This is a genomic window from candidate division WOR-3 bacterium, from assembly GCA_039802205.1.
In the GTDB taxonomy this organism is placed as follows: domain Bacteria; phylum Hydrothermota; class Tepidihabitantia; order SM23-42; family JAOAFX01; genus JAOAFX01.
The window spans coordinates 1-91,734 of record JBDRWD010000003.1; the positions used below are offsets into that span (position 1 = coordinate 1).

The 91,734-nt window shown below is 40.8% G+C and carries 76 protein-coding genes, 4 tRNA genes and 1 pseudogene; 43 read left to right on the top strand and 38 right to left on the bottom strand.

Annotated elements, in window-relative coordinates:
- Positions 1 to 259: 259 nt before the first annotated feature.
- From ABIL39_01010 to ABIL39_01045, 8 genes are all read left to right on the top strand, one after another.
- Positions 260 to 1,822 carry an NAD(P)H-hydrate dehydratase gene (locus ABIL39_01010; protein ID MEO0164704.1) on the top strand — a complete coding sequence of 521 codons (1,563 nt, stop codon included), beginning with the start codon at positions 260 to 262 and terminating at the stop codon, positions 1,820 to 1,822.
- Positions 1,822 to 3,300, top strand: coding sequence for a hypothetical protein (locus tag ABIL39_01015; protein MEO0164705.1), 1,479 nt, complete (start codon positions 1,822 to 1,824; stop codon positions 3,298 to 3,300). The genes ABIL39_01010 and ABIL39_01015 overlap by 1 nt, the downstream gene beginning before the upstream one ends.
- A complete protein-coding gene (tatC, locus tag ABIL39_01020; GenBank protein MEO0164706.1) occupies positions 3,236 to 4,015 on the top strand; it encodes a twin-arginine translocase subunit TatC in 780 nt (259 codons plus the stop codon). Before ABIL39_01015 ends, tatC begins: the two co-directional genes overlap by 65 nt.
- Before the next feature lie 226 nt (positions 4,016 to 4,241).
- The gene (locus ABIL39_01025) at positions 4,242 to 6,632 is read left to right on the top strand and encodes a TonB-dependent receptor (protein ID MEO0164707.1); all 2,391 of its coding nucleotides are present in this window, start codon (positions 4,242 to 4,244) and stop codon (positions 6,630 to 6,632) included.
- 134 nt (positions 6,633 to 6,766) lie between these two features.
- Complete coding sequence (locus ABIL39_01030) at positions 6,767 to 8,104, top strand: hypothetical protein (protein ID MEO0164708.1); 1,338 nt, start codon at positions 6,767 to 6,769, stop codon at positions 8,102 to 8,104.
- 55 nt (positions 8,105 to 8,159) lie between these two features.
- Entirely contained in the window at positions 8,160 to 8,726 is a 567-nt protein-coding gene (locus ABIL39_01035) for a pyruvate kinase alpha/beta domain-containing protein (protein ID MEO0164709.1), read from the top strand.
- Between the two features lie 32 nt (positions 8,727 to 8,758).
- Positions 8,759 to 9,835 (top strand): DUF362 domain-containing protein, encoded by a 1,077-nt coding sequence (locus tag ABIL39_01040; GenBank protein ID MEO0164710.1) that lies wholly within the window; start codon positions 8,759 to 8,761, stop codon positions 9,833 to 9,835.
- A 228-nt stretch (positions 9,836 to 10,063) separates the two neighbouring features.
- Positions 10,064 to 10,687 (top strand): MBL fold metallo-hydrolase, encoded by a 624-nt coding sequence (locus ABIL39_01045; GenBank protein MEO0164711.1) that lies wholly within the window; start codon positions 10,064 to 10,066, stop codon positions 10,685 to 10,687.
- 82 nt (positions 10,688 to 10,769) lie between these two features.
- On the opposite strand, the gene ABIL39_01050 is transcribed toward ABIL39_01045, so the two are convergent.
- Positions 10,770 to 11,198 (bottom strand): secondary thiamine-phosphate synthase enzyme YjbQ, encoded by a 429-nt coding sequence (locus ABIL39_01050; protein ID MEO0164712.1) that lies wholly within the window; start codon positions 11,196 to 11,198, stop codon positions 10,770 to 10,772.
- Positions 11,199 to 11,328: 130 nt separating this feature from the next.
- A complete protein-coding gene (locus ABIL39_01055; protein ID MEO0164713.1) occupies positions 11,329 to 12,189 on the bottom strand; it encodes a M55 family metallopeptidase in 861 nt (286 codons plus the stop codon).
- 402 nt (positions 12,190 to 12,591) lie between these two features.
- Here ABIL39_01055 and hutI point away from each other — a divergent pair, with 402 nt between their 5' ends.
- The 15 genes from hutI (at position 12,592) to ABIL39_01130 (ending at position 26,546) form a co-directional block, all read left to right on the top strand.
- The gene (hutI, locus tag ABIL39_01060; protein MEO0164714.1) at positions 12,592 to 13,791 is read left to right on the top strand and encodes an imidazolonepropionase; all 1,200 of its coding nucleotides are present in this window, start codon (positions 12,592 to 12,594) and stop codon (positions 13,789 to 13,791) included.
- The gene (gene ftcD / locus ABIL39_01065) at positions 13,775 to 15,289 is read left to right on the top strand and encodes a glutamate formimidoyltransferase (GenBank protein MEO0164715.1); all 1,515 of its coding nucleotides are present in this window, start codon (positions 13,775 to 13,777) and stop codon (positions 15,287 to 15,289) included. The genes hutI and ftcD overlap by 17 nt, the downstream gene beginning before the upstream one ends.
- Positions 15,290 to 15,337: 48 nt before the next feature.
- Complete coding sequence (locus ABIL39_01070) at positions 15,338 to 17,239, top strand: hypothetical protein (protein MEO0164716.1); 1,902 nt, start codon at positions 15,338 to 15,340, stop codon at positions 17,237 to 17,239.
- Positions 17,240 to 17,252: 13 nt separating this feature from the next.
- Positions 17,253 to 18,074 (top strand): AAA family ATPase, encoded by an 822-nt coding sequence (locus ABIL39_01075; protein MEO0164717.1) that lies wholly within the window; start codon positions 17,253 to 17,255, stop codon positions 18,072 to 18,074.
- The gene (locus tag ABIL39_01080) at positions 18,074 to 19,945 is read left to right on the top strand and encodes a tetratricopeptide repeat protein (protein ID MEO0164718.1); all 1,872 of its coding nucleotides are present in this window, start codon (positions 18,074 to 18,076) and stop codon (positions 19,943 to 19,945) included. The genes ABIL39_01075 and ABIL39_01080 overlap by 1 nt, the downstream gene beginning before the upstream one ends.
- 13 nt (positions 19,946 to 19,958) lie before the next feature.
- Positions 19,959 to 20,771 (top strand): AAA family ATPase, encoded by an 813-nt coding sequence (locus ABIL39_01085; GenBank protein MEO0164719.1) that lies wholly within the window; start codon positions 19,959 to 19,961, stop codon positions 20,769 to 20,771.
- A gap of 11 nt (positions 20,772 to 20,782) precedes the next feature.
- Complete coding sequence (locus ABIL39_01090) at positions 20,783 to 21,607, top strand: PHP domain-containing protein (protein MEO0164720.1); 825 nt, start codon at positions 20,783 to 20,785, stop codon at positions 21,605 to 21,607.
- A gap of 15 nt (positions 21,608 to 21,622) precedes the next feature.
- Positions 21,623 to 22,036 carry a 3-hydroxyacyl-ACP dehydratase FabZ gene (gene fabZ, locus ABIL39_01095; GenBank protein MEO0164721.1) on the top strand — a complete coding sequence of 138 codons (414 nt, stop codon included), beginning with the start codon at positions 21,623 to 21,625 and terminating at the stop codon, positions 22,034 to 22,036.
- Between the two features lie 18 nt (positions 22,037 to 22,054).
- Positions 22,055 to 22,816, top strand: a complete 762-nt coding sequence (gene lpxA, locus ABIL39_01100; protein MEO0164722.1) for an acyl-ACP--UDP-N-acetylglucosamine O-acyltransferase — start codon at positions 22,055 to 22,057, stop codon at positions 22,814 to 22,816.
- Between the two features lie 356 nt (positions 22,817 to 23,172).
- Entirely contained in the window at positions 23,173 to 24,078 is a 906-nt protein-coding gene (locus tag ABIL39_01105) for a right-handed parallel beta-helix repeat-containing protein (GenBank protein ID MEO0164723.1), read from the top strand.
- Positions 24,079 to 24,345: 267 nt separating this feature from the next.
- Entirely contained in the window at positions 24,346 to 24,519 is a 174-nt protein-coding gene (locus tag ABIL39_01110) for a hypothetical protein (GenBank protein ID MEO0164724.1), read from the top strand.
- Positions 24,516 to 25,181 (top strand): hypothetical protein, encoded by a 666-nt coding sequence (locus ABIL39_01115; GenBank protein ID MEO0164725.1) that lies wholly within the window; start codon positions 24,516 to 24,518, stop codon positions 25,179 to 25,181. Before ABIL39_01110 ends, ABIL39_01115 begins: the two co-directional genes overlap by 4 nt.
- Positions 25,141 to 25,443 (top strand): hypothetical protein, encoded by a 303-nt coding sequence (locus ABIL39_01120; GenBank protein ID MEO0164726.1) that lies wholly within the window; start codon positions 25,141 to 25,143, stop codon positions 25,441 to 25,443. The genes ABIL39_01115 and ABIL39_01120 overlap by 41 nt, the downstream gene beginning before the upstream one ends.
- Positions 25,395 to 25,763, top strand: a complete 369-nt coding sequence (locus ABIL39_01125) for a hypothetical protein (GenBank protein MEO0164727.1) — start codon at positions 25,395 to 25,397, stop codon at positions 25,761 to 25,763. The genes ABIL39_01120 and ABIL39_01125 overlap by 49 nt, the downstream gene beginning before the upstream one ends.
- Positions 25,764 to 26,003: 240 nt before the next feature.
- Entirely contained in the window at positions 26,004 to 26,546 is a 543-nt protein-coding gene (locus ABIL39_01130; GenBank protein MEO0164728.1) for a hypothetical protein, read from the top strand.
- Here ABIL39_01130 and truB read toward each other — a convergent pair.
- The gene (truB, locus tag ABIL39_01135) at positions 26,533 to 27,198 is read right to left on the bottom strand and encodes a tRNA pseudouridine(55) synthase TruB (GenBank protein MEO0164729.1); all 666 of its coding nucleotides are present in this window, start codon (positions 27,196 to 27,198) and stop codon (positions 26,533 to 26,535) included. The genes ABIL39_01130 and truB overlap by 14 nt on opposite strands.
- Positions 27,199 to 27,268: 70 nt before the next feature.
- Between truB and ABIL39_01140 the strand changes: the two genes are divergently transcribed.
- The 4 genes and pseudogenes from ABIL39_01140 to ABIL39_01155 all read left to right on the top strand — a co-directional run bounded on the left by ABIL39_01140 (position 27,269) and on the right by ABIL39_01155 (position 29,958).
- Positions 27,269 to 27,733, top strand: coding sequence for a hypothetical protein (locus tag ABIL39_01140; protein ID MEO0164730.1), 465 nt, complete (start codon positions 27,269 to 27,271; stop codon positions 27,731 to 27,733).
- The gene (locus tag ABIL39_01145) at positions 27,723 to 28,358 is read left to right on the top strand and encodes a hypothetical protein (protein MEO0164731.1); all 636 of its coding nucleotides are present in this window, start codon (positions 27,723 to 27,725) and stop codon (positions 28,356 to 28,358) included. Before ABIL39_01140 ends, ABIL39_01145 begins: the two co-directional genes overlap by 11 nt.
- A gap of 66 nt (positions 28,359 to 28,424) precedes the next feature.
- Positions 28,425 to 29,051: an endonuclease III domain-containing protein gene (locus ABIL39_01150; protein MEO0164732.1), complete on the top strand. Its 627-nt coding sequence runs from the start codon at positions 28,425 to 28,427 to the stop codon at positions 29,049 to 29,051.
- A pseudogene (locus ABIL39_01155) lies at positions 29,005 to 29,958 on the top strand (putative glycoside hydrolase). Before ABIL39_01150 ends, ABIL39_01155 begins: the two are co-directional and overlap by 47 nt.
- A 13-nt stretch (positions 29,959 to 29,971) precedes the next feature.
- Here ABIL39_01155 and ABIL39_01160 read toward each other — a convergent pair.
- The 8 genes from ABIL39_01160 to rpsU form a co-directional block, all read right to left on the bottom strand.
- Positions 29,972 to 30,973, bottom strand: coding sequence for a PorV/PorQ family protein (locus ABIL39_01160; protein ID MEO0164733.1), 1,002 nt, complete (start codon positions 30,971 to 30,973; stop codon positions 29,972 to 29,974).
- A gap of 171 nt (positions 30,974 to 31,144) precedes the next feature.
- Positions 31,145 to 32,350, bottom strand: coding sequence for a DUF401 family protein (locus ABIL39_01165; GenBank protein MEO0164734.1), 1,206 nt, complete (start codon positions 32,348 to 32,350; stop codon positions 31,145 to 31,147).
- Positions 32,347 to 33,447, bottom strand: coding sequence for a threonine synthase (gene thrC, locus ABIL39_01170; protein MEO0164735.1), 1,101 nt, complete (start codon positions 33,445 to 33,447; stop codon positions 32,347 to 32,349). The genes ABIL39_01165 and thrC overlap by 4 nt, the downstream gene beginning before the upstream one ends.
- A 150-nt stretch (positions 33,448 to 33,597) precedes the next feature.
- Complete coding sequence (gene lpdA, locus ABIL39_01175) at positions 33,598 to 34,995, bottom strand: dihydrolipoyl dehydrogenase (GenBank protein ID MEO0164736.1); 1,398 nt, start codon at positions 34,993 to 34,995, stop codon at positions 33,598 to 33,600.
- Positions 34,996 to 35,008: 13 nt separating this feature from the next.
- A complete protein-coding gene (locus ABIL39_01180; protein MEO0164737.1) occupies positions 35,009 to 36,577 on the bottom strand; it encodes a sigma-70 family RNA polymerase sigma factor in 1,569 nt (522 codons plus the stop codon).
- Between the two features lies 1 nt (position 36,578).
- Complete coding sequence (gene dnaG / locus ABIL39_01185; GenBank protein ID MEO0164738.1) at positions 36,579 to 38,234, bottom strand: DNA primase; 1,656 nt, start codon at positions 38,232 to 38,234, stop codon at positions 36,579 to 36,581.
- 1 nt (position 38,235) lies between these two features.
- Positions 38,236 to 40,164 (bottom strand): hypothetical protein, encoded by a 1,929-nt coding sequence (locus tag ABIL39_01190; GenBank protein MEO0164739.1) that lies wholly within the window; start codon positions 40,162 to 40,164, stop codon positions 38,236 to 38,238.
- 17 nt (positions 40,165 to 40,181) lie between these two features.
- Positions 40,182 to 40,376: a 30S ribosomal protein S21 gene (gene rpsU / locus ABIL39_01195; protein ID MEO0164740.1), complete on the bottom strand. Its 195-nt coding sequence runs from the start codon at positions 40,374 to 40,376 to the stop codon at positions 40,182 to 40,184.
- 209 nt (positions 40,377 to 40,585) lie between these two features.
- On the opposite strand from rpsU, the gene lexA reads away from it, so the two are divergent.
- The 3 genes from lexA to ABIL39_01210 are packed head-to-tail and all read left to right on the top strand — an operon-like array spanning position 40,586 to position 45,081.
- A complete protein-coding gene (lexA, locus tag ABIL39_01200; GenBank protein ID MEO0164741.1) occupies positions 40,586 to 41,149 on the top strand; it encodes a transcriptional repressor LexA in 564 nt (187 codons plus the stop codon).
- Positions 41,150 to 41,151: 2 nt separating this feature from the next.
- Positions 41,152 to 42,333, top strand: a complete 1,182-nt coding sequence (gene dinB, locus ABIL39_01205; protein ID MEO0164742.1) for a DNA polymerase IV — start codon at positions 41,152 to 41,154, stop codon at positions 42,331 to 42,333.
- Between the two features lie 3 nt (positions 42,334 to 42,336).
- On the top strand, positions 42,337 to 45,081 hold the full coding sequence (locus tag ABIL39_01210; GenBank protein MEO0164743.1) for a PHP domain-containing protein: 2,745 nt from the start codon (positions 42,337 to 42,339) through the stop codon (positions 45,079 to 45,081).
- On the opposite strand, the gene ABIL39_01215 is transcribed toward ABIL39_01210, so the two are convergent.
- From ABIL39_01215 to ABIL39_01225, 3 genes are read right to left on the bottom strand one after another with little or no spacing between them, the layout of a single operon-like run.
- Positions 45,063 to 46,376 carry a radical SAM protein gene (locus ABIL39_01215; protein MEO0164744.1) on the bottom strand — a complete coding sequence of 438 codons (1,314 nt, stop codon included), beginning with the start codon at positions 46,374 to 46,376 and terminating at the stop codon, positions 45,063 to 45,065. The genes ABIL39_01210 and ABIL39_01215 overlap by 19 nt on opposite strands.
- A gap of 50 nt (positions 46,377 to 46,426) precedes the next feature.
- Positions 46,427 to 47,788 (bottom strand): HD-GYP domain-containing protein, encoded by a 1,362-nt coding sequence (locus tag ABIL39_01220; protein ID MEO0164745.1) that lies wholly within the window; start codon positions 47,786 to 47,788, stop codon positions 46,427 to 46,429.
- Positions 47,781 to 49,337 (bottom strand): HEAT repeat domain-containing protein, encoded by a 1,557-nt coding sequence (locus ABIL39_01225; protein ID MEO0164746.1) that lies wholly within the window; start codon positions 49,335 to 49,337, stop codon positions 47,781 to 47,783. Before ABIL39_01225 ends, ABIL39_01220 begins: the two co-directional genes overlap by 8 nt.
- 108 nt (positions 49,338 to 49,445) lie before the next feature.
- On the opposite strand from ABIL39_01225, the gene ABIL39_01230 reads away from it, so the two are divergent.
- From ABIL39_01230 to ABIL39_01270, 9 genes are all read left to right on the top strand, one after another.
- A tRNA-Gly gene (locus tag ABIL39_01230) sits at positions 49,446 to 49,517 on the top strand.
- 27 nt (positions 49,518 to 49,544) lie between these two features.
- Positions 49,545 to 50,153 (top strand): DJ-1/PfpI family protein, encoded by a 609-nt coding sequence (locus ABIL39_01235; GenBank protein MEO0164747.1) that lies wholly within the window; start codon positions 49,545 to 49,547, stop codon positions 50,151 to 50,153.
- Complete coding sequence (gene dtd / locus ABIL39_01240; protein ID MEO0164748.1) at positions 50,150 to 50,587, top strand: D-aminoacyl-tRNA deacylase; 438 nt, start codon at positions 50,150 to 50,152, stop codon at positions 50,585 to 50,587. Before ABIL39_01235 ends, dtd begins: the two co-directional genes overlap by 4 nt.
- Positions 50,588 to 50,607: 20 nt before the next feature.
- Positions 50,608 to 51,480, top strand: coding sequence for a YicC/YloC family endoribonuclease (locus ABIL39_01245; GenBank protein MEO0164749.1), 873 nt, complete (start codon positions 50,608 to 50,610; stop codon positions 51,478 to 51,480).
- Positions 51,443 to 52,066 carry a guanylate kinase gene (gmk, locus tag ABIL39_01250; protein ID MEO0164750.1) on the top strand — a complete coding sequence of 208 codons (624 nt, stop codon included), beginning with the start codon at positions 51,443 to 51,445 and terminating at the stop codon, positions 52,064 to 52,066. Before ABIL39_01245 ends, gmk begins: the two co-directional genes overlap by 38 nt.
- Positions 52,066 to 52,863: an MBL fold metallo-hydrolase gene (locus tag ABIL39_01255; GenBank protein MEO0164751.1), complete on the top strand. Its 798-nt coding sequence runs from the start codon at positions 52,066 to 52,068 to the stop codon at positions 52,861 to 52,863. The genes gmk and ABIL39_01255 overlap by 1 nt, the downstream gene beginning before the upstream one ends.
- Positions 52,864 to 53,082: 219 nt before the next feature.
- Positions 53,083 to 56,262, top strand: coding sequence for an AAA family ATPase (locus ABIL39_01260; GenBank protein ID MEO0164752.1), 3,180 nt, complete (start codon positions 53,083 to 53,085; stop codon positions 56,260 to 56,262).
- A complete protein-coding gene (locus tag ABIL39_01265) occupies positions 56,263 to 56,904 on the top strand; it encodes an adenylate/guanylate cyclase domain-containing protein (protein ID MEO0164753.1) in 642 nt (213 codons plus the stop codon).
- Between the two features lie 2 nt (positions 56,905 to 56,906).
- Positions 56,907 to 59,084, top strand: a complete 2,178-nt coding sequence (locus ABIL39_01270; protein ID MEO0164754.1) for a HEAT repeat domain-containing protein — start codon at positions 56,907 to 56,909, stop codon at positions 59,082 to 59,084.
- Positions 59,085 to 59,087: 3 nt separating this feature from the next.
- Here the strand turns inward: ABIL39_01270 and ABIL39_01275 are convergent.
- Positions 59,088 to 59,160 (bottom strand) — tRNA-Thr (locus ABIL39_01275).
- Between the two features lie 82 nt (positions 59,161 to 59,242).
- Here ABIL39_01275 and ABIL39_01280 point away from each other — a divergent pair.
- Positions 59,243 to 61,246, top strand: coding sequence for a GAF domain-containing protein (locus ABIL39_01280; GenBank protein MEO0164755.1), 2,004 nt, complete (start codon positions 59,243 to 59,245; stop codon positions 61,244 to 61,246).
- Positions 61,247 to 61,278: 32 nt separating this feature from the next.
- Positions 61,279 to 62,850, top strand: coding sequence for a UbiA family prenyltransferase (locus tag ABIL39_01285; protein ID MEO0164756.1), 1,572 nt, complete (start codon positions 61,279 to 61,281; stop codon positions 62,848 to 62,850).
- Here the strand turns inward: ABIL39_01285 and ABIL39_01290 are convergent.
- The 10 genes from ABIL39_01290 to ABIL39_01335 all read right to left on the bottom strand — a co-directional run bounded on the left by ABIL39_01290 (position 62,821) and on the right by ABIL39_01335 (position 73,346).
- Positions 62,821 to 65,133 (bottom strand): DNA translocase FtsK 4TM domain-containing protein, encoded by a 2,313-nt coding sequence (locus tag ABIL39_01290; protein ID MEO0164757.1) that lies wholly within the window; start codon positions 65,131 to 65,133, stop codon positions 62,821 to 62,823. The two genes, ABIL39_01285 and ABIL39_01290, sit on opposite strands and share 30 nt — an antisense overlap.
- Before the next feature lie 57 nt (positions 65,134 to 65,190).
- Entirely contained in the window at positions 65,191 to 65,763 is a 573-nt protein-coding gene (locus ABIL39_01295; protein ID MEO0164758.1) for a nitroreductase family protein, read from the bottom strand.
- A gap of 35 nt (positions 65,764 to 65,798) precedes the next feature.
- Complete coding sequence (locus ABIL39_01300) at positions 65,799 to 66,092, bottom strand: HU family DNA-binding protein (GenBank protein ID MEO0164759.1); 294 nt, start codon at positions 66,090 to 66,092, stop codon at positions 65,799 to 65,801.
- 15 nt (positions 66,093 to 66,107) lie between these two features.
- Positions 66,108 to 66,335 carry a zinc ribbon domain-containing protein gene (locus ABIL39_01305; protein MEO0164760.1) on the bottom strand — a complete coding sequence of 76 codons (228 nt, stop codon included), beginning with the start codon at positions 66,333 to 66,335 and terminating at the stop codon, positions 66,108 to 66,110.
- A gap of 2 nt (positions 66,336 to 66,337) precedes the next feature.
- On the bottom strand, positions 66,338 to 66,505 hold the full coding sequence (locus ABIL39_01310) for a hypothetical protein (GenBank protein ID MEO0164761.1): 168 nt from the start codon (positions 66,503 to 66,505) through the stop codon (positions 66,338 to 66,340).
- Between the two features lie 16 nt (positions 66,506 to 66,521).
- Positions 66,522 to 66,593 (bottom strand) — tRNA-Met (locus tag ABIL39_01315).
- 74 nt (positions 66,594 to 66,667) lie between these two features.
- The gene (locus ABIL39_01320; GenBank protein MEO0164762.1) at positions 66,668 to 67,936 is read right to left on the bottom strand and encodes a flippase; all 1,269 of its coding nucleotides are present in this window, start codon (positions 67,934 to 67,936) and stop codon (positions 66,668 to 66,670) included.
- A 24-nt stretch (positions 67,937 to 67,960) separates the two neighbouring features.
- Entirely contained in the window at positions 67,961 to 68,608 is a 648-nt protein-coding gene (gene nth / locus ABIL39_01325) for an endonuclease III (GenBank protein ID MEO0164763.1), read from the bottom strand.
- The gene (locus ABIL39_01330) at positions 68,595 to 70,259 is read right to left on the bottom strand and encodes a zinc metalloprotease HtpX (protein MEO0164764.1); all 1,665 of its coding nucleotides are present in this window, start codon (positions 70,257 to 70,259) and stop codon (positions 68,595 to 68,597) included. The genes nth and ABIL39_01330 overlap by 14 nt, the downstream gene beginning before the upstream one ends.
- 480 nt (positions 70,260 to 70,739) lie before the next feature.
- Positions 70,740 to 73,346: a hypothetical protein gene (locus ABIL39_01335; GenBank protein ID MEO0164765.1), complete on the bottom strand. Its 2,607-nt coding sequence runs from the start codon at positions 73,344 to 73,346 to the stop codon at positions 70,740 to 70,742.
- A 335-nt stretch (positions 73,347 to 73,681) separates the two neighbouring features.
- Between ABIL39_01335 and ABIL39_01340 the strand changes: the two genes are divergently transcribed.
- Entirely contained in the window at positions 73,682 to 74,377 is a 696-nt protein-coding gene (locus ABIL39_01340; GenBank protein MEO0164766.1) for a VTT domain-containing protein, read from the top strand.
- Here the strand turns inward: ABIL39_01340 and ftsY are convergent.
- The 8 genes from ftsY to ABIL39_01380 are packed head-to-tail and all read right to left on the bottom strand — an operon-like array spanning position 74,374 to position 85,021.
- The gene (ftsY, locus tag ABIL39_01345; GenBank protein ID MEO0164767.1) at positions 74,374 to 75,207 is read right to left on the bottom strand and encodes a signal recognition particle-docking protein FtsY; all 834 of its coding nucleotides are present in this window, start codon (positions 75,205 to 75,207) and stop codon (positions 74,374 to 74,376) included. The genes ABIL39_01340 and ftsY overlap by 4 nt on opposite strands.
- A gap of 9 nt (positions 75,208 to 75,216) precedes the next feature.
- Positions 75,217 to 78,669: a chromosome segregation protein SMC gene (gene smc / locus ABIL39_01350; protein MEO0164768.1), complete on the bottom strand. Its 3,453-nt coding sequence runs from the start codon at positions 78,667 to 78,669 to the stop codon at positions 75,217 to 75,219.
- Complete coding sequence (locus ABIL39_01355; GenBank protein ID MEO0164769.1) at positions 78,666 to 79,622, bottom strand: HD domain-containing protein; 957 nt, start codon at positions 79,620 to 79,622, stop codon at positions 78,666 to 78,668. Before ABIL39_01355 ends, smc begins: the two co-directional genes overlap by 4 nt.
- Before the next feature lie 41 nt (positions 79,623 to 79,663).
- Positions 79,664 to 80,653 (bottom strand): hypothetical protein, encoded by a 990-nt coding sequence (locus tag ABIL39_01360; GenBank protein ID MEO0164770.1) that lies wholly within the window; start codon positions 80,651 to 80,653, stop codon positions 79,664 to 79,666.
- A 1-nt stretch (position 80,654) separates the two neighbouring features.
- Positions 80,655 to 81,509: a hypothetical protein gene (locus ABIL39_01365; GenBank protein ID MEO0164771.1), complete on the bottom strand. Its 855-nt coding sequence runs from the start codon at positions 81,507 to 81,509 to the stop codon at positions 80,655 to 80,657.
- Positions 81,510 to 81,554: 45 nt separating this feature from the next.
- Positions 81,555 to 83,666 carry a hydrogenase iron-sulfur subunit gene (locus ABIL39_01370; GenBank protein MEO0164772.1) on the bottom strand — a complete coding sequence of 704 codons (2,112 nt, stop codon included), beginning with the start codon at positions 83,664 to 83,666 and terminating at the stop codon, positions 81,555 to 81,557.
- 12 nt (positions 83,667 to 83,678) lie between these two features.
- Positions 83,679 to 84,533, bottom strand: a complete 855-nt coding sequence (locus tag ABIL39_01375) for a CoB--CoM heterodisulfide reductase iron-sulfur subunit B family protein (GenBank protein ID MEO0164773.1) — start codon at positions 84,531 to 84,533, stop codon at positions 83,679 to 83,681.
- Positions 84,530 to 85,021, bottom strand: a complete 492-nt coding sequence (locus ABIL39_01380; GenBank protein ID MEO0164774.1) for a 4Fe-4S dicluster domain-containing protein — start codon at positions 85,019 to 85,021, stop codon at positions 84,530 to 84,532. The genes ABIL39_01375 and ABIL39_01380 overlap by 4 nt, the downstream gene beginning before the upstream one ends.
- A 104-nt stretch (positions 85,022 to 85,125) precedes the next feature.
- Between ABIL39_01380 and ABIL39_01385 the strand changes: the two genes are divergently transcribed.
- The gene (locus tag ABIL39_01385; protein MEO0164775.1) at positions 85,126 to 86,487 is read left to right on the top strand and encodes a sigma-54 dependent transcriptional regulator; all 1,362 of its coding nucleotides are present in this window, start codon (positions 85,126 to 85,128) and stop codon (positions 86,485 to 86,487) included.
- Positions 86,488 to 86,652: 165 nt separating this feature from the next.
- Here ABIL39_01385 and ABIL39_01390 read toward each other — a convergent pair whose 3' ends face one another.
- From ABIL39_01390 to ABIL39_01410, 5 genes are all read right to left on the bottom strand, one after another.
- Positions 86,653 to 87,435, bottom strand: a complete 783-nt coding sequence (locus ABIL39_01390; GenBank protein ID MEO0164776.1) for an energy-coupling factor transporter transmembrane component T — start codon at positions 87,433 to 87,435, stop codon at positions 86,653 to 86,655.
- On the bottom strand, positions 87,420 to 89,045 hold the full coding sequence (locus tag ABIL39_01395) for an energy-coupling factor transporter ATPase (GenBank protein ID MEO0164777.1): 1,626 nt from the start codon (positions 89,043 to 89,045) through the stop codon (positions 87,420 to 87,422). The genes ABIL39_01390 and ABIL39_01395 overlap by 16 nt, the downstream gene beginning before the upstream one ends.
- 7 nt (positions 89,046 to 89,052) lie before the next feature.
- A complete protein-coding gene (locus tag ABIL39_01400) occupies positions 89,053 to 89,859 on the bottom strand; it encodes a QueT transporter family protein (GenBank protein ID MEO0164778.1) in 807 nt (268 codons plus the stop codon).
- A gap of 40 nt (positions 89,860 to 89,899) precedes the next feature.
- Positions 89,900 to 91,429: a hypothetical protein gene (locus tag ABIL39_01405; GenBank protein ID MEO0164779.1), complete on the bottom strand. Its 1,530-nt coding sequence runs from the start codon at positions 91,427 to 91,429 to the stop codon at positions 89,900 to 89,902.
- A 20-nt stretch (positions 91,430 to 91,449) separates the two neighbouring features.
- A tRNA-Pro gene (locus tag ABIL39_01410) sits at positions 91,450 to 91,523 on the bottom strand.
- Positions 91,524 to 91,734 lie beyond the last annotated feature (211 nt).

The window sequence follows — 91,734 nt, forward strand, 5'->3', positions numbered from 1 at the left end:
GTAGGAGTGCGCAAGTCATACCAGATTATTGCTCCGCCTGAATCATAACATGTAATTGATGGATATAACTGCGGCGAATGACCCGGATAATCTTCACTATTCACCTGAAAATCAGGGATAATAGTTTGAGCGAGTAAAAATAGTGCGACTACCATACTTCTCTCTTTCTAAATCTTACATAAAAATTTTTAGGTGTCAATGAGTAAGTCGTTTTTTATATCCATATTGACTTTATTATTTTTTTTTATAAAATTAAATTATGCGGCTGGTAAATAATCGGGAAATGCAAGAGATAGATAAATGGGCGCAGGAATTTTTAAAAATCCCGGGCACAGTTTTAATGGAAAATGCGGGTAGAGGAAGCGTGGAGGTGCTGAGAGAATATTTTGAACTTGAAGGCTTGAATGTCTTGGTCGTCTGTGGCAAGGGGAATAATGGTGGTGATGGCTTTGTTATTGCCCGTCATTTAAAAAATCATGGTAGTAGTGTTCGGATTGTCTTGCTCGGCAGGGGGGATGAGCTCAAAGGCGATGCCCTGCTGAATTATCAGATAGCCAGAAAGGCAAAATTTGAGATTATTGAAATTAACTCAGTACAAAAATTGAGAAAGGTTTTTCAGAACTACAAATATGATTGTATTATTGATGCAATCTTTGGAACTGGGTTTAAAGGAAAACCTGAAGGAATTTTTCTTGAGGCGATAAGACTGATTAATAATAGTGATGCCTTTGTCTTTTCAGTGGATATCCCTTCGGGAATCAACGGCGATACCGGAAGATTTGAAGAGTCCTGCGTCATTGCTGATGCCACAGCGGTGATGTGTTTGCCTAAACGGGGAAATATTCTTTATCCAGGTAGGGCATTTTGTGGAGATCTTTATCTGGTTGATATCGGTGTGCCCTATGAATTGATTGATAATGGATTCCCGCAGATTGTGGAGTTTGATGATATCCATGACATTCTCCCTTTCCGAGACCCTGCCGGCAACAAGGGGACATTCGGGCAGGTTTTGATAATTGCCGGTGCCAGGGGATTTTCGGGTGCAGCGGCGATGGCATCGATATCCTGTTTGCGAATGGGTGCGGGTTTAGTCCGACTTGCAGCACCTGAAGGGATTATGGATAGCCTTGAGGCAAAATTACTTGAAGTGGTAAAAGTTCCACTCAAGCAAACCAACGAAGAGACCATAAGTATAAAGGCAATAGATACAATTGTTTCTTTGCTGGATAAGACCGATGTGGTGATAATCGGTCCGGGATTAACAACCAATAAAGAAACTGCTGAGTTTGTTACAAATTTATTACCACAATTAAAGATTCCAACTATCATCGATGCTGATGCACTCAATATCATCAGTCAGGATGTGAAGATATTTAAGAAAATTAAAACCGATTTTATTCTAACACCCCATCCTGGAGAATTATCGAGATTGACTGGATTACCGATTCCAAGAATCAATGAAGAAAGAATTGATCTGGCATTGAAATGTGCGAAAGAATTTGGGGGGATCTTGATTCTTAAAGGTGCACCGACAGTGATTGCTTCACCAGATGGTGAATTGTATGTAAATCCTACCGGAAACTCGGGCATGGCAACAGCAGGAAGCGGTGATGTTTTGGTCGGAATGATCGGGGGACTTGTTGCCCAAAATCTGAGTCTTCTTTCAGCTGCAATCGGGGGAGCGTTTTTGCATGGTCTGGCCGGAGACCTCTATGTGGAAGAACATGATGAATACTCCCTGATTGCTGGTGATTTAATTGATTACATTCCTAAGTGCCTGAATTATGTCTTAAATCGGGAATATGAAAAAGATGAAATGTGATGATTAGGAAAAAAATCATTGCCGTTCTTGCACTAACATCTATTCTTGGTGCGTTGGAAATATATCCCCAAAATATATTTTTGGACCGTTATGAACTAATTCCGCCTTTGGGAAAAATAAAATCTATTGCTACTTCTATAGACAAAGTATTTGCCGTTAGTGATAACTATCTTTTAATTTTTGATAAGAAATCCCTGGAGTTATTAAGAACTACTTACTTCAAGAAGGAAATTTCGTTAGTGGGCTACGACCCATTTGCTGATGAACTCTGGATTTCGGGTGTTTATTCAATCATTCGGTACAATTTCCATCTGGGCACTGTCAGGGAATATGGTTTTCCCGGGGTAATAAACGGCATAGGTTTTGATCAGCAGAGGGTCTATATTTCTTCACAGAAAAAATATGCCATGGATCGGATAAATGGAAATTTAGAAGTGGTGCCGCAGTTTCCTGAAAATGTTATCTGGTATAAAAATTTTGAGAAAAAACAATTGAATGAATATATATTCCTGACGCCGTATTTCTATCAAGATAGTCTAATGCAAACCAATAATCCTTTTCATCGTTATGAGATTACTGCACTCTATGACGAGGGTCAGGAGCTTTATGTGGGAACAGACCAATACGGGATTTTGCGTTACAATAAAATTACTATGTTCAGAGAGCGGATTATTTATGGACCGCTTGTCACTCGGGGGGTAAAATTAAAAAAGATTGCGACTGATTATTTTTTCATCTCGTCAGCGGGCATTTCTTTGTTGAAATCAGAGGATATCAAAAACTGGTATTATTTCCGGCTCTCGGGGGACCCCAGTGATTTTCTTTATATTAACGGGGATTATATCGTTTCCTTTGGTAATCAGATCGCAAGCATTAGGGGCGCAATGACTACGCCGATTGCTTACTTTAAAAATAAGATCATAACAATCAATTTTGATGGAATGAATATTTATGTAGGAACAAACAATGGCATGTTCAAAATTTTAAGAGACACTAACGAGCCTCTGGATTTCGGTCCTAACCGCTATCCGGTGTATGTGATTTATCCAATGGATGACCAGATATTAGTCGGAGGTGAACATGCTACATATCAATATGACCGCCAACAAAACCGGTGGTTTCAGATAATGCCTTGGGGGACAAGGGATATTTGCAAGTTAAAATCCAGTCTCTATTTTCTTACTCACGAGAATCAATTGATAAAGTATCCGCTCTTTGCTGATTCAAGTGCAAAAGAAGGCGATACAGTTCCTAGTATTCTTCCTTATTTTAATATCTACGATGTTGATACAGATGGTGAAGTTCTCTATTGTGCTACTGGCTCAGGTATAAATTATTTTGAACCCCTATCAGCAAATTATAATCCAATATATAATTTACCCCGAATCAAGTATAACCATGTAGCAGTCGTAGATGAGTACATTATCGCTGTCTCGGACGAGAATATCTATCGTCTTGCCAGAAAATACCGCGATTGAGGTGTTTCTGAAAGAAAAACAAGCATCATTTATTGAACATCTGGAAGAATTAAGAAAAAGGATATTAATCTCAGTCGGATTTGTTTTATTTTTTTCGCTAATCAGTTTTTTCTTCGCTCGTAAAATTCTGCACTTTATAATCAATTGGACAAATATTGAGACTGCTTATTTCTTTTCACCAACTGAGGCATTTATAGTTAATATCAAGGTTGCGATATTTGCTGGTGTTTTTTTCGCATTTCCGATCATCCTCTATCAGATATGGGCATTTATTGGTCCGGGTTTGACAAGAAGGGAACAGCAGGTTTCATTGCCCTTTCTGATTTCCGGTATAACATTGTTTTTAATAGGACTTGCCTTCGCATATTTTATTTTGATTCCACTGGGCTTAAAGTTTTTCTTTTCTTTTGGCACAGAGAATATTAAGCCGATAATGAATATCAATAAAATCCTTGAATTTATCTTCTGGTGTGCTATTGGTAGCGGTTTTTTATTTCAATTACCTCTGATTATTTTCTTTTTGATTAAACTCGGTATTATGGATGCACGAACAATAACCCAACACCGAGCAGAATTCATCGTCGGAGTCCTCATAATTGCGGCAATAATAACACCAACCGGCGATATGTTTACGCTGTTACTGATATCCCTTCCTTTGATACTACTGATTGAAATAGGAATTCTACTGGCTAAGATAACCGGTGCAAAGAAATAACGCGCACTGGGAGACAAATTTTTTCTAATAGACTTTCTCATTAAAGAAAGGGCAGAAAAAGCAAAGGCGGTAAAAATTGTAAGACAAAAATGCGTGCCCACGAAGATTTTACTAATAGGATTTGATTGCTGGTGTTGGATAGAACCCGGAAGAGAAATTAGCTGGTAACCGTTTTAACAATTGCTTGACGAAAATGATTTTTTTCAGTATACTTATAAGAGGCATTGTGGGGTACTATTATTTAACTTTAATTTTATTATTTGTCCATTCTTCGTTCGACACTTACGATTCGATATTTACTAATGTGGATGTGATTGATGCCGATGAAATTAAGAATCTACCAGTAAGTAATCTTGAGGAGCTTTTGACCCTTATTGCGGGTTTGAACCGAGATTACAAAACCTTCCATCTGCGTGGAAGCATTGGTGAGAGCGAAATTGCTTATTATCTTGATGGTGTTCCCTTTGCCGAACCTGAATATATAAATTTAAATGCGATTGAAAAGATTGCAATCCAGAAATCGGGGTTTTCTGCTGAATATGGTGCTGGGTTTGGTGGGATTATACATATTAAGACGAAGAAATTAAAGAAAAAGTCAATGAATGTAGAATATTTGACGGATGATTTGTTCCCTGTTGAAAAGTTGAACTTTGGATACAACCAATATGGCATAAATGGTCAGGGTAAGATAAAAGACGACATATCTTATTTCCTTTCTGGAAACGTGGTCTACACCGATGTATCATCACCCGGATTTTACCGAGTTTTTTCACCTGGCAACTGTTATAATGGTTTGATTCGTTTGACCTATTCGGGTAATGGTGGTAATAATCTTTCTATGCAAGGGTATACATTCCGTGACCAGAGCATTTGCTGGCATCCGAATATTACGGGCGGAAATGCTTATAAATATTTCTCGCAGAAACCAATGGTCCGGGAGAAGGGAAAATCTATAATCTTTAGCAGTGATTTCTTGCTGGGTAGTAAAATAAAATCATCAGTAAGTTATCTTTTGACCATAATTGATAGCGTATTTGGGAATCGTGATTATGAATGGGACGAGAATAATGGTCATCAATGGTATGATGATTATCGTCTAAAGGCAGAACATCTTATAGAATATTTAAAGAATAAAAAAGTATCTCCGGCTTATGTCATTCGTGATAGTTTAACAGAATATCACAAGGAAGCAGATAGGCGCAGTGAAAAATCACTGCGGAATAATCCCTATGGTGTTAGGGACATTTTTTACACCGTTGGCGACTACCCTGCATGGTGTTATTGTAATTCAACGGTTCAGCAATTATTTTTAAAAATGAAATATTCTGCTAATAATCAAAATGAAATCAAATGGGGAATGGATTTTGCCTGGAATGAATTCAATTATTACAATAATCCATTGCCCTGGTTTACTCAATCTTTATGGAATTACTATGAACGCACCCCGAGTGCAATATCAGTCTATCTTGAGGATAAATGGATGACAGAATGGATCGGTATTTGCGCGGGAATAAGATATAGCCATTTTGACTATGGGCTTTATCAGCCTTTAAGATTTGAGTTGCCGGACAATGACACTGTTTTTATACTCAAAAAGAATTTCATCTCGCCAAGAATAGGATTGGTATTGCCGGTAGCCAAAAAGTTGGATATTTTCTTTAATGGTGGTGAATTTTATTATGAACCTCCAGGATATACAGGAAGATGTGAACCGGCAAAGACAAGAATGTTTGAAATGGGTTGCAGATTGAATCCTATATCCAATATATTGATAACAAGTAACCTCTATCAAAAATATATGGTTGATTTGTACATTCAAAAAGTGGAGTATTATAATTATTATCCGTGGAATTACTTATATACATATACATTTACCTACATAGATAAGGCAGAGGCCAAAGGATGGGAGATGAATCTTAAAAAATTATTCGGTCAGTGGTTGTCCATCGGATTGAGTTATAACCTCCAATTTACCGAACAGATGCCGGTTTATGATTATAATTATTATTACTATTACTACGAAGGAAATGACCCAATAACTGGTGAACCAATCAAATATGAAAAGAAATATCATCCGTTAAATTATGATTGTCGGCATAGTTTAAAGAGCTTTTTAATTTTTAATATCCCGAAGGATTTTCATCCTCTTCTGGGTAATTCTACATTTTCTTTTTTCTGTTCTTTTTATTCAGGATTGCCTTATACACCCGAGGATTTAAGAGGAGAACCTGTTGGTGATATAAATTCAGCGCGCATGCCTGCAAATAGTAATGTGGATATGAAATATCTAAAAAAATTTAAGATTGGTCCTGTTTGTTTGTCTTTCAACTTGCTGATAAACAATCTTTTTAATACAAAGCAGATTGTTTATGTTTATCCAACCACAGGAAAACCAGATGACCATGGAGACCCTGAGCCATCAATTGGTCAATTTGGCTGGCTTCCAATTTCAAGTTCATATTATTCGCCACAAAGCGACCACAATCATGATGGACTTATTACACCGGTGGAAATGCGCGATGAATATTTGAAGGCAAGATATGATTATTTTACAAATCCGCTCCATTATGCGAATCCATTCCGCATCAGGTTTGGGTTAGGTTTAGAATTCTATTAGTATTATTGCGATCATATATAATAATCTGAACTTGCTTAACAAATTTTGTTGCAAAAACTTGTTTAATGTCGGACAAAATTTATTGTGAAGACTTGACATTCATGCCCTAATTGTTAAAATAATGGGAGGCGACTATGGAACTTATAACTCTCTTTTTTGTGGTCCAAGTTGATTCTAGCATAATTAAATATGAGACACAGGTTCCTTTTGATCTTGAGGCAAAGATATACGAGATTGATAGTGCACTTGCTCAGAGGATTGAATTTTTCAAGAATTACCCGGCAATCAAAAAGGCTGAATTATATTTACTGCCGGATTCTTCTTATGTCCTTGAGATTTATTCCCAAAAAGAGGGTGTTAATATTAGAGAAAGGATAGAAGTTAAGCCTGAAGAGATTTCACAAATCCGGCAGGCAATTGCAGCAGCAAAGACGGTGGAGATTCCCAAAGCCGTTCTTGACCGTTCTGGATACCGCGATTTTTTAGGAGGTTCATTTGTTTTTGCCTATTGCATCCAGGCGCCATTGACGGTTATGGCAGTGAATCCCGATAACCTCCGGATTGGGGTTGCTGTGTATATGTTATCAAGTTCTGCGGGCTTTGTTATTCCATTGCTTTTAACAAAAAATTGCAATGTTTCAAAGGCGCATGCCAACATGTTTAGGTATGGTGGTTATAATGGGCTTTATATTGCCGGTGCTTTAGCCACAATCGTTGATATGAATATTTTTGAAGGTACCGGTGCGTTACTTACGCTTGGGGGAAGTGTGGTTGGTGAATATACCGGCTTTCAAGCAGTTAATAGTTTTAAGCTTAGCATGGGTAGAGGAAATACAATTATGATTATTGGTGATTTCGTTGGCGCCAGTAGCATGGGAATGCTCAGTTTGTTTGATAACTGGTCTAACCCAAAATTTAACCATAAACATTATTTGGCAACATCAATCTTGGGCATCGGTCTGGGAATTTTCTTGGGTTCCGCAGTTACGAGAAAAATCAATTTGGCAGATGGAGATTATTTGATTTTTGGAAATTGCGGAATTGTTGGTGCGGCTTCATTGCCTGTGCTTTTGTCATATTTTGACAACAGTCAGAACAGGATTTCCGGCAAGATGTATATTTCTGCTGGTGTTGCCGGACTCGGTCTTGGTTCAATATTGGGATATAAGATTGTAGAAAACAAAAATTTCAGCGAGTCAGAGGCAAACATTATCGCAATAGGCGGTGTCGCTGGTTCACTGGCAAGTGTGGGATTGATTTTTCTCTCCGGTAATGAAAATCCCAAGATTTATTGGACAGGCCTCATTGCTGGCGATGTAATTGGTGCTGTAGCCACCACCTCATTCATAAAAGCAGGGAGAGCAAATAAGCAGTCAAAACTTTATTTAAATCCTGAATCCATAATCAGTATGGGATTATGCTATGGTAATGGTATTCCTTTTAGAAACTCCCTCATTACCTACCGGTTTTAACTGGATGAATAAAATTGAATCTTGACGGTACGCAAAATAAGCATAAAATGTGAGTATGCGAAAAGAAATTGTCTATTTTGACAAACCGGGAAGACATAACACCAAAGAGACTATCGAGTTGGCTTTAAAAAGGGCTGAAGAGCTGAAGATTGAAGATATCGTCATTGCAACATGTACTGGTTATTCCGCAAGGGTTTTATTGCAAAAGGCGAAGAACAAAAATATTATTGCCGTTACCCATCAAGCAGGTTTCGTCAAACCTGGAGAAACAGAAATAAAACCCGAAGTTGTCGAATTTTTGAAGAAAAAAGGGGTCAAGGTATATACGGGAACCCATTTTTTTGGAGGATTCGGCCGTGCCATCCGATTTAAATTCGGTGGTCTTGAGCCCGAAGAGATCGCGGCAAATACCTTAAGGATATTTGGTGAAGGGGTAAAGGTTGCTGTAGAGATTGCAATAATGGCGCTTGATGCGGGTTTAATTTCCTACGGGAAGGAGATTATCTCAATTGGAGGAACAGGTTCCGGGGCTGATACTGCAATTGTGTGTGTGCCGAGACACGGGAAGGATTTCTTCAATTTTGAAGTAAGGGAGATAATCTGCAAGCCAAGGAAGAGATGAATTAAGGGGTAGGACTCCAGGACTAAAGGTTTATGAGATCAAAGGTAGCAGTGATAAAGACCAGCCCCAAAACAGTTTTGGGAGACATTGAGCGATGCTTGGAGCTTGCTGAAGTTGAAAAACATTTACCTAAAGAAATTCCGACTATTTTAAAAATAAATATCTCCTGGCACTTCTGGTATCCTGCCTGTTCTACAACACCCTGGCAACTTGATGGTGTAGTATCTACGCTTCTCAAACTCGGTTATAAAGATTTAATTCCTGCCCAGAATCGAACCGTGGTGATTAATCCAAAACTCGGTGCTGAGAATAATCATTTAAATTCAGTGATGCGTAAACATAGATTGAGATTCGTGTATCTCTACGAGCCAGAAGTAAAATGGATATATTACCGACCAAAGGCAAAGATGCTGGCACTTGATAAAGTGTATAAAGATGGTATTCAGATACCCGAACTATTTATTGGTAAGAATGCATTTCACTTACCCACATTAAAAACTCATTTCTTTACGACAATGACCGGGGCAATGAAGAATGCCTTTGGTGGATTATTGAATGATAATCGGCACTGGGCCCATGCTGTCATCCATGAAGCACTCGTCGATTTATTGCAGATCCAAAAAGAAATCCATCCGGGGATATTCTGTTTAACCGATGGGACTTTTGCTGGAAATGGTGCGGGTCCCAGATTGATGAAGCCTGAGATAAAAAACTATATCTTAGCCAGTGGTGATTCGGTGGCGATTGATGCGATTGCCGCAAAAATTATGGGGTTTGACCCGATGAGTATAAAATTTCTGAATTTAGCACACGAAATAGGATTGGGAAAAGCAAAACCAGAAGAAATAGAAGTTGTAGGAGAAGATATCAGTAATGTAAATTTTGGTTTCAAGGTTGAGGACACATTTGCCTCAAGAGGGCAAAAGGCGATATACTGGGGATTTTTAAAGCCCTTGGAACATTTACTTCTACGTACGCCGATCGTCCCTTGGTCATATTTGGCTTCCCGTGCCTACCATGACTTTTACTGGTATAATGTTCGGGGTAAACCAATCGTCAGGAAATTTTTACGCACTGAATGGGGAAGACTTTTTGAGTCGTATAAATAAGTTAAATGTATAACTATCTTAAAGAATGATAATTATCTCTCCCTTGTTTTCTTTTAGAAACGGAATAATCCTCCTCTTTCCCCCTTTAAGAAAGGGGCATATGAGGGGATTGAAGAAAGGGGGATAAGGGAAGATTGAGAAAAGAAGATTAATTAAAGGAGGAATATAGGATGATAAATACAGGATATCCAAAAAAGTGTTCCAGGGAGATTCCAAAAGAGAAGAGATATGAGTGATTCTATCATCAAAACTTTCATCGTGGGCTATATTGAAACAAATATGTATTTAGTCCATAATCACAAAACCGGCATCATTATTGATCCTGGTTTTATTGAAACTGAATCTGAATCATTGATCAAAAAAATCAAAAATGAAGTATTTGAAATCCCTATGGTCATCCTAACCCATTGTCATTTTGATCATATTTCAGGCTGTCCAATCTTAAAAAAAGAATTCAAAAGCAGAATCTATTGCCATAGACTTGATGAAGAAAAACTTCTTGACCCGCAAAAAAGCGGTGCTATATATTTTGGGGTATCAGGTACTCCTTTAAAACCGGATGGCTATCTTGAAGATGGACAGGTTATAAAAATTGATGGGAATATATTAAAGATTATTCACACCCCGGGTCATACGAGCGGTGGGATATCAATTCTTTTGAATGATAAATATCTCTTCAGTGGTGATACAATATTTAAAGGCGGCATCGGGAGAACCGACCTTTATGATGGAGATTATGATATCGAAATAAATTCAATAGTGAACAAAATCTTGATTCTGCCTGAAGATACGATTATCTATCCCGGACACGGTCCATCCACAACAGTCCGACAGGAAAGAAGAAACTTCTAAACTAGCATCCTCTTCGTAAGTGGAAGTAAAACATCCGAAATTTCGTGAGATATTGGTGGTCTTTTTTAGTCCTTATTTCCATTTACGAAGTGGAAATAGAGGGTTCTGCTATTATTTGAACGATGATTCTACGGGTTCGGCGGGGACCATCAAATTCGCAGAACATAATTGATTGCCAGGTGCCCAAAATCATCCCACCATTTCTCAGTGGAATTGTCAAACTTGAACCGACGATAGCACTGCGGATATGTGCAGCAGCATTGCGGTCAATGTGGTCATGGAGATAGTTCGCCCTTTTGGGGATTGCCCGCTCAAGTGCATTTAAAAAATCGGTTTTGATATTCGGGTCTGCACTTTCATTTAATATCACACCCGCAGTGGCATGGGGAATGAAGATATGGACGATGCCATTTTTGATCTTTGAGCCAGAGACAATTTTTTCAACTTCGCTGGTGATATCAATCAACTCTTCACTCTTATTTGTTGAAATCGTAAATTCATAAAAAGGCATAAGATAATTTAATCAGAATACAAAAAATTTCAAGTATAAAGATAATGGTGTATTAGTCTACAACAGCGGTTATCTTTTTGACGCTATGCTCTAATACATAAAAATTTTGTTCTTCTTTGTTAAGTTTAATCTAAGATGGAGAAGTAGTATAATTCGCATAACCCGCCAGGTCGCAGATGAGCATTAGGTGGCGGTAGAATTCGAGAATATTCTTTGATTTGAATGAAAATTTTCTTGCCGAGACCCTTTTTAATCCGGGCAGGCTCTTTATCGCATCACCGAAGAGTGAATTAATCATCTCAACTTCCGCATTTATTGGGTATTTAAACTTAAAGGGCTTCAGTTTATTTATCTTTCTTACTACCCGTCCCGCCTTTAATTCTATTTCTTTTTGAACATCATCCGGATGCCGACATTTTGCACAGAATCTGGAAATACTGGATTTGGTAATGACTGTTTCAACTCCAGTCCCAAAAAATCTTTTAATCTCCTGAATAAGTTTATCATCACCTGAAACCAATCCTAAAGGAACACCATAATGCCCCGCAATCCCGGCATTTATCTCGGATTCTCCAACATACTGCCCATTTATTTTGATGTTATAAATCAGACTTGAAGAATAAGAATGGTCCATCATTCCGTCTTCTGTTCCAACCATTGCATGATAACCGATGAAAAATACTACATCAAAGTTTTCATTAAGTCCTTCCATCATATAGTAGTTTCGGTGAGTCCCCTTTATCAGTTCCACGCCAGGCTCAAGTTCTTCTATCAATAGATTCTCACCCGATGCATGAGAATCGCAGATGAGGATTTCGCCGATTTCCATTCCGCTCTTTTTTACACCACGAATTGCTGCATTCACTTCTTGGGTTGCGAGCCTGCGGATGCGTAATAAATCCGGCGAATCCTTTCTCATCTCCTTCCAGGATGTTACACCACTTATTCCTTCTAAATCAAAAGAAATGAAAATATTAAATCTCTTTGCCATGGGAAATTATACTGTTTTTATGATGAGTGTCAATACAGATATTTATCTTTCCGGTGGATAGATATACAATCCAGAATCCCAGGAAAGGTCGTAATGTTAAACATTCAAAATGTCTGAGTTTTTCTAAATTCGCCAAATTATTATACACGCAAACGTATTAGTGGTAGCCGCACCCTTGAGGGAGCAAAATATCTGGGGATTTAGAGATATCTATCTTTACAGGTTATGAGAAAGCCTTGTCCTATGAAAGAAAAAATCGCCGAGACGCTGCCCGTAAGGTTATCATTACAAATTTTGCCAATAGGTTTCATGGTTTCTAAATAAAACATTCTATAAAAAGTAGTGTGGAGTCAGTCAGAATGTGTATTGACTTAATGAAATTTTGGGATAGAATAAGATTTAATGGCTATTTTATTAAGTCGGGCAAAACAAGTTCTTACGATGAATGATGGTATTGGTTTAATATCCGACTGTTCGGTACTTATTGAAAATGATATCATCAAAAAAGTCGGGCGGTTCAGCGAGTCTAATTTTAAAGGAGAAATAATCGATTGCACTGGTTATGTTTTGACTCCGGGGCTTATTGATGCTCATACCCATCTGGTCTTTGCTGGTACCCGGGAAGATGAATTTGCCTTGCGGCTTGAAGGAGTGAAATACGAAACAATTGCCCAAAAAGGTGGGGGTATCTTGAAAACCGTAGCGATGACGCGCGCGGCTTCTGAAGACGACCTTTATAAACTTGCGGTAGAGCGAGTCAAAAAAATCATCCGTCATGGCACTACTACGATCGAGATAAAAAGTGGCTATGGACTGTCTCTGTCGGAAGAATTGAAGATATTGCGGGTAATAAGAAGATTGAAGGAGAACATGCCAATTGATATCGTTCCCACTTACTTGATCCATGCCATTCCTAAACTTATGAAGCGTCAGGATTATGTTGATATGCAGTGCGCCGAGATGTTACCGGAAGTGGCCCGACGGCAACTCGCTGAATTCTGTGATATTTTCTGTGATAAGACCGCTTTTACCAAGAGCGAAAGTGAGAAAATACTTAAACGTGCGCGGGAACTTGGTTTTGCCCTTAAGATGCATACCGATGAATTAGCCAATATTGGTGGCGCGACGCTTGCTGCAAAACTTGGTTGTGTTTCCGCCGAACACCTTATTTATACAACTAAGTCAGGAATAAGGGATTTAAGAAGGGCTAATGTGATACCAGTGTTGTTACCGGGCACATCCCTTTATCTTCAGAGCAAACAAAAACCACGAATGCACGATTTCATAAAATTGGAACTGCCCATCGCCTTTGCTACCGACTTTAATCCGGGAACATGTATGATTTATTCCATGCCCAAGATAATTGCCCTCGCCTGTTTAGTCTATCGAGCTCCAATCGAAGTTGCCCTGATGGGTGCGACGATTAATGGGGCTAGGGCTTTGAAAAGGGATGATAAAATCGGAAAAATAAAACCCAATTTTCAAGCCGACCTGGTGGTATGGAATGTCAATGACTACCGTAAAATTCCTTATCAATTTGGTGAAGATTTGATTAAAATGGTGATAAAAAGGGGGAAGATAATCCATGAAACAAATAGTTGAGTGCGTTCCTAATTTTAGTGAAGGAAGGGATAAAGCAAAAATTGACGAAATCGTCAAGGTCATTGAAGCAACAGGGGTGCAGATTCTTGATGTGGAAATGAATCCCGACCACAACCGTGCAGTATTGACATTCATTGGCGAACCGGACCAGGTACTGGAAGCGGCTTTTAATGCTACAAAGAAGGCAGCGGAATTGATCGATTTGACGAAACATAAAGGTGAACATCCCCGGATTGGGGCGACTGATGTCATTCCCTTTGTTCCAATAAGCAACATCTCCACCGAAGAGTGTGTTGAACTTGCTCGCCGCCTTGGCAAAAGGATTGCGGAAGAACTTGATATACCCGTCTATCTTTATGAAGCCGCGGCCACAAGGCCAGATAGGGAAAACCTCGCCAACATACGAAAAGGAGAATTTGAAGGCTTGAGCAGAGAAATAGAGACCAATCCTGACCGTTATCCTGATTTTGGTAAACCTAAAATTCACCCCACGGCGGGGGCAACAGTTGTAGGGGCACGATTTCCCTTGATCGCCTACAACATAAATTTGAATACCAGTGATGTGAATATTGCTAAAAATATTGCTAAGGCGATAAGATTCAGGGATGGAGGATTCCGGTATGCCAAGGCCTTAGGGTTTGAATTGAAAGAAGAAGGGATTGCCCAGGTTTCGATAAATATGACTAATTATCTTGGTACACCTCTCTACCGCGTGTTTGAGATGGTTAAACTTGAAGCCCAACGCTACGGGGTGACGATTAAAGAATCCGAAATCGTCGGGTTAGTCCCGGAAAAGGCTTTGATAGATACTGCTGTTTTCTATCTTCAACTGAATCGGTTCAATGAGAATCAAATTCTTGAATACCATCTCCGGGGCATGGTGAAAAAAGAAGAGAGCTTGAACGATTTTTTAAATCAACTTTCGGATGCTACCCCTGCTCCGGGGGGCGGGAGTGTTGCGGCACTCCAGGGAGCACTGGGTGCGGCTCTCCTGTCGATGGTCACGGGTCTTACGGTGAAGAAAAACAATGATCAAGAACTGAAGGATTTTCATGGTTTGCTGCGCATGGCTGTTCGTGAGTTTTATAAGGCTATTGATGAGGACAAAAATGCATTTGAGTCAGTGATGCAGGCATACCGTCTCCCTAAGGAGACCGAAGAGGAAAAGAACCAGCGTACCCAGGCAATTCAGGAAGCCTTGAAAAGGGCTACCGATGTTCCTCTTGGTGTTTCGCAACGGATAGTCAGTCTTTATCCTTACGCCCGGATTTTATTGAAAAAAGGCCTAAAAACGGCAATCTCTGATGTTGGAGTGGCAATTTATACCCTTCATAGCGGTTTTTTAAGCGCCCGGGCTAATGTATTGATTAATCTTCCCTCGATAAACGACTCAGAGTTTGTGGCAAAAACAAAAAATCAGATTGAAAAGCTGAGAGAAGAAGAGATAAACATCTATCAGGAATTAGAAAGGGAGTTCGCTTCCACACAATTATTTTAGTATTGACAAATTTATAAAATCAATTATAATTTGCAAGGTAGGTTGATAATGGATACAGAAACTATTGCAAGAAGTCGGCAATATATCAACGAAGGGAAGTATGAAAAGGCGCAGATTATTCTGAGACGAGCCCTGGAAGAAACACCTAACCGCGCTCCGGTTCTTGAACTATGCGGTGATCTTGCGGTAAAACTCGGAAGAGTGAGCGAAGGTATCACTCGTTACGAACATGCGGTAGAGAATTATACCCATGAAGGGCGATATCCTGAGGCGATAATCTGTCTGGAAAAAATATTGATGCTTGATGAGATGAATGAAAACGCTTTATTCAAACTGGTAGATCTTTATCATTTCTATGGGCTTCCAAATGAAGCGATTAAAAAGCTCATCAATTTTGCCTCTCGTGCTTTGGAAAAGAAGAATGAGACATTATTCATTTCGGCACTCCGTAAAATCGTGGAACTGCAGCCGAAGAATCTGCCCCTTAGGTTATCGTTTGCCAAGTTGCTTTTTTCCGTGAATAGAATTCGGGAGGCTGAAGACGAATTGATTAAATTGAAGGGGATGGCGACGGAGATAAACGACGAAAACATGCTCAATGAAATCAGAAAATTATTACCCCAGACTGATGGAGGGGAGGAGTTGGATCCGAAAAGCCGCATTGAACTGGGAAATTTGCTTTATGAAATAGGTTCCCGGGATGAAGCGATTATCGAATTTAAAAGAGCCGCCGATGATTTAACACGGGAAGGGAAATATGAGGAAGCCATAAAAGTATTAAATCGCATATTGGAGATCGATCCCAATAATTCTGAGGCATTGCAAAAATTAAAAGAATTGAAACCAGCCGCTGGGGTAAAGGAAGAAAAGGTTGAAATTGCGAGGGAGGAAGAGAAAAAAGAAGAGGCAATAACCCTTGAGATAACCCCTGAAGAATTAAAGACCGAAATTCCTGCAACTCCGAAGGTTGAAGAATCAGTAACCGAAATCCAGAGCGACCTTGAGATATTAGCCGACTTGAGTAAAGAAATTGAGGGATTTACTCCGATCACCGAGGAAATGCAACCCTCTAAAGAAGTGATTTCAGAACCGATCACAGAGGCTAAGGCACCGGAAGAACCAGCCGCAGAAACAAAATCCGTAGAGGTACCTCCCTTGGAAGGGCAGATAGCCGACATTGATTTTTTACTTAAAGAATCAGAAGTTGTCCCCCCGACTCCACGCAATTTTGAAGTTGCCAAGCAGTTTGACGAATTCCGAACCAGCATTACTTGGGAGATTGATGATACTAACAAAAAGATGAATTTAGCAAGGATGGCATTAGATTCAGGCTTATACGAGATTGCCCTTTCCTATTTGGAAGAGGAGAAGGAGCGTAAGGAATTCTGGCCTGGTTCGGTGGAAATATTGGGGCAGGCACTAATAAAATTGGGACGCTACAGCGAAGCGATAAAATTAATCGGACCCATAATCCTGCTTGAGGAAATACCCGAGGATAAGAAGCTGGAATTGCGGTATTTACTAGCATCGGGATATGAAGGACTGGGCGATTTTGAGAATGCACTTCGGGAAATTGAACGGATTATTGCAATCAACCCTGATTATCGGGACGTCAAAGAGATATATACCCTGCTCGGTGGTAAGATGGAAATTCCTGTACCAGAGGCGATTGCACCAAAGACAATTTCTGAAGAATTCGGTCCTGAACCTGTTTCAGGAATTGAAGAGACCTATCCGCCGGAAAAGGTGAAGGAACCGGAACCGGTGGTTGAAGAATACTCTTCCACGGAGCCAATGATGGGAACATTTCCGGAAAGGATTGAAGAGAGGCCTAAGGAAATTATTGTAGAAGAACCATTTATGGAAGAAAAAATCGCCTTCAAAGAAGAATATCCCGAAGAGAGAAGGATGGAGGTGGATGAAAAAGGCGAAAATATTGCTTTTCTATAAACCAGGAGGCTAAGTGGGTTATCAAGAATTTTATCAACTAAAGTTTGAGCCGTTTGCAAATCTTCCCGACCCGAAATTTTATTTTAATTCACCACAACATGCACTCGCTAAGGAGTATCTGATGCATGCGGCACGGGGCACGAGAGGATTGGCGATATTGTTGGGTGACATTGGCACGGGTAAGACAATGTTGGTGCGTAAATTATTAACCGAACTTCAAACCACTGGAAAATTTCAGGTGGGAATGATCGTTTTGACTCACTCCGATTTTCCCACCAATTGGCTTTTTTCAAAGATTGCCAATCTTATCGGATTGAGTGATTTAGGAACAACAACTACCGAAATAATCTCGCGCATATCAAACCGCTTACGAGAGATATACCGACGGAATGAAAGAACTGTTATAATCATTGATGAGGCAAATAAGTTAAAAAGTCCGGATATTCTTGAAGAAATCCGGGGTTTATTGAATTTAGAAATTGCCGACACCAGACTGATCTCATTTATTCTAAGTGGTTTACCAGAACTGGAATCATTTTTGATGATGAACCGGGCACTTTATCAACGGATCGCCGTGAAGGTAAAATTAAAACCCATGGGCAGCGAGACGATTCGGGCCTACATTGCCCATCGCCTGAAAATTGCCGGTGCCCAACGTCCGATTTTCACCCCAATGGCGCAGGAGATCATCTGTAGATATTCTGAAGGTAGACCGCGCCTCGTCAATATTATCTGTGATAATGCCCTGCTGGAGGGATATGTCCAGCGAAAGCAGACGATTGACGAGGCCGTTGTTGAACGAGTGATAAGCAATTTAGGTTTGAGATTTGAATAATGGGTGATGTTGGTGCTATTAAAAGATATGTTGCCGAATTACAGGCAAAAGGCGAAATAAATAAAGCCATTGCCGAACTGGAAAAGGCAATAAAAGAATTTCCTAAAGAGGGTTCTTTATTCAATATCTTAGGTGATTTGTATATCAAAGTCAACCGCCAGAAAGAAGCCTTAGATATCTACGAACAGGGTGCTTTTGCTCTTGCGGAGGAGACCTTCTATTCAAATGCCGTATCAATGTGTAAAAAGATCCTCCGGTTGGATAAGGAAAGGACAGAGATTTATAAACTCCTCGGTGATTGCCATAAAGAACTCGGACTTTATGTGGAAGCCGCAAATTATTATCTGGAATATGCGGATCGGAAGTTGAAGAATAACGAAATTGACGCGGCACTTAAGACTTATGAGGCGATAAAAGAACTTGTTCCCAACAATTATAAGATCATACAGACCATCTCCGCCATTTATGAGAAGATCGGCCGGAAAGAACAGAGTGCCGATTTATTGAAAGAAGCCGAGCAGATTCAGCTAAAACAAAGAGAGTTGAAGGAACCGACGACGCCTTCGGCTGCTCCGGTGACGGTTGAAGAACCAAAAGTGGAAATACCCGAACCTTTAGCTGTGGAAACCGTTAGGCCGGTGAAGACCGAACCTATGGAGCCTGTAAGTACTCCAAAAGTTGAAGAAGAAAAAGAAACTGTTGAATCAATAAAGGTACCTGAAATATCTCCGACGGAACCGGAGAAAGCAGAAGTTGAAGAAGTCAAACCGGCAGAAAAGGAAGAGATTTCTCTCGAGGATTTTGTCTCGCCTGAGGTGGCACAATTGTTGAAAGATGAAGTTGAGACGAAACCACCACCGGTAGAAGTTGTGGAAGAAGTTCCTGCAGAGCCGGAAGAGCTTTCTGAGATTGAAAAGACAAAACAACTTGCGGAAATATATCTCAATTTAGGTGAGGATGAAGAAGCAATAAATTGTTTCCGGGACGCGGCTGCCATGGCATTTAAAGAGAAGAAATATGATCAGGCTATGGATTTATACAAAAGGGTTGCTGACCTGAGACCTCTGGATTTGAAGTCGCGACAGCGGTTGATCGAAATTGCCAAGTTGCAGGGTGATAAAGCACTCCAAGTGAATTTTATGATTGAACTTGCAGAGACTCTTTATAGGCGCGAGGCTCGAACCGAGGCGCAATCCGTTCTGCGCAAAATATTAGAGATAGACCCTCAACATGCACTCGCACAAAGTATGCTTGAAGAAGAAACAAGCGCAAAAGAATATATTGACTTGGGGCAGGTGTTAAAGAGTGAAATTGAGGGGGAAGGGGCTTCTTCTACACTCCAGAATATTCATGATTTGATTTCGCAGTTCCGCAAAGAGGTATTTGAGTCGATCGGAGAAGGTGATTATCGTTCTCATTATGACTTGGGTGTGGCCTACAAGGGCATGGGACTATATCAGGAGGCAATAGAAGAATTTGAGATTGCTGCTCGGGATGAGAATTTGAAATTGAAGTCTTATGAGATGATCGCAGCATGTCTCATTGAAAAAGGGAATGTGGAGGAGGCGATAAAGGTATTGAATGAAGGACTCGCGATCCCCAATCGGCCGGTTCGGGAGTATTTTGGTCTTCATTTCCTTTTAGGAAATGCCTATGAGATGCAAAACAATTTAAAGATGGCAATCAAATCTTATGTAAACGCGGCAAATATTGATAAAACAGTGCCCGATTTGTTGAAAAAGATAAATGAATTAAAGGACAAGCTTACCGAGGAATTAAAAAAGCGGGCACAAGCAACTCCGCCGCCAACTTCGGCACCCCCGAGCGAGGAAACTATTAAACCAAAGAAATCAAAGGTTACTTATCTCTAAAAAGGAGTAGAGATTGGGATACGAAAGTTTTTATAAATTAAAAGAACACCCCTTCAGTTTTACCACTGATGAAAAATTCTATTATAATTCACCACAGCATGCCAAGGCATTGGCAAAACTTACCCATGCGGTGGAGACGGAGAAAGGATTGGCTTTGTTGATCGGCGACATCGGAACCGGGAAGACGACGCTTTCCCGCCGATTGCTGGACCAGTTGATCAGCAATAATGTGGAAGCCACGCTGCTGGTTATTATCCACTCTGAAATAACTTCACTATGGTTTCTTAAAAAAATCGCTCTGATGCTTGAAACACCGGTGGAATCCGACAATAAGATTGAAATCATTACCGCCGTCTATCATCGGTTGCTTGATCTGGCGAGCAAGAATAAAAAAGTTGTCATTCTAATTGACGAAGCAAATATGCTCCAGCGCAAGGATTTGATGGAAGAAATACGGGGTTTATTAAATCTTGAATCCGAACATGGCAAACTTTTGAATTTTATTCTTTTTGGTCTACCGGAGATGGAAGATTATCTGAAGCTCGATCCACCCCTTTACCAGCGTGTTGCCGTTCGTTGCGTTCTGGAGGCATTGGATCAGGAGACGACCCATAATTATATTGTCCACCGGCTTCGGGTGGCGGGTTGTGCACGTCCGCTTTTCACGGGTGGGGCAATGAAGGCGATTTATCAATATTCAAAAGGTGTCCCCCGGACGATAAATGCGATCTGTGACAATGCTTTGCTTGAAGGTTTCCTTTTGAAAAAAGAAATCGTTGATGAAAAAATCATTCTGGATGTTTGTCGCGATCTCGGGCTAACTTAGGAACCAATCATTTGACACCCTTTTCTGCCGATCTTCATATCCACACTACCTGTTCTGATGGTGTATATACTCCAGAGGAAGTTGTTGATATTGCACTCAAATCACAAATTTCGACAATTGCCATTGCGGACCACGACTCGATTGCCGGTATTGATCGGGCAATCAAATACGCTCAAAACCGCCTGGAGATTATTCCTGCTGTGGAATTAAGCTCCAATATTGGAAAATTGGATATCCACCTTCTTGGCTATTACATTGATTACCATTCATCAGCTCTGATTGATTATCTGGAAGATTTTCGAATCTACCGGGTGGAACGGGCAAAAAAAATTGTTGAAAAATTAAATCGCTCTGGCATAAGGCTTGATTTTGAATTTGTTAAATTGATTGCAAAAGATAGTGTGATAGGTAGGCCCCATATTGCGGAAGCACTGGTTAAGACGGGCTATGCCCGTTCAGTAAGCGAGGCATTCGCGCGATATCTTGGCTACCACTGTAGTTTCTATGAACCTAAAAAAGAGATAAGCCCTAAAAAGGCGATTGAAAAAATAAAAAATTGCGGAGGTATCCCTGTGATTGCACATCCCGGGATGATAGGTAAAGATAATGGTGTGGTTTATAAATTGATTGATGATGGGGCATGGGGTATTGAAGTGTGGCATCCTGAGCATACCAGGAAACAGGAGGATGATTTCTATGAAATTGCAGTAAAACATGGATTATTGATGACCGGTGGTTCCGATTTCCATGGTTATCCACGGGGCTATTGTAGGATTGGTGAATATGGTTGCAATGAGATACATGTCGCTTGTTTGAAGGAAAAAAACAAAAGATAAGAAGGAGTAGAATATATGGATATTGAGGCAATAAAAAAAATTCTCCCGCATCGGGAACCATTTTTATTTATTGATGAGGTATTAGAGATAAGTGATAAAAAAATTATTGCCAAACGCACCATTAAGCACGACGAGTATTTCTTCGCAGGTCACTTTCCTGGTGAGCCGATAATGCCGGGCGTTCTCATTGTGGAAGCACTTGCCCAGACCGGTGGTGTGATGCTTTTACGAAAAATGCCCGGGGCAATTCCTTTGTTTATGGGAATTGATAAAGCAAGATTCCGAAAGATTGTCAAACCTGGTGATACATTGATAATGGAGGTGGAGTTACTCCAGGAACGAGGAATGGTGGTGAAGATTGAAGGTGTTGCAAAAGTTAATGGTGAAGTCGTCTGTGAAGCAACAATTCTTGCTGGCATCAAAAAATGATTGAAGAAACAATGAGAGATGGATGAAGTTTTTATTGACAGGAGAGCAAAGGTTCACCGCTCGGTTAAAATCGGGCGATTTTCAATTGTTGAGGAGGGGGTGGAAATTGGGGCGGGAACAGAAATTGGTGAATTTGTAATCATCAGAAGAGGGACAAGGCTGGGTAAAAATAATAAAATATATGCAGGTGTCCAATTGGGAATCGACCCGCAGGATTATCACTTTAAAGGTGAGTATTCCGAATGTATCATCGGGGACAATAATATCATCCGGGAATATACCACGGTTTCCCGGGCGACCGGTGAGGGTGAGAAAACTGTCATAGGTAATAATAACTTTATCATGACATATGTGCACATCGCCCACAATGTAAAAATCGGGAATAACACAGTGATTGCCAGCGGGGTCCAGATTGCCGGATATGTGGAAATTGATGATTATGCCTATATAGGAGGCCTGGCGGGTATCCATCAATTTTGTCGCATAGGCAAATATGCCCTTTTAGGTGCAAAGTCATATTTGAATAAAGATCTACCACCCTACTTTATGGCACGGGGAAATAAGGCAATGGTTTTGGGGATTAACCGTATCGGATTGCTAAGAGCGGGTTTTACCATGGATGATCTTGAAGAAATAAAAAAGATCTTCCGTACACTTTATTGTACTAATAAAAATCTAAGCGAAATCGTCTTACACTTAGAAAACGATGGAAAAAAAGAATTCGCTCAGACCGTTGTTAACTTCATTAAAACTACCAAGCGCGGAATTGTGCGCCGGTAACATCATCTTAATTTCTTTTTATGGCGCATTGCCTTTCTTCTTTTTTTATATTTATGGCGCTTAATCTTTCTTAATTTTCTCTTTCTTCCGCAAGGCATAGTAACACCTCCTTTCGCAAAATTATAATTATTTTTTATTAAAGGTCAAGGTTTTTTTTGGTTAAATTATTTACAACGCTCCTGACAAATTTTGAAATAAATCTGGAACATTGATAAATGGCAAGTTATGAATATAATTCACTATAAATTAAGAAGAGAAATGGTAAGGGATATTGTTTGTCACAAATCTCTCTCAAAGGATATTCGGTTCTTTCTTTTTAGGATACTGCATAATTGGATTACTACAAAGGAGGCAGGATGAAATGCCTAAATACCTACATGCCTAAATGCCTAAAATTTTTTGTTTGGAGTTTGGAAATTAAACATTGTATGAGTTACGGTGTTGGGGATGCTGGATATGAGACTGATACTTGTCTATCCGTGGTTCAAGATAATACCTTTTATGCCAATGATTCATTTCCTTTGATTATCAGCACAACCGAACTTGGTGAATGTAAAAACAATCAATTTATTGATAATCGTCATAATGCAATTTTAATCAGAGGTGGCGGTGATATAACAAAAAGTTTGAGCATCCAGAATCAGGGTGTGCCTTATGTAATAGATTGCTGGTTTGTAGTAAATAGTCTATTGGAGATTGAAAAGAGGAATATTTTGCAATTTAAAGGTCAGAGAGCGTGGTTTAAGCCCAATGGTATTTTAAAAGCAACTGGAGTAACCTTTACTGCGTATGATACTGTTTGGTGGGGAATGAAGTTTGATAATTCTAAATTAGATGCTTCAGTATTGGATAGTTGTATCTTAGAAAAAGCGAGATATTATAGTGGTGTTTGGCCAAGGGGTGCGATTGATATTAACAATAGCTGGATGCGGGTGAGCAATTCGGCCGTCGTGAATAATGAGTGTGGGATTTACATAAGTGGCGCAGCGAGCAGATTGACTTTGACTAATAATTTAATCAGTCAGAACAGTGATGGGATAAGAGCGTATGGTGATAGCAAGGCGGAATCTCTTTATATTAAATTTAACGATCTTTCAGGAAACAAATGTGCATTTGCTATGCCTATCAATTTCTCACCCCCATATTATGTGGCTGATTCTAACTGGTGGGGGGATGCAACAGGACCCTGGGACCCATCAAATGGTGCGCCGGATTATAATCCGCAGGGAAGACAATTCAATTGGGGATTATGTTATTTATAGATCATGGTTGACTGCACCGGTTCAGCCGCCAAAGGTTATGCTTTTACAGCCGAATGGGGAAGAGGTTTTGGATAGTGGGGAAAGGTATGAGATTAGATGGAGATGGGGAGACGAGAAGATCAGAATATCAGAGTGTCAGGGGATGAGAGAAAAATCCGAAATCCGAAAACCGAAATCCGAAACAAATTCTAAATCAGAAATTCCAAACATTCAAAAAGACACAGATGGGATTCCTCGCAATGGCACTCTCACCCTTACCCTGGTGCAGTGATTGAGACACTATTTACCCAGACCTTCTGTAGGACTCCTTCAATTACGATTGATGATTCAAGGAATCTGCATATTCTGTGGCAGGGTAAGAAGAGTATTTGCTATCAAGAGAAAGATTCAACGGACTGGCTTGGAGTTGACACTATCTACCAGACAGGCTCTATCCAGTGATCGATCTTTATGGCACAAAGATAATGACAGTCTGGCAGGACCGGGATTTATTGGGCAATTTAGAGATTTATAGCCGGCAGAAGACTGATACTGGCTGGCAGGATATAAAAAAGGTTACGACAACTTCTGGAGAATCAAAATTTCCAACCCTATCCGGTGGGCATTATTGTTTGTGGCAGGATAATATGTCTGGAAACTGGGAAGTATATATGAGTAAGTATGTGGATACTTTGGGAAGTTGGACCTCACCAGAGAATATCTCTAATACAACGACCGCCTCAGTTTTTCCACATTCTGCATATTCTTTAGTGAATGCTAATAATGCAAAGTTATATTGCCTCTGGACCGAGGGTGATACGATTCTCTATACGATTAAATTTAAAAAAATTGATGTTTCCCCGGTGGCAAAGGTCTTTGCGGATTTGGGCCAGCCTATTCAATCCCGGTACTGCTTGCACTGTGATGGCTACTGGATATTTGGTGATAAGCCTTATCAGACTACGGATTGGGGGTATGAGAATTTGAGATATAAGTTTATGGGATTGAACCCGGAGAAAATATATCGGCTGGATTTGGTGTATTATTTTGAGAATCAGACAATCGGAGGCAATTCAGGGCAATTTGAGGCAATTAGAGGCAAAAGGGGAATCAGGGGTTATTAAGGGATATGAAAGGTCATCAGGGGATAACGGGCTTGAAGTTTCTGCTTCTACAGGTCGTGAACCGTGTACCGTGAACCGTGAAACGGAAAATTGTAGTGGTGCGATTCATCGCACGGATGGGATGCTGAAACAAGTTCAGCATGACAGACACAAAAATGATGTTTCTATTCCAGAAGGAGAGAGGGGCATTGGCAGGATTATTCAGGGCTGGTGGTGGATGGAATTGGACTGGATACGACATTTATTACCCCGAATCATTTAGAGCGGATTTCCATTTGGTTGCCTGAGAATACCTATGCCGATGGAGAAATAATTATGGATATTTCAAAAGTCAAAGGCAAGCGGGTTGTTTGTAGTGAGATTGGGTTATATGAGTTTCCTTCAGAGAAATTCTATACCAGTAATTTTTCTGATCCACAGGGTGCTGAATTACAACTTTCAAAGCAATTCTATCTTGATAAAATCTATCCTAATCTGACAAAGGGAATGATAAGACTAAGATTCAATTCACCGGATAACCGAAAAATCATAATTAAACTCTATGATGTCAGCGTCGACTCGTGCACACAGAAGATATATTAGAATCAGTAATCGGAATGAATGGGGTTATGATAAGACCAAAAGGATTTCCAGCGGGAATTTATTTTGTCAAACTTGAGACCTCGGGGTATGAAAAGATAGAAAAGGCAATCCTTCTCAAATAAAAGAGTTTTTTCACATTTTGGTTAATTGATGCAGTTTAACCCCTGAGGAATAAGATTATTTTCTTTGATTTAATCGCATTCTTGAAATTGGGCAATGAATTAGATATAATTTATAAAAATGGGAAAAGTTTTGTTTTTTTTGTTATTATTATTCCTTCCTCTCCTTTTATGCAGTAAAAAACCGATAATAGATTTTTATCAGGAGAAGATAACTATTGAGATTGATTCCGCATCAGCACTGGTACGGGGTGAATATTTTTTTGCAAATAATACCAATACCCGGAAGATTGTGAGATTTTTTTATCCGTTTCCCGTGGATTCCATTCACTCTTTCCCCGACATTATCATTCTCAATCAACCTTATGAGAGAGATACCAATGGTATCCATTTTTCTATGTTATTAGAACCAGGTCGAAACAATTCTTTTAAAATTTCCTATCGGCAATATTTAAAGAAACGATATTTTTGTTACATTACAACCACCACCCGGAAATGGCAGAAACCGATAAAGTATGCTGAGTTTATTGTGTTCGCTAAAAAAAACCAACGACTTCACCTGAGCTATCCACCTACGGCAATTTTCTCGCGGGGCGAGTATGATTGCTACAAAATTGTTAAGAGAGAATTCTACCCGGCAGAGGATTTGGTCATTCAGTGGTGAGTGTACCAAAATCGTGGATTTCCACACAATTTTTTATCGAGAATTCCCCCACCTTTTCCCGTTGCAAATAAAATAAAAATCCGGTTGTCCTGAGGGCACCAGCGATGTCCTGGGCGAGCTGTCTTATATATACTCCACCCCTACAATTCACACGGATGGTTAAAATAGGATATTTGTAGAAAATTAATTCAATCTTTCCAATTTCAACCTTTTTCTGTTTGGTTATCTGAATCCCTTTACGGGCAAGTTTATATAGCGGCACCCCCTGAAATTTGGCGGCAGAGTAAGAAGGCACACGCTGCTCTATTTCACCGATAAAAGTGCCGATAACTTCTTCTACGGTATTCAGTCCAGGTTTTACTATCTGCTCCGGCTCTTGGAAGCGGATGGTACCCGTGATGTCACCGGTATCGGATTCCGCACCCAGCAAAATGCCCGCAGTATAAACTTTTTCCCAGTTTTTTATCTCTTCAAAATGCTTGGTATATTTACCCAATAGTAAAAGTACAACTCCGCAGGCAAAAGGATCAAGGGTGCCACCATGACCAATCTTTCCCTTGAAACCTGTGGTCTTACGGAAAATTCTAATGATATCAAAAGTTGATGGTCCCACCGGTTTATATACCGGAATTATCCTTCCTGATTGATCCATAGAAAATTTTACATAGATCATGATTTTATTCAAGTGGTTGACTTTTTACTTTTTTTAATTATTATTCTCTATGTGGTTTTTAGTACTTATCAATTTTTATTTGGGATTTGAGGGTGGTATAAACTTGCCCGTAATCGGGCTTGATTATGACCTTAAAAGCGGCAACCTCTTCAGGGTTTACATCGGCAAGAATGATTTAAAAACTGGTATCTATTGGAATTTGGTCTTGGGTGGCTCATATTATTATGGCAGAAATCCGGGCTATTCCTTAAGAACTTACGGGGTGCGTTTGATGGGTTATAAAGTTTTTCGTAGTATCTCGCCTTATCTTGAGACCGGTATCGATTATATCAAGCGGACTTTAGAGAAAAATAGTGAATGGGGATTTGGTTTTGAATATGCCATTGGTTTTTTGATCAATTTCAATTATGAAAACATCACTTTTTATCCAGCATTTTATTATGACGGTGTGACCGATTTTAAAAGCCATGCAGGAAGTGCCGGTGTAAAACTGGGGTTAAAGTATGAATGGTAGGCATTGGGGCGGCTTAACAAGTGCGATTTTATTCACCTTGTCCTGCACGAATCATATTATTGAACGCTCGGCAAACGATTATTTCCCCTTGAGTGTGGGTAACTGGTGGAATTACACGAATGATGACCTCTATAATCCCCAAAGTATAAGCATTACCATTGAAACCCCCGATACTATTTTAGGAACACATTGTTATCCTTTCAATATCTCTGGGGAATTTCATTATTACACCAGGGACGAAGAGGGAATAAAAGAATATATAAAATTTACCCAAAATTATGGGGGAAATGAGATTATTGTTATGCAAGGATTTATCACCCGGTTGGAATTACCTTTTGTTTCTGGGAATCGGTTCAGTGATTCGTTGGTCGATTCTTGTGATTTTTACGGGACATGGATAAAAATCTGCTATCGGATCGAAGGTCTGGTCGCTGAATATCGTGCAGATAAAGTGTACGGAGAGGTTTATAAAATCATCATAAGCAAATTTCACTCCATCACCATGCCGGATTCAGTGAGCACCGGTGAAGAATATTTAGAAGAATATTATGCCCCGGGCATAGGTATGATAGAATTTAAAAATCCCTCAGGGAGATTCAGACTAAAAGATTTTCATATCGAATAAAATATTTGATGCCACTTTGATTCCACAATTATGAAGAAAAAGCTGCCAGTGGGGAGAACGTTATTGATGAAAATATATAAGCGGTTGTTTGATAGATTTGGTCCCCAGCACTGGTGGCCCGGGGATACGCCATTTGAAGTAATGGTTGGAGCGATACTCACTCAAAATACAAACTGGCAGAATGTTGAAAAGGCGATAAATAATCTTAAAGAGGCAGGTTTGCTCAATCCCCATAAACTGCTTGCCAATATAGATAAAATTCCCCAATTAATAAGGCCTTCGGGTTTTTATAAACTTAAAAGCAAAAGATTAATTGCCTTTTTAAAATATTTTGTGGAGAAATATGGGGGGGAGGTGAGAAATTTCGATAAAAAAGAAACCGATTTTTTAAGAAATGAACTTTTATTTATTCCTGGCATTGGTCCAGAAACCGCAGATTCAATTCTGCTTTATGCCCTCAATCGTCCAGTTTTTGTGGTTGATGCTTATACACGAAGAATGCTGACACGTCATAATTTGATAACTGAAAAAGCCGACTATAATGAGATACAAAAATTTTTTGAGAGAAATTTACCAAGAGATATTCAGCTTTATAATGAATATCATGCCCTTATAGTTAGACTGGGTAAAGAATATTGTAAAAAAAATGATCCCCTATGTGATACTTGTCCTATCCACAACATTCTCGCATAACCCTGATAGTTTAGTTCGAGGAATCTATATCAATCCCTATCAGGGTTGTAAAAAGAGTTTTTTGGAATACATCTTCAAACTTGCCGACTCTAATTATATAAATGCAATCGTTGTAGATTTAAAGAGTGATTATGGTTATTTGTGTTACGAAACAGAAGTACCCATTGCCCAGGAGCTCAAAGCATTCAAAAGATATATTGATCTTGATTATTTAATAAAAAAATGTAAGGAATTAAACATTAAATTAATAGCTCGGATTGTTTGTTTCCGTGATAATTATCTCGCTAAATACGAAGATTGTGCGATTAGAGACTCAGCCGGTGAAATCTGGTATGACAAGACCGGCACAGCCTGGGTGAATCCATATAATAAAAAAGTTCATAAATATCTGATAGAGATAATAAAAGAGCTTGAAAAAAAAGGCATTAATTCCTTTGCCCTTGATTATATAAGATTTCCAACCGATGGCAATATCGGAATTATTAGATTAAATAATGTTAAAGGTGAACGTTATTTTCCGATAATAGAATTTTTGAAAGAACTAAAAGAAAATGTTGAAGCAGAGATTGGAATTTGTATATTTGGATATGCAGTTTGGTATGATTTAAGACAGGAGGGGCAAGAGGTATCAAGATTCGGACCTTTTGTTGATGTTGTATATCCGATGCTTTATCCTTCTCATTTCCATCCGAGCTTCAAAAAAGAGGTCTCGGAATACTGGCGCAATTACTGGATTTATTTTGATTCAGTAGAAGAGGCATTTAAAAAATTGCCTTTTAATGTAAAAGTTATTCCCTTTGTCCAGGGTTTTGACCTTTATTGTGAAGAGTTTAATGACTCGTATATATTTTCTCAGATCTTTGGCGCTCTAAATGCGGATGCCGATGGAATAATGATCTGGCACGCAGCAAATGATTATACTACTTCTTTGCCTTCTTTAATTCGGGCGTATAATTTAATCCAATACCGATACGCTCAGAATAGCCTAAATATCCGTAGGAGAGCGCTACTGCGCCAATATCAAGAAATAAGCCCGAACCTATCATTATCTCTAAAGAAAAACCAAAAGAAAAACCAGACCAGCCCAAGTCCTGGTAACCAGTTTGATAACCCGCCATTAAAGAAAATCCGGAGAGTGCTGATTCCTGACCAAATAATGCTTTGGTAGCAGTCTGCATTAATTTTGGTTCTCGGATGTGGATTTCGCTACCAATGGAAAATGTTGGAATATAATCAGGATATAGCGAATAATCAAGGCTCAAAGCCCAGTGGCTCTGACCAAAAGGGATTTTTACCGCAAGCCCCTGACGAAAATTCACAGGTGGATACTCCCATTTTTGAATAAACTTCCGCGGGGTGCCAAAATTTTTCATTGTTGTGCCCAGATAAAGAAAATTTACTGGTCTTAGCATTAAGCCGAAATCACCAACAAACCCCCAAGCACTTTCACTCTCTAATTGACTACGCACAATTTTACCCCCACCGCCAAAAGATACCTGTTTCTTCTTACCAATGCTCTTCCCATAGCCAACATTCAATAACATATCTGAATTACGGAATTGGTCAGATTCTCGACCTGCTTCATCACGCCTTATATCAGTTGCCGTTAAATAACAAAGTCCAATGCCGAGTGAACCCGCCTTCTTTCCGAGATAAATAGAGGAAGCAAGATTATAATACTGTATAAAACCGAGATGAGACATTGCCATACCTGAAAGATAATAACTGTTTATGACACCCAAACCTGCAGGATTCCAGAATATTGCGTATCCATCATCGCTTAAAGCCGTGAAGGCATTACCCATTGCGACGGGTCGGACACCGACCCCGAGTTTTAAAAATGTGTAACCGGTTGCCCCGGGCTGCCAGATCTGGGCAAAACAAAAAAATGCCATTGTTGTTAACATTAATGATCTTTGCATGTTAAATTATATTTTAAATTTGCTCCCAGTCAAGGGTTCCGAGAGTTTGAACTGCGGTTTTATTCTCTGTGGATAGGTAGAAGATTCAAGCTACCGAATCGGTGGCACAGGTTTAATCCAAGGCTAAAGCCTTGCCCTACAACTCCAGTCGCGGAGTGTGTTTTAAAAATCTCACAAACCCTGCATAGAGAAAGCCAGAGAACTGATGATTCCCAAGATTAACACTATAGCAAAGATTATTAATGCGGGTGGCATTAATAATTTAAAAGGACCCTTGATGTCTGTCCTAAAATATTCGCAGGTGACACTTAAACAGGGATGGACTGGTGATACAACATAACCAAAAAATATGCTTGTATAGATTAAGGTGAAGTTTAAAAGAGTGATTTGGTTGGTGAGCAAGAAGATCGGAAATACAATTGAAGAAGGTAAAAGAACCCTACCTGTCGCAACGCCTAAAATAAATCCTGCGATGATACACAATAAAAGAGGTGGGAATGGGATTTGGGCAATCACTTTGTCGATTCCTGAAACTTTGAAAATATTCAGGAAATAAAAAAGTCCTAAAATAATGAAAGAAAACCGGTATGGTTTCATTTTTAGGAATATCTGTATCAAATCAACTTTTGTCGGGCTGAAGAACATAGCTAGTCCGAATCCAGTCAGCACGCCGATCAATGTTCCAATTTCTTTTAAAGAAAAAACCTTGGAACTGCGAAAGATAAAATCTAAAAGGGGAGCAACAAGGATTATGATCAGAGGTATTAAAAGATTCTTCAATGAGAATTTATCGATATAGGCGATTTCGCCTTTCACCTTATTTAAAAAAAATATCTGTCCAAGTATAGTAGCAATGATCAGGGTAGGGAAGAGATATAAAACTGCATTGTAGATATTTAATCCCACAATTTTGGTTGTGGCAATCAAATCCGAACTCAAAGGATAAACCAAAATCAAAAGGTGACGGTACCAGATATTTATTGCTACTTTTAAATCATCATCAACCCCTTCGCCACTTTTTTCCATTATCGGTGCGGAAAATAACGCACCCCCAGGCATCGGCAATAATCCCATTATTGCCGGCGCAACCGCCATAATCCCTCTTTTGCCAATTCTTAAATTTCGCACGATGTTGTCCATCTGCCCGCTCTCACGCATTACACCACCAATCATAGGTATGAAAAATACTACAAACACTAAAAGGATCACAGGGATATCCGTAAGTGTATTGATAAATATTTTAACAATATTTATAGCCGGGATGGTAAATAAGCCAAGAATGATTGTGCCACAGAAAAGGGCTAACGGAAGATTTTTTTGCCCGATGATTACTATGAAAATGAAGGCAAGTATAAAACCAATGATAATGAGGGTCATATTTTATGGGATTTTAAGCCTGTGCCGGTAAAAGTTGATACAATCAATTCTTTTTTCTTTGTAATCTTCAAATATCTTTTCACTCCAGCAACTGCGGTTGCTGAGGTGGGTTCGATATAAATTCCTAATTTATAGATTTCTTCCAAAGCTTGCTTGATTTCTTTTTCACTAACAGTGAAAATAATTCCTTCTGATTCTTTTATTGCCGAGATAATCTGGACTGCCCGTGGTGGTCTGCCAACACTTATTCCATCAGCGATTGTAGGTTTAATTGTGAATTCGGGAATTCGGTTAGTATTATTTTTGAACATCCAGTAGATGGGCGCACAATTCTGGGACTGAACACCTATAAGTTTGGGCATCTTTTTTATAAGTTTCTGGTTAAGTAATTCCTTGAATCCGATATAAGCTCCCAATAAGAGTGTGCCATTGCCAATGGGCAGGACGATGGCATCTGGTGCTTTCCAAGTCAATTGTTCCACAATCTCGTAGGCGAATGTCTTGGTGCCATGTAAAAAATATGGATTATAATAATGACTGGCATAATATATTTTTTCAGAAAGTTTTAAGGCGACCCTTGCGGTTTCATCTCTATCGCCCTGAACGATGTATAATTTTGCACCATACGCCTTTATCTGATTTAATTTCTCTTCACTGGTATTCTCAGGCACCAGTACGGTACATTCAATCCCGGCTTTTGCGCAATATGCACTCACCGCACTTCCCGCATTACCCGAAGAGTCAATCAAAACTTTTTTTATACCAAGTTCTTTAATTTTGCTCACCAGAACCGATGCCCCGCGGTCTTTAAAAGAACCGGTAGGAAAGAGAAAATCCATTTTGAATAATACTGTCTTTTTTTCTATGGGAATTTCAACGAGTGGAGTAAACCCTTCGTTAAAGGAAATAATATTTTTGTCGTCTTTCAGTGGAAGCATTTCTCGGTAACGCCAGAGCGAAATTGCTCTTCTGCTCAATTCCCTACGGGGGAGGAGGCTGGTGATTTCTAAATCCAGTATTCCGCCACATTGGCATTGCCATAATGATTTATAATCAGGGTAACTTTTTTTGCAAGTTCGGCAGATGAGATTTATCATGGTTGGTTATTATATACCAAAATGGTGGAAAGTCAATCAGGACCATTCTTGAGAGGTTTCTGAGCAACAAAAATAGTTAGGAGATATTTATCTTTAGGATAACCTATTAAAGGAAGTGGTAAAAAAAGTTACTTGAACAATTAAGGCTGTTTAGTAGGAAGAATTGAGAATATGGATGGCTTTATTGTAAAAATTTTCTGCGGCTTCTCCTATGGCCTCGGTGAGTGTGGGGTGGGGATGGATGATTTCCGCAAGGTCATTTACCTTCAGTCCTTGCTCAAGGGCCAATACTGCCTCGCCGATCAGACTTGGTGATTCGGCACCGAGTATGTGTATACCCAGGATTTTCCCTTCTTCGGTCGCGACAATCTTAACCATTCCTTCGGTCTCAAGCATTGACAATGCCTTCCCCGAGGCTCGGTAAGGAAACCTTCCAATTTTTACTTTCAGACCTTGCTCCAGTGCTTCTTTTTCAGTTAGTCCCACGGATGCGAAAGGCGGAATGGTGAAGACACAGGCAGGTATTGCGTGAGAATTTTTATTTGTCCGAAGCCCACCGATGATCTCTGCCACTTCTATTCCCTGTTTTGTTGCCTTATGCGCCAGCAGCGGTGGTCCGATTATATCACCAACCGCAAAGATGTTCCTGATATTGGTACGGTATGAATCATCAACCACAATGTACCCCTTTTTATCACATTCGATACCAAAATTTTTGAATGCACTATTCGTCGGTTTTCTGCCCACGGTAATCAGAATACGATTGAAGTCCTCATGGATGCTAATGCCGGGTCCCTGAATTCTCACATTTATTTTATCTCCTTCGATTTGATAATCCAGAACCGTGGACTGGAGCAGGATTTCTATGCCCTTTTTTTTCAGAACCTTAAACAGAGTAGCACAGAGTTCAGGTTCCATACCCGGTAGTATCTGCTCCATTATCTCTACAATTTTTACCTTACTTCCTAAGGCTGCATAGATGGTGGCAAGTTCTAAACCGCAGGCACCAGCACCGACAACCAGTAGTTTTTCGGGAATATCATCTAAGCGCAGGGCATCATCGGTGTTAGTAATAAATCGACCATCAAATTCAAATCCCGGGAGGGCTATGATTTCAGTGCCGGTGGCAATTACAATATTCTCGGCTTCAATATATTCCACGGTGTCGTTGCTTTTTAGTTCAATCTTATGCTCTGAAATGATTTTTGCCTGAGCTTTTTTCCATTCCACATGGTTATTTTTGAAAAGATACTCAATCCCACCACGCAATCTTTTTACGACCCCTTCAGTATGATTACGGAGGGCAGTCAGATCCAGACCGTTATTTGCTATGTTTATACCGATGTGCTGGACTTTTTGGAGATTTTCTAACATTTCGGCAGCAAAGCTTAATGTTTTGGTTGGAATGCAGCCCCGGTTCAAACAAACACCACCAAGTTCGCATGCTTCCACCACCAGGACCTTTTTCTTTAACTGACCGAGGCGAATCGCACAGGGATAGCCACCTGGGCCAGCTCCGATTATTACCGCATCAAAAATTGCGCCCATAAGGGAAGATTGCTTATTCCATTTCAATCAGGTCCTTGAAAACCTGGAGTTTACGCAAACGGGTGGGATGACGGAGTTTGCGCAGTGCCTTGGCTTCAATCTGTCTTACCCTTTCCCTCGTAATATTGAACATACGTCCAACTTCTTCAAGGGTCTTGGGTGTGCCATTGCCTAGACCAAAACGAAGGCGAATGATCTTCTCTTCTCTTTTGGGCAGGTCTTTTAAGATTTCATTGAACCGGTCCTTAAGAATAGATATCGCCGCTCTCCTTGAGGGTGAATCGGACATGGGATTGCTGATAAAATCGCCGACGAAGCTTGATTCTTCATCATCAATAGGTTTATCAAGCGAAATAGGAATTAGTGAGATATTTTGGACCATGCGGACTTTATCCGTGGGTAAATCTAAATGTTGGGCAATCTCTTCGATCGTGGGCTCGCGTCCCAGGTTCTGGGTCATATCCCGCTGGGCACGGGCGACTTTATTCATGGTATCAAGAATATGTGCCGGCACCCTCACGGTTCGCGCCTGATCTCCAATCGCTCGGGTTATTGCCTGTCTTATCCACCAGGTGGCATAGGTGGAAAATTTGTAGCCCTTACGGTAATCAAACTTCTCAACTGCCTTGATTAATCCGTTGTTCCCTTCACCCACTAAATCGGCAAATTCCAGGCCGCGATTCACATACTTCTTGGCAATGGAGATTACCAGACGCACATTGCCTTCAATCATCCTCTGGCGGGAACGGTTGATCATGTTTTCAAGATTCTCAATCACTTTTAAAGAAAAACTTGCCCGCTCCGGGTCATTACCGAGTTCCGCAAGCAGTTTCTTTCTCTCCTTGTTCAAAAGATTAATTCCCTCTTGATTGCGCATCCGGAGCAGGGTCTTGTCGATTTTTTCCAAGCGTTCAATCGTCTCTTTAAACTTCTGGATGGCACAATTGACCACATTATGCTGGAGGGCAAGTTTTTCAATTGCCTTTCTCACCCGTTCTTCTTTGTGAAAGATTATCCCCTGGAGCATCTTGGAATGGTCTTTTTCGGCTTTTTTGTAATACTTCAGCAAGATATTGTAATCCCTTTCCAGCGATTTTACCCGGCGGATAAATTTCTGACGTTCAGCCCAGAAGGTATGTTTATCCATGATCGCCTCAATCTCCACCCGGGAAATCTGGTCTAGGCTTTTCTTGCCAAGTTCCACTTGTTTACAAACGGCGATCAATTCATACAAAGCGCAGGGATAACGGAGAAATTCTTTGACAATCATTCGGTATCCCTGTTCGGTCTTCACCGAGAATTCGTATTCTTCGTCCTTGGTTAAAAGGTCATACCGTGCAAGTTCCCGGAAATAGGCCCTTATCGGTTCTTCAGCCCGCTGCACACTTTTTGCTGTTTCCGATTTAGGAATTTCTTCTTCTTCACTTTGTACTATGACAATCCCATTCCGCGCGAGTAAATCAAGGACTTCGTCAATCTCTTCCGGGGTGACATTCTCTGGGATGAGATTGTTAATTTCGTTTATGGTAATCTTGCCTGTCTCTTTTGCTTTTTCGAAGATTTTTTGAGAATATTTCACCATTTTACTCCTTTTTAATTTTAAGTAATTCTTGGTACTTTTTCAGAGACTCATCGTCTCCGGTTTTAATTGCCTCGCTGATTTTGGTTTTTAATTTCTTTCTTAAGATGTTCTTTTTATACGCTTTCAAAGTTTGAACAAAGTCTTCCTCGGTAAGTCTTTCAGCCTCAATGAGCGAGGCCAAAATTTTATTTTTTAAGTCTTCCTCAATATTTAAATCAAATATTTCTTGCACCGAAAAGTTTTCTTGTTTTAATAAGAACTCAAATAATTTTTTCACGCGCATATCACTGAAATCATCCAAAGAAATGATTTCCCGCGCATGATTAAAATATTTTAAATTATTGAGTATTAAAGACATCAATTTTTCTTCAGGCGTGATAACTTTTTTTGTCGTTTTTTCCGGAGCCGGTGTTTTTTTACTACCCATTCCACCAGCCACTTTCCTCCGCAGCACATCTATCGGAATATCAAAAACTTGGGCAGTATGCCGCAAGTAGCGGTCCAGTCGTATCGGGTCATGAATCTTACTGATAATCTCGATCAATTCCTTGATTAAATTCACCTCGTCTTCAACACTTTTTATCTCGGTCACCTTTTTATAAAAGGTGAAAAAATCGGCTGCCGAGTTAATCAGCATATGCAAAGCTTCAATTCCTTTTTCTTTTATGAATTCATCAGGGTCGTAATCCTCAGGAATTTCTACAATATGGACATCTACTTGGGCGTTGATCAATATCCCGATGGACCGGAGTGCAGCCTTGATACCCGAGAGGTCTCCGTCAAATAGGATGTTCGCCTTTTGTGCATATCTTGAAATCAATACCGCTTGATTCTCGGTCAAGGCGGTTCCCAAGGGAGCACAGAGATTTTTTACTCCTGCTTGGAAAAGACTGAGCAGGTCGAAATAACCCTCGACAATTATGGCCTCAGCTTTTGCCTTTATCGCTTCCTTCGCCTGGTATAAACCATAAAGGACATCACCTTTCTTAAAGATTGGGGTTTCGGGTGAATTGAGATATTTGGGTTGGATCCAGTCATCAACTCTCCGGCCTCCGAAGCCGATGACCCGACCGGCAAGGTTAAAGATGGGAAAGATTATCCGGTCATGGAAGAGTTCACGATTCTGTGCTACCAGCCCTGCATTTATGAGTTTTTCAATATTTATCCCCTTCTGCCGCATAAAGGTAATCAGACCCCCGGAACTTGGTGCATAACCAAGACGGAAATCCTTTAGTTTTTCTATATCAATACGCCGTTCTTTAAGATAATTCTGTCCTCTCCGTCCGATTTCTTTTGTCAGGACTAGGGAATAAAACTGTGTTGCGAGTTCATTGATCTCGTATAATTCTTTATATTTGAGATTTTTCGTGGTGTCAATTTCGATTCCCAAATTCTTGGCGAGACGGCGCAGGGCATCAGGAAAATCAAGATGTTCATATTCCATCAAGAAATTCAACGCATTGCCGCCTTTTTTACAGCCAAAACAGTAGTAAATTCCCTTCTCGGGACTCACATAGAAGGAGGGCGTTCTTTCGGAATGAAATGGACAAAGAGCGCGATAATTCTTTCCCACTTTCTTCAAAGGGAGATACTGGGATATTAAATCCACAATATCGGTCTGTCGAACAATTTCTTCGATCTTTTCGCGTTCAATCATTTTACTTTGCTCCAGGTTCAATTTCTTCGGGTTTTGCCCAAAAGACCAGATTGTCAAAACCGATCTTGTAGCGATCCTGGGTGCGAGCAAGAACCACTCCGGTTTTATTTGAGCCTCTTATGCGCACCCATTCGCCGAGTTGCGGATAATAAGGTTCTCTTTTTTCCTGTTGCAATTTTTCATTAAAAAATTCTTTGGTCTCTTTAATCAATTCCGGTTTTGGCCCTTCTTTTTTTAAGGCTTTTATCAGTTCTTCAATATGGTGTTTGGCTCTAATTAATTCTTTCTGGTATTTCTCCTTTATATCCTCAACTTCTTTTTTCTTTTTGGCTTGGAATTCAGCGAGCTTAGTTTCGTAGGTCGCAATCAACTGCGCAAGTCTTTCTTTTTCACACTGGACTGCACTCAACTCTTTTGACAGATTTTCTAAAAGTTCGTTTAGTGTTTCTTTTTCTTTATCCAGATAAAGCCGTGCTTTTTCCAACACTCCTTTATCCAATCCCATCTGCTCCGCCAGTTTCAATGCATTGCTCGGCTGAGGAATTCCGAGTATCAAACGATAAGTGGGACGGTCGGTGAATTCCATCCCAGCATTGAGCATTTCTTTTTTCTTGCTCACATATAACTTCAAATTCTCATTATGGGTTGTGGCTAAGACAATGTCATTGCGCCGGGCGAATTCTTCCATAATTGCTGCAGCGAGTGCCGAACCTTCTTCAACAGAGGTCTGATTCATCAGTTCGTCAAGAAGGATAAGATTATTTCCACCCCGAGCATCAAGTGCTGATTTTATCTGCAAAAGGTGGGCAGCAAAGGTGGAGAGATCGGATTCAAGGCTCTGTTCATCACCAATATCGGCATAGATTTCGCCAAAAAACGGAATGGTGGTTCCTTCGTCCGCAGGGATAAAGATGCCGCATTTTGCCATGAGCGCAAGTAGTCCAACGGTTTTTAAAACCACAGTCTTTCCACCGGCATTGGGTCCAGAGATTAAAAGCACATTTTTTCCGACGGGTAAATCGAGGTTTAGCGGCACAACATCTTTTTTCAAATGTTTCAGTAAGGGATGATAGCCATTTTTTATGAAAAGATGTTTATCAAAGATGGGCATGGCACAGTGGTAATCTTCGGCATACCTTACTTTTGCAAAAAGGAGATCAAGCTCTGCAGCATAATCCACATCCGCTTCAATATCATCAATGACCAGTTTTACTTTCGCAGTCAGTTCTTTAAGAATATTCACTATCTCATCCTGTTCTTTTTTTTCCAGTTCCATAAGCTCTGCACCAAATTCCACGATCGGCAATGGTTCAATGAAGACCGTTTCCCCGGAGTTTGAATAGGCATGGACTAAGCCCGGGAGTTGATTTTTTAAGTTCGCCTTCACAGGCAGGACATACCGACTGTTGCGTTCCACGATATTCAATTCGGTAAAGAGATGGGGCTGGGCGGTAAGTATTTCCCGGAGTCGGGAATAGATTTGATTATGGAGTGCTTGTTTTCGCATTCTAATCTTAGACAACACAGGTGATGCCTCATTCTTTATCTCTTTATTGTCATCTATCTTGTTATTTATCTCTTCAATGAGCTTATCATACTCATGAAACCTATTGAAATAATCTCTCAATCTTCCTTTCGTATAGCGCACCTTTAAGGTGTGTAAATGAGTAAGAAACAGGCGCAGGGTATGGAGGACTTCAATATCGAGGTATGGGTAAAGTGTAATCAGGCGTCGTAACTCGTTCGGTGCAAAGGGGATATAAAAATCCACCTTCTCGCCGGATTTTCTGATGTCTTCTATCCGATTGAGTTCCCACTGGGCATTTGCGCAATCTCGAAATTGTCCAATATTCAATGCCTTATCTTTTCCGGCTGGACTCTGACAGTACTCAGCAAGGATTTTTAGAACTTTAGGGAGTTCAAGAACCAATTCCGCATGGGTTCTTTCTATAATTCCTCCCGCTGTCTTTTTAGTTCTTTTTTCCTTGCAGCGAGCAAGCGCCTTTTTCTTCTTTCGCTCGGTTTTTCATAGACTTCGTGCTTCTTAATAGCACGAAGAATACCGGCGCGCTCCACCGATTTTCTAAATCGGCGCATTGCATTATCGAAAGATTCGCCTTCATAGACGACGATCTTGGTCATTTATTCTAACACCTCCTTTCTTTTTTAATTTAAAAAAATAGCCAAGCTTTTTTGGTTTTTGATCGTGAAAAATAAAGCTTTCACTATATATAATATATAGAATTTTTGTCCAATGTCAAGGGGATAGATGCATTTTACCCCTTGACGATTTTTCATCTACGAGTATAATATATATGTAAACAAATGTTTACATATAACAAAGGAGATTTATGGGTAGAGAGAAAAAACAGGAGATCCTCAAGGCAATCCGGGATTTTATAAGGGAATATGGTTATCCTCCTACAATTCGGGAGATTGCCCGGATGGTAGGATTGAAGAGCACAAAAGGGGTAAAGGTTCATATCGACAATCTAGTAAAAGAAGGGTTGCTGAAAAAGACCCAGAGCAAGGCAAGGGGATTGATGGTAGAACCGGTTAGACTGCCAATAGTGGGAAGGGTGGCTGCTGGGTTGCCTAATCTCGCTTTTGAAGAGATTGAAGGATATTTTGACCCTTTTTCCTGGCAGGACTGCTTTTTGTTAAGGGTGAAGGGAGATAGTATGATCAATGCCCGGATATATGATGGAGACCTGGTGGTGGTCCGTCCGGGCGGAGACGCCCAGGAAGGGGATATAGTTGTTGCCAATGTGGAAGGAGAGACGACTATAAAAAGATTGAGGGTAATAAACGGTAGATTTGTTCTGAAACCCGAGAATGATTCATATCCCCTGATAGAGAAACCGTTTGAAATAATGGGCAAGGTAGTTGGAGTGGTAAGGGAACTCAACCCCTGATCATGTTTCTTTGCATTGATTTAGATGCCTTTTTTGTTTCGGTAGAGCGGGCATTGAACCCGGAACTCAATGGAAAACCGGTGGTAGTGGGTGCATTGCCAGGAGAGCGGGGGGTGGTGGCTTCTGCTTCTTATGAAGCAAGACACTTCGGGATAAAATCCGGTATGCCCATTTCTCAAGCCTATAAATTATGTCCATGGGCAATCTTCTTAAGGCCAGATTTTCCTAAATATGAAGAATTTTCCAAGCGGTTTGAGGAGTTTCTTTATCATTACTCCCCGGGCGTGGAAAAGGCTTCCATAGACGAAGCATTTGTGGATATAAGAGGAACCGAGCGCCTCTTTGGACCCCCTCTTGTTCTTGCTCAGCAAATCAAACAGAAGATCAAGGAGTTTCTCCGTCTCCCATGCTCTATCGGCATCGCCCGGACAAAGGTTATTGCCAAAATTGCTTGCGAGCAATCAAAACCTGGTGGGTTGTTGATAGTCAATCCAGAAGAGGAAAGGAAATTCCTTTTTCCTCTCTCCGTTGATGTCCTCCCGGGGATTGGACCGAAATCACTAGTGGTATTAAAAAATTTGAATATACACACGGTGGAGGATTTTTTTAAGACCCCAGATTGGATTCTAGAGGTCGCCTTGGGCCAGGGCTATCGAACGATCAAATCTTTTCTGAATGGCGGTGATTACCGACTTTTAAATACAATCAAATCAATGAGTCATGAGGTAACCTTTCCCGAGGATACCAATGATGGGGAACTGATAAGAAGTGTGTTTTATCAGCTCATTGAGATTTTATGCCAGCGCCTCCGACAGAATGGATTGGCGACGCTTTTATGCATAATAAAATTACGGTTTTCGGATTTCAAAACCGTTACCCGGCGTGTTCGGTTACCGACTAGCACCAATTCCCAGCAGCGTATTTATAAGTTTTGTTTACCGGTGCTTCAGGGGATGATGGAAGAAAACAAACGGATAAGGCTCATCGGGGTTGCTTTAACTGCTTTTCAATACGACCGGTTTCAACCTTCAATCTTTTCACTCCAGGAAGAGCGTTTGAATCGTCTCAACCAGGCCTTGGATAAAGCACGCCTCAAATTTGGTTTTAATTCCGTATTGCCCGCAAAAAATTTGGCGGTTAAATTTAATACCCGGGTTCATTCACTGATTACACCCCAGGGTTAAAAAATGTATATTCCAATTCTGTATCACAGTAATTATGGCCGGGGTGGTTCGGACTTTAAAACCCTTTTTGAAACGCTGAAAGATTACCAAATCCCTGCCTGCGGGATTGTTGATGATGCCTTCTTCGGGCTCTATGAATTTTTAACTCGGGCAAAGGAATATGGGATAAAACCGCTCATCGGCGCCCGGGTAACAGTGAGTGGAGATCAAAATCGCGATCCAGAAAAAAAGTTTGCCATCTATCTTTTTATCAAGAATCGCATTGGTTACACAAATCTCTGTTCGATTCTCACCCGTCATGCCTTCCAAATGCTAGATACCAATTTTATCAAAAACCATGCTGCCGGATTGATACTTATTACTAATGCAGTGCCAGCCCTTGAAGAATTTGCATCTGCTTTTGCTGGGCAATATTATCTTTTGCTTCCCGGTGCCTCCTACATGCCTGATAAGAAGGTACCGGTAGTGGGTGCTAATGAGATATTTTATGTCAAACCCCAGGAGAAGGTTATTTATCGACTCTTATCCAAAATAAAAAAATTTCCTGTTGAAGATGGGAACAAAAAGATTTCTTATCTTATTAAACCCGACCAGTTTATAAGGTTTTATGAACCTCAATCACCGGCAATAAAAAATTCCTTGCGTATTGCCGAGGAATGTTCATATTTGCCAGATGCCTCCGAATGGATCTTCCCCTATTGTAAAAAATCGTTGGCGGAAATTATTAAGCCATTTCATTCAAGACTGAATGGTCAAGAAAAAAGAAGATTGGAATCGGAATACAAAATTATAAAAGAAATGGGCTTTGAGCCATATTTCGTTCTCATCTACGAATTGAAGGAGTTTGCACAAAGCCAGGGCATAAGAATGAATGTGCGCGGTTCCGCGGCGGCATCTTTCATTCTCTACCTGCTGGGTCTTTCAGTGGTTAACCCAATCAAATACCAACTTCCTTTTGAGAGATTTTTGAATCAAAAACGGCGTGAACCACCTGATATTGATGTGGATGTGGAATTCAACCAACGTGAACGCCTGATAGATGCAATTTATAAAAAATTTGGTAATAACCATGTAGCACGGCTCAGTATGATAAACAGGTTTCAGATTCGCGCCCGGTTCCGGGATACGGCGCGCGCTTTTGGTATCACCCCGGAGGAGTTAAAGAACATTAAAGACCATCTTGGAGAGAAATTAGTTGCTGCAATAATGAAACTCGGGGAACAGATTGACGGATACCCGCGGGCTGTCGCTACGCACCCGAGTGGCATTGTGATAACTCCGGAGCCGGTCGTTAGCTATGTGCCATTATATCCGGGTCCACTGGGTGCAATTACTCAACTGGATAAAGAAGGTATCGGCGTTACCGGATTGGTGAAGATAGATATTCTCGGAGTCCGGGGTTTCCCGGAATTATATCTTAAACGGGAAACGATAGATTTTGCCGATGCTTCCGTCTATCGCTTCCTCGGGGAGGCAAGGACCATCGGTTGTTTTCAAATTGAGAGTCCAATGGTCCGGCAAATTTTAAAAAAAATCCGTCCCCAAAGCCTCCTCGATATTGCCAATGCAATTGCTATTATCAGACCCGGTCCAGCCCAGGGTGGTATGAAAGAGCGTTTTATAAAAAGATTGAATAATGCTGAGAAGATCACATATCCTCATCCGGACTTGAAGGATATTCTCCAGGAAACCTTAGGTATCCCAATATATCAAGAACAGATCCTGAATATTGCAAATCGTTTTGCGGGATTCAGCCTGGAAGAGGCTGACCTTTTAAGAAGGGCGATGACCAAGGAGCGAAATTCAACCCTCATGACGACGTTGAGAGAAAAATTTTTCCAGCAGGCACAGGCATCCGGGTATAGCCGGAAAGAGACCGAGCAGGTTTGGCAGAGAATTGCCGCTTTTTCTTCTTTTAGTTTCAACAAAGCCCACAGTATTACCTATGCCACACTCGCCTATCTGTCCGCCTATCAGAAATTCTACAACCCCCTGGAATTTTTTTGTCGACTATTGAATAATGAGGGTGGTTACTATCCCTTACATGCATATCTTAACGAGGCCCGGCGTTGGGGGATAAAGATTTTGGGTCCGGATATAAATAAGAGTGACTGGGGATTTACGATAAAGGATGGTGCATTGATCACTGGATTCCGTCATATTCGGAACCTTTCCTTTTCTACATTTGAAAAAATATTGAGGTTCCGACCTTTTAATAATGCAGAACATTTATTCGTGGCGGTCAAACCGGACATTGAAGAAGGATTGAATCTGATAAGATCAGGCGCGCTTAATTTGTTTGGGGAATCCTGGAGTGCTTTATACTTTAAATTATTAAAATCCGTAAGAACTACCTCCCGGAGGTCATCGAGAGAGCAGACAAACTTATTATTAGAAAATATCAATGCCGAATATTTTGGAGACTTTAATCAACAGGATAAGTATAAAGCACAGCTTTATACTTTGGGCTTTCTACCCGACCAACACATTCTGGAGTTTTTGTATCCCAACCGATCAGTGAAGTTATCGGAGGTTAGAGGAAAAAAAGAAGAAGTTGATGTGGTCGGTCTGGTGATTGCCCGAAGAATAATTTGCACCAGCAAGCATCGATTTATTTCATTTTACACTATTGATGATGAGACCGACCATTTGGAAGCAGTGGTGTTTCAACAACTGGAAGATGATAAAGCGATTTTAAAGATGAAAGGGCGTTTTGTTGATGATTGCTTTTATGTCCGGGTCTTGTAATTTTCTGGGATGGAATCAACAGTTATCTGCCGGCCTGCAATATTGTTGAATACCGCATAAAAGAATTGCACTAATCCCGGATTACTAATTTCGCCCAAGTACAAAATCCTTTTGCAGATTTTCGAGATTGAATAAAATTCTTTTTTCAAAAGATAATAACCTTCAATCAACTCTTCAATCGTCATGTTTTTGGGCTTGAAGACCACTGTAGAATGATTATATTTTTCCCAATCTTCAGTAAGAAGGCGTCCTTCTTTTTTCAGACGATAATAGAGCCTTGTCCCTGGATACGGAGTGAGGATGTTAAAAGTTGCAGTTGTAATCCGTGCTTTATATAAAAAATCAAGGGTTCTTTCGAATATATCCTTGGTATCTTCATCTAAACCAAAGACAAAAGAAGGATGGAAAAGTATCCCGGCATCTTGAATCTTCTTGACAGCGTCATAATTCTCTTCGATCGTTTTAAGGGTTTTTTTAAAACCGGCAGAGCTTTTTGCGGAGATGGATTCGATACCGATGAACAACCCTCGACATCCTGCTTGATAACACAATTTCAATAATTCACTATCCTGGGCAATGTTTATTGTGCTCTGGCCGCCCCATTCAATTTTTAAAGGTGCGAGCGCCAGAAACAATTCTTTCGCATATTTAGGGTCACCTACTACATTATCATCAAGGTTTAAGAAGATCTTAGAATCGGCATTCTCGATATCTTTAATGACAGTGGCAATCGGCAGGTGCCTAATCTTTTTTCCGAAAATATCACTTACCGAACAGAATTCACAGTTGTAGGGGCAACCCCGGGTGGTAAAGAATCCGGGCCATTTGTAACCGAGGATGACCGGCTCGAGTTTGAGATCTCGGCGCGGCAGAGGAGATTTACACAGATCAAAGGGTTCTGCTTTGTAAATTTTTTGCAGGCGGTTATTTTGGAAATCTTCAATTACCTTTTGCCACACTCCTTCGGCTTCGCCTACCACCACTGCATCTCCGTGCTGTAAGGCTTCTTCAGGAAGGACCGAGGCGTGTATCCCCCCAAAGACTACCTTTGTACCCATTTTTTTGAGTTGCTGGGCAATTTGGTATCCACGAGGAGCATTGGCGGTCATTATGGAAATACCGGCAAGGTCATAATGGTGGGCAAAGTTGATATCAGCCAATTGTTCATCGACAACGGATAGTTCAATATCGGGTGGAGTTAGGGACGCAAGGATGTGAAGGGCAAGTTGGGGAATCTTCAAACCCAGTGGCGGCTTCCTAGGGCCAGAACGTGGTGTGACAAGTAATAATTTCACATTTATAATATAGTTCTTTAGCTCATTTTGTCAAGGCAGAGTATCCAACACTAAAGTAAATACTCAGCGGGGTTGAGATCGTACTTTTGGGGATAAACTGGCCGGATGATATTTAACCTTTTTTCCTGGCTAAGATCAATGACTGGACCCGCAATTTTTTGTTTTCTATTGTTCATTACGATTTTGATTACGGGGCGGTCAATGTGCACAGGATTCTGGTGGATCACCACCGCGATTTCTGCATTATCCAGTTCAAGACAACTGCTTACCGGGTAAACGCCCAGGATTTGAATAAAGACTTTGACCAGGATCGGGTCAAAATAGGAGCCGGCGTGGGACCATATCACCCGAATCGCCACCGGAGGTGGATAGGGCAAAATCTGGTAGGGACGGGAGGTGGTCATGGCATCATAGGCATCGCAGATGCGGATGATACGGGCAAATAAATTGGGTTGCATTTTCGGATCGAACCGGTCTGGATACCCGGTACCATCGTAATTCCAGTGATGTTGATAGGCGGCGAGAAATGCAGCAAAAGAGATATCATCGAGACCTCGAGTCTTGATTATTTCGTTCACACCGAAGGTGGAATGTTTTTTCATGATCTCCCATTCTTCCTCAGTAAGGCTCTGGGCTTTATCAATGAGCGCTTTAGAAATGGCTACCTTCCCGATATCATGGAGTAGCCCAGCGGTACCCAATTTTACGAGGTTTTTCCGGTCTAAATCCAGCCGTTGCCCCAGGGCTAAGGATAAAACTCCTACATTAAGTGAATGGTTATAAGTATATTCATCAAAATTTTTTATCGAGGTCAGAGCGATTAAGCCGAATTCATCCTGGCTTAGACTATCAATCAGTGTATAGACTACACGCCGGAAACTTCGAGTATCCACTGACTGCCGAGCCCAGAGGTGCTGGATTAAATTTTTCGTTACTTTTAACGCCTTGAAGTAGGTTTTTTTTACCTGCTCACCGTTTTTGAGAAATTCAGGTACCGGTTCTTCTTCTTGGGTGTAGAATTCCACAGTGATCGAAGGAAAATTTATACGCTGGTATTCACTGATAAAACCTTCCCGGTTCAATTTAAATAGCGTGGCAAACTTTAATATTTCGCTGGCTTTCAAACCCGGGAAAAAAGTTATCGTTTTTATCCCCAATCTTTTCAGATTTTCCTCCAGAAATTGCAGACTGGCATACCCTTCAATTTCAAAACGCATCCGTATTTTATTGAAGAAGATATAATCCCGATATCTTAATATTTCAATCTGGTTGTTTGTCTGGAACAAAGTTTTTATAAGATTGAAGAATTTATTTAACAGATTGATTACGACATCGTTATTGAATTCATAGACAAATGTCGCTTTGATTAAGGTATAAAAGTTCGCGATGAAATCTTTACCGAATTTATACATTTTTTAACTCCGTCGGGATAAACTTCAAAGCTGTTTCACAAACCGCCTTGATATCTTCGTTGCGCTTTTTTATTCCCCTTTTGAGGACCGCTATGGCTCGGTCGTTGCCGATCTTCGCAAGCGCACGCGCTGCTAATTGTCTTTTTATTAGATACCTTTTTTTGTTGAGCAAAACCCATTTGAAAAGTATACTCGCTAAGTCATTAATCAATTTATTGTTACCACTGGCAACCAGACAATCGAAATACGCCTTTTGTTCAGTATAATTAAGTTCAAAAAATTTTCGGTGTTTAATGGTTTTGATCAGTTTTGAATAAATGGGTGGGTAATTGAGTTTCGTCAAGGCAGTGAGGGCTCGGATTCTTACACTCTCATCGCTGTCTTCGAGGAAGGTGGAAATTGCTTTTGCATCCTCAAGTTCTGAGAGGGCTTCAATTATTGCAGACCGTACCAGGGGTGAAGGATGTAAGGAAAGGGTTTTTAGGTGATTTTTTGCTCCAGGATTTTTGATCATTCCTAAGATCACAATAGCATTGGCTAAGGTTTTGATATCCCGTTCTTTTAAAAAAGGCATGACCGGTTCAATATCACCCTGACAAATATAAGCAAGTCGCGCCTGGAGAGGGCGTAGACGTTCTTCATTTGCAATATTCTTGAGTATTTTAATAAACCAGGGCACAGCCTTTTTTGAGAAAAAGCCAACCAGGGCGATGAAATCGGAGAATGACTGTTCATCAAGTATATCCGGAATTCCAGCAAATCCCATCACTAATTCTTCGTTTTCAATTTGGGTCACCAGATTGATATCAGCATAATTCCACAGGTAATTCACAATCATATTGGCGTTTTTAAAATCTTGAGTATTTAGACAAATTTCAAGTATCTCGGCAAGGGCTTCAACAACCTCTTGGGTTTTGATATTTTTGTAAACATCAAGTAATACCTTGGTGACTATTTCAAAATCAGTCTGGTTTTCAATCTCAGCTATAGCGTTTTTTAGTATTCGGAGTTCATCCGGATTTATCTCCACCGGGATGCGGTCCTGAAAATCGATTTTTTCTCTTGCTAATATTTCATTAATTGCCGCATCGTAATTTATGTCCAATTTGGGTAATTCGGGTAAGGTATAAGCTAACTTTTCTTCTTCCTCTTCTTCCACTACATAAAAATTGATATGGGAAAAGTCACATTCCCATAAATTAAGAGCGATATCCTGGTCTCGCTCGGCACGGCTGATTATTTCTATAAACATTAACAATTCATCCTCAGTGAGTCCCTCGGTAAATTTGATCTCCCTTATTCCATCTTTGAATAGCCTGAAGGCAATGCTGATATCTTTTTCGGTTTCTTCATAAATGGTCGTATTTTCATGCCGGAGGGCAAAACGTTCAATTTGTAGAATTAAATGGTAATTGATTTTTAAATACTCGGTGAGGTCTAAAAAAAATTGAAGGAAAAAACTTTTAAAGGTGGGATGGATGGTTTGGTAGATCTGGGCGGCTTTTATTGTTTTGACTAGTCCGATTGTTAAGTCTGGTATACTTACCATCAATGATAGTATAATAATTTCGCTGCGGTTGTCAAGTTTTTTCCTTCTTGACTTTTGAATTTTAGCAGGTATAATTAGATAAAATTATTGCAGAATTGGCTTATGACCGCGGGAGTAGCTCAATGGTAGAGTCACGGCCTTCCAAGCCGTTGGTTGCGGGTTCGAGTCCCGTCTCCCGCTTTTTTATTTCCAATTCCAGGAGGTGTTATGAGAAAAATTGTCTTCATCCTCAGTAGTTTGATTGTCAGCTATTGTGGTGCACCCAAAGAGCAAAAGACTCCGACAGTCGTCACACCGGGCGCTAAGGAAAAATCCGTGGTGATCGTAATTGCGCATCGTGATTTCCGGGATGAAGAGTTCAAAGAACCTTATGATTTGCTGAAAAATTCCGGATTTAAGGTTCTCGTTGCCTCCACGGATACAACCCCGGCTAAGGGAATGCTGGGAATGGTCGTTAAACCCGATATTTTGATTTCACAAATTTCTCCCGAGAATTTTGAAGCCCTAGTCATTGCGGGTGGAGTCGGTTGCAGGGAATTATGGGAAGATGTCACACTCCAGAGATTAATTCAGGATTTTAATCAATATCACAAGACGGTGGGCGCAATATGCATTGCCCCGGTGATTCTTGCCCGGGCGGGGATCCTTCAAGATAAAAAAGCTACGGTATATCCCCAGGTGGCTAACGAGATAAAACCCTATTGTGCTGAATATACGGGAAGTGATCTGGAAATAAGCGGCAATGTTATTACTGCCTCTGGCCCCCAGGCCGCAAAAGATTTTGCCCGCGCAATTCTTGAGGCGGTGGCTAAGTGAAAGCGGTTTTGCAAAGGGTTAAAAGGGCCGAGGTTAGGGTAAATGATAAGACTGTGGCAGACATCGGTGAAGGGTTGTTAATTCTTTTGGGGATAAAAAGAGGTGATACCGAAGCACAGGCTGAGCAGTTGGCAGAGACGTGTGCCCATATTAGAATTTTTGAAGATATGAACGGTAAATTCAATCTTTCATTGAAAGATATAAATGGCGAGGCACTAGTCGTTTCGCAATTTACCTTACTAGCAGATACCCGCCGAGGGCGACGTCCGTCTTTTTCTGATGCTGAAGAACCGACAAGGGCCAAGAGACTCTACGAGTATTTCATTGAGTGTTTACAGAGTTTTTCAATTCCAGTAAAATCCGGTGTCTTTGGTGCCCGCATGCTGGTGGTCTTGGAAAATAACGGTCCGGTGACGATTATTCTGGAAGAGTAAACGGTAAAGGTGGGGTGGCGATGTATAGTATGACTGGAATCGGTCGGGCAAGTGGGACGATCAAAAGTCCACCGATAAAATTTGATGTGGAAATAAGGTCCTACAATCATCGTTTTTTGGATATTTCTTTGAAATTACCTAGCTCTTTCAGTCCTTTTGAGGATGAAATAAAGAAAATTCTCCAAAAGAATCTCTGCCGGGGACATATCGTTGTTGTTGTGCAACAGGACCGGGAGATTTTAGGCAACAGATTTGAGGTTGATAAAGAATTATTGGATGCGTACCTTACGGTCGCACGCTCGATCAAAAAGAAATATAAATTGGCTGGCTCATTAAATATCAACACCATACTGGCGATTCCCGGGTTGATAAAAATCAGTCAATCTCAGACTGATACCAGCCTGATATTCAAAAATTTTAAACCAATTTTTATGCGGGCACTCCGGGAATTGTTGAAGACTAAAAAAAGAGAGGGCGAGCATACGAAACAGGAAATTTTTAAAATTCTTGGCGATATTGAAAGGGAAGTAGAGAAGATAAAAGAGATGATCCCGGAGCGCAACATCTATTATAAAAAACATCTTGATAACCTGACCAAAGAATTTAACGAAAACCTCGACCGGACGCGGCTCTATCAGGAAATACTCTACATTGCGGACCGAACCGATGTCTCTGAGGAATATGCAAGGCTTCTTGGGCACATTGACCTTTTCAAAGATACCCTGACTCATGAGAAATATCCTGGACGTCGTTTGAATTTTCTGCTCCAGGAGATGCAGCGGGAGGCGAATACTTTGAGTGTGAAGGCAAATTATTTAAAAATTAGTGAATCGGTGGTAAATATAAAAGAGGCGATTGAGAAAATTCGGGAGCAAATTCAGAACATTGAATAAAAAGGCAAAATTAATTGTCATATCAGGTCCATCGGGCGTAGGTAAGACTACAATCTGTAATGCAATAATCGCCCGTCGGAAAGATATCGTTTACTCCATTTCGGCGACCTCTCGGCCAAAAAGAAAGGGTGAGGTGGATGGTAGGGAGTATTATTTTTTAACTGAAGATGAGTTTAAACGCTGGATTGCGGATGGTAAATTTGTGGAATATGCCCGGGTACACGGGAATTACTATGGCACCCCCCGGGCATTCCTTGAGGAGAATTTAAAAAAAGGCTTTCATGTGCTGATGGATATCGACGTCCAGGGTGCGAAGAAATTGATGCCCATTTATCCCGATGGAATTTATATTTTCGTCTTACCCCCAGATTTTGATGAACTCAAAAAAAGACTGGTGAAACGCAATACCGACGACGAAAAAGAGATTGCAAATAGGCTTAAGAATGCCCACGAAGAACTGAAATATCTGCCAGATTATAAATATGTAGTAAAGAATACAAATCTTGAGGATGCCGTCACGGAAATTCTGCGGATTATTGATAAAGAGACAAATGAACAGTCCGAAAAGAAACATAAAAACGCATAATGCGTAAACAGGTTGAGCACCCGATGGACGAGATAATTTTCCTGGGAACAGGCGGGGCGCGCTATGTGATCGCTCGGCAATTGCGGGCGACAGGCGGCATATTTTTCTGCATCGGAGGTAAAAATATTCTGGTTGATCCCGGACCCGAGTCTTATTATCGTTTCTTGACTTATCTTCCCAAATTCAATCCGGAAAAGATCGACTTGGTCATTTTAACCCATAAACACATTGACCATTCGGCGGATGTGAATGTTTATCTGGATGTAATGACCGAGGGAGGATTTAAGAAAAATGGGTATTTAGCAGCACCGGCGGATGCCTTCGGAAAAGGAGGGGTGGTATTTGAATATCTGCTGGAATTTTTAAAAGAGATAAAAATAATAAAAGCGGGTCTGGAGATAAATCTCAATGGGTTACAGATTAAATTTCCGCTTCGCCATGAACACCGGGTGGAGACCTATGGTTTTAAGTTAACTTATAATGATTATTCAATTTCCTATATTGTTGATACAAAATTCTTTCCTGATTTGATTCACGCTTACCGGGCCGAGATAATTATCTTAAGCCTTTTGAAGCTCGAATCTTCAGATATTGATCACCTTTCAGTAGCTGATTGCGCAGAGATTATCAATGGTATTAAGCCGCGGGTAGCAATCATCACGCACTTTGGGATGACCGTGATTCGGGCCGGACCCTGGAATATCGCCCGGGAATTGAAAAAGAAAACTGGAGTGACAGTTTTGGCTGCAGAAGATGGAAAACACTATGAAATTCATAAATTGTTAGCCTATGGTTAAATTTTAACCCAATCGCCTTGTTGCATATGCTTTTTTGGAATTTGTGATATCGTAACCGATTACAGATATTGACGCTATTGTAAACTATAATAATCTGTGATGATTCTTTAGGAGATACATCAAATATTTTTTGGCATAGTCGATCTTGCTTGATAAAAATAAGATCATTTTGGTAGTATAGTCTTGACATTTTTAGATTTTTTTATATAATATCTCGTCATGGAGGAGTGTAAATTTTGTGGCTATAACAAAATTCTTGCATCGTATGAATACTGTCCTAACTGTGGTGCGTTGTTTAGAGCCACTGAGTCCGTTGTCGAGAGTGAACATGTTAAACTATGGGGTGGAGAGTCTCGGATTGTTACTTTATTTTTTGTGAATTTTATCGCCCCTCGTGCATTCGATGATCCAATAAAAGCAAGACAAAACGCCATTTATCTTGCCGAAATTATGAATGATATTGAGAAATTAGTTATTCAACATGGGGGAAGTGCATACAAAATCATCCCGGATAATCGGATATTGGTCGTTTTTGGTATCCCACGTGCGTCAAAAGAAGACCTCGAACATGCCATTGAGTGTGTCATTGCGGTGCGGGAATATTGTCTCCACAGAATGGACCGCCGGGATTTTGGGGACTGGCATACAACCTACGGGGTTAATACCGGCTGGGTTTTTTTCGGGTATATTGTTAAAGGACTTTCTTATCTTACAATCATCGGGGATACAGTCAATGTTGCAGCAAGAATTGCACAAATCTGTCCGCTGGATCAAATATTTATAAGTGATGCTGTATACGAAAGGATTTCACATTTAGTTGACGCCGAATTTATAGGAGAGCGAATTTTAAAAGGTCGTGCCCAACCGGTCCGGCTTTATAAATTAAATCAACTTTTGAAGGAAAAAAGGAAGCCAGCAGTATCCCGGTTCCCACTCTTAGGACGGGAACAGGAATTTGCACGTTTGATTAAGGCCCTGGATACGGTAAAAAAGAGAAAAGTACTTAAAGTTTTTGCTATTACAGGGCAGATGGGTATTGGAAAAACCCGATTGAAAGAAGAATTTAGAGAATATCTTAGAAAGCAGGAAGACCTTCAGGTATATGAAAGCTATTGTGCATTGGAAATTCACAGTCCGTATTATCCCTTTAAATTTTTCTTCAGAGAAATCATGGGCATAACAGAAATTGATGATGTGCAAAAAATCATCTACCGGATTGATAAGTTCGTCCGGGAAAACGGATTGACGGAGCAGGATGCCCAGGGTCTACGATACCTTTTTACTGCTGATACACGCCGGATTCGCGAGGAACGATTGCATAAAATTCAGGAGGAGATTTTTAGTGCGGTAAAGAATACGCTTAGTGCCCTGGCGTGCAAGAAGCCACTGGTCTTGATTTTTGAAGAGTTTAATCGCGTCGATAATCTAAGTCGGATGTTAGTTTACTTTCTGACACAAAAACTGGCTGATCAGCCAATTTTTATCTTGATGGTCAATTTCATTCCCGATACTGAGTTCAAATTTAATTTGCCTGTCGAAACAATTGCCCTTAATCCCCTTTCCTTTGAATCGGTATATGCGCTAATTAAGTTTGTTTTGGATAGTGATGTTGATGAACATTTAGCGGATTTTGTATTCCGGATCTCGGGTGGTAATCCACTTTTTGTTATTGAAACGATAAGGAATATAAAACGGACCCAGATGATTAAAAAGGATGACAAAGGGAAATGGTTTTTGGAAAGAGAAAAGAGATTGCCTTTTCTTGATGATCTTTATGGGGTGGTTATGTCGGGGGTGGATTCATTACCGGCATCCTATCGTCTGCTCATTGATTATGCAGCAGTGATTGGATACAGTTTTACTCGGAAAATAATTGCAGGATTATTAAGTGATGTAACAGATATTGAGGAACGGCTAACTTATCTGGCAAAAGAAGATTATATCGTCCAATTCCGTGATGGCGATGATCCGGTTTATATCTTTCGTCATAATCTGTTACGAGATGCCGTCTATACAACCCTGCCGATGAAAAAGAGAAAAGAGATCCATAAAAGGGTGGCGGACTTAATTGAGGATAAATATCAGACCTGCCTCACAGAGTATTTTGAGATACTCGCTCAGCAGTTCCTTGGCGGCGAAGAATTCAAAAAGGCGGCACACTATTTCCGGTTGTCAGGCTATAAGGCAAAGACCCTGTATTCTATCGAATCAGCAATAAATTTTTTCAATATCATTTTGCGTATAACCGAAGAACATCCTGAAATAATTGAGGAGGATTTAGTCTTAGATGCCCTCCTCAATCTCTGCGATCTTTATGAAATAAAGGGTGACATTCAACGAATGAAGTCGGTTGCCGAATTGGGTCAAGCGCGCGCAAGCAAATTGAATCTTAAAAATTGGCATTTAAGTTTTCTTGAGCGCCTTGCTACGGCATTTTATCTTTTAAATGAATACCCTAAAGCTGAAGAGCTATTTATTAATGCCATAGAATCATGTAATAATGAGATGTCAGAAGTTCTGACGGCGCTCTACACGGGATTGGGCATTCTATACCAGGCAAAAAATGAACCAGAAAAAAGTTTATTAAATTATAATCTTGCCTGGGTAACTGCCCGGAGCAACAATTATCAGCAAGGTGAATATGATTGTCTTTTGAATCTTTCCAGGATGCATATCTTACTGGGTAATTATGAACTGAGTCTCGAATATTTGAACTATGCTTTAAACGAATTGCTGAATGAGGAGGAGATTCTTGAGCAGTCCGAAGTAAAATATCTTATGGGTGAAATATACTACCAGATAGGCAACTACGATTGGGCTGAGAATTATTTTCGCGCGGCATTTGATCTAACGCGGCAGTTTGGGTTTGAAATTTCCCTTAGGTCAATCTTGGCACTCACGGTTTTGATGTCTCTGCGGGGTGATGAAACTGGGGTGAAAAATAATTTGGACTTCATAGATAAAAATTTACCTCTTTTTGTTCGTGATAATTTGCTTGCCGAGATTAATCTTAAAAAAGGTTTTGTTTTTAAAAATCTACGGGAAGAAGAAAAAGCAGCAGTCTTTCTCAACAATGCATTGAAACTCATCCAGAAAATCGAGAATAGAGAATTAGAATTCTGGTGTCATTTATTCCTCGCGGATTTAGCAGAAATAAAAGCGCTCGATTATTTGAAAAAGGCACTGGACATCGGAGAAATGCTAAAATATCCACCGCTGATTGCCCATGCCCTTTATAAACTGGCACTGTATTACCAGAAACAGGGAATTCGTGAACAGGCTAATTACTACGGACGGAAAGCACTGTATATTTTGGATGATATAAAAAATCGGCTAAATCCAGAAAACCGCAAGTATTTCGGCAATAAAACAGAATATGTAACATTATTGGAGATGTAGATGCTGATTTGCCAGCGCTGCCAAAATTCCTTACTTGAAAAATCAAACTTCTGTCCCTATTGTGGTAAAATGCTCTCACCGGAAGGTAAGTTACCTCTGGAAGATATACCTTTAGTTTTTTTGCGAGCTGATTTATCTGGTTTTACGAGTTTGAGCGAGTCGCTAGAGGCGGAGGATGTGATGCAATTCTTGAATAGCCTTTTTGAAGATTTCTGTAAGATAATAGAAAAGTACCGAGGCATTCTCTATCAAATAATTGGTGACGAAATCGTCGGTATCTTTGGGTTGACCCACGAAACGGAATATACCCCACATCTTGCGGTTATGGCGGTTGAAGAGATAGTAAAGAGGGTAAAAGATTGTGAGCAGATATCCTCTGCATTCAAAGAATGTAAGATAAAATGCGGTATAGAGTTGGCTCAGGCATCAATATATAATATTGCGGGTAATCTTCAATCTGCCATAATCGTTACTGACGGTTTTGCCAAGAGTTTAATTTTGCAACGGAATGCAGGTAATAATAGCGTTTTGGTTGGGGAAACATTTTACCAGGCGACGCGTTCGGTTTTTGAATACGAAGAATATGGGGAATTGGTCGAAAGTCATTTATCAATTCGGGCCTATAAATTAAAATTGAGGTAGTTATGGGTGAGGGACCATCCATTGAATATAAAACTGAATTCATTAAACAACTTGCTTTAGGAATAAATATCTGTCGAATTTATCCCCGGGGCCATCCTTCGCTGGAACCGGTTGTCCAGCGCATCAAAATAATGTTAAAAGAACTCCCCATTGAGCAGGAATCAATTTCGCTTGTTGTGATTGAAGATGTTTTGATGATGGGGGAGGACCGGTTTGATTCCAAAAGATTGCCGCTGGTTAAAAGCTTGGTGGATAGATTCGCGCGCTTGGGAGTGAAGAGTATCACATTTAATGTTGATGCCTCAGAGGAAGAAATTCGTGCATTCTTCTTGGCGATGGCCGCAACCCCGGCTGATATTGCGGATTACGGAGATATTGTAGCACTGGTGCGGGCGCGGGGGATATTAGGTATCAAAATAAATAAATATCGGGTGGGTGTTGTTTCTTCTGATGAAGAAGTGAGACAATTAGATTGGACAAATTTCTTAGAATCTTTGGTGATTTCTCATCAGACCTGGAGTGATGAAGATCGGATAAAAAATTTAGGTAATTTTCTCGCTGGTATCGGTGTGCTGGGAAATGAGACCCCAGAAATACAAACCGAAAAAGTAATCAGTGGCCTGGAAAGGCTTGCGGCATTGATTGCGGATCAATATGGTGAGGAGCGCTGGGATGAATATGCGGTAATATTTTCCCGGATGCTTGCGGTGATTTCGCCTACCATCAAAAAGAACATCGTCCGGTATAAAACTGAAAATAAAAAACTAGCACTTTTGTTTAAGAGTTTGATCCCCACCATGCCCGATGAAGATATCATTGACATTATTGCGACCAAAGCCAGAGAGCGGGGACCCCAGGTGGAGGATGAGATAGTAGAAATTCTGAAAAATATTACCGGCACAAGATTACCGGATATCCTTTCTTCAATAAGGGTAAATATCCCCGAGATCAATTTTGAAAAGATTGTGGCAAGATTGATGAGCGAAATGAAGGTAACTAAAGGTACGGATGTTGCGGATAAAATAATGGAAAAAAATCTTGAGCAGCAGATGCGCAGTTACTTTCCAAAATTGCGTGATGCCGCAGCAGCGACGCGGATAGAGGCGATAAATAATTTAATGCAATTCTGTGGAAAAATTTTTGAGGTTAAGAATTATGAACTAGTGCGGTTACTGGTGGATCGCTTTGATGCCCTGAGTGATACCGAGGAAGATATCAATGTATTTAAAAAAATAATGGAAAGCATGAAAGAATTGTACACCTTAGCACAGAGAAACAATCGGGAAGAAATAATGCAATTCATTTCTAAGAAATTCGGGAAGCATCTGGTGCGTAAGGAGAAAGCCTTGCTGGAAAAAAAGCATATTGTTATCAAAACCGTCGCCGAAATCAAAGACCAGAATTATCTGCCAGAACTTATTTCCCTTTTGTGGGATCAAGGTTCTTACGCCCAGGCGCGCGAGGCACTCATCACCATGGCAGATTATGCCATTCCGATGCTTGTGGGAACACTTAAGGAGGCTGAAGATAAAGGTGTCCGGATGAAGATCATTGATGTTTTAGTCCACATGGGAGAAAAGGTAATCCCTGAGGTGATGAAATTATTGAATTCGCCGGAGTGGTATATTCGAAGGAATGGTATCTATATTCTTGGTGAACTTAAAGCAACCTCGGCGCTTGAATATTTAGGGAAATTGGTTACCGACGAGGATGAACATGTTCAATATGCCGCAATTGAGAGTTTGAATAAAATTGATGGCGAAAGAGTTTATGATTTTATCAAGTTGGGTTTAAAGAGTAAATATCGCTCGGTTATACTTCTGGCAATGAAATTACTTCCGGCCGAAGATGTGAAAGAGAAATTATTCGAGGTGGCGAACTGGATCAGACAGCGAAAGCCTATCCCTGATGAGAAAGAGGAACAATTCCGAAGGTCGGTTATTGAGGTATTAGGAGAAAAAGGCAACGATTCGGTTATTGATTATTTAACCGAGGTTTTGGAAGAAAAAGCTTTATTTAAAGGCGAGTTACTACAGCAAACTAAGTTGGTAGCACTGAATGCCCTCGCCCGGATTGGTACACCTCGGGCGATAAATGTGCTGCGCGATTATTCCAATCATAAAGATGCAGAACTCGCTTCCGCAAGCCGGGAGTTATTGAAAAAGAAAAAAGAAATATAGCCAAGCCAGCGTCCGGATTTGAACCGGAGACCTGCGGTTTACGAAACCGCTGCTCTACCGACTGAGCTACGCTGGCGACTCTTGATTATATCAAATTTTCCGAGAAAGTCAATTAAAAATTTTATTGACATCAATAGATTTTTTAATAAAATAAAATTATGGAAATGGTTGAGGAAAAAAAACGTCTTGAGCTTTTAAGCCGTATTGACCACATTTTGGGCTCCTCATTCAATTTGAGCAAAGTCATCCGGATGATTTACAGAGAAATCAGCAAAGTGATGGATACAAGTAATTTCTATATTGCACTTTATAACCCCAAAACCCAGACAATTAAATTTGAAATTTATACGATTGAAGGAAGAGAGATTAATCCTATTTCGCGACCCCTTTCGGGAGGGCTTACCGAATATGTCATAAAGACCAAAAAGCCACTGCTGATTAATAAAGACCTCAAGAAGTATTGTAGGAAACTTGGTATTACGCCCCAGGGCCGCGATGCCTATAGCTGGCTTGGTGTCCCCATGATTTATAAAGGGAATGTTGAAGGGGTAATGACAGTTCAGGATTACGAAAGAGAAAATGCTTATACCTGGGAAGATGAGTTATTTTTAAGTAATATTGCCACTAAAGCCGCAGTGGTGATTGCCAACACCCGGCTTGTGGAAGAGGAGATACGCAGGGCAAAAGAACTTGAGATGTTAAATAAGATAGTGCATCGTCTGACAAAAAGTCTTGATATCCAAGATATTTGCGAAAGCGTTGCGGATTCGATATTGGAATTTTTTAAGCAATTCAATGTAGCAGTATTCTTACGCGAAGGTGAAGAGTTGGTTTTAAAAAAAATTTCCCGGGGATTTTTAGATAAGATACCGAAAGATTTACGAATAAAAATGGGGCAGGGGATAGTGGGTTCTTCGGCAGTAACGGGTGCCACCGTGGTGGTAAATGATGTAACTACAAACCACAGGTATATTGCATTTGGACGAACTTCTACCAGATCCGAGATAGCAATTCCCTTAAAAATTCATAAAAAACTAATGGGTGTTCTCGATATTCAATGTAATGAGCTGAATGCTTTTGACCCAGAGACGGTGCGCATTTTGGAATTGATTGCGGACCGTGTGAGTGTGGCATTTCATAATGCGATACTTTATGAAGAAGCGATTGCTCGAACACGGGAATTGACGACTTCTTTCACCATTGCCCAGTCTTTAGTCTCGACCTTGGAACTTGATGATGTGCTTAAGCGCATTCTTGATTGCATACGCAAAAACTTCGGTTATGAAAACTGCGCTATTTTGCTCGTTGATAAAAAAACTAATGAACTCTATGTTCAGGCTTCCAGCGGCTATCCCGAATATGTAACAAAAAACATCCGACTTAACATCACAAGAAAAGAAGGAGTTACCGGTTATGTGGCGGCGACCGGGAAACTCTATTATGTGCCAGACGTTAGAAAATGTCCCTTTTATGTAATGGGCAAAAAAACTATTAAATCCGAAGCTGCAATTCCCCTGATTGTCCGGGGTGAGGTGATAGGAGTGTTGGACATCGAAAGCGAAAGATTGAATGGGTTTACAGCTAATGATCTTAAGATGCTCACGGTATTCGCTTCCCAGGCCGCAATCGCGATTGAGAATGCCCGGCTCTATAACGAGACAAAAGAGATGTCATTAACGGATTCCCTGACCAAAATTGCCAACCGCCGGCACTTTGATTTAATATTGGAAAATGAAATCAAAAGAGGCAGGGGTTATGCCCGATATGTGAGTTTGGCGATGATTGATTTAGACCATTTTAAAGAATTCAACGATAAATATGGGCATCTGGCTGGAGATCAGCTTCTGATTTCCATTGCTGCCAAATTAAAAAACACGGTGCGGGAGACCGACCTCGTTGCCCGGTATGGGGGTGAGGAATTTGCCATTATTTTTCCGGAGACGCCAAATAGTGCCGCAATTAAGGTGTGTGAGAGGGTGCGGACAGCAGTGGAAAATAATTATATAATTCTAAAAAAATTCGGCAAGGTGGGAACCACCGTTTCAATCGGTCTGGCTACTTATCCTCAATCTGCCCAAAATGCCCAGGAATTGATACAAAAGGCAGACCGTGCACTGTACATGGCAAAAAGACTTGGGCGAAATCGCGTGGAAACGATTTAAACCACATCGCTCTTGATTATCCACTGGGAGAGATGAAATTTAATAAAATCTTTTCTTCACTGCAGAGCCAAAATATGAAATATTCGCTGGTGTTGATAGTTATTTGGATTTTACTCCGGATTTTTCTGGAAGGTATCTTTGAAGAGCCCCACCGAATCGGCTATACAAGTTTTTCATATCCGGCACTATTGATGTATTTCCTCCATTTTCCCCTGTTTTATCTGAGCGCTTTTCTTTTTATCACAATAATAATTTCGTTGTTAATCGGTGAAGACATTAGAACGACTACCAGGATCAATACGTTGGGGTTAGGCTTGATAATCCTTGTTCCCCTTATTGATGCACTTCGCTATGGTGGGTGTTATATCACCTATCCTTTAAGGTTGGAAAGGTATTTTTTGCATTTTTTGAATCCATTTGTCACGCTGATCGATATCGGCATCTCCGAGGGTCAGCGGATTGTTGTCGTTTTGATTTGTTTTCTATCCGGGATATACGGTTACCTGCGGACAAAAAAAATATTTCGCGCCATTATTATCATCCTTACCGTTTTTGGGGCAATATTATTCTGGGGTGGGCTTCCCACGATTCTGGCACAAAACCATCCAGAGACGGTATATCAAAACGGTGGAATTCTGAATAGCGATACGCAGAAATTTTGTGGTATTTATCTGATACTTTTTATTGTTCTGTTTGGCGTTTATAACTATTTTCTAGACAGAAGAAATTTCTCCCTACTTCTTGCTTCAATACGCTGGGAAAGAATGGCTTTTTATGGTTTGGTTGCTCTTATGGGATTTTTCCTTGCCAACCGTGTCGAACAGATATATCAGGCGGAGGTCCCTCTCAATATTTTGGGTCTTTTTTTAATTTTTCTGGGACCGGCATTAGGATTCTGGACACTGCAGATTCTTAACGATTTCTATGATCAAAACATCGATTCGATATCCCAGCGCGATAATCCTTTATTACTCGGTATCACGAAAGGGTATTACCGGAATGCCGGTATTATCCTTTCTTTGATTACCATCGCTATTGCATTAATCCTAAGTTATCCAGCATTCCTGATTATTAAGGTTTTTTTAATTCTGGGGGTTGTTTATTCGCTACCACCACTCCGGTTAAAAAGGCTTCCTTTTATTTCAACATTTGTGCTTGCACTGGCAGTGCTATTCATGTTTGCATTCGGCTGGTCAATTGTTTATCAAGATATGGCATTTCAAAAGATACCTAAAAACTTTATTTATGCGTTACTGATCGGTGTGACAATCGGTTTCAGTGCCAAAGACATAAATGATATCGCCGGCGACCGGCAGAACGGAATCATAACACTTCCAATACTTTTTTATAAAGACGCAAGTCCTTGGGATCGTTTGCCTTACAGTCTGCTATTAAGTTTTAGTTTTGTCCCATTTGCGTTCTTCATGCCTAGGACATGGGTAGGAACGGTGATTGCTTCCATGCTTACGTTTTTTTATTCTCTTTTAAAAAAGAGGCCAAAAGAAATTGCTTACTGGGCAATTTTATATGGCTTTAGTTTATATTTGTTTTTACACTGGTGGTTCACAAAAGGTCTATTGATACCGGGCAATGATTGCTTCTAATTCTTCTGGATCTTGAATAAGTACCTTACGAGATTTACTCCCCTGGAATGGCTCTACGATGCCTGCCGCTTCAAGTTGATCAATGATGCGGCCCGCACGGGCATAACCCAGATTCAAGCGGCGCTGTAATAATGAGACACTTGCTACCTGATGCCGGAAAACCAACCGGGCAGCCTCCGGAAACATAGGATCCACTTCGCCTTCGCCAATTTCGGTACTGGTAGTCTCTTCAGGTACCACTTCACCCAGTTTCGGGTAATAGCCGTTTTCTATAATCTCATCAATTTTTTCTCCTGGCATGATGTTCATCAACGATTTCTTTTTTTCCTCAAAAGCCGGATCTTCCTGGTCGATGAAAACCGTCCAGAGCTCTTCATCAAGAATTGTATTTACCACTTCTTCCAGGTCTTCTTCCAGGTCTTTGAGTAGTTCATATAAATACTGCCGGGCAATCAAGCGACTGATACCGCAGACTTCGTCGGTAGAAATGTAGGCACCATGTAAACGAATCGGGGTGCCCTTTCCGGGCGGCAAAAAAAGCATATCACCCCGGCCCAAGAGCGATTCTGCACCATTCATATCCAGAATGGTTCTGGAATCGGTTTTAGAAGCAACCTGGAAGGCAATCCGACAGGGAAAATTCGCTTTGATCAAACCGGTGATTACATCCACCGAGGGACGTTGAGTAGCCAGAATCAGGTGGATCCCTACCGCCCTTGACATCTGGGCAAGGCGGGTGATATTCTCTTCGATTTCACTGGGCGCGGTGAGCATCAGATCAGCAAGTTCGTCAACGATCACCACGATATAGGGTTTGATATCACCGTTTTTCTTGCGCATCTTTTCGTTGTAGCCATCGATGTCACGGACATTCTCACGGGCAAAATCTCGGTAGCGAGACTCCATTATCTCCACTAGGGATTCCAATTCATCTACTGCATCCTTGGGTTCGGTGATGGCGCGGCGTAAAAGATGGGGGATGGGATTATACATCGGTAACTCAAGGCGCTTGGGGTCAATCATTAAAAAACGCACATCCCGATATGTCGCATGATATAAAAGGCTGGCAATGATTGTATTGATGCAGACGCTTTTCCCCGAGCCGGTGGTTCCTGCCACCAGCATGTGGGGCATGGTGGAGATATCATCACTAACTGGATTGCCGGTGATATCTTCGCCCAGCACAATTGCGAGGGGAGAAGGGTTGTTATTAAAATTTGGGTCCAAAAGACAGCTTTTCAAATATACAAGACTCCGTTCTCTATTAGGTACTTCAATCCCCACTGCCGATTTTCCAGGGATGGGCGCAACTATTCTTACCCGCGTCGCCTTTAAAGCGAGAGCCAGGTCATTATCTAAACTTGCAATTCGACTCACCTTTATACCAGGTGCAGGTTCAAATTCAAACCGGGTGATTACCGGACCGGATTCAAAGTTGACAACCTTACCCTGGACATCGAATTCAGCAAGACGCTGTTCAAGGATTTCCGCCTCTTTCCTTAAAATCTCGGTATCAACCCCGATTTTTTTGGTGGGTTCAGCGAGAATCTTTAAAAATTCAGTTTTAAAATCAAGGCGTGGAGATTCCCTTTTTTTCGGAACTTTTCCGGTTCTTCTTTTCTCCTCTTCGGATTTCTCCTTTTCTTCTTTTTCGATCTTCTCCTCAACCTTGCTGGATGGTTCAACGATGGGGGTCACACGGGGTGTTTGAACCCGAGAGGTTGTTGAAGATTTATGGGGGATGATAAATCTTTTCATAGCCATAAAGGCAATGATGAGGAGACCAAAGATGATTATTATATAGGTACCGGGGTAGCCGAAAAATTTAATCAGAAAATCTTTGATGATATCCCCAATAAAGCCACCACCTGAAATATCAGTCAAAGGGCTCCATTTTAGAAACAGCGAAAGGATGATGTCGGTCAAAACACCAATTGGTATTAAGTATAAGAGATGATAACCATCTTTTCTTTCGTTTTCAAAAAGGTAGAGATAACCAAAGTACCAAAGAAGTCCGGGGATGACGAAGAGATAGAGACCGATCACGGAGAATAACCAGCGGGAGATATGATATCCGAAGAGCCCCCCGAAATTTTTATCTTGTTTTTCCGGGAAGATTAAAAAAGAAATTTGTGAAATGAAAAAGAGAACGCCCAAAAAAAAGGCGATGATTCCGGTTAATTTCCTCCTCTTTTTTTCTTCAAGATACTGGGCGATATAAATAAGGACAGTACAAGCAAACCCCAGCACTATCACGGCAATGACCAATGTCAGAATGGACATATTTTATTTTATCTAAAATCGTATACTTGTCAAGAATTTAATGCACAATGAGGTAAATCAAAAGAGTTTTTTCCCCCATTCGTTATACGAGACGATCTCCTTAAGTTCTTTTCTCGGACGGGGTTTGATGCCGCCTATACCTTCAGGGGTTGAGGGTTCTGCCGGATAACCCAGGGCAATGAGCATCGCAATTCGGTAATGGGCAGGAATTTTCAAAAGTTTTTTTAGATGTTTTTCATTGAACCAGCCCACAAAGCAGGTGCCGATTCCCAGTTCGGTGGCTTCCAGAACCATATGGGTCATAGCAATTGAGATATCGATCAAGTGATTCTCGTGCCCATATAATCGGGCAAGGAAATGGGTGAGTGCCTGCGTATAGCAACCAACAATTACCAAAGGGGCTTCTTTTATCCAAGAAATAATGCTCTTTGTTCCCGGGACAACCTTTTCTGGGATTTGCCTAATTAAGCCTTCATCTTCCACCACGACAAAATGCCATGCCTGTCGATTGCTGGATGAGGGAGCGAGCCGACCGGCTTCAAGGATTCTTAGGAGTTTTTCCCTTTCAATTTTTTGGGATGAAAATTTTCTTATGCTTCTACGCCACTTAATAGTTTCAAATACTTCCATTCGATGTTAGGTTTTACTCTTATTATCTTTTTGTTTTAAGGCTTCGTCCTTTCCATTATAATATTTTTGAATACTTTTGACGGCCGGAAAAAGGGAACATACCGATCAGGAAGGGTGAATTCCTTGCCGGTTTTGGGCGCCCGCGAGGTCCGGCCGGGGCGTCTCCGCAATTCAAATGTGCCAAATTTTCTAATTTCTATCCTTTTTTCCTTCACCAGGGTTTCAATGATAAAGTCAATAAAGGCATCAATAAGTTTTTCAATATCCACTTTGGGATATATAGAACCAAATTTTGCCGATATTGCTTCAATTAATTGGTCACGGCGCATTTTTACCTCCTATTTTTATTTACATCCGGCGCAGGTTGTGCGCTGGCATCCACTACAGGCACTTTTGGGACCGATACTCTCTCCATTGGTCCCCTTGCTCCCGAAACCAAATATTGAAAACAATTTTTCAATATTTTTGCTTGAGCACTGTGGACACCGGATATTTTCTATTTCGCTTTTCTTTAATATCAGTTCTTCAAATTTAAAATTACAATCACAACAGCGGAATTCAAAAACAGGCATGTTCAGATACCGATTTGTCGCTTGCGGCGTTTGGTTTTACGCCGTTCGGTCCAGGAACGGCGGTCGTGGGGACCTAGTTTACCTTCTTCAATCAATTTACGAAATTCCTCTTCCGTTAGGAGCCGCCTTCGTTCCCCTTTTCTCCGTTCTGGATTTTTTCTTTTTTCCATATATATCCTTTTTTAATAGCGGGGGCTGGATTCGAACCAGCGACCTTTGGGTTATGAGCCCAACGAGCTACCGCTGCTCTACCCCGCGCTGGTCAATTATAACCAAAATCGAAAAAATGTCAAGAGTTTTGCAGGAATCAACAATAGAATGTGAAATTAGAATCAGAAAGGATTCAATATTTCCTTTATCCTCGGCAAATTGACCGGTGGGGGCATCCGAAATTGAATAACCCCGCTCAACTTTTGGTGCATAATTAATAGTCCGATGAATTCGCTCAGAAATATTGCTAATGCCACACCAGTTCCTTTGAAAAGATAGCCGAGGACCGGTATCATCAGCAAATTCATTAGGGCAATCAAAAAGATAACTTTAAAAAATTTTCTCTCTTGGTTAAGGGCCACTAGTGCATAACCCCAGAGGGTGTTGAGAGGTGCAGTGATAAAATAAAGCAAAAGGATCCTCAACACCGGGGTAGCCGCTATAAAGTTGGTCCCATAAATCAATCCAATTATTTTGGAAGCAAATATTCCGACACCCAGTGCAACGATGAGCGTAATCACCATAAGTGTAAGGGTAAAAAGTTCGATTATTAACGGAAGATGAGCAGGATTTTTTTTGCTCGCACGTGAAAGAATTGGAAAAACAAGATAATAAAATACCCGCTCGATGATCAACAATAAAAGCACTATCTTAAAACCCGCACTGAAAAGACCAACTTCTTTTTCACCATATAGCATTCTAAGCCAGATGGTGGGAAGATTGAATACTGCCTGATAAATGATGGTTGCCAATCCAATAGGTAGGGCTGCGGATAACAGATTGGCGAATGCCGAAAAGTTGAACAAAACATATAGCCTTTTATATCTTTTGATAAAGAAAAAAATGAGCAATATTGTGGCAATTGTGTATCCGGCGAAAAAAGCTATGGGTATGGTAAGAATCTGTTTTGGGTTCCGGAGCAATATAAGAATGAAAATCAGATAACCCAGACTCTGGATTATTTTACCGGTTGCGACGATTCCCATCTCTTCCCGCGCTTGAAAGACAAATTCAAGATTAAAGGCATAGGGTATCCCGGTAAAGAGATAAAACAGGATTACCGTTTTAACCTGGGTGGTTCCTGGGATCACGGTAAGCAAAGAAAGGAAAAAAATGAAAAGGAGAAGTGTTAGCGTAAACCTCGCTCCGGTGATTGTGCCAATTAGTGTATTGTCATTTTGTTCCCGGGAGACTTCCCGGGTACCGAGCGTTGTAAATCCGATATTGCTGAAGAGCAAAAGGTAGGTAAGGAAAGCCAGGGAATAATTTATCAAACCAAAACCTTCCACACCCAAGATACGGGCGATATAGGCGTTTGTAATAAATCCGAACAAGTGGCTTAATCCCTCGCCAAAAAAGAGCCTGACAAAATTTTTAGATATTTTGTCCATCATCTCCGATTAAATAAAAAATTTTTACTTTTTTGTCTTTTTCTCGTATGGGCAGAGTTGGTTTAAGGCACAAATGGGGCAGTTTGGATTTTTGGCGGTACAGATGTATCGGCCAAAGAGCACAAGCCCATTGGCGATAAACTGCCAGTCTTTTTCTGGAAAAATCTTTGCCAGGTCCTGTTCGATCTTTTCAGCTTCCTTTGCCCGGCTTAATTTCAACCGCTCGGTGGTAACCCTTATGACATGGGTATCAACGACAATTGCCGGTTTCCCGAAGGCGTTGACCAAGACAGCGGAAGCAGTCTTCCGACCTACTCCCGGAAGCTGGGTGAGTTCTTCAATCGTTGCAGGTATTTTGCCGTGAAACTTTTCTACGATGACCTGGGCGCATTTTTTTATTAAAGCGGATTTCCTCCTGAAAAATCCGAGAGGTTTGATTATTTTGCATAAATCAGCCATGTCGGCATGGGCAAGTTTTTCAGGTGTGGGATATTTAGAAAAAAGCATTGGTGTCACTTCGTTTACTTTTTTATCAGTAGTCTGGGCGGATAAAAGAACGGCAATCAGCAGTTCAAATTCATTTTTATAATTTAATTCAATCCGGGGTTCTGGAAAATGTTTTTTTATGCCTGCAATTATCTTTTCGGCAATTAATTTTTTATCTTTTTCCATCATTTTCCTCCATTTCAATCATACATTGTAATATCTCCAGTTCATTTTTGTCAAACCAAATTAAGTTACACTCACTACATTCATCAATTTCAATAAGATAGGCATAACTGAAAAATTTTCTCATCATTGGTTTCCCGCATTTCGGACACCTTCTTTTTTCCAAAGCAGGAATGTATAACTTGGGATTCAACTTTTTCCCTCGTGTTTCTTTATACATCAACTTAGCACACCGGGTTAACTCGTCAGGGAATGTTTTGTCTTTCCGGACGATTATGCGGGGTAATTTTTCTTTTTCCACGAGCGAACCACCACAGAAGGCGCAGAGCCAGATGTAAAGTCCTTCATATTCCTGCGGAATCAGCCACTCCTTACAAAGGGGACAGAGACGCCGCATTTTCCCGAGAGGAGTTTCTTTTATCTTTAAAAAATTGCTGAGTGTGGGTACATTTATGGCTTTCAATATCGGGCCATCATCACCAATTTTCACTTCCGTATCAGGAGTGAGCCAATCCTGAGCCTGGAGCTGGTAAAGGGTAAAGGGTCCGAACCATTGGTCATCCTTTTGGGCAAAAACCACGAGCGGGGGTTTTTCGCTCTCTTCGCCGCCTGATTTTTTATAAGTGATTTCGGTAATCTGACTGATATCTGCATGGGCTTGGTCAAGAATTAATTGGAGTCTTTTCTGAAGGGGTGGGTGGGTGGAAAAAAGATGGGCAACGATATCCTCTCGGTCTTCCAGGGGATTTGCTTCAGGGCTGACGATAAAAATCGGCGTCAGATAACTTGGTGGACCACGATAATGGCTAGCGATTTTATAGAGTGCCCGAGCAAGACTCAAGGGATTTCGGGTGTATTTTATTGCGTTTATATCAGCCCGGTATTCCTTCTCCCGGGATATGAAAACGTATAATAACTGGGAAAGAAAATTCATGATTAAAAGAATGATGAATACTGGAGCGGTAAATAGCGCTCCAGCAATTGCATTCCTTTGTCCTTTGCTGTAAAAAAACTCCTCGGTAGTTTTGCCCATTTGGTTCAGATTTTTGAGGATGCCATCTAATATTTCTCCATAAATGCCAAACAAACTACTGGCAACAGTTGTCAGGAGCGAGTCATTGGAGATGATGTGAGCCATCTCATGGGCGACTACTGCCTGGAGTTCATCGCGTTTGAGCCGGGAAATCGAACCTTCGGTCACACCGATGATATTCCTCCCATAGATATCCTGGAGGGCAAATGCATTCATAGCAATCGTGGGTAGGACATAAGGTTCTACTTTTATCCCACCACCTGCAATGGAGATTTCTTCGAGGATATTCTGGAAGATGTAGTGATACCGGTCGCTTTTATCTGGTGGGTGGGCATTAAAGGTTTTTAATATTTTTTCCACCATCTTCCGATTGGTATAAAACCAGTGTCCAAGGGCAAAGACGAAGGCGAATGTAAGGATAATGAGGGTGTCGTTCCCTATCAGGTGAAATTTCATTTGGGGATTTTCCAATGATAATCGGAAATGGATTAGTAATTTAAAGATTGTCCAGATGCCAAAAAAAGAGATAAAATAAAAGAAAACCAAAACACCAAAGAGGAGATAGATGATATGGGTTTTCTCCTTTTCAATATCCCAGAAGACTTTTGACTCCTGCGGCATTTTTTAAGATTATCCATTTTCAATACAAAGTCAATATAAATATTTGCTGAGTTCCTCTCCATAGTTTGTTAAATTATTTTTATGCCGCTGGATTATTAAAGGTAACCGCACCCTTCAGGGTGCGAGATAACCCAGGATTTAAAAAGATTTATCCGCAGGCTAAAGCCTGCGCCTACCATTTTACTGGTTACCATCCAAGAATTTCAAATTTATGCAAGGCTAAAGCCTTGCCCTACAAAAGTACCCAACGCTAAATTATTGATTACCCTTACAAATCTTGCCCATGGTTTCATCGTTCTTTCATAAGATATAAAAAAAATATGGAGAGAACTCAGAAATATCTAAATTGAGTATTGAAAAAGCAATCTACAGTTACTCGTTCAGGTGAGACTAAATTAAGCAGAAATTACCATCTGCCCTCGCTGAAAGTACTCTATAACCTTTCTGAAAAACCTTGTTATTCTTTTTACACTTTTTGAATCAGTAGATTTGTGCCTGGTTTCTTAGTACCTGATAAAGTTTTTTATTTTCTGCCCGCAATTTTTTCTCTACTCGCTGGAGACATTTTACCAGGATATCAAAGGTGAGTTCTTTTGCTAAAACTCCAGGAAGATTTTCTTTCGCTGAGCGAATGATAGATAGTTTCTCGTTGGGAACAAGATCTTTTAATAATTCCCCATCTCCCTGTGCGGAGATGACCTTGGCAATGAGCAGTTTCATTTCTTCACGGAGCAACTGCCAGAGTTCTTTTCCCTGAATGTGGGCAATCAATCGTCCCATAGCAAGAGAGACTGAAAGTATCGCATTCATTCCTAAATTGCCTTTGCGTTGCATGATTTCAATAAACTCATCAGGAGAAGCATTTTTGTCAATCTTACCCCGGGCAATGGCGATCTCTTTTTCGAGATTGAGCAATATTTTGTCAATCATTGCGATGGAGGTAAATTCTGACAATTTGCGGCCTAAGAAATGGGGAGCGATGATGGTTACAATGTTATTTACAGCGTTCAAACATCCTTTTCCTTCATAGCGCTGGACCATCTGCCATAGTGCTTCCAGCTGGGAGTCATTCTTTTCCTGAATATCTGATTCCTTAATTCCCTTTTTAAATTTAAAAGTTTTATCCGGCTGCGGTGAAAATAAATCGGGATACTTATCGGTTAAGATTGACTTCTCAATGGTACTATCTACAAGATGAATAGCTTCACCAGTACCAGCAGAGGTTCCCAGGGGAGTGGAACCGGTCATTTTTAATATCTTTTTGTATTCGGCACTTCCCGGGATTCCGGCGTAGATATTGACCCCAACACTAGGGATACCAGCATTGGTGGGTTCTTCATAAGCAATGATATCCGTGATCACGAGATTGTTCAAAAAATTCCTTACTTCGAGGAATTCTTTTTCTTCAAATTTCTTATCCTGGGCACTCAGGAGTTCTTTCATTATCTTGGTGATGGCACCGTACTTAAAGAGCCTTTCGGTGTTGGCACCGCCTCCTGCCTTCAGCCCCATAGTATTAGCCGAAAGGGCGATCTGCGCCTCCATATCATCATTTGGCGATTTGGAACGATGGGAGACGAGTAAATCCATTCCCTTACCCAGGGCTACCAGCATGGCAATCAAGGTTTCGGAAAGGGTTCCGATCTGATTTGCCTTGATAAGCGCCGTATTCATGAGACCATCATCGGCACATTTTTCAATTGTGGAGTCTTTGGTGGTGACAATATCGTCGCCGATTATGAATAACGTATCGCCAAATTCCTTCATCAAAAGTCGCCAACCTTCATAGTCGTCTTCTGCAAATGCATCCTCAAGCGAAAAGACCGGGAGTTCATCAACAGTCTTTTTATACAATTCAAGCAACTGATCGCGGGACATGACCACTTTTTCTTCACTACGCCAGAAATAGTACATACCGATTGCATCAGGTTGGTTGAATTCTTCCCGGTAGGCATTGCTCAATTCACTAAGAGCCGGGTCAAAGGCAAGTGCGATATCTTCACCAGGGCGGTATCCGATATCCTTTATTGCCTGAATGGCCATCCGCCAGAGGCGTTGTTCAGGAACAATATCGCCTGGCTCTTTGGCGATGTAAGGTGCCAAACCACCCTCCAATCCGATTCCCATCACCCGAGCACCTTCTGATTTTTCAATGATTTCTTTTAACCGGGTTTGCAGAGCAACCGTAATCATCTGGGCTTCTTCGTAATTTTTGGCACAAAGCGGTAGAAACATCATCTCCTGCATACTGATGTTACTTTCTGGATACTCTTTTTCGGTATGTCTGCCCCCCATACCACAATTCCGGAATTGCCAGGGTGCGCTCACCACCTCACCATCTCGCAATTTGATACTTTGGATTCTTTTTTCCATCATCATCTTTTTTACCTCTTGCGCTTTTGCCCGCCAGCCCACCTTTGTTACTTCAATCCGTTCAGCCTTTTGCTTTGCTTTGGTTTCCCGTTCTTTGAATTCTCGGTATTTTCCAGGGTCGGCAAGAAGGAAATCGAGTAATCCCACCGTGCCTATGCCTAAGCATAAACGACCCAGATAGACAGAAATGATATAATCACCAATCAGTCCCACCGCCAAAAGGATTACTGCAATTGGAAGCATTATCAGCGCCATGTTTCCGCTGATTTCAGGCCCAGCAGCGGCAACGCTGAGATTGAATGGTGCCTCAGGGTAATAAGTTAATCCTTCTTTTTTGACTCCGACGAATTTTCCGTAGGGAATCTTGATGAACATTTCTATATACCAGAATAATTTACTCAATCCCGAACTTTTGTATCGCTTTTGTGCAGCCGGAAGAATGTTCTCATTCAGGGCATTGAGTTTAACTGCTCGGAGATAATGTCCCATTTCATGAATGGCAACCCCGGTATGAAAACTTACAAACCAGAAGATTGCAGAAATTATGGTATCAAAACTTGTGAAGACGAAGCCCAGCACCTCCTTTCCCTGCAGACCTTTGGGAATACACAAAACAGAGGAGATAAAAGCAACATGGAAGGAAACAAGGATATGGTTGGCGATTACCCAACCGGAATGGAGTTTTTGTTTTAAGTGGTTAATGATGTTCTTCATACATTGAGTATATTTAAATCTTCACACGTGTCAATATCACAGTTACTTAATCCCATCCCATATCCACCTATCTCGAATTAAAAATCCTTGCCGCCATTTCAAAATGTGTGGCGATTTGTGAGATAATTAGGGGTATTTCATACCGATACTCTTTTGGTTTAAAAAATTTAAGGAACTTGTTAAAACCGCGCTTTATTTTTCGTGTTTCTCCGCTTCATACCGGAAGTTAATTTTATTCTTTCAACTTTTTATTTCAATGATAACGGTGAGAGATACATGAGGATGGACTCATTTCTTGTATTGATAGAAGTTTAAAAACGGATATAATTAAATAAATGAAAATAAAACGAATTTTGAGCTTTTGCGGATCAATTGTTTTTTTCTTTATTATTGTCTTGGTATCAATTATTTTTATAAAAAATTTCAATTTTATCGTCAATGACCCGGAAGCAGTTAGAGATGAAATTCAAAGTTATGGGTTTGTATCCTATCTTATATATTTTTTGCTTTATATTTTCCAGATTTTTTTTGCGCCGGTTCCAGGACAGGTTTTGAATATAGTTTCGGGGATGCTATTTGGACCATTGAGGGGATTTTTTATTTCGTGGTGTGCAGTGATTGTGGGGGGTTTTCTGGCGATGCTAGGGGTAAGAGTTTTCGGCAAAAAGATCCTCTATTTCTTGGTTGAAGAAAAGGCACTACGGATTGAAGAACAAATAACCAAGAAGGGTTTACCCTTGATAATATTTCTGGCACTATTCCCTAATCCTATCGGCGATGGAATCTTTTATCTGGCGGGTATGACTACGATCTCCTTGAAAATCTTGATAGTCCTGATTGCCTGCTGTCGGATTCCCGGGATACTGTTCTATGTTTTGGCGGGGAACTGGATTATGGATCTGGGACCAAGAGGTTGGCTTATCGGGGGTGGTGGGACTTTGGTTGCACTCCTGCTTTATGTCGTATTTGAAAGAAGATTAGAAACTGCTTTTGAGAAATATATTCAAAGATTTAATATTCCGAAGATTTAATCTTCAAAAAGGGCTTGAACAAATTCCTCGGGTTTAAATTCAATGAGGTCCTCAATCTTTTCGCCAACCCCTAAATACAATACCGGGATTTTTAATTCGGCACATATAGGAATAATAGCACCACCTTTCGCTGTGCCATCAAACTTGGTTAGAATCAAACCGTTGATCCCCAATTCCTCGGTAAAGATTTTCGCCTGTTGGATTGAGTTCTGTCCCAATGTCGCATCAATCGTTAGAAGGGTGAGATCTGGTCCAGGGGGTTTTAACTTACTAATGACGCGTCTAATCTTTTTCAGTTCTTCCATCAGGTCGGTGCGAGTGTGGAGCCTACCGGCAGTATCGATCAAAACAGTATCAATTCCTTTGGTGAATGCCTTATTCAAACCATCATAGACTACCGCCCCTGCGTCCTGCCCTTTCTGAGAACGGACTATTTCCACCCGGGTTTGCCGCGCCCAGATTTCAAGTTGTTCGGATGCGGCATCCCGGTAAGTGTCGGCACTGACCAGAAGAACACTTCCCATTTTCTGATACCGATGGGCGAGTTTCGCCACGGTTGTTGTTTTGCCCGAACCGTTGACCCCACAGATGAGGATGATGAGCGGAGGGACGGGATTTAAAATGGGTGGTTTGATACTGATGATTTTTAATATTTCGTCTTTCAAACGGGTTGGTTCATTACCGATTTTTTCCAGTAATAAATTTGTGTATTTTATTCCGACATCTGATTCAAGGAGAATCTGTTCCAAGGTTGATAGATCGGTGGTCTTTGAGGGGCTGAAGATTCCACTTAGTTTGCCTAAGAAGTTGCGAAGATAGAAAAATGGCATAAGTTTGGTTTATTGTTCGGCTACGGCTATTGGCTCCAGATCTTCAAGTCGGGTGGAGATGATTTTGCTCTTCCCTGGTTTTTCCATGGTGAGGCCATAGAGATAATCGGCATATTCCATGGTTGCCCGGTTATGGGTGATGATTACTACTTGGGTGTGTTGGGATAATTCCCTTAGGAACTTATTGAATCTCACAACATTGACATCATCCAGGGGGGCATCGATTTCATCAAGGATACAAAAAGGAGCAGGTTTGACAAGATAGAAGGCGAGCAAAAGGCTTACGGCCAAAAGCGTGCGTTCACCTCCGGAAAGTTGGTTGATTCTTTTTATTCTTTTGCCTTTCATACGCACCACGATATCAACATCCGAGGTCAAGGGGTTTGATGGGTCGGTTAGAATTAAATCGGCTTCGCCCCCTTCGAAGAATTTAGAGAATACCTCATTGAATTTTTCTTTGATTTCTTTAAAGGTTTCAACAAACCGTTCTTTTGCCCGGGCATCGAGTTCGGCAATTGATTTCAAAAGATTCTGCTTTGCCGCAATTATATCGTTCCGCTGGGCGAGATATTCATCAAGTCGTTTTTTCTCTTGCTCATAGGCGGTAAGGCTTAAAGGATTTATTTCACCAAGCCGCGCCATTCTTTCTTTTATTTCCGCAAGTTTTTGTTCGGGTTCTGGGATTTCTTCAGGTAGATATTCATCCAGATTGGTCTGGAACTCTTCCTGGGCAGTTTTTATCAATTCTTCTTTCTTGTGGTTTAATTCGAAAACTTTAAAATTGACCTGCATGATTATATTCTGGATTTCATCGTGTTGTTTCTGGAGGGCGGTTATTTCATCATAAAGGGCGTCAAGTTTCTGGGATACGGTCCGGAGAGGTTCATCCGGGATTTGTTTTTCTAATAAGGAACGCTCTTCTCTTTTCGCATTCAGGGTATTCTGCAGTTCGGTAATCCGAGCACTGATTGTTCGAAGCGTTGTCTCTTCCATCCACCGGGTTATTTCATCTATTTCATTTCTCAAAATACTGATTTCGTGCTCGGTGGCTTGGAGATCTTTCTCAGCCACCGCTTTCCGTTCACCCAATATTCCAATTTTTAAAATTATCTGGTTGAGCTCTTGATTTTGTGCATCGATTTGTTTTTCGATTTCTCCTAACTGATTTGCCAATGCATTTTTTTCGTCTTGCAACTTTTGCAATTCTTCTTCGTTTTTTACCAGTTGCCCAGTAATTTCTTCGATCTCTCTGTTTAATCTTTCTATTTCCTGCTCAATATTTTTCTTTTCGCCATTAACATTGTCAATTTCCCGGTTGATACTTTCAAGCTGATTTTTGAGTGCATTCAATTGCATGGATAGTTCCGATTTCTTGATATTTAATGCAAATAATTCCTCCCGGTTATTTTCTAGATCCTCTTTAAGATGATTTTGTTCATCAATGAGTTTGCGGCGTTCGTCATTGAGAAATATTAATTCATTCCTCAAAGATTCAGCCTGGATATTGTATTCACTCAGCTTTTGGCTTATTTGAAAATATCCCACTTCTCCTTTCTGGGCATAGACGATATTATGATGAAAAAGCAACCCATCAGGTGTCACGAATCCATAACCAGGGAAACGCGCGCTATAGGATAGCGCCTCTTCAAAATTTGATGCCAGATAGAAGCGCGTAAGTATCGGTGTAATGATTTCATTATGACCCTTAACTTCCACAAATTCTGCGATGCTTTTCAGCTTTTTTAATTCTTCCGGAACCTCTTCACTACTTTTTCTGAGAAGAAAACTGTAGCGGCCAGCGGGTAAGTTTTGTAGATCTTCAGCGGTTAGGGTAGAGGTGAGGAAGGAATTAAGGATTTCATAAAGACATAAATCAACAACAGGTTCATAACCAGGTTGGACGGTGATGTAATCCCGGAACACTCCGATAAAACGTTCTTTGAAATTTTGTTTTATAAATTTCAAATTTTCCATCCTACCCAGTCGGTGGGAGAGGGTTTCAATTAATAGTCGGCAATCATTTAGTAATTCCTGGCGTTGTTGGATTTCTTTGTCGAAATTTTCAATTTTTCTGGTTAATTCATTCAGTTTATTTTGCTGGGTAAGAATAATATTGCTAATCCGATCCTGTTCTTTAATCATTACCTCAAGTTGTTGGTCCAGTTTTGATCGCTCGTCAACCCGTGTGGATAAAGTCAATGTCAGTTCTTCTTTTTCCTTGTTTAACTGCTCAATTACATTTTCTTTGCTGGATTTGTTCAACTCCAACCTTGCCAGGTCGTTTTTCAAAAGCTGGATCTTGAACATCACACCGTCCAATGTTCTTTGTTTCTCCTCAAGTGCTTGCGCAACCGTCACATAATTCTGAGAGAGTGCTTCTAATTTACTCTGTTCTGTCTTCAATTTCTCCTGCCAATTCTGAAGTTCTTGAGTGGCTTCGGTAACTTTTAATTCATTCTCCAAAATTTTCTGGTTCAGATTCTTTAAGTACTCCTGTTTTTCTTTTAAGGAGGCTGTCTTTCTTTCATATTCAAGATTAAATTGTTTTGCTTCGTTCTCGAGCCCAGCTAATTGTTGTTGCAAATCTTCGATTTCGTAGTTTAAGTTATTGATTCGGTCAACGATTTCCTTCTTTTGGATATCAAGATTTTGGAATTCACTCTTCAATTGCTGGCGTGTTTCATCCAGATGATTTAATTTTAAGAGGAGGCTTTGTTTTTGTTGATTCAGATCGTTGAGTTGTTGTTGGGCAGTTTGAAGTTCGGTGATTGTTTTTTCATACTCTCGACGGGCAATGAGCAGGGATAGTTTTTTATACTCTTCCTTTAATTCTTGATACAACTGGGTCTGCCGTGCCTGTCTTTTTAGACTGCGCACGGTTCTTTCCATTTCGTTGATGACATCCTCAAGGCGCAAAAGGTCCTGTTCAGTTTGTTCTAATCTTCTTTTTGTTTGTTCACGTCTTTCCTGATATTTAAGAATTCCGGCAACATCATCAAACATCTCTTTGGTATCTCCGCTGATGATGCGCTCTATTTCCGAAAGTTCCAAAAAGGAATAGGTAAGGGTACCCGAGTTTAGAAATAATGCCTGAATGTCCTGGAGCCGGCATTTTACCCGATTGAGATAGAATTCACTCTCACCATTACGATAATACTTTCTTTTGATCTCAAATTCGCTTCCGAATTGAGGGAAATAATCTTCGTTTTCAATGGTCACAGTTACTTCCGCAAAATTGGAGTCACTCAAACCATCAGCAGAGATGTGGATGAGATCTTCGTTCTTTTCACAGCGCAATGCCTTCATACTCTGTTCGCCAAAAACCCACCTCAGTGCATCAAAAATATTGGATTTACCACTACCGTTGGGCCCCACAAAGGCAGTAATACCAGGATTTAAAAGGAATTTAGTTTCTTCCTGGAAGGACTTAAAACCGTATAATTTTATTTCCTTGATTTTCATTGAGGTTCAGTTCCCAAATAGATAACCCTCTCCAGCAAGGGATGATATTCGCTCCAGGCCGCAAGCGTCCCTTTATTTTTTTTAATCTCTTCATGCATCATTTCCAGTTTGGAGTCCAGATTATCTAAAAAGTGTAGTGCCAGTGCCTCGGGAAATACCGGAAGGATAGGCGAACCATATTCCAACTCTCCATGATGAGAAACCACCATATGCAATAGTTTCAAACGCAATTCTTCAGGAAATTTAGGAATCCGGGCAATTTTTTCAGTGATCATTTCATAACCGATGATGATGTGTCCAAGCATGCGGCCATTTTTGGTGTGGTCAATCTTTTTATTATAGGCATACTCATAGATTTTCCCGATATCATGGAGAAAACTACCTGCAATGACCAAATCGTGATTTAAAAATTTAAATATCTCACAAGTTTTTATACCCAGTTTCATTACATTCCGCGTATGGACTGCCAATCCACCGATTTCAGCATGATGTGCTCTTTTCGCGGCTGGTGCTTTTTTAAAATGGGTGATAAATTGTTCATCGTTAAGGAACTGCTGGATTAAATTCTGGAGATACGGATTGGTTATTTGCTCAAGCATGAGTTTTATCTCAGCGAACACTTCTTCAACATTTTCTTCTACCACCGGAAGAAAATCCTCTGCCTCCACATCTTCCTCAGAAATCTTTGCAATTGAATTTACGACAATGCGCAGCCTTTCGTTATATTCACCCACACTTCCTGTGACAAAAACAAAATCACCTGATGCGATATTTTTCAGTTCATCGCTTACATTATCCCATGCAACACCTTCCATCGAACCGGTGCGATCACTTAGTTCGATTTGGGTAAAAAATCCTCCGTCCTTTTTTTCCCTGAGGATTTTTTTGGTGAGCAAAAATTTCTCTTTTACCAGCTGGCCGGATTTCAGTTCATTTATGTATTGACTTTTCATCGTCAGATGGTATCTTTGGGATTATTGATTTTGTCCCTATTCTATGTCGGAGTTTCAAGATGTAGAATCTTTTTCTTAATCAGGTCAAGTTTTTCCCGCAATTTTGCTTCTTCTTTCTTTTCTGCCTCCAGGGCATTCATGATCTCTTCACGCTTCTGGGTGAGGAGATTGATTTCGTTATTCAATCGGCTTTCTTCATTCTTTAGGACTTCCAGTCGTTTCAATAGTTCGGTTTCAGTCTCTCTTAATTTTTCTACCGACTGCACTACCGGACTGGATTCGTACTCGCGCTTCTTTGTCTGGTATTCGGTTTCCAGCGTTTTTATTTTATTTTCACCTTCCGCTATCTTTTTGTTTATTTCATCCAGCGTCTTCTGGGCTTCGGCTTGTTGTTTTTTTAGTTCCTCAATCTTGGGCAAAAAGACTTCTTCCTGACGGAGATTGATCTCTTCTACTAGTCGGGATTCTAAACCACCAGCAAGGCCAATTGTGATAATCGCAGCAAGAACCGCAAAGACCAATCCGGCGATGAGGATTAATGGATTGGGAGCACCGGCAACTTTTATTTCAGGCATCTGGGGTTTCAACTGGATGTAAATAGTGCCGATCGTTTTGGTTCCCAGATTGATACTAAAGCCACCTTCAAAGATGCCGGATTTCTCCATAATTTTACTTGCGCCTCCCGGATTCAGCGGTGAATAATTAGTGCCGAGCATCTGGGCATTGGAAGAGGCGATAACCTTATTGTTTTCATCAGTAAAGTTTACGTTTAAAATCTCAGGATCATCCTGTCTTAGGGCGGTGATGATCTCGGAAAGCTTGGCGTCGTCTTTTTCAATGATTGCATCCTGGACAAATGTCGCACGGGCAATGAAATTGCCGATGTTTTGGATTCTCTTATTGATTATTTCGGTTAAGACTTCTTTGCCATTTACCGATTTTTGTCCCAAAAATTTAGGGCTAAAATAAAAGAAAAGTGTAAGAATTACGATCATAATTGCGGGGATGATTCCCAATGTTACACGAGACATTTTAACCTCCTATTCTTATGGTCAATCTATGGGCCTGTCCCAGATTGAAATAGGGTGTGTAGGAATAGTTGATATTGAGTTTCTCTTTTTTTATTCCAAATCCTACCGTCAAACCGGCGAGAAAATCAAGGCCGGTGTCGGTTTTAATCTGAGACAGAAGGGTATTATAAGAAAAACGCAGGATAAAAAATTTTGTTAGGTTATACCCTCCACCAATTCTCAATCCCAGATTCATCAAGCCGGGTTTGACAACATCAAATCCCAGATATCCTTCATTCAATTTTTTAATTACACCCAGATCAATTTCATAAGGTAGTAACTCTTTTTGGCTGATGAAGGGTTTGATACTCATTCCCAAATGTTTGAGGACCAGACCTACTTGGATATTAGAGGGATCCAGCAAATGGAGGACTCCAATATCTACCCCCAACCCCATGGAATAAAGGGAGTCAATCTGCTCATAAACTATTTTTCCTGCAGCACCCAATAGAATGTGATTGATTTTAAAACCTTTGCCGATGTTCAGGTCAATAAAATTGGTGCTGAATTCACCTAATTCCTGCCCCAGGGCATCGGTTTTTTTTATTTTACCACTGTAAAAATATCGCACTCCTGCACCCAGGGTTCCTGATTCGTAACCAACATAACCGAAATGGGTTCCACCGATGTAGTTCATGTAAGAGAATGAATAGTTTGATTTATGATTCAAATTTACACCCGCAGGATTGTAATAGATATTATGGCCATCACCATAAAGGGCATACCCCATGCCGCCTCTTTCTGCGATGGGATCAACGAGGAGATATTCAAACCCGATATCACCCAAAAGGAAAAATAATATCAAAATACATCCCATGTTGAGTAATTATACCAAAAATTTCCTAAATGTCAATGATTAATTTCAGCCCTGATTTAACTCCTGGATGATTTGACTAAATTTATGAGCTTCGTCTTTCCCAATCCACTCCAGCCGGACGCGGCTTGGAGGCAAACCCAGCAAGGCGATTGTCTCAGCAAGAAATTTTTCTCGGGCACGTGCTTTAAAATTGCCTTCGCCATAATGGCAGGCATCGGGATAACACCCTCCGACCAGGACACCCCGGACACCGTAATTAATGGCTTGAAGGATATGGGTGGGTTCCACTGCTCCACTGCAGGGGACCCGGAGAATTTTTACATTCTCTGGGTATTTTATCTTCATCGCGGCCGCTGCCTCAGTGGCATTATAGGCCGACCATTTACAGAGAAAAGCGATGATATCACCAGTTTTTGCGGTGGCTTCAATCCATGCGGATATCTCCCGGGCGGTAAATCTTTCCAGACGGCTCGCTGCGGCCGGACAGGCACTTGCACATATTCCACATCCCATACATAGGTCGGAACGAATTTTTATCTTTTCTTCCTCAATGCCAATCGCATGATAAGGACAGGAACTGATGCAGGTCTTGCAAAGGCTACAATTTTCATCATTGACATAGGCATTGGGTTGAGTTGTTTCCAATGAAGATTTTTGTAATAGCGAGATGACCTCATGGGCGGCCTTCCGGGCATCCACTAATGTTTCAGCGACCCCTGCCGGGAAACTGGCTGAGCCCGCCACGAATATACCACGGGGTATTTCAGTATTACCTAATTTTCCATTCTCAAATAGCACCGGAAATCTTCCGTCAAGTTTTATCCCTACTCTGTTGAAGGTTTCAATATCCGGGAGAAAACCGCCGCTGAGGACGACCGTATCCGCGTTAATCTCTAAAAGTTCGTTGGTATAGAGGTCTTCCACTTTAACGATAAGATTCTCCCCTCGTTGCTGGACCTCGGAAGGTTTGCCTTTGATGAAAGATATTCCCAATTCCCTTAAAGTAGTATAAAAATATTCAAAATTGCCGTAACTCCGCATGTCCATAGCACAGACAAACACCTGGGTATCAGGGTAGCGGTCTTTCACCAATTTGGCTTCTTTGAGGGCGAGGAAACAGCAGACCCGAGAGCAATAGGCAAGATGGGCATGATCCCTTGAGCCTGCACAACAGATGAAGACTACTTTTCGGGGCACGAGCGAACCATCGACAATCTTTCTCTCAAATTCAAGGGTATTGAGTACATGGGGAAATCGGCCGTAGCCATATTCTGCTACCTGGCTTAGGTCATAAAATTTTAAGCCAGTAGCCACAACAACAGCACCAGCGTTTATTTCGACAATTTGGTCTTTTTCACTAAGTTCAATCCTACCCGGACAAACTTTTATACATTCACCACACTTGGTGCAGGCAGAAAAGTCAATCGCATAAAAATGTGGATAGGTGTTTGTTGTATAAATTGCCTTACGCAATCTACCATGGTCATTTACCTGGACCGGACAGACGGCTACACAGGCACCGCAATTATTGCATCTAACAACTCCCCGGGGTTTAATTTTTATTTTTATCTGGTAGTCTCCGATCGTCCCCTTGATATCCTCTATCTCACCATTGCTTAATATCTCAACATTCTTCTTTTTTATCACCTTGGAAATCAAGGGCAGGATAGTGTGACTCCAGGGGGTCCCTTCAGGATAAAGGCGGTCCAGTTTGGCAACTGTTCCTCCAAGAAATGGTTCTTTTTCCACCAGATATACCTTAATCCCGGCCGCGCTTAAAGTTTCTGTCAGGTCAAGCCCTGCTACACCCGCACCGATGACCAGTGCAGTTTTATTTTTTATCGGGAATGATTTCTTTTTAAGCGCTGGTCCAGTTTTTAACTTTGCTATCGCACCCAGGAGTAGTTCTACTGCTTTTTCAGGTGGATGATTTATCAAAAAGACATGGTCTTTTAGATTGACAAATTCGGCATCGATATCGGGGAACAGGCTTTCCAGCAAAGAGGGTGAACATCCGGCGATGACCGTTTTTTCCTCAGGTTCAACTGTTATATTCCCATTGCATAGATTATCATACCATTCAATCTTTATTTCGGGTCCCAAATTTAAATCCGGTAGGTTTATTAAACCGTTGCAACGGCAAAGAATTAATTTCATTTTTGACTCCTTTTATAACTTTGAGAGAATATTATCTGGTCTAATTCGATTGAATTTTAAGCCACAGGCATCGGGATTGAGTCCCATTCCCAGACCCAGCAATTGTGGATAGTAAAGGACAGGGAGATTATATGATGCATTAAACTTTGTTTCCACTTTCCTTTGATTGTCTTCATACATCACCGTACAGAAGGGACAGATGGAGATCAGGGCATCAGCCCCATTATTTTTTGCTACGGTGAGTTTCTCATTCGCCATTTTTAAAGCAAGTTCTTCATCAACGCCTAATACCGAACCACCGCAGCAAAGCTTTTTTTCCTGATATTCAATTGCGGTTGCCCCGGTGAGCGCCACGAGTTCATCCAGGGTGTGGGGATTTTCTACATTATCAAAAGCATGAAGGTAGGAAGGCCGGAGATAATGGCAGCCATAATGGGCGATTATTTTTAGATTGTTAAGGGGTTTTTTTATCGCTTTTTTAAGATTTTCGATTCCGATATCCTCATAAAGGATGCGGACAAAATGTCGGACCCGGATTTCTTTAGGATAGGTAAAACCAAGATCAGTAAATTTTCGGCGGAATTCTCCGTGTTTTAATTTAATCTGGGCATCTGCAAGCATTGCGGTACAAGAGTTGCAGAGGGTGGCTACATCAAGTTCCAAATTGCTGGCGAGTCCAACATTGCGTGCGGCTAAAAGAAGTGCTGTTTCTGCATCCAGTGCTTTTAAAGGAAATCCACAGCATGATCCTTCTTTGAGATCAACAAATTCTATGCCGAGTTCTCGGGCAACATTACGCACGGCGAGTTCATAATGCTGGGCCCGTACGGGCACCGTACACCCCAGAAAGAGTACATACTTTTTCATTTTGTTATCCTTTCAAAAACTTGGGTAAATTGAAATATTCGAGAAACATCGGAAATCTTCTTGCTAAGTTCGGGCAAGCCAAGACGTTGTCTCTTTTTCAGGTCAAAATCTTCAAGTTCATATAATCTACCGGAATTGTTGAGTAAGTTCAACTGCACTTTTAATCCTTCAGGACAGTAACCCTGCTTGGCCGCATAGTTTTTTATTGCGTTGATTACTTCGGCAACCGGGATACCCTGGGGACACCTTTCCGAGCAGGCATGGCAATGGGCACATAACCATAAAAAGGGCGAGGAAAGGACTTCCTCCTTCATTCCTAAAAGAGTTAAGCGGATAATCTTCCTAGGATTATAGCGGTCATCAAGATAACGGACCGGGCAGCTTGCTGCACAGTCACTGCAGCCAAAACATCTTAATAATCCTGCGTCGCCTTCTTGCTTGATAATTTCCCATTTAAAATTGGCGTCAGCATTCATTAAATTGATCATTTTGCCTCCATATGTGTCGAAATTATATATACTCGAGAAGAAAAATCAAGGGTTTAAATGAGCTATTGATTTTGTTTTAAATTCATGTATAATTTTTAAACATTATGAAAAAATACCGTATTCTTATCGTTGATGATGAAGAGATCGTTCGGACAGCTCTAACCGAATGGTTGGAAAATTTAGGCTATGAAGCAAAGGCTGTGGAAGACGGTTTTAAGGCATTGGAAGCGGTAGAAAATGCGGAATGGGATGCAGCGTTGGTAGATTTAAAAATGCCAAAGATGGATGGGATAGAGACTTTGCGACGAGTTCATAAATTAAATCCGGATTTGCCAGTGATAATCATTACTGCCCATGGAACTGTGGATAGTGCGGTGATCGCCATGAAAGAAGGGGCAGCTGATTATGTTATGAAGCCGTTCAATCCCGAAGAGATTGATATTATTCTTAAAAAACTTCTTGAACATCAGGAGGTTGTGAAAGAAAATATTTTTTTGCGCAAAGAACTTGAAAAGCGATTTCAGCTGGAAGATTTAATTGGTAAGAGTTCAAAAATGCAAAAGGTTTTTGAACTGATCAAAACCGTAGCACCGACCAAATCCACTGTGCTCATCCGGGGCGAGAGCGGGACCGGGAAGGAACTTGTTGCCCGAGCGATTCATAATTTAAGTCCAAGAAGTAGGGGTCCTTTTATCGCCGCAGCCTGTGGAGCAATGCCTGAGACCTTGCTGGAGGCGGAGCTATTCGGATATGAAAAGGGGGCATTCACCGGTGCCCTGAGTCAACACAAGGGTAGGATTGAGATGGCTGACAAGGGGACCCTTTTCCTTGATGAGATCGGTGACATAAGTTTGAAGACCCAGGTTGATCTTTTAAGATTCTTACAGGAGCGGGAGTTCCGTCGGGTGGGTGGTAAGGAGATTATAAAAGTTGATACTCGGATCATCGCCGCTACTAACAAAAATCTGGAGGAGATGATAAGAAACGGGACTTTCCGTGAAGATTTATACTACCGTTTGAATGTAATCACTATTGAAATTCCCCCACTCCGTGAGCGCAAAGAGGATATTCCAATGTTGGTAGACCATTTTTTGAAAAAATTCAATCGGGAGAATAGAAAAGAGATAAATCGAGTTCTTCCAGAGGTGTTGGAACGGCTGATGGAATATGACTGGCCCGGTAATGTTCGGGAACTGGAAAATGTGATTGAACACGCAGTTGTGGTGGCAAAAGGAGATACTATCCAGTTGAAAGATTTGCCCCGGAATCTGATGGACAAGGATTTCACCCAACAAAAGATTATGACTACGGATCTGCGGTTGGCGACGGTGGAAAAGGAGCATATACAGAATGTGCTGAGACTCTGTGGCTGGAATATAAAGAAGGCAGCGTCGCTTCTTGGTATCAATCGAGTTACTTTGTATAATAAGATGGAAAAATACGGTTTAAAAAAGGCTAATCTTTAATTAAATAAAACAAAGATTAACACTGTTTCATTCCATATCCTTCTGTATCGGAAACGGGCTTTATGATTCAACCCGCAAAGTTTAATTTTTTTAAACAACAGCATTTTTGCCTTTCTTCCGTTCCGGGCGGGTGGCCGATGATTTTGGGCTAATAGTAGCAGAGATTTAAAGACGATGGAGAATGACACCGTAGCCGAATCTCCTTAATAAAACGCAGCCCGTGATGATAAGGAATACCAAGATGATAACGAGATAATCAATGGGATTTAATATTTTATCAAGATAGAATGTTCTTTCTTTATCTGGTTTGAATTTTTTAGATTCAAGGGCGAGAAATAGATTATCCATTTTCTTTACGGTGGTTACAAATATTGGAATGATCAGTGGGAAATGATTTCTTATTCTCTGGAATAAATTTCCTTTCGTCAAATCAAGTCCACGGAGCGTCTGGGCTTCGATGACGATTGTCCCTTCCTGTAAAAATAACGGGACGAGTCGAAAAGCCATAGCAAGGGCAAAGCAGAAGGGATAGGGGAGACCCATTTTGTGGAGTCCAAAACTTAATTCCTCAATCATGGTGATAGTGAAGAATAACAATCCAGTGAGAACCATGAGATCTAAACGCAAACCCATACCACACCCATAAGCGAGGGAACGGTCAGTGATGGAAAGCGGTCCGAGTTTAATCAATATCCTTCCTTCTTTGATAAAAAATGACCACATAATAGTGCTAAAAAGGAATAACAAAATCAAAACGATACGCATGCGGTACACATTCTCCATTCCTCCGGCATAATAAATCATGAATAACACCACAAGTAGAAAACCCAGAAGATATAGGGGGGAATTGAAGATGATGGCGACAAAGAAACCGGTGGTGAGGATTAAAATTTTCACCACTGGATGACGGGCGTGAAAAAAACTATTCTTTGCTACATAGAGATACATTTTTTAAACTCTGCAACGGTGAGCACATTTAGACCGAGCCGATTACCCAGACGGCATACCGAAGGGGGCTCCAGATGGTACCGCCATAATATCTCTTCGTTTTTAAAGACATCTCTCGTTTCTCCGTCCAGGACGATCCTGCCGTTAGCCATGACCACGGTCCGGTTGGTGTATTCTGTGACGAGCCACATTGTATGGGTGATAATGATAATTGTATAACCTTTGTCATTGAGTGTTTTTAATAAATTCATGATCTTTATCTGTTGTTGATAATCAAGGCCGGTTGTGGGTTCATCAAGAATGATTATTTCTGGTTTGAAAGCCAAAACAGTTGCTACAGCAAGACGCTGTTTTTCATCTCTGGTCAGTGTAAAGGGGTCTTTATCTTCATAACCCTCTAATTCACACAGTTTCAGCACAGTTCTTATTGCTTCTGTAATCTTATTCTCAGGCCAACCAAAATTTTTTAGGGCAAAGGTGATTTCTTCTTCTACTGTATTACAGAATATTTGATGGTCAGGATTCTGGAAAACATAGCCGATCACCCCTGCTAATTCTTTGCGATGATATTCCCGGAGGGCTTTATTCTTTATCCGCACGATACCTTTTTGAGGATTTAATAAGCCACAGAGTATCTTTGCGAGAGTCGTTTTTCCCGAACCATTCTGTCCAATGATTGATAAAAAGTCCCCATGATTAATCACAAGGTTGATATCATCCAAAACCGGAACACCTTTGTTATAGGCGAACGAAATGGCAGTGCATTCAATTAATGGTTTAGTAGTTGGGATAGTCTTTTTGCTGAAGTCAATTCGCTTGAGAGGGATATTATTTTCTTTAATATAACGGAAGGCATCTTCCACTGTTAGAATGCCGGGGAAAATTTGACTGGTATCGAGCGGACGAATTCCGTTATCCTCTAAAAACTTATTTGCGCTTAAAATTTTTTCAGGTTTCCCATCGGCGATAAGTTTGCCTTCTCTTAAAATCAAAATGCGTGCTGCTTTCAGCGCCTTTTCGGGTTCGTTATCGATGATGAGCTTAGTGCCGCTGACTTTACCGAAGATGTCATAAACCATATTTTTTCCAGCTGGGTCAAGGTCGGTCGTTGGTTCATCAAAGACAAAAATCTTAAAATCACCGGCGATAACCGAGGCAATGGCGACGATTTGTTTTTCACCCCCGGAAAGGGAGAGGACATTCCGTTCTGCCAGATGGTTGATTTTTAAAATATTGAGAATTTCTCGACACCGTTTTCTAATCTCATCTGCGGGTATCCTCATGTTTTCCATAACAAATGCGATTTCTAAAAAGACATTGGTAGAAAATAATTGGGTTTCAAAATCTTGGAGCACAATTCCAACTTCCCAAGGACCGTGATTGGAACTCTTGTTAGCGATTATGATTTCTCCTTTCACCTGGGCTTTTATTATGCGGGGGATGAGCCCGGTAATCGTCAGGGCGAGGGTTGATTTTCCACTACCGGTTTTCCCCATCAAGACGACGAATTCACCGTCGAGGATTGAAAGGTTTAAATCCGAGAGAGCAAATTTTGCACTCGGATATGTGACACTCAGTTGCCTTAAAGTGATAATGGGCTTATTGACCAAAGGTTTTTCAAAGTAAAAATAGGCTTAAAGCAACAAGAATTAAAGATGGAATTAGCCCTAAGGCAAGCGAAGAACCACCTTTTGTCCCCTGAGTAAATCCCATTGCGAACAAACTTGATTTATATATCCCAAGGGAGATTGAAATACCGATTATCAAACCCGAAATACCGCCAATTGTCAAAAGTGTGAGTCCAATTTTTTTAATAAAAGGAGTTTTTGGTTGGGGTAGGTCTTCTTGGGGCATGACCTCTGTATAAACGAGGTGCCAAGCGTGAAGGCGTTTGTGCAAAGAACTAATCAAAATAGGCGAGAGAATGGCGGCAACCACAAAATTGTTCAAAAAGATAATACTTCCCAATGCCGCAAAAGGGACAAGTCCAAGCATGTCTACACCCCAAGCGATGACCACTGCACACACAAGGCTGGCATTGAGGATGGCAAGGAGGAGGGTAAGTATGTTTTTATGAGCAGGAGCAATTCGACCGTTTTGTTCAGGGGTGGCTATTGAATAGACTTTATATGGAATCAGCCCATAGAGAAAATTGCCGATAAAGCCAAAGATACTTCCAAGACCGAAGGTGCCACCCAGAGCATCGCCGATGAAGTTACCAATTGCTGAACCCCAGGCACCTGCAGGACCAAAAAAGACTGAACAGACAATAGGGATAGCGTTAGCAGGTCGGAATTCAGTAAAGCCAGGGATTAGGGGGATGACGACTTTAAAAGGAATTAAGATTGCAGCATAGATAGCGGCACTGAAAGCGGTTAGAATTATCATTTTGGTATTTTTCCACATCGTAAAAATCTCTTTCATGGCTTAATATTATTTAAAATCTTTGGCTGGTCAAGAGAGGTTATTTTAGCAAAACCACCTTAGTGGTGTACATTTTATTGGCAATTTCGCTTTTTATTATATAAACACCCGCGGGTTCATGAAGCATATTACTATTGCAATAATTCCAGAAAATCCGGTAATTACCGCGGGGAAATTTTCTATTTACCAAAATGTTTAATTCTCTTCCCAGGCAGTCATAGGTAGCAATTTTTACTGCGCATGGCTCTTTGATATTAATTTCAATAATGACCTGCTGATGCGCAACACTGCTGCGAACAATGACAGGTTTATGAGCACTTTCATTTTCATTTTCTTTAAGCGATAAATTATGGCCTGTGGGTTTTAACCAGGGATCACCAAGCAAGGTCATTCCATAATGCCAGCATAATTCGTCGAATGTCACACCGTTAGAGGTAATATAAGTAAACCAGTCTTTGAACGCCTGCCCCAGGGTTTTCTGTTGGGAAAGGGGTTGATAGAAATAATAAAATTCAAGCATACTTCCGGTTTTCGTAGAGCCAATGGCACCCAGTCCATAGCCCTGATTGAAGATTGCCTGTCCACCACCATAACCGCTCGTCGTGTAACGAGCAAAAGAACAGGCAAAATGGTTATAGAAATTTGCCGGCGGGTTTTGAGTTGTGTATTCATTGGCATAGTAATAGTCATACGCATTTCCGTTATTGTATGTGAACTGATGTAGATTAGGAGAAGAATGGGCAAAGACACTTACCCATGCTCTGGGTGTATTCAGTTTACTGCGATATATTGAAGCCCGGGTCGTTTCCGCATGCCAGTAATTGTTGGTATCGGGATATAGAACCGCCAGTTCATATGCCCATTGGGGTGCCCAAGGAATCCAGTCATCATCACAGAAAAAGAGCGCCCGGCGCTGTAGAGCCAGGGTATCCCACCGGTAGGCATTGTTCTTGCGAAAATAATTTTTTAAAACGACGGTGTCCGTTCCAATTCCAGTAGGTGTGAGTCTGCCGATATAAATTTCCGGATTGATATTACCGGTATGCCCATCGTATTTTCCATTGCCAGTATTCATGGTATCAAGCCATATGCCATTTAAATCCATGTAAAATAAATCGATAGGAAACTGAGTATAACCATATTGACCAAAGTCATTAGCAATTTCAAACCAGGCCACAGGCAGGTTCCCGATAAATAGCGCACCTTCGATGTTGTGGTTATTGTAAAGACTCTGCAGAAATGTGCGGAGGGATTCAGGCGTGCCACCCGCGATCTGATAACTAAAAATAGTAAAACCCTCTCGCTGGAGATTGTTTATCAATTGGTTGATTTCATCAGTCAAGGCATTGGCAATATTTTGTTGGGTGAGTATTGCTATGTTCCCTGCCCTACCATCGCCATGCTCTATTCTGTCCATTTTATACGAAAAATCTGAGTAGGGGTTCTGGGCAATCCATTCTTCATATGTTTCAGGCCTGGTTCCCTCAGGTCCGGCCCAGCGTAAGAGGGGGATATTACTGTAATCAACCGTCCATAAGATCGAAAGAGGAAAAAAGACTAATATATTCATTTTACACCTCACCATAGAGATCGGGGCGGAGGGATTTGAACCCTCGACCCCTTGGTCCCAAACCAAGTGCGCTAAGCCGCTGCGCCACGCCCCGGAACATAAATTTCTCCACTGGGCGACATTCACTTTTTCAAAAATTCCATTTCCTCCAGAATAGAAGATAATAGATTATATCAAATTTTGGGAACAAGTCAACAAAGAATTTTACTGAGTACTCCTCACTTTTAATCTTCGGTTGGGCATAACTTTTTGAAACAAAAAAGCCACGGGTATTTGGATAAATCCAGCTTATCCAATAATTCTAA

Coding starts and splice junctions, on each gene's coding strand:
- ABIL39_01390 (MEO0164776.1), bottom strand. CDS start 87,435: ATGTATCTCTATGTAGCAAAGAATAGTTTTTTTCACGCCCGTCATCCA.
- ABIL39_01055 (MEO0164713.1), bottom strand. CDS start 12,189: ATGGCAAAGAGATTTAATATTTTCATTTCTTTTGATTTAGAAGGAATA.
- lexA (MEO0164741.1), top strand. CDS start 40,586: ATGGGTAGAGAGAAAAAACAGGAGATCCTCAAGGCAATCCGGGATTTT.
- dnaG (MEO0164738.1), bottom strand. CDS start 38,234: ATGATTGAACGCGAAAAGATCGAAGAAATTGTTCGACAGACCGATATT.
- ABIL39_01310 (MEO0164761.1), bottom strand. CDS start 66,505: ATGGAAAAAAGAAAAAATCCAGAACGGAGAAAAGGGGAACGAAGGCGG.
- rpsU (MEO0164740.1), bottom strand. CDS start 40,376: ATGACCAAGATCGTCGTCTATGAAGGCGAATCTTTCGATAATGCAATG.
- ABIL39_01140 (MEO0164730.1), top strand. CDS start 27,269: ATGTGGTTTTTAGTACTTATCAATTTTTATTTGGGATTTGAGGGTGGT.
- lpxA (MEO0164722.1), top strand. CDS start 22,055: ATGGATGAAGTTTTTATTGACAGGAGAGCAAAGGTTCACCGCTCGGTT.
- ABIL39_01165 (MEO0164734.1), bottom strand. CDS start 32,350: ATGACCCTCATTATCATTGGTTTTATACTTGCCTTCATTTTCATAGTA.
- ABIL39_01030 (MEO0164708.1), top strand. CDS start 6,767: ATGGAACTTATAACTCTCTTTTTTGTGGTCCAAGTTGATTCTAGCATA.
- dinB (MEO0164742.1), top strand. CDS start 41,152: ATGTTTCTTTGCATTGATTTAGATGCCTTTTTTGTTTCGGTAGAGCGG.
- truB (MEO0164729.1), bottom strand. CDS start 27,198: ATGGATCAATCAGGAAGGATAATTCCGGTATATAAACCGGTGGGACCA.
- ABIL39_01040 (MEO0164710.1), top strand. CDS start 8,759: ATGAGATCAAAGGTAGCAGTGATAAAGACCAGCCCCAAAACAGTTTTG.
- fabZ (MEO0164721.1), top strand. CDS start 21,623: ATGGATATTGAGGCAATAAAAAAAATTCTCCCGCATCGGGAACCATTT.
- ABIL39_01280 (MEO0164755.1), top strand. CDS start 59,243: ATGGAAATGGTTGAGGAAAAAAAACGTCTTGAGCTTTTAAGCCGTATT.
- ABIL39_01335 (MEO0164765.1), bottom strand. CDS start 73,346: ATGAAGAACATCATTAACCACTTAAAACAAAAACTCCATTCCGGTTGG.
- ABIL39_01080 (MEO0164718.1), top strand. CDS start 18,074: ATGGGTGATGTTGGTGCTATTAAAAGATATGTTGCCGAATTACAGGCA.
- ABIL39_01070 (MEO0164716.1), top strand. CDS start 15,338: ATGGATACAGAAACTATTGCAAGAAGTCGGCAATATATCAACGAAGGG.
- ABIL39_01225 (MEO0164746.1), bottom strand. CDS start 49,337: ATGGTAAGTATACCAGACTTAACAATCGGACTAGTCAAAACAATAAAA.
- nth (MEO0164763.1), bottom strand. CDS start 68,608: ATGGAAAAAGATAAAAAATTAATTGCCGAAAAGATAATTGCAGGCATA.
- ftcD (MEO0164715.1), top strand. CDS start 13,775: ATGAAACAAATAGTTGAGTGCGTTCCTAATTTTAGTGAAGGAAGGGAT.
- ABIL39_01145 (MEO0164731.1), top strand. CDS start 27,723: ATGAATGGTAGGCATTGGGGCGGCTTAACAAGTGCGATTTTATTCACC.
- ABIL39_01270 (MEO0164754.1), top strand. CDS start 56,907: ATGGGTGAGGGACCATCCATTGAATATAAAACTGAATTCATTAAACAA.
- ABIL39_01235 (MEO0164747.1), top strand. CDS start 49,545: ATGAGAAAAATTGTCTTCATCCTCAGTAGTTTGATTGTCAGCTATTGT.
- ABIL39_01210 (MEO0164743.1), top strand. CDS start 42,337: ATGTATATTCCAATTCTGTATCACAGTAATTATGGCCGGGGTGGTTCG.
- thrC (MEO0164735.1), bottom strand. CDS start 33,447: ATGATAAATCTCATCTGCCGAACTTGCAAAAAAAGTTACCCTGATTAT.
- ABIL39_01375 (MEO0164773.1), bottom strand. CDS start 84,533: ATGAAAAAGTATGTACTCTTTCTGGGGTGTACGGTGCCCGTACGGGCC.
- ABIL39_01305 (MEO0164760.1), bottom strand. CDS start 66,335: ATGCCTGTTTTTGAATTCCGCTGTTGTGATTGTAATTTTAAATTTGAA.
- ABIL39_01300 (MEO0164759.1), bottom strand. CDS start 66,092: ATGCGCCGTGACCAATTAATTGAAGCAATATCGGCAAAATTTGGTTCT.
- ABIL39_01385 (MEO0164775.1), top strand. CDS start 85,126: ATGAAAAAATACCGTATTCTTATCGTTGATGATGAAGAGATCGTTCGG.
- ABIL39_01265 (MEO0164753.1), top strand. CDS start 56,263: ATGCTGATTTGCCAGCGCTGCCAAAATTCCTTACTTGAAAAATCAAAC.
- ABIL39_01370 (MEO0164772.1), bottom strand. CDS start 83,666: ATGAAATTAATTCTTTGCCGTTGCAACGGTTTAATAAACCTACCGGAT.
- ABIL39_01320 (MEO0164762.1), bottom strand. CDS start 67,936: ATGGACAAAATATCTAAAAATTTTGTCAGGCTCTTTTTTGGCGAGGGA.
- ABIL39_01010 (MEO0164704.1), top strand. CDS start 260: ATGCGGCTGGTAAATAATCGGGAAATGCAAGAGATAGATAAATGGGCG.
- ABIL39_01295 (MEO0164758.1), bottom strand. CDS start 65,763: ATGGAAGTATTTGAAACTATTAAGTGGCGTAGAAGCATAAGAAAATTT.
- ABIL39_01160 (MEO0164733.1), bottom strand. CDS start 30,973: ATGCAAAGATCATTAATGTTAACAACAATGGCATTTTTTTGTTTTGCC.
- ABIL39_01255 (MEO0164751.1), top strand. CDS start 52,066: ATGCGTAAACAGGTTGAGCACCCGATGGACGAGATAATTTTCCTGGGA.
- ABIL39_01285 (MEO0164756.1), top strand. CDS start 61,279: ATGAAATTTAATAAAATCTTTTCTTCACTGCAGAGCCAAAATATGAAA.
- smc (MEO0164768.1), bottom strand. CDS start 78,669: ATGAAAATCAAGGAAATAAAATTATACGGTTTTAAGTCCTTCCAGGAA.
- ABIL39_01355 (MEO0164769.1), bottom strand. CDS start 79,622: ATGAAAAGTCAATACATAAATGAACTGAAATCCGGCCAGCTGGTAAAA.
- ABIL39_01015 (MEO0164705.1), top strand. CDS start 1,822: ATGATTAGGAAAAAAATCATTGCCGTTCTTGCACTAACATCTATTCTT.
- ABIL39_01330 (MEO0164764.1), bottom strand. CDS start 70,259: ATGCCGCAGGAGTCAAAAGTCTTCTGGGATATTGAAAAGGAGAAAACC.
- ABIL39_01260 (MEO0164752.1), top strand. CDS start 53,083: ATGGAGGAGTGTAAATTTTGTGGCTATAACAAAATTCTTGCATCGTAT.
- ABIL39_01220 (MEO0164745.1), bottom strand. CDS start 47,788: ATGTATAAATTCGGTAAAGATTTCATCGCGAACTTTTATACCTTAATC.
- hutI (MEO0164714.1), top strand. CDS start 12,592: ATGGCTATTTTATTAAGTCGGGCAAAACAAGTTCTTACGATGAATGAT.
- ABIL39_01245 (MEO0164749.1), top strand. CDS start 50,608: ATGTATAGTATGACTGGAATCGGTCGGGCAAGTGGGACGATCAAAAGT.
- ABIL39_01290 (MEO0164757.1), bottom strand. CDS start 65,133: ATGTCCATTCTGACATTGGTCATTGCCGTGATAGTGCTGGGGTTTGCT.
- ABIL39_01130 (MEO0164728.1), top strand. CDS start 26,004: ATGGGAAAAGTTTTGTTTTTTTTGTTATTATTATTCCTTCCTCTCCTT.
- ftsY (MEO0164767.1), bottom strand. CDS start 75,207: ATGCCATTTTTCTATCTTCGCAACTTCTTAGGCAAACTAAGTGGAATC.
- ABIL39_01380 (MEO0164774.1), bottom strand. CDS start 85,021: ATGATCAATTTAATGAATGCTGACGCCAATTTTAAATGGGAAATTATC.
- ABIL39_01400 (MEO0164778.1), bottom strand. CDS start 89,859: ATGAAAGAGATTTTTACGATGTGGAAAAATACCAAAATGATAATTCTA.
- ABIL39_01340 (MEO0164766.1), top strand. CDS start 73,682: ATGAAAATAAAACGAATTTTGAGCTTTTGCGGATCAATTGTTTTTTTC.
- ABIL39_01150 (MEO0164732.1), top strand. CDS start 28,425: ATGAAAATATATAAGCGGTTGTTTGATAGATTTGGTCCCCAGCACTGG.
- ABIL39_01365 (MEO0164771.1), bottom strand. CDS start 81,509: ATGGGATGTATTTTGATATTATTTTTCCTTTTGGGTGATATCGGGTTT.
- ABIL39_01105 (MEO0164723.1), top strand. CDS start 23,173: ATGAAATGCCTAAATACCTACATGCCTAAATGCCTAAAATTTTTTGTT.
- ABIL39_01360 (MEO0164770.1), bottom strand. CDS start 80,653: ATGTCTCGTGTAACATTGGGAATCATCCCCGCAATTATGATCGTAATT.
- tatC (MEO0164706.1), top strand. CDS start 3,236: ATGAGTACATTATCGCTGTCTCGGACGAGAATATCTATCGTCTTGCCA.
- ABIL39_01035 (MEO0164709.1), top strand. CDS start 8,160: ATGCGAAAAGAAATTGTCTATTTTGACAAACCGGGAAGACATAACACC.
- ABIL39_01180 (MEO0164737.1), bottom strand. CDS start 36,577: ATGGTGAAATATTCTCAAAAAATCTTCGAAAAAGCAAAAGAGACAGGC.
- ABIL39_01045 (MEO0164711.1), top strand. CDS start 10,064: ATGAGTGATTCTATCATCAAAACTTTCATCGTGGGCTATATTGAAACA.
- lpdA (MEO0164736.1), bottom strand. CDS start 34,995: ATGGGCGCAATTTTTGATGCGGTAATAATCGGAGCTGGCCCAGGTGGC.
- ABIL39_01050 (MEO0164712.1), bottom strand. CDS start 11,198: ATGCCTTTTTATGAATTTACGATTTCAACAAATAAGAGTGAAGAGTTG.
- ABIL39_01405 (MEO0164779.1), bottom strand. CDS start 91,429: ATGAATATATTAGTCTTTTTTCCTCTTTCGATCTTATGGACGGTTGAT.